Here is a 111594-nt window from a genome sequence, read left to right on the forward strand (position 1 = left end):
GTCGACGCGCTCGACATCGCGCGGGACGGCGGGAGTTACCCGTGGAGCTTCAGCGGGGTGATGGGCCTGGCCGAGCGCTGCCTCGACCCGGCCGAGGCGGATCGCCTGGAGGTCCTCACGGCCACCCCGGACGAGCAGGAGGGAGCGTCGCCGGGGGCCGGGGGGTACTGGTCGGAGGCGTTCCAGCGCCTGGTCTCCACGCTGCGCCTGCGCGCCGCGATGGAGGCCGAGCTGACCTGACCGCACCTGACGCCCGCCCCGGCCCGGGCCGCACCCCCGGCACCCCGAGTCCCGAAGGTGTCAGGCCTGCGCGGGCTGGCGGACGTTCGCGTTCACCCAGGTGACGATCTCGGTCGTCGTCGCCCCCGGGGTGAAGAGCTCCGCCACGCCCAACTGCTTCAGCGGGGCGATGTCGTCCTCCGGGATGATGCCGCCGCCGAACACCTTGATGTCCTCCGCCTCCCGCTCCTTCAGCAGCTCGATCACCTTCGCGAACAGCGTGTTGTGCGCCCCGGAGAGGATCGACAGGCCGATGGCGTCGGCATCCTCCTGGATCGCCGTGTCGACGATCTGCTCGGGTGTCTGGTGGAGCCCCGTATAGATGACCTCCATACCGGCGTCCCGCAGCGCCCGCGCGATCACCTTGGCCCCGCGGTCATGGCCGTCGAGTCCCGGCTTGGCCACCACCACACGGATCGGACCGGTCACACCCATCACTGCCTCCACATGGTCTCCCGTGCCTGAAGGGCCGGGGATGTGAACGAACGTTATCCACAGCATCCCGCAAGCCGCCGTTTCGCGGCAGGCGGGGAGGGGGAAATCACACGTGGGACATGTTCGCCAGGCGCCGTCCCCCGTAGAACGCGGCAATCCGGCCGCCGCGGGGACCGGCGCGGGGAGAGCCGCTATCGAGGTCGCCGTACCACCGTGCCGCCAGCCGCACGGCACGGTGGTACGGCCCGCCGCCGCCTCCCGGTGCGCCAATGCAGGAGGTCGGCGTGAAAGTCCTCCCCTTTCTCTCCCTACGGCCCCGCCTCCCCCGGCTGCCGGGCCCCCGGCTCTCCACCGCGCTGCTCGGCGCCACCGTGCTGGAGCTCGTGGTCCTCACCGGCCACCTGGCCGCCTACCCCTTCGGCCTCACCCAGGAGCGCGCCCCCCAGGAGCGCGTTCCCCAGGAGCGCCGCACCCCGGAACGCCGCACCCCGGACCTGCCGCAGGGCCCGCCCACCCTGCCCGGCTCCCCCGCCGCCGAACGCCCCGTCGTCCTCCTCCACGGGTTCATCGACAACCGCTCCGTCTTCGTCCTGCTGCGCCGCGCGCTCGCCCGGCACGGCCGCCGCCACCTGGCGTCCCTCAACTACTCGCCGCTCACCCGCGACCTGCGCACCGCCGCCGAGCTGCTCGGACGCCACGTGGAGGAGATCTGCGCCCGCACCGGGCAGCGCGAGGTCGACATCGTGGGCCACAGCCTCGGCGGCCTGATCGCCCGCTATTACGTACAACGCCTGGGCGGCGACTACCGGGTGCGCACCCTCGTCACGCTCGGCACACCGCACGGCGGCACCGCCGTCGCCCCCGGAGCCGGCCTTCACCCCATCGTGCGGCAGATGCGCGGCCGCTCCCCGCTGATCGAGGAGCTGCGCCTCCCCGCCCCCGGGTGCCGGACCCGGTTCGTCAGCTTCTGGAGCGAGCTGGACCAGGTGATGGTCCCGGTCGGGACGGCCTGCGTGGACCACCCCGACCTCGACGCCGTCAACGTACGCGTCACCGGAATCGGGCATCTCGCGCTGCCGGTGCACCCGGCGGTCGCCGCCGCGGTCCGTGAGGCTCTGGAGTCACAGGAGTCACAGGAGTTCCGGGAGGACACAGCTCCCTCAACCGGAACGCCTTCTGTCGCTTAAATTAGAACAGTTCTCGAACATAGGGCCAAGCATCTGTCTGCCGTCCACCGAAAGACGGCCGATTGCCCGTTTCCTGAGGACGCAAAACCTGCCGAAGATTGTCGTCCTCACATACTGCCGGGTACAGTCGCGGCCACTGCTTCCCCTTGGGACCCCCCTCACCGGGATCCAGAACAGTCCTGCTGCCGAGGCGAGAGAGAAGTTGGTGAACGACCAGCACCCCCACGCCGGGACCGTCGGGTACGACACCCGATCGACCGGCAGCTTCGACACCGACCCGCTCTTCGGTTCCCTTCCTGGTGGTTCCGAGACCACGGATTACGCGGCTTCCGGTTACGACACCTCTTATGGTGCCCACAGCGGCCCGTACGATTCCTCCGCCTGGGACACAGGCGCGCAGCAGACCGTCACGTACGACGCGTACGCCGCCCCGGCCCAGACCGCCGATCCCCAGCAGTGGGACACCGGCGCGACGCCCGTCTGGCAGCAGCAGCCCTCCGACCAGGACCCGGCCGCCCAGTGGCCGGCCACCGACACGGGCGCGTTCCCCACCGCCGGGTTCACCACGGCCGCGTACGGCACAGCCCCCTACGGGACGGGCGCCTACGAGACGGACGGGTACGACACCGGGGCGTACGCCACCGGCACCTACGGCACGGGAACGACGCACGACACCGGGACCTACGGCACCGGGACGTACGACGCGGGCACGTACGACGCGGCGACGTACGACACCGGCGCGTACGGGACGGTCGGCGCCGACGGGACCGGCGCGTACGACACCACCGCCTATACCACCGGGGTGTACGACACCGGCGCGTACGACACGGGGACGTACGACACCGGCGCCTACGACGCGACCGCCTGGAACTCCGGCGCCACGCCCGAGGACGCGGCGTACGAACCCGAACAGACTTCGCAGCAGCTGTACGAACAGCAGGCGCCCGAAGAAGAGTCCGGCACCACCGAGTTCGCCGTCCTCGAAGAGACCGATCACGCGACCGGCCCCGCCCCGGAAGCCGCCCCCACCGACGACGGCGACACCTCCGAAGCCCTGCCGCTCACCGTGGTCCGCACCCCCGCCCCCCGCAGCCGAGCGCGCCGCCGCAGCCCCGCCAAGCGGTCCGCTCTCCTCACCGTCGCCGTCCCCTCCGCCTGCGTGATGAGCGTCGCGGGCATCGCGGCCGCCTCCGTCAGCGGGATCAGCGACGAGGACAAGCCGGAGAAGACCACCTCGCTGGCCGTCGCCGATCCGACCACGGTCAAAGCGGTCGCCGCGAACAACAAGCTCGACAGCCAGCTGGAGCAGCTCTCCGAGGGCAGCGACGACTTCCGCCAGCGCGCGAGCCGCACCCAGGAGCGCATCGACCTCAAGCAGCGGCAGGCCGAGGAGAAGAAGAAGCGCGAGGAGGAGGCCGCCCGCCGCGAGGCGCTGCGCCCCAAGTTCGTCCTGCCGGTCAAGCAGCACGGGCTGAGCGCCTACTACGGCCAGGCGGGTGTCAACTGGATGTCCGTGCACACGGGCATCGACTTCCCCGTCGGCTACGGCTCCCCGGTGATGGCCGCGACCGACGGCACCGTGCGCACCCAGTACAACAGCGCCTACGGCAACATGGCGATCGTGACCATGGCCGACGGTACGGAGACCTGGTACTGCCACCTCAGCAGCACCAAGATCCGGTCCGGCCCGGTGAAGGCCGGTGACGTCATCGCGTACGCGGGCAGCTCCGGCAACTCCACCGGCCCGCACCTGCACTTCGAGGTCCGGCCCGGCGGCGGCGCGTCGATCGACCCGCTGGTGTGGCTGCGGAGCCACGGCGTCAACCCGACCTGACGGAGAACGTACGAACATACGGAAGAGGGGCGGTACGGCTTCAGCAGAAGCCCGTACCGCCCCTCTCGCGTAATCCCCGTACGCCCCGCCCTACAGCTTCTCGACCGGCGCGTACCGCAGGAGCAGCTTCTTCGGGCGCTCGTCGCCGAAGTCCACCGTCGCCTTGGCCTGGTCGCCGAACCCTTCGACGGCCGTCACCGTGCCGAGCCCGAACTGGTCGTGCGTGACCCGGTCCCCGACCACCAGCGTGACCGTGGGCTTGTCCGTGGTGCGCCGGGTCGCGAAGCCCGAGGGGCCGGAGCGGGCGCGCGAGGAGGAGAGCGAGGACGTGATGCCCGAGGTGGGTCCGGCCGGGGCGGCCATCGGGCCCTTGCGCTTCCACTCCAGGTGCGCTTCCGGGATCTCCTCCAGGAAGCGCGAGGGCGGGTTGTACGAGGGCTGGCCCCAGGCGCTGCGCATGGCCGCCCGGGTCAGGTAGAGCCGCTCGCGGGCGCGGGTGATGCCGACGTACGCCAGGCGGCGCTCCTCCTCCAGCTCCTTGGTCTGGCCGAGGGCCCGCATGTGCGGGAAGACGCCGTCCTCCATGCCGGTGAGGAAGACGACCGGGAACTCCAGGCCCTTCGCCGTGTGCAGGGTCATCAGCGTGATGACGCCGGAGCCGTCCTCGTCCTCGTCGGGGATCTGGTCGGAGTCGGCGACGAGCGCGACCTTCTCCAGGAACTCCGCGAGCGTGCCGGCGCCCTCCTCCTCCCCGCGCTCCTGCTCGAACTCCAGGGCCACGGCGGCGAGTTCCTGGAGGTTCTCGATACGGGTCTCGTCCTGCGGGTCGGTGGAGGCCTGGAGCTCGGCGAGATAGCCCGTGCGCTCCAGCACCGCTTCCAGCACGACGGCGGGTCCGGCGCCGGACTCGACGATCGTACGGAGCTCCTCCATCAGCGTGTTGAAGCGCTTGACGGCGTTGGAGGAGCGGGCCGCCATGCCGTACGCCTCGTCGACGCGGCGCAGCGCCTGCGGGAAGGAGATCTTCTCGCGCAGCGACAGGGCGTCGATCATGGCCTCGGCGCGGTCGCCGATGCCGCGCTTGGGCACGTTGAGGATGCGGCGCAGCGGGACGGTGTCCTCGGGGTTGGCGAGGACGCGGAGGTAGGCCAGGACGTCCCGGACCTCCTTGCGCTCGTAGAAGCGCACGCCGCCGACGACCTTGTAGGGCAGGCCGACGCGGATGAAGATCTCTTCGAAGACACGGGACTGGGCGTTGGTGCGGTAGAAGACGGCGACGTCGCCCGCCTTCGCGTCGCCCTTGTCCGTCAGTCGGTCGATCTCGTCGGCGACGAACTGCGCCTCGTCGTGCTCGGTGTCGGCCACATAGCCGGTGATGCGGGCGCCGGAGCCGGCGTTGGTCCACAGGTTCTTGGGGCGGCGGCTCTCGTTGCGCTCGATGACCGCGTTGGCGGCGGAGAGGATCGTCTGCGTGGAGCGGTAGTTCTGCTCCAGGAGGATCGTCTTCGCGCTCGGGTAGTCCTCCTCGAACTGGAGGATGTTGCGGATGGTCGCGCCCCGGAAGGCGTAGATCGACTGGTCCGCGTCACCGACGACGCACAGCTCGGCGGGGGCGTCCGCCTCCCCGGCCGGGCCGACCAGCTCCCGTACCAGCGTGTACTGGGCGTGGTTGGTGTCCTGGTACTCGTCGACCAGGACGTGGCGGAAGCGGCGGCGGTAGTGCTCGGCGACGTCCGGGAAGGCCTGGAGGAGGTGGACCGTCGTCATGATGATGTCGTCGAAGTCCAGCGCGTTGGCCTCGCGCAGGCGGGCCTGGTAGAGCGCGTACGCCTGGGCCAGGGTCTTCTCGAAACCGTCGGCGGCCTGCCCGGCGAAGGTCTCCTCGTCGATGAGCTCGTTCTTGAGGTTGGAGACCTTGGCGGTGAAGGACTTCGGCGGGTAGCGCTTGGGGTCCAGGTCGAGATCGCGGCAGACCAGGGCCATCAGGCGCTTGGAGTCGGCGGCGTCGTAGATCGAGAACGACGAGGTGAAGCCGAGCTTCTTCGACTCGCGGCGCAGGATGCGGACGCATGCGCTGTGGAAGGTCATGACCCACATGGCGTTGGCGCGCGGGCCCACCAGCTGCTCGACGCGCTCCTTCATCTCGCCGGCGGCCTTGTTGGTGAAGGTGATCGCGAGGATCTGCCCCGGGTGCACCCCGCGCTCGGCCAGCAGGTGGGCGATGCGGTGGGTGAGCACCCGGGTCTTGCCCGAGCCGGCCCCGGCGACGATGAGCAGCGGGGACCCGGCGTGCACGACGGCGGCGCGCTGCTCGGTGTTCAGCCCGTCGAGCAGCGCGGCGGCGTCGATGACCGGGCGCGGGTGGCCGTCGCGGTAATACCCGTCCCGGGGCGGCGGGGGCGCGTCGTAGACGCCCTCGAAGAGCCCCTCCGGCACCGCTTCGGGTGCGTGGTCCTCGGGGGGCGGCGGCGGGCCGTCCTCCGTGGGCTGGAGGCCGGTCAGGAAACTGTCGTCAAAGAGGCTGCTCATCGCCTCCCGAGTCTAGGCGGCCGCACTGACAACGTTCGGCCGAAGGCCGGAAGCGATACCGGAAGCGATCCGGAACCGACCCGGAAGGGACCCGGAAGGGACCCGGAAAGGGCCGTTCCCAGCCGTACGCACGGAGAACGGACGTCCACGTTCCGTGAAGGAACGCCCGGCCGGAGGGGGCGCACGGCTCCCGATCCGAGAAGGTCACGAAAATGTATCGGGCATATCGCTCATCCTCCTTCCCAGCGGTGCCACCGGTTGGCTAGCGTGCTCGGTCAGGTGATCCGTAATCTCCCTGAGACGAACCGCGTCTCACGGTCACCTCTGCCGAATCCGTGCTGCCCTCCCGGCAGTTCGGAACCGGGGACCCACACGCACAACCGGGGTGAATCGGTCCGTACCCTCGCACAACGGACCGTAGGGCAGCCTTCCGTTCCGTCCGAACCCGACAGCTAACCCGGTAGGCGGTCCACGGAAGGAGATGCCGGTCTTGGCATCGCATCGCAAGCCGCGCACGAAGGTGCGCACGACCACCCCCGCCGTCGGGTTCACGACGGCCGCGCTGGCCTCGGTGACGCTGCTCTCCACGCAGAGCGCGACCGCCGCCCCCGTCGAGCCGAAGCCGGCCATCGAGGACGTCCAGAAGAAGGTCGACGAGCTGTACCGGCAGGCGGGCAGCGCGACCCAGCAGTACAACCGGGCGAAGGCCGCCTCCACCGCCCAGCGCGCCAAGGTCGACACGCTGCTCTCCGACGTGGCGAAGCGGACCGAGAAGATCAACGAGGCCCGCCGGGAGCTGGGCGCCTTCGCCGCCGAGCAGTACCGCACCGGCGGCATCGCGCCGACCGCCACCTTCTTCCTGGCGGACGACCCGCAGGCGTACTTCGACCAGAGCCGGCTGATGAGCCGGTCCACGGAGCGGCAGCAGAAGGCCGTCGACGACTTCCGTACGCAGCAGGCGGCGGCGTCGAAGAAGCGCGCGGAGGCCGTGCAGAGCCTGGAGTCGCTCACCGAGACGCAGACCACGCTGCGCTCCAGCAAGCAGCAGGTGCAGAACAAGCTCACCGAGGCCCGGTCCCTGCTCGCGAAGCTGACCGCCGAGGAGAAGGCGCGGCTGGCGGAGCTGGAGCGCAAGAAGGAGGCCGAGGCCAAGGAGAAGGCGGAGAAGCTGGCCCGCCGCCAGGCCGCCGAGGCCAAGGAGCGCGAGGAGCGCGAGGCGGCGGAGAAGAAGGCCCGCGAGGAGGCTGCGAAGGAGTCCGGCGGGGACAGCGGCTCCGGCTCCGGCAGCGGTACGGGTACGGGGACGAGCCCGGGATCCGGTACGGGCACGGGTACGGGGACCGGTACGGACGGCAGCTACGCCGCGAAGGCCGAGAAGGTGCTGGCCTTCGCCCGCGCCCAGATCGGGAAGCCGTACGTGTGGGGGGCCTCGGGCCCGGCCTCGTACGACTGCTCGGGGCTGACGCAGGCGGCCTGGCGGGAGGCGGGGGTGACGCTGCCCCGGACCACCTGGGACCAGGTGAAGGTGGGCACGCGGGTCGCCACGTCCGACCTTCAGCCGGGGGACCTGGTCTTCTTCTACGACGACATCAGCCACGTCGGCATCTACAAGGGCGACGGGATGATGATCCACGCCCCGAAGCCGGGGGCGAACGTCCGCGAGGAGTCGATCTACTACATGCCGATCTACGGCAGCGTGCGCCCGGCGTAGTGCCGGAGGTCCCGGGCCGGCCGCCGAGAGGCCGGCCCGGGAACCCTCAGGTCCAGAGCCCGGGACCCCTCAGGTCCAGAGCCCGGGACCCCTCAGGTCCAGAGCGTGGCGATGAAGATGTTGGCGACCGTCAGGCCGCCGACCGCCGCGAACGCGCCCTTCTCGACCTTCTCCTCGTCCCGCTTGACGTAGACGAGCGCGAGGATGACGACGAGGAGCGCCAGCTTCACGCCGATCTTGATGTTGTTCACGGTCTGGTCGTCGGCCTGGTTGAGCCCGACCAGGGCGACGCCGGTGACCAGCATGGTCAGCGCGCCGTGCAGCATGGCGGGAACGAAGCGGGCGGTGCCCGCGCCCATGGCCTTCATCTGGGTCAGGAAGCCGCCCAGCAGGGAGGCGATGCCGATGATGTGCAGGGCGACGAAGACATTGATGAGTACGTCCATGGCTCCGGAGCCTAGCCATGGCCAAAACTTTACCCAGCAGTGAGGCAAGCCTTCCTCGACACCTTCGCCGGAACTGGGCGCCCCGTGCCCGAACCTGCCGGAATGATCAGTTCCGTATTGACGCCCCCGGTCATTCGGCAGCGCCGAAACGTCACATCCGGGCAATAGCTGTCATGGCGAACCTTTTCCGTGCGCCCGGCATAGCGTCCTTGCCGGACCTGCCGGTATCCCCCGGCGGGCAGCCGACAGGAAGGATGCCGCCCCCGTGGCCGCGCACCGGAAATCCGCTCACCGGAAACCCAAGCAGCGCCCGTTCACCGGCCCTGCTGCCCGCACCGCCGCCACCCTGGCGCTCGCCGGGGCCGCCACCGCCACCTCGGCCACCGGGGCCGGCGCCGCACCCGCCGAGCCCGCTCCCACCGCCGCCCAGGTCCGGGCGAAGGTCGACCGGCTCTACCACGACGCCGAGGTCGCCACCGAGAAGTACAACGGGGCGAAGGAGAAGGAAGCGGCCGCCACCAGGGCCGTCGACGCCCTGGCCGACGAGGCGGCCCGCCGTACCGACCGCCTCAACACCGCCCGCCACACGCTCGGTTCGATGGCCACCGCCCAGTACCGCACCGGCACCCTCGACCCCGCCCTACAGCTGGCGCTCTCCTCGGACCCCGACAGCTACCTGGAGCGCGCCGCCCACCTGGACCGGGCGGGCGACCGGCAGGCCAGCCTGCTCAGCAACATCCGGCGCCAGCTCTCCGGCATCGCCCGGGTCAAGGCCCGCGCCGACCAGGAGACCGAGGCGCTCGCCGCCCGCCGCGCCGAGCTGGACAAGCACCGCACCGCGATCCGGACGAAGCTGGCCGACGCCCGCACGCTCCTGGCCACCCTCACCGCCGCCGAGCGCGCCGCGTACGAACGCGCGGCCGACGCGGCCCACGGCGGCTCCCCGGCGACCTCGGCCGACCGGGCCGGGGCAGGCACCCCGGCCGACCGCTCCACCGCCCACGCCGACCGCTCGGCCCCCCGCGCCTCGGTCGCCGCCCCCAACTCCCGGGCGGCGCGGGCCGTCTCCTTCGCGCACGGGGCGATCGGCAAGCCGTACGTCTGGGGCGCGACCGGCCCCAACGCCTTCGACTGCTCCGGGCTGACCCAGGCGGCCTGGAAGGCGGCGGGCGTCAGCCTGCCCCGGACCACCTACACCCAGATCAACGCCGGACAGCGGGTCTCCCGCTCCGAACTGGCCCCCGGCGACCTGGTCTTCTTCTACTCGGGCATCAGCCACGTCGGCCTCTACATCGGCGGTGGCCAGATGATCCACGCGCCGCGCCCCGGCGCCCCGGTCCGCATCGCGCCTATCAGCCAAATGCCTTTCGCCGGAGCGACCCGGGTGGCATAGTCCCCGGCGCCGACCTCTCCCCCGCCGAAGGAACGTCCCGTATGTCGATGGCGAACGCCGTCCAGGAGTACGCCCGCACGCTCACGCTGCGCTCTTCCACCCACTACCGGGTGGGCTCGTTCACCGTCCGGTACAACCCGGGCTGGGAGCTGAAATACGCCAACTACGCCATCCCCGACCGGGATGCGGACCCCACGGCGGACGATGTGGCGGCCCTCGTCGACGCGTTCCGGGAGCGGGGGCGGCTGCCGCGCCTGGAGTTCCTGCCCGCCTGGGCCCCGGCCGTCGAACCGGCCCTGCTGGCCGCCGGGTTCGCCGTGGAGAGCCGGGCACCGTTGCTCGTCTGCGCCAGCGAGGGCCTCCGCACGCCGAAGCCGGTCGACGGTCTCCGCATCGCCGTGCCCGCCACCGACACGGAATTCGTCGACGCCGCCCGCATCCAGCACCACGGCTTCGGCGGCGCGGGCGAACCCGAGCCGGGAACGATCACCTGGCTGCGCTCGGCGGCGGCCGGTGACGGGGTCGCCGCCCTGGCCGCCCTGGACGGCGCACCGGCCGGGGCGGGCGGCTGCACCCTCCCCGTCGACGGCCTCAGCGAACTGGTCGGCCTCGCCGTCGCCGCCCCCTTCCGCCGCCGGGGCGTCGGCGCCGCGCTCTCCGCCTGGCTGACGGAACGGGCCCTGGACCAGGGATGCCGGGCCGTCTGGCTGGAGCCGGGCGACGCCGACGTGGAACGGATCTACGCGTCCATCGGCTACCGCCGGATCGGGGAGAAGGTCAACATCTCGCTCGAACCGGCCGGTCGTTGAGCGACGGCCTCAGACCAGCCGTCGCGCCGTCGCCCACCGCGTCAGCTCGTGCCGGTTGGAGAGCTGGAGCTTCCGCAGCACCGCCGAGACATGCGACTCGACCGTCTTCACCGAGATGAACAGCTGCTTCGCGATCTCCTTGTACGCGTATCCCCGGGCGATCAGCCGCAGCACCTCGCGCTCGCGCTGGGTGAGGCGGTCCATGTCCTCGTCGACCGGCGGGGCGTCCGTGGAGGCGAAGGCGTCCAGGACGAAGCCGGCCAGGCGCGGGGAGAAGACCGCGTCGCCCTCCTGGACCCGGAAGATGGAGTCGACCAGGTCGGTGCCGGTGATCGTCTTGGTGACATAGCCGCGGGCGCCGCCCCGGATCACGCCGATGACGTCCTCGGCGGCGTCCGAGACGGAGAGCGCGAGGAAGCGGACCGGGTGGTCGGCCGCGCCCATCAGCGGGGCGCAGCGGCGCAGCACCTCGACGCCGCCGCCGCCCGGGAGATGGACGTCGAGGAGGACGACCTCGGGGCGGGTCGCCGTGATGACGGTGACGGCCTGGTCGACGTCGGCGGCCTCGCCGATCACTTCGACGCCGGTCTCCTCGGTGCGGCCGATCTCGGCCTGCACCCCGGTGCGGAACATCCTGTGGTCGTCGACGAGCACGACCCGTACCCGTCGCTCCGGGCCCCCGGTGGCTTCGGTGTTCTCGGTCATTCGCTCGCCCTTTCCATCTCCAGCTCGACCTCGGTACCCCCGCCGGGCACCGAACGCAGCCGGGCCGTGCCGCCGTTGCGCTGCATCCGGCCGATGATTGATTCTCGTACGCCCATGCGGTCGGCGGGAACCTCGTCCAGGTCGAAGCCCGGCCCCCGGTCCTTCACGGAGACGAAGACCGTGGCGCCCTCGACCTCGGCGAAGACCTGCACGGCACCGCCCTCGCCACCGTACTTGGCGGCGTTGACCATCGCCTCGCGCGCGGCCTGCATCTGGGCACCCAGCTTGTCGTCGAGGGGGCAGTCGCCCACGACCACGACCTCCAGGGGGACGCCGTGCTTGTCCTCCACCTCGGCGGCGGCCCGCTTCACGGCCTCGGCGAGGGTCTCCGGTTCGTCGTCCTCGTCCTTGCCGGTGCCCTCGGGGTTGTAGAGCCAGTTCCGCAGCTCGCGCTCCTGGGCCCGGGCCAGCCGTCTGACCTCGCCGCCGTCGTCCGCGTTCCGCTGGATCAGGGTGAGGGTGTGCAGGACGGAGTCGTGGACGTGGGCGGCGACCTCGGCGCGCTCCTGGGCGCGGATGCGCATCAGGCGCTCCTCGGAGAGGTCCTGGACCATCCGGACCAGGTAGGGGCCCGCGAGCAGGGCGATGCCGGTGAGGACGGCGATGGCGGCGGTCAGGACGTTGCCCAGCTGGGCGGCCGAGCCGCGCACCACCATGAAGACGGCGAGGCCGAGGCCCACGAGGGCGACCCCGGCGAGCGCGCGGGCCAGTTGCAGCAGCCGGCGGCGGCGGCCGACCTCGATCCAGCGGGCGCGCCGCGCGTTGTCCGCCTGGCGCCAGACGAGGACGGAGCCCGCGCCGATGAGGAGCGTCGGCCAGATGTAGCGGTCGGCCTCGCTGCCCATGTCGACGTTGGCGACGAAGACGACAGCCCCGATGAGCAGGGCGACCAGCGCGAAGACCTGGCCCGGGTCCGGCTTGCGGAGCTTGCGCCGGCCGTCCGCCGCGGTCTCGAAGACCGAGCGCGGGGCGTGGACGCCACCGACGCCGCCGACGCCGAGGGGGACGACGATCCAGAACACCGCGTACAGCAGGGCGCCCAGGCCGTCGCTGAGGAAGAGCCCGAGGAAGACGAACCGGACCCAGGCGACCGGCAGCCCGAGGTGTCCGGCGAGCCCGCGCGCGACGCCGCCCAGCATCCGCCCGTCGGCGCTGCGGTACAGCTTGCGCAGCGGCGGCTCCTCCGGGTCGGAGGCGAGTGAGCTGTGCGCGGCTCGGGCGGTGGCGGCTGGCATACCCCGATCGTCACACGTGGTGGGTGCGGGAGGCATCAGGGTAGTCCCCCTGATCGACCCTGAGGCCAGCCCTACCCCGAGGCCCGCCCCCGAGGCCCGCCCCTGAGGGGTTTCCGGCATGACCCCCGGCGCAAAATCAGGGACCGGCCAGGGTCGGTGCGGCTCCCGCCGGCCGGTCCGGACCGTCACCATGGAGGTATGACCGCTCCCTCGGACGCCGCCCCCGGCGTCGCGCCCCCCGACGCGCCCCGACCGCAGCTGCGGCGCAGCCCGCGGCAGAAGGTGGTGGCCGGGGTCTGCGGCGGACTCGGCCGGTACTGCGACGTGGACCCGGTGATCTTCCGGATCGTGCTCGGTGTCCTCTCGGCAACCGGCGGGATCGGCCTGATCTTCTACGGCTTCGCCTGGCTCCTGCTGCCCCTGGAGGGCGAGGAGGAGAACGAGGCGCGCCGGCTGCTGTCGGGCCGGGTCGACGGGGCGTCGCTGGTGGCGCTGCTGCTGGCGCTGATCGGCTGCGGGCTCTTCCTGTCGATGCTGGGCAACCGGGGCATGCTGGCGTTCGCGGCGCTGCTCACGGTGGCCGTGGTCGGCTGCTCGGTGTGGACGCAGTCCCGAAGGACGGCGGCCCCGGAGGACCCGGCGGCCCCGCCGGGCACCCCGGCCGCCCCCGCCCACCCGCACACCGGCGGCCTCGGCACGCCCCCTCCTGAGGTGAAGGCGCCGCCGACGCCGGGCGGTCCGTCGTGGTGGCGGGACCCGATCGTCAAGGACGGTACGACGGGGCCGGTCGGCTCCGGCTATCTGTGGGGCCCCGTGGACACGGACCTGGAGGCGGCGCAGGCGAAGGTGCGGGCCGGGCGCCCCAGCGCGGACGCCCCGTTCCGCCCGCCGGCTCCGGCGCCCGCCGCGCCGGGCCCGCGCTCGATCGGCGGCCTGGTCTTCCTGACCGCGCTGGTGGCGGGCGGTCTGGGGACCGGGGTGAGCTGGGAGCAGCAGCCGCTGGGTACGGCGTTGCAGATCGGCCTGGTCGCCGCGCTCGCGGTCTTCGGGCTCGGCCTGCTGGTCTCCTCCGCGCTGGGCCGGACCGGGTTCGGCACGGTGCTGCTGGCGACGGTCACGGCGGTGCTGCTGGCGGGCGCGACGATGCTGCCGAAGGAGATCAGCACGGACTGGGCCCGCCAGGAGTGGCGTCCGGCCGAGGTCGCCGCCGTACAGCAGGGTTACGAGCTGGGCAGCGGGGACGCCCGGCTGGACCTGTCCGGGGTGGTGGTCCCGCCGGGCGAGACCGTGCGGACCCGGCTGGAGGTCGGGGCGGGCCGGGCGGCCGTCGTCGTCCCGGCGGGCGTGACGGTGAAGGTCCGGGCCGAGGCCGGTCTCGGGGAGATCCGGCTGGAGGAGGGGCAGCGGGTCCAGGTCCGCATCAACAGCGACCAGACATCGGAACGTACGCTTCCGCCGCCCCAGGGCAGCAAGCCGGCCGGGACGATCGAGCTCGAAGTGGAAGTCGGAGTCGGACAGGTGGAGGTCACCCGTGCTGCGTCATGAGTTCCGGCCCGGACGGGCGGTGGCGGGCCTGACGATGCTGGTCCTCGCCGGGGGGTACGCGGGTGACGCGGCCGGAGACTGGGAGGCGCCGTGGACCTTCTTCCTCGGGGTCTTCCTCGGCGGCCTGTGGCTGGCCGCCACGGCCACCTGGACCGCCTACATGCTGCGGCGCCGCCGGGACGCGAGGAAGGCGTCGACGGAGAACATGGAGGCGCCCGCGAGCACCAAGGGCAGCCACGCCATCAAATAGGGCAGGTCGTTGCCGTAGTAGTACGGGGTCGACTGCCAGCTCACCGTCAGCCACAGGCTCAGCGAGATCAGCGCTCCGCCGAGCGCGGCGAGCCGGGCCCAGAGGCCGACCAGGGTGCCGAGGCCGACGAGGAGTTCGCCGATCGCGATGGCGTAGCCGAATCCTTCGGGGCTCTTGAGCGCCAGGTCGACGAGGGCGGGGACCGCGGAGGAGTCGCGGACCGTGTTCATCAGCTCGCCGATCGAGCCGGGGCCGGTGGCGGAGAGGAACCCGCTGTCCGTCAGCTTGTCGAGCCCCGCGTAGACGAAGGTGACGCCGAGGAAGAGCCGCAGCGGCAGCAGGGCGTACTGCCCCGCCCGCTCACGCAGCCCTCTCGGCTCGCCCGGACCGTACGAACCGCCGCCGTAACCGTTCATCACCACTGCCCCACTTCCCGAAGACCCGTCACTTGACCATACGTACGCCTGTACGGCGCCGCTCACCAGAGCCGGGAGGCGGATGGTGGTCAGTCCGTGACGTCGATCGAGCAGCGGTTGGTCTCCACCCCGGCGGCGGTGACGACCTGGACGTCCACGGTCCCCGGTTCGACCTCGACCGGGACGGGCACGGTGAGCACGGTGTCGGTCGGGTTGGCGAAGCCTCCGGCGACCGGGATCAGCGGTACGTGGACGTGGACCGTGCCGATCCGGACGACGAGCCGGGCCAGCCGGTCGGGGCTGCCCGCGCCGGGCGGTACGAAGCCCGCGCCCCGGATCTCGATGTCGTCGCCGGTCCGGATCGGGGCGTCCAGGTCCCCGGCCTCCCGGGCGCGCACCACGGACAGGACGACCGGACGGCCGCCCTCCGCGTACTTCCCGGCGAAGTACGTCGCCGCCGAGACGGCCACCAGCAGGGCGAGCCCCCACGGCAGGTCGGGCAGCTGCTCGGGGCGGCGGGCCAGCCGGACCCCGGCGAACAGTACGGCGACGGCGCTGACCAGCACGTACTGCACATCGGTGAACGAGCCGCGCCCGGAGTCGTCGGTGAGCAGATCGGCGGCGCGCGGCCGGTCGGCGCGCAGCTTCTGGAGCCGCTGGCCCAGCACCCGTACGGTCACCACCCGGCGTACGACGACGGCGACGGCGCACACCAGCGCGAGCACGGCCACCACTCCGGCGGACCGCACCAGGTCCAGCCCCTCGATCAGCGCGTCCCGGTCGTCCGGGTCCGAGGCGCCCGCCAGCTGGAGGGCGAGGACGAGGACGGCGAAGACGGCGAGCAGGACCCAGGCGGCGGCGACGGCCCGGGAGGTGGAGAGCCGGTTGTCCTCGCCGATCAGCGGGGCGAGGAGGCCGCCCCGGGCGCGGTGGAAGCGGGCGGCGACGGTCAGCAGGGCGGCGGTGATGACGGCGGCGACCAGAGCGGCGGTGCGGGCGGTGGTCCAGCCCGGCCCGATCGCGGTGAGGCTCGCGCCGACGAGGAGGGCGACGACCGCGCCCCAGACCACGAACAGGGTGCCCCGCCACACATGGTGCAGCCAGACGTCCCCGGCGGCCCGGCCCCGTTCGGCGACGGTGCGCGCGGACTCGGTCAGCTCGTCGGAGACCCACTGCCGGGACGCGGAGGGCGACTGGGCGACCCCGGCGGGCAGGCCGTTTCCCGCTGCCAGTTCGTCCCGCTTGGCGAGGAATGCGGCGACCGCGCGTCGGTGCCCCTCGCGTGCTCCGTGCGGGCAGTCGCCGCACGTACAGCCTCCGCCGTGCGTACCGCTCGCCCTTGCCTCGTCCAACGCCACGGAGATTTACACCCTTTCCCACCCCGGTACAGCCAACTCACCTGTGATACCAGCGAATTGTGCCGTACGGGACGGGCGTCCCCCGCATCGGGTCGGACACGAACGCCTACCGTCAGAACGTTCGAGCGATCCGCTGCCACAGGGGCTGGTAGTTGATCCACGCCACCAGGTCGCTGCCGAGCTGCTCACGGGTGGTGACGGCGTCCCGGTGGTCGATCAGCACGGGCTTCCCGGCGGCGCGCGCCAGCAGCTGCACCCGGCAGGCGCGCTCCATGGTCAGGAACCACCAGGCGGCCGCGTCGACCGAGTCCCCCACGGTCAGCAGCCCGTGGTTGCGCAGGATGACGGCCTTGCGCGGCCCGAGGGCCTCGGCGATCCGCCGCCCCTCCTCCTCGTCTACGACGACCCCGGTGTACGTGTCGAAAAGTGCGTGATCTTCGTAAAACGCACAGGCCTCCTGGGTGATCGGCTCGATCAGCTCCCCCAGCGCGGCCAGCGCCCGCCCGTGCGTGGAGTGGGTGTGCGCCACGGCGACCGCCCCCGGCCGGGCCCGGTGCACGGCCGCGTGCACGGCGAAGGCGGCCTGGTTGACGTGGAAGCGCCCCTGGACCACCTGCCCGTCCCCGTTGACGAGGATCAGGTCCTGCGGGGCGATATCGGCGAAGGGCGCCCCGAACGGGTTGACCCAGTAGCAGTCGGCCAGCTCGGGATCGCGCACGGTGATGTGCCCGGAGACCCCGTCCTCGTACCCGTACTCCCCGAACAGCCGCAACGCCCCGGCGAGCCGCTGCCTGCGGTACGTCCGCTCCTCGTCCGGCGACGCGTGCACGGGCGGCATCGCGAAGTGCAGCTGCTCGACGGGGATGGGCGCGGGGGCGGGCACGGCGGGCGGCTCGGACATGGCGGCGGCTCCTCACTTTCCCGGGGGCGTACGGGATCGGAAGTTACCGGCGGGTGGGGGTGAGGGGGAAGGGGTGGGACGGACTACGGGCGGCGGCGGTTGATCGCGGTGAGGTCGATCTCCAGAGGGAACGGGACGGTCAACGTGAGCTTGTCCCGATGGATGCCCGTGGGTACGTAGACCTTCAGTGCGGGGTCGAGTTCATAGACGTACACGACCGGCACGCCTTCCTCGTCCGCCTCCACCCGCCAGAAGTGCGGAACTCCCGCCGCGGCGTACTTGCGGGGCTTCGTGTCGCGGTCCCGGGCCTCGGAGTCGGGGGAGACGACCTCTACGGCGAGGATGACGTCGTCGGCCCTCAGGAACGTCTCGTCGGGCCCGGGTTCGGCTGCGAGCGGGACGACCACGACATCCGGCTCGGGCCGATTGCGGCCGTCCAGGACAACGCTGAACTCACGGAAAACATCGAGATCGTCCGGCAACTGGCTCAGGAGGGAATTCTCTAGCAGCCACAACGTCCGTGTATGGAACCTCTGCTGCGGGCTTCTGAAGATCAGCACCCCGTCGATCAGCTCCGTGTGCCGGGGAAGCCCCGGTAGCCGGTCGAGGTCTTCCGCGTGCCACCCCCCGGGTGGGGTAGCCGGGTAGCGGCCGGGTTCAGTCGGCTCATAGATCGCCATGGGTGCATGGTGGGCCCTATCAGGGCACTTGCCGCCGGAAACGTTGATGCCGCCGACCAAACGAATGAGCGACGGCATCGGCGTTGACCAGGAGGCCCTACGGGTTCACGCGAACCCGGGAGGTCACTCCCACTCGATCGTCCCCGGCGGCTTGCTCGTCACGTCGAGGACCACGCGGTTGACGTCGGCGACCTCGTTGGTGATGCGGGTGGAGATCTTCGCCAGCGTCTCGTACGGCAGGCGCGACCAGTCCGCCGTCATGGCGTCCTCGGAGGAGACCGGGCGCAGCACGATCGGGTGGCCGTAGGTGCGGCCGTCGCCCTGGACGCCGACCGAGCGGACGTCGGCGAGGAGGACCACCGGGCACTGCCAGATGTCGCGGTCCAGGCCGGCCGCCGTCAGCTCCTCGCGGGCGATGGCGTCAGCCTCGCGGAGGAGGTCCAGGCGGTCCTTGGTGACCTCGCCGACGATGCGGATGCCGAGGCCGGGGCCGGGGAACGGCTGGCGCTGGACGATCTCCTCGGGAAGGCCGAGCTCCTGGCCGACCATCCGGACCTCGTCCTTGAACAGCTGGCGCAGCGGCTCGACGAGCTGGAACTCGATGTCGTCGGGGAGGCCGCCCACGTTGTGGTGGGACTTGATGTTGGCGGTGCCGGTGCCGCCGCCGGACTCCACCACGTCCGGGTAGAGCGTGCCCTGGACCAGGAAGGCGACCTCGGGGCCGTCCTCCTGGAGGATCTCCAGCTGGGCCTGCTCGAAGACGCGGATGAACTCGCGGCCGATGATCTTCCGCTTCTGCTCCGGGTCGGAGACCCCGGCCAGGGCGTCGAGGAAGCGCTTCTCCGCGTCGACCACCTTCAGCTTCGCGCCGGTCGCGGCGACGAAGTCCTTCTCGACCTGCTCGGTCTCGCCCTTGCGCATCAGGCCGTGGTCGACGTAGACGCAGGTGAGCTGGGAGCCGATGGCCTTCTGGACGAGGGCCGCGGCGACCGCGGAGTCCACACCGCCGGAGAGGCCGCAGATGGCGCGCTTGTCGCCGACCTGCTCGCGGATGAGGGCGATCTGCTCCTCGACCACGTTGGTGGTGGTCCAGTTCGGCTCGATGCCCGCGCCGCGGTAGAGGAAGTGCTCCAGGACCTGCTGGCCGTGGGTCGAGTGCATGACCTCCGGGTGGTACTGCACCCCGTACAGCTTCTTCTCGTCGTTCTCGAAGGCGGCGACCGGGACCACGTCGGTGGAGGCGGTGACGGTGAAGCCCTCGGGCGCGGCGGAACAGGCGTCGCCGTGCGACATCCAGACCGGCTGCTCGGTGGGCGTGCCCTCGAAGAGCGTCGAGCCCGCCTTCGTGACGTGCAGCGGGGTGCGGCCGTACTCACGCGCGCCGTTGTCGTCGACCGTGCCGCCCAGGGTGGTCGCCATCAGCTGGAAGCCGTAGCACATGCCGAAGACCGGGACCCCGGCCTCGAAGAGCGAGCGGTCCAGGGAGGGGGCGCCCTCCGCGTAGACCGACGACGGGCCGCCGGAGAGGATGATCGCGCGGGGGTTCTTCGCCAGCATCTCCGCCACCGGCATGGTGGACGGGACGATCTCGCTGTAGACCCGGGCCTCACGGACGCGGCGGGCGATGAGCTGGGCGTACTGCGCGCCGAAGTCGACGACGAGGACCACGTCGGCCGTGGTGTCGGGGGCGGCGGGGGGTGCTGCTGGCACGGGGCGGCCTTCCGGCGGTGGTGAAGGGGGTCGGTTCTTCCGATTCTACCGGCCGTACGTGAACCCTCCGCCGGGTCGGCCACGAGGGCCCACGTCTCACGATCCGGGCCCCGTTTTGCCGGGCCCGCCGGGCCGGGGCCATACTGTGCCCCATGCGTCAGCACACGACCTTCGTCTTTACCTATGGCATCCGGCCCGCCGGCTGCCATGGTCGTGCTGCTTGAGCTACTGACAAGCAACGTTCCAGGCGCCCCGGGCCATCAGGCCCGGGGCGTTCTGCGTATCCGGGCCCGTTGCCCCGGGGTGGCCTCCGACCCACCAGGAGTCACCACCATGAGCAGCACCACCACCAGCCCCGCCATCAGCACCACCACCAGCCCCGCCGGAAGCACCGCCACCACCCCCGCCGAGCAGACCGGCGCCCGCACCGACGAGGCCGCCGCCCTGATCGGCGGCGCCCGGGAGCGCATCGACACCCTCGACGACCGGATCATCGGCCTCGTCCAGGAACGGATGGCCGTCTCGGCGGTCATCCAGGAGGCCCGGATCACCTCCGGCGGCCGCCGGGTCAACCTCTCCCGCGAGACGGCCGTGCTCGGCCACTACAGGGACGCGCTGGGCAAGCCGGGTACCGCTCTGGCGATGACCCTGCTGGAGCTGTGCCGCGGCCGGGTGTGACCCACGGGACGGCGGCCGCAGGACCGTATCTGCGTTCGGTGCCCGTCTCACCCGTACGGCGCGTGACCGGGACCGGCGTGCCTTCGTTGGTCCCGGTGTCCGTGCCAACCAGGGGCGGCATCGGTAGAAAACCACGCGTGGCTCCGCCGGGACGTGTGACGTACTGCAGGTACGTCGTGGGACCACATCCCGGCGCCAGTGACCGGTCCGCAGGGGACAGCAGCCCGGTCACCCCATGTGCGGCCGATCCCGGGGACGCCCGGATCGGCCGCATCGGAACGTACCGGGCGGAGGCCTTGTTCCCCTCCTCCGCCCCCGGCCGGATCTCCCTCCGGCCGCCCAGGTCAGGTCCCCCGTCGGCCGCCCAGGTCAGGTCCCCCTCCGCCCTCCGCCCTCCGCCCTCCGTCAGGCGTGCCGCGCCGCAGCCCGTCGCCGTGCGGCCGTGAACAGCAGCAGGCCCGCCGCCAGCGCCGCGGCAGCCGTGCCCGAGGCGACCAGGGCGGCCGATCCCGTCGAGGCGAGGCCGCCCCCGCCGCCGGAGCCGCCCGTAGTGCCCGCCGAGCCGCTGCCCGACGTGGCGGACGAGGCGGACTCCGAGGGTCCGGTGGTGCCGGACGGGCTCTCCTCCGGGTCCGGGGCCGAGGTCGGCGGGGTGGACGGTTCGCCGGAGCCGCCGTCGGTGCCGCCCGTCGTACCGCCGGAGTCGGCGCCCTCGCCCTCACCGTTCACGATCAGGTACGCGGTGTTGTTGGCCGGCTCCGGGTCGAACGGCAGCTTCGGGTTCTGGAGCCAGGGGCCGCGGATGGTGACCGCGCCCTCCGCGCCGACCGAGCTCCGGTCGATCCGCAGCTCGAACGGCAGGTCCAGGCCGCCGCCGTCCAGCACGCTCATGGACGTGTCGCAGACGTAGCGCGGCGCGGGGCTCTTCTGGTCCTCGCGGTATCCGCCGCCCGCGGTCACCGCGCGGCAGCGGTCCGGCTTCGCCGTGACGGTCGTGCCCGGCGGGACGGTGAAGTCGACGGTGGCGACGGGCTCACCGGAGCGGAGGTAGCCGACCCAGGCCGGGCCATCGTTGCGGAAGCCGAAGTCCGCCGCCACGGTGGTGCCCTCGGCCCCGGCCACCTTGTCGCCGTACGCGACGAAGTCGGCCGTGTTCTCCGTACGGAAGTCCGCCTCGTGGAAGTTGTCCCAGGGGTCGAGGTCCCCGCCCCGGGCGGTCGCGCCCTTCGCGGGAGCCTTCACCGGCACCGCCTTCAGGACGGCGCCGGTGCCGCGCTCGGAGGGGGCGCCCGCGCGCTGTGCGGTGCGCTGGGCGGCGCTGTTCTCGTGGATGCTGTAGACGAACATGTCGTAGTAGGCGCGGTCGGTGACCTCGATGGTCAGCGGGGTCGCCAGGGTGTACGTCGCGCCCGCCTCGAAGGAGCCCTCGACCGAGCAGAGGGCGGTGGTCCAGCCGGGGCCCCGGGAGCCCGGGCCGCCCTCGGTGTACTCGCAGTTGGAGTAGCGCTCGGGGATGTCGAGGCCGCGGGAGTACACCAGGCCGAGGAGGACGCCGTCGGCGGCGCGGGTGCCCCGGTTGGCGAAGGTGATCGGGGCCTTCTGCCGGTCGCCCACGTTCGTCCGCTCCTTGAAGGGGAGCTCTTCCATGACCAGGTCGGCGCCGCCGACGGTGACCCGGGTGGTGAACGGGGTGAAGGTCGCGCCCTTCGACTGTCCGGTCACCCTGATCGTGCCGCTGTCGCCTTCCTCGCTGCCCTCGGCGGCGGTGAGGAGGAGGTCGTCGATGCCGCGGAGGCCGGGCCAGATCCCCTGGTCCGTGCAGACCGCCTTCGTACCGGCGACCTCGCAGTCCGAGGTGTCCTCCACCGCCACATCGGCGACGCCCGCGATGCCGCTGAGGTCGAAGGTGACGGTGAACTCCGTCTCGTAGTCCTCGTCCCCCTCGTCCGCGCCCGGGTTGTCGAGGGTGATCCCGAGCGTGGCGTGGAGCGGCTCGCCGCTCTCCGGGTACGGGTGCAGTGCGGTCTCGGCGGGGCCGCCGATGGCGAGCACCGGGAGGCCGGTGGCCTGCGCCGGGGCGGCCGCGCCCGCGAGCGAGGCCGCGGCCAGCAGACCTGCGGCGGCGAGAGAGCCCGCGGCGCGGCGCAGCGCGGCTCTCGGGGAGAAGCGTGTCATCGGGGACCTCTGGTGCGTGGGGGCGCTGTGTGACTGCTGTGAGGCAGTACGGGTTCGACCGCGCAGCTCCCCGAACAGTTGCCCGGTGAAAGATCACGGATTGGGTACGGGTGTGTTCCCCACGCCCTCGATGCCCGCCCCGGCCTCCGCCGTCCCCTTCGGCGGCACCACCGGAATCCCCAGGAACGGCAGCTTCAGCGCGCCGAACGCCTCCTTCGGCACGGCGGGCGCCAACGGCTCCACGGGGGCCAGTCGTTCGTACGCCGCGTCCTGCTCCGGACGCGGGTCCACCTCGCCCTTGTTGGGCCAGAAGGACATCGCGCGCTCCGCCTGGGCGGTGATGGTCAGCGAGGGGTTGACGCCCAGGTTGGCGGAGACCGCGGAGCCGTCGACGACGCTGATGCCGGGGTGGCCGTACAGGCGGTGGTACGGGTCGATGACGCCCTCCTCCGCGCTCGCGCCGATCGGGCAGCCGCCCAGGAAGTGAGCGGTGAGCGGGGTGCCCATCAGCTCGCCGACGTTGGAGCCGGCGAAGCCGTTGATCTCCTCGGCGAGGAGCGTGGCGCTGCGGGTGGCCTCGGGGATCTGGGTCGGGTTGGGCGCGCCGTGGCCCTGGCGGGCGGTGAGCAGGCCTTTGCCGATACCGCCCGGTTTGCGGTACGTCGTCAGGGAGTTGTCCAGCGACTGCATGACGAGCCCGATGATCGTGCGCTCGGACCAGTGGTGGTTGGAGAGCGAACGGACGGCGAGGGTGGGGTGCTTGACCATGTTGGCGAGCCAGCCGCGCACCCGGCGGCCGCCGTAGGGGACCTGGAGGATCGACATCGCGCCCATGGCGTTGGAGCCCTTGCCGTACCGCACCGGCTCGATGTGGGTGTTGCCGTCCGGGTGGATCGAGGAGGTGATCGCGACGCCCTGCGAGAAGTCGGCCTTCGCGATGCCGTGCTTCTTGCGGTAGCGGCGGTCGCTGGTCTGGGAGCCCACCAGCGCCTCGGAGTTGGTACGCGTCAGCTCCCCGAGCTTCGCGGAGAGCCGGGGCAGCAGGCCGCGGTCCCTCATCGTGTGCAGCAGGGTCTGGGTGCCGTACGTGCCCGCCGCGACGACCACCTTGCGGGCGCGCAGCTTCGTGGGCTTCGCCTTGCGGCGGCGGTCGGTGGGGACGGTGAGGACCCGGTAGCCGCCCTCGGGGTCGTCGGTGACGGCGACGACGGAGGTCATCGGGTGGATGACCGCTCCGGCCTTCTCGGCGAGGTGGAGGTAGTTCTCGTTGAGGGTGTTCTTCGCGCCGTGGCGGCACCCCGTCATGCACTCGCCGCACTCGGTGCAGGCCTTGCGGGCGGGTCCGGCGCCGCCGAAGTACGGGTCGGGGACCGTACCGCCGGGCTTGGCCTTGGCCGTGCCGTCGGCGTCCTTGCCGTCGCCGAAGAAGACGCCGACCGGGGCCAGGTGGAAGGTGTCGCCGACGCCCATCGCCTCGGCGGCGGCCTTGAGGTGGATGTCGGAGGGGGTCATGGTCGGGTTGAGGCGGACCCCGAGCATCCGGCGGGCCTGGTCGTAGTACGGCTTGAGCTCGTCCTGCCAGTCGGTGATGGAGGCCCACTGGCGGTCCTGGAAGAACGGGGCGGGCGGCACGTACAGCGTGTTGGCGTAGTTGAGCGAGCCGCCGCCGACCCCGGCGCCCGCGAGCACCATGACGTTGCCGAGCAGGTGGACGCGCTGGATGCCGAAGAGCCCGAGCGCGGGGGCCCAGAGGTAGTTCTTCAGGTCCCAGGAGGTCTTGGGGAGCGTGCCGGGGGTGAAGCGGCGGCCCGCCTCCAGGATGCCGACGCGGTACCCCTTCTCGGTCAGCCGGAGCGCCGAGACCGCGCCCCCGAAGCCCGAGCCGACGATCAGGACGTCGTAGTCGTACGCGGCGTCGTCCTCGGCCGGGACATGGCTCACGGGCTGTTTCTGGGCAGGGCTGTCCTGGGACATGGCGCTCCTCACTACGGAATCGGGGCGGAAGGGCAGGGACCGGCGACGGCGCTCAGCGCAGCCGGAACGCCTTCATCACCTTGAGGCTGCTCGTCATGAACGCGGCGTACTTCTCGTCGTCCATGCCGAAGGACGGGGCGAGCGGGATCAGCCGCTGCTGGGCGACGGTCTGGGCCTCGGTGTACTTGAGGATGCCCTCGGAGCCGTGCCGCCGGCCGAGGCCGGAGTCCTTCATGCCGCCCATCGGGGACTGGACGCTGCCGTAGGCGGGGGCGTACCCCTCGTTGATGTTGACGGTGCCGGTCCGCAGCCGGGCGGCGACCTCGTGGCCGCGCCTGGAGTCGGTGGTCCAGACGCTGGAGTTGAGGCCGTACGGGGTGGCGTTGGCCTCCGCGATGACCTCGTCCTCGTCGCTGAAGCGGTAGATGGCGACGACCGGGCCGAAGGTCTCCTCGGTGCAGACGGCCATCGGCGCCTCGACGCCGTCCAGGATGGTCGGCTCGTAAAAGAGCGGGCCGATGTCGGGGCGCGCGACCCCGCCCGCGACGAGCGTGGCGCCCTTCTCGACGGCCTCGGCGACATGCCGGGTCACCGTCTCCAGCTGGCGTTCCCCGACGAGGGAACCCATGTCGGCGCCGTACGCGAGGGAGGTGCCGAGCCGCATGGCCTTGGTCCGGGTGGCGAACCGCTCCACGAAGTCGTCGGCGATGGACTCGTGGACGTACAGCCGCTCGATGGAGATGCAGAGCTGTCCCGCGGAGGAGAAGCAGGCGCGGACGGCGCCCGCGGCGGCCTTCTCCACGTCGGCGTCCTTCAGGACGAGCATGGCGTTCTTGCCGCCGAGCTCCAGCGATACCCCGACCAGCCGGGAGGCCGCGCCGATCGCGACCTCGCGGCCGGTGCGGGTGGAGCCGGTGAAGGAGACGTAGTCGGCGCGGCTGACCACCTCGGGGCCGACGACGGGTCCCTCGCCGAGCACGATCTGGAAGACCTCGGCGGGCAGTCCGGCCTCGATGAGCAGGTCACGGGCCCACAGGGCGGTGAGCGCGGTCTCCGTGTCGGGCTTCATCACGACGGCGTTGCCGGAGACGAACGCGGGCAGCGCGTCGCCCACGGACAGCTCGAAGGGGTAGTTCCACGGGGCGATCTGGCCGATGACCCCGCGCGGCTGGCGCAATTCGGTGACCTTGGTGAGGGTCGGGACGACCCCGGTGTGGCGGCGCGGCTTGAGGTAGGCGGCGGCCTTGCGCCCGTAGTGGCGGGCGGCGACGGCGACGGCCTGCACCTCCTCGTGGGCGTGCAGGCGGGCCTTGCCGGTCTCCAGCTGGATGAGGTCGAGGACCTCGGACTGGCGGCTGAGGACCAGGTCGTGGAAGCGCAGCAGGATCGCGGCCCGCTGCCGTACGGGGGTGGCGGCCCAGGCGGGCTGGGCGGCGCGGGCCCGGTCGAAGGCGGTGGCGACGTCCTCGGGGGTGGACTCGGGCAGATCGGCCAGCTTCTCCCCGGTGAACGGCGTGTGGTTGGCCGTGCGGCCCGATCCGACGACGCCGCGGACCAGCTGGGCGATCACCTCGGGGGTGACCACATCGGCGGCGGTGCGCACGCCGGCGGGGGCGACCGCGACGGGGTTCGTACCGAGAGGGGCGTCAGGGGCCTGCGAGTCCGTCATGAGGCCGAGAGTATGTCCAGCCGCACCCTTTGGGTACCCGTCGGTAACAGTTTTTCACAGGACCCGCCACCCGCCCGGGACCACCGGCGCGACCGAGCCAGTGATCGCTGGCGGCATAACCGCTGATCAGTGGCGTTCCGGCGGACCGGGCACCCGTGGTCCGCCCGCCGCGCTCAGGAATCATGAATTTTCAGCCCCCCCGGTGACCTCGGTGAAGATCGTGGCCCCGTCCTTCACAGCCTGCCCCTTGGCGGGCATCCGCACCCGCACGTGCCAGTAGGGGTCGGAGGGGCTCTTGCCGGGGATCAGGAGCTCGTGGAAGCGGTAGCGCACCGGGTCGTCGTCGGAGGAGGAGGCGTACGGGATGTAGTCCGTGATCATCTCGACGGCCGGGCGCCCCTGGTGCGTGACCTTCTTGTACGTGACGGAGGCGTCCTCCATCTGCGTGGTGTCGGCCCCGCCCTTCGGTTAGTACACCTTGCGGGCCGCCGCGTCGGCGCCGGGGTTGTCGTCCTCCTGCACGCGCTTGTACTCCCTGGGCACCGCCCCGCCCGCCAGGCCGAACTGCGCGGCCCGGTTGCGGTGCAGCACCGGCGGCACCCACTTGCTGCCGCCGCCCTCCCTCGTGGCGAAGGGTTCCGTGGTGCGGGCCGGGGCGGCGATCTCCTGGAGGATGCGCCGGACCTCGGCGGCGGGCGGCCGGGCCGCCGGGTCCTTGCGGAGCAGCCGCATCACGAGCAGCCCGAAGGCGCCCGTGGCCCGGGCGGGCATCTGCGGTTCGGCGGAGAGCACGGCCTGGAGGGTGGCGGGGGTGCTGGAGCGGCGGTAAGGGGACATCCCCTCCACCGCCGCGTACAGCACGACCCCGAGCGACCAGAGGTCGGAGGCGGGGCCGGGGTGCTGGCCGAGGACCCGCTCCGGCGAGATGTACTCCGGCGAGCCGACGAACGCCCCCGTCTCCGTCAGCCGCTGCTCCCCCTCCACCTGGGCGATCCCGAAGTCGGTCAGGACGACCCGGTCGGCGGTGCCGAGCAGCACGTTGTCCGGCTTGACGTCCCGGTGCAGGACCCCCGCGTTGTGGGCGGCGGCCAGCGCGTCGAGGACGGCGAGACCGATCCTGGCGGCCTCCCGGGTGTCCAGGATGCCTTCCTGGAGGCGGTCGCCGAGCGACTGGCCGCGCACCAGCTCCATGACGATCCAGGGCCGCCGGCTCCCGGTGGGGCCTGCGGTGTCGGTGGCCGGAGTTCGTAGCTGGTGGGCTCGTTCGCCCGTCCCCCGTCGGTGCTCATGCGCCCCATCCTGGTTCACGCCGGGGGGGCGCGCACCACCGAGGCCGGTCAGCGGATGCAGAGCCGTGACGTACGGGAGATCCCGCCGTCGCTCAGTCCGTCGCTCAGTTCTGCGCGCCCGGCGCCCGCCAGCTGCGCAGCATGATGTCGAACTTCTCGCGGCTGGCCTCCCAGCCCTCCTGCGGGGCGGTCAGATACAGGGCGTACTCCGGGCCGCCGGACCCCCCGTAGTACATCTGGTCGATCCCGTGCCGGGGTCCCGCGTGGTCCTGGGTCTCGTGCCAGGTGAACTCCCAGAGGGAGCCGGGCCGGTCGCGGAAGATGTTCTTCTCCAGCCTGATCCGCTGGTAGCCAGGCAGCCGGTCAGCCAGCTGCTCCTCCATGTTCTGCATGTGCAGATACGGATGGTCGAAGTCCGGGTCCGGGTCGACGCTGATCCGGATGCGGTGGGCCCCGCCGTCCGGGGTGTAGTCGATCTGCCCCTCGTTCACCTCGCGCGTCCAGTCCTTCGGTACGACGAGGCTGAAGCCCGCAGGGTCCTCGACCCGGCGCCAGCCGTCGGGTATCTCCGGCGCGGGGCCGGGGTCGGTGGCGGTGGGCGGCGGGGTGGTCCGGGGCGCGGTGGACGTGGGGGGCGTGGTGGTCGTCCGGCCGTCGGCCGACGCGCCCTGCCCGTACTTCATCGCGGCCAGTCCGCCCGCGCCGCCGAGGACCGCCGCCGCGACGACCACGACGAGCACCGTGCGCCACCGCCGGGAGCCGGCACGCCGGGTGACGGGGGCGGAGGGGCGGCCCGCGACGGGGGCGGCCGGAGCCGGAGTGGAGGGGACCGTTCCGGGGAGCCGGGCCGTGGAGCCGTCCGGGCCGGCGTACGCGAACCGGTCCTCCTCCGGCACCCGTTGGGTCGGCACGTGCGCCTGCGCCGAACGCGGCTCCCGGCCCTCCATGGCGTCCAGCAGCATCTGCTCGGTGTCGGCGGCCGTGGGCCGGTCAGCCGGGTCCTTGCGGAGCAGCGCGGTGATGACGGGGCCGAGGGGACCGGCGTTGACGGGCGGCGGCGGTTCCTCGGTGACGACGGCCTGCATGGTGGAGATCGGCGACGTACGGCGGAACGGCGAGCGCCCCTCCACCGCGGTGTACAGGGTCGCGCCCAGGGACCAGAGGTCGGAGGCGGGGCCGGGATCGCCGCCGCGTACCCGTTCGGGCGCCAGATAGTCGATGGAGCCGACCAGTTCACCGGTCCGCGTGATCGTGGAGTCGCCCTCGATCGCGGCGATCCCGAAGTCGGTGAGGAGCACCTGTCCGCTCCGGGCCAGCAGGACGTTGCCGGGCTTGACGTCGCGGTGCAGCACCCCGGCGCTGTGGGCGGCGCGCAGCGCGCTCAGGACGTGGAGGCCGATCCTGGCCGCCTCGCGCGGGGCGATGTCGCCCTTCTCCTTGGCCTCGTCGGCGAGCGATGGCCCGTCGACGTACTGCATGACGATCCAGGGGCGCTTGTCGTACTCGATCACATCGTGGACGGTGACGACGCCGGGGTGGGTGATGCGGGCGGCGGCGCGCGCCTCCTTCTGGGTGCGGGCGTGCAGCACGAGCCGGTCGGCCTCGGCGACGTACAGCCCGGCGGTCAGCTCCTTGACGGCGACCGTGCGGTGGAGCACCTCGTCATGGGCGCGCCAGACCTTGCCCATGCCGCCGCGGCCCAGCACCTCGCCCAGCCGGTAACGCCCCGCCAGCACCAGTCCCGCAGCCGTGCCCTGTGATCGATCCACGTGTGTCCCCGCCCCCGTTCCTCAGCTTGCCAGATTACGGAGCGCGGGCGGCGGGGCGGAACGGGGGATCGCCCACGAGACCGCACTGTGATGGTTGTCGGCACCGGACAACGGCCCTGGCCACCTGGCTCCGGTGACGTGCGGTCAGGGAACCCGGACGGTCAGGCGTTCACCCGGTAGGAGGCGATGGCCTGCTGGTAGATCTCGGTGACCTTGTCGCGCTCGTCCTCCGGGCCGATGACCTGGACGATGTGGTAGCGGCCGTCGACGATCATGGCGAGATTGCGGACGTAGACCTCGCGGCCACCGCTCTCCTGCCAGGTGAACTGCCCCTCGGCCATGGCCTGCCGACCCACGTCGACCCGGCGCAGCCCGGAGGAGGTGGCCCAGCTGGAGTCCCGGAACGGCTGGAGTTCGAGCTGCTTGACGCGCTGGTAGTCCAGCGGGTCGCCGCCCGCCGCCTTCACGGAGTCCCGGCCGGGCACGACGAGGAGCGTGAACCCGTCGCTGCTGTACCGGATCTGACGGTCCGTGTTGGCGGGGCTGCGCTGCCAGTCCTTCGGTACGCCGACCTCGAAGCCCTCCGCGTCCTTGCGGAGCACGTAACCGGAGGGGAGCGCGACGGCGGAGCGGCTGGTCTGCGGCTGCTGGGAGCCGGGGTCGGTGCTCGCCTCCTCGGAGGGCGCGGGCGAGCCGGAGGCGGCGGGGGGCGGCGGTGCGGCGGAGCCCGTGGACCGCCCGGGCGCGCCCTGCTGGGTCCCCTGCTCCTGCTTCGGCATGAACAGGAAGGCGTACGTGATGGCCGCGGCCATCAGCAGCAGGATCAGGATCAGCAGCAGCCGGCCGAGGTGGCGCGGGGAGCGCCCGTCGCGCGGCCGGGCGGGCTCGCGCAGCACCCGGGGGCCCTTGGGCTCGCGCGGGGCGCGGGACGGGCGGGGCTCCCAGGCGTCGACGGGATGAGCGCGGCCCTGGTCGGGACCCGGGGGCAGCAGCGACTCGTGGCGCGGCGGTGGCTGCCGCAGGTCGTGGCGTTCGGCGGCGCGCTGCTTCTCCTGCTGCTGCCGCTGCCGCTTGCCCTGCCGGTGGCGGCCGTGCGCGGAACCTCCGCCGAACCGGCCCCGGCGCCTGCGGACCAGCTCGCCCCGGCGGCGTACGACGGGGAGCCGGGTGGCGTCGGGCGCGGGCAGCGGGACGACGTCGGCGCCCGCCTCGGGCTCGGGGGCGGACCGCACGAGCGAGCGCAGCCAGCCGCGCAGCTCCTCGAAGTCCGGCCGCTCGGTGGGGTCCTGGCGCAGCAGCGACTCGACGACGGGCCGCAGCGCGCCGCACTCCTCGGCGAAGGCGGGCGGCTCGGCGCAGACCATCTGCACCAGCTCGGCCGCGCTCTCCTCGGGGTAGGGGGCGTGGCCCTGGACCGCGCGGTAGAGCAGGGCGCCGAGCGCCCACAGGTCGGTGGAGGGGCCGATGGGCGGGGCCAGCTGCCAGTTGTCGTGGACGGGACCGGCCTGTTCGGGCGCCCAGCGCTCGGTGACGGGCCCGACGACCGCGATCCGGGCCTGCCGGGCGCGCTCGGCGGCGAGCGGGGTCGCGGGGCCCCGGTAGACGGCGGTCCTACGGCTGCCCGCGACGGCCTCCTCCCAGGTGCTGGAGGGGGTCCGCTCGGCGGGGAGGCGGGTGGCGGGGGCGATGGCCGCCTGGCCGGGGCGGCGGGAGTCGGCGCGCAGCGCGTCCGCGCCGGAGCCACCCGCGGGGACGGAGCGCCCGGAGCCGGGGCCGTCGTCCCAGGTGCCGGCGAGGTGGACGCGGCGGGGCGGGCGGGGGCCCTCGTCGTCGTCCTCGTCATCGTCGTCGTAGGGGTCCTCGGGCGGGCTGCCCCAGGGGCCGGTGAGGCGGGGGCCGGGGAGTCCGGCGGAGGCGGGGCCGGGCTCGGTGGCAGCGGGGCCGTGGGCGTCGGGGCCCGGTTCGAAGGCGTCGGGCTCGGGGCGCGGCGGGGGGAGGATGCCGGTCGCGTCCTCGTCCGTGCCGGGCGCCTCCTTGGAGAGGTTCGTCGGGGCGCTCCCGGCCGCCTGCTGACGGTCCTCGGTGACCCGGGCGGCGGCGCGCGCCCCGGCCCGGTAGGCGGCGATCGCCCCGGCGCGAGCGGCCCGCAGCTGGGCGGCGCTCGCGGCGCCGGGCTCGGCGGGGGGCCGGGGGGCCGGGGTGTAGGGCACGGCGGGCGTGGCGGGACGCGGCACGAGCTCCTGGCCACCGGGGGTGCCGTACGCCTCCGGAGTCCCGGGGGCCTCGGGCGCCGGCCCGTCTCCCCGGCCCGGGCGGTAGGCGTCGTTCTGCGACGGCTGGGCCCGCACATACGGCGGTACGAGCGGGAGTTCCTGGCTGTCGTACGCCTCGGCCGGGGGGAGGGAGTATGCGCCACGGCCCTCCGGCGTGCCGGGCCGAGCGCCCGGCAGCTCATCGGGCTCGTCGGCGTCGACCGCCTCGACGACCGGTATCCCGAGCGTGTCGTCGGCCCCGCCGATCCCGGGCGCCTCGTAGGACCCGGGTGTCTCGTAGGACCCGGCAGCTTCATGGGCCCCGGGCGCCTCGTACGCCGGCTCGTCGTCGGGCAGCGGCTCGGGGGCGTACCCGCAGAGCGCCTCCTCGGCGGCGCCCGCCGCGAGGCCGGTGAGCATCACACGGCCGTCGTCGCAGACCAGGACCGTGCGGGCGGTGATGTTGCGGTGGGTCCAGCCGTGCGCGTGGAGCACCCGCAGGGCGGTGAGGACGTCGGAGCCGATCTCGGCGGCCCGGTAGGGGTTCAGGGGGCGTTCGGCGAGGAGGGCGGCGAGCGGGCGGGCCGCGACGAGCTCGCTGACTATCCAGAGCGAACCGGCCTCGGCGAACACGTCGAAGACCTGGTCGAGCCGGGGGTGGTCGGGCACCTGGGCGGCGGCCTGCGCGGCCTCGATCGCCCGCCGGACCGCGGGGTCCGTACTACGGCGCACCGCCCGCCCGGTGGTGCGTCCGCCGACCGGCGCCCGGCCGTCGGCGTCGAGCACCTCGGCGTCCACGATCTCCGGCAACGGCACCTGGCGGACCAGGACTTCCTGACCGCTGTATGTGTCAAACGCCCGGGTCTCGACCAGTTCGTACCCGTCGGACGGGGGCAGCGGCAGGCGGTAGCGGTCGGCAAGCACCCGACCCGCGTAGTCGTCCACGACGCCTCCCCAGAGCGCGCTGTTCCCCCGGTCATCGAACCGTGCATATCAGTCAGTTGTGGTCATTCGGCGGGCAATTGACCCACTGTTCCGGCTGCGTACGGTCTCCGTCGTCTTACGATACGTGGCAACGCGCGCCGACGGGCCAGGTCGCACCAACCCGGCCCGCCCAATACGTCCCGCGCGGCTCGCCGACGCTCACTTCGTGGGCGTGAAGGTGGCGAACGCCGTCTCGCGCAGCGTGCGGCACGCGTCGCCGTCCCACTCGTCGACCTTGCAGCTGATCATGATCGAGTAGCCGCGCTGGGCGTCCACCTTGAAGCCGCGGTTGAGCACCCGGACCCGGACGCCGTTGTGGCTGCGCTCGAACGTCCAGTCGGCGACGGTCGGATAGCCGTTGTACTCGACCTTCTTTATGCCGATGTGCTTGTAGTTGTCGCTGAGGAGCCTGACGCTGGCGACCGCCCCGCTCCAGGCGGCGGCCGCGTCGTCCTTGGGCGAGCCGTTGAAGTCGACCTGGACCCGGGGGAAGGCGCCGCGCTCGGCGTTGTAGATGCCGCCGGAGTTGGTGCCCGCTATGGCCGTGCGCCGGAAGGTGTCCGGCATCCCCATGGTGAAGTGGAAGCGGTCGTCGGCGACCTTCTTGTACCCGGCGGGCAGGGATCCGTCGGCCGGGTCGTCGGTCTCCGGGTCGTCCGTACCGGGGTCGTCCGTCTTCGGGTCGTCTCCCGACGGGTCGCCGGACGGGTCGTCGGGCACCTTGCCGTCCTCGGTGCCCTGCCCCTCCTTCTGGCCGCCCTCGGAGTCCCCGCCCTTGCTGTCGCCCTCGCCGTCGGACCCGCCCGCCGCGGCTCCGGCGGAGGCGGTGGTGTCGCCCTTGCCGTTACCGGCGTTGGCCTTGTCGTCGCCGTCGCCGAGGGTGAGCGCGAGGACGGTGCCGAGGATCGCCAGCACGACGACGCCCGCGATGATCGCGAGGGTGCGGCGCGGCACGACATCGGTGATCGAGGCGCGGGGGGTGGACGGTGAGGTCGGAGGCCGCTGCGGGGGTACCGCCGCGCCGGACGCGGCCCCGGAACCCGCCGGCGTCGCCGCCGAACCGGGGCCGGCGGCCAGAGCGGTGGTGACCGCCGGGCCGGAGGCCTTCGCGGCCTTGCCGCCCGGGGTGCCGGGGGGCGTGGCGGGCTTGGGCGGAGCGGCCGGGGAGCCGGTCGCGGCGGAGGCCTGAGAGGCCTGGGAAGCAGGGGCTTGGGCGGCGGAGGCCGGGGCCGCCGAGGCAGCCGCCGCACCGGCCGCGCCGGCTGCGAGACCGGCCGCCTTGGCGCCCCGTACGGAACGGAGCGCTCCGCGCAGCCGGTCGCGGGTGCCCTCACCGGAGCCGGACTCGCTCGGCGCGGCGGTGGCCTGCTTCGGCGGCTTGGCGGTCTTCGCCGCCTTCGCGAGCCGGCCCGCGCCCGGTTCGGCGTCGGCCGGGACCACCGGCAGGGCCATGACCTGCGTGGAGTCGGCCGGCGGGACCTCAGGAGCGTTGATCACCTTGTTGAGCAGCGCCCGGGCCGCGCGGTCGTCGAGCCGCTGGTCGGGGTCGCGGGCGAGGAGCCCGTAGATGACCTCGGTCAGCGGGCCCGCGTTCTTCGGCGGGTCGAGCGGCTCGGTCATCACGGCCGTCAGGGTGGCGATGGCGGAGCCCTTGTCGTACGGCGGGCAGCCCTCGACGCTCGCGTACAGCAGTCCGCCGAGCGACCACAGGTCGGCGGGCGGTCCGGGCTTGTGACCGCGGGCGCGCTCCGGCGAGATGTACGAGGGGGCGCCGACGAGCATGCCGGTGGAGGTGACCGAGGGGTCGCCCTCCACCTGGGCGATGCCGAAGTCGGTGAGCACGACCCGGCCGTCCTCGGCGATCAGCACGTTGGACGGCTTCACATCGCGGTGCAGGATGCCCTCGCGGTGCGCCGAGCGCAGCACGTCGAGGATGGCGAGCCCGACCTCGGCGGCCCGCTTCGGCGTCAGGGTGCCGTCCTCGCGGATCGCTTCGGCGAGCGACTTGCCCTCGATCAGCTCCATCACGATCCACGGGCGGTCGTCCTCGTCGACCACGTCGTAGACGGTCACCGCGCCGTTGTTGCGGATCCGTGCGATCGCCTTGGCCTCACGCAGCGTGCGCGTGATCAGCCGGCGCTTCTCGTCCTCGTCGATGGCGCCCGGGAACCGCAGTTCCTTCACCGCCACCGTGCGGCCGAGGGTTTCGTCGTCGGCGCGCCAGACCGTACCCATGCCGCCCCGGCCGAGCACTCCCCCGAGCCGGTAGCGCCCCGCGAGGAGACGACCGTTCTTGTCCCCTTGGGGCTCCCGCGCCTGCTCCGCCTCCGACATGCGTCCCCTCTGCGATCAACCCGCCCTGGCAGAGCGTTCATTGTCCCTCACCCCGGGACCGGTCCTGGTGCCGGGTCCGGGGTCCGCCGCGATACGAGCCGGAGAGGGAATATCCCACAGCCTCCTACCAACCGGGCCTCCCCGTCCAGCGCCGGCCGGGCGGCCACCGCCGCGGGACCGGGCTCCTCCCCCTCAACTGGCCCGGACGTGAAGGGCGGTGGCCTGCTGGGTGAAAGCCGACCGACCAGGGCCTAGATCGGCACGATGTCCGGTGCGCCGAGCCGGGCCGCGTCCGCCGTGAGGTCGTCGGGCTGCCGCTGCGACTCGCGCTCGGCCTCCACCCGCTTCTCGTAGTGCTCGACCTCCCGGTCGATCTGGCCTTCGTCCCAGCCCAGCACCGGAGCCATCAGCTCCGCGCAGAGGCGGGCGCTGCGGGTGCCCCGGTCGAAGGTCTCGATGGAGATCCGGGTGCGCCGGGTGAGGACGTCGTCCAGGTGCCGGGCGCCCTCGTGGGAGGCCGCGTAGACGATCTCGGCGCGGAGATAGTCGTCGGCGGCGGGCAGCGGTTCACCCAGGGTGGGGTCGGCCAGGATCAGTTCCAGAATTTCTTCCGTCATTGAGCCGTACCGGTTGAGCAGATGCTCCACCCGGACGACATGGAGGCCGGTCCGATCGGCGATCCGGGCCCGCGCGTTCCACAGGGCCTTGTATCCCTCGGCGCCCAGCAGCGGGGTGTCCTCGGTGACGCAGGCGGCGACCCGCTGGTCGAGCCCGTGCACCGCCTCGTCCACCGCGTCCTTGGCCATCACCCGGTACGTCGTGTACTTGCCGCCCGCCACGACGACGAGGCCGGGGGCGGGGTGGGCGACGGTGTGCTCACGCGACAGCTTGCTGGTGGCGTCCGACTCACCGGCCAGCAGCGGGCGCAGCCCGGCGTAGACGCCTTGGACGTCGTCCCTGGTCAGGGGGGTGTTGAGGACGGAGTTCACGTGTTCGAGCAGGTAGTCGATATCGGCGCTGGAGGCGGCCGGGTGGGCCTTGTCCAGGTCCCAGTCGGTGTCCGTGGTGCCGATGATCCAGTGCCGGCCCCAGGGGATCACGAAGAGGACGGACTTCTCGGTGCGCAGGATGAGGCCGGTGGAGGAGTGGATGCGGTCCTTGGGGACGACGAGGTGGATGCCCTTGGAGGCCCGGACGTGGAACTGTCCGCGCTCGTTGATGAGCCCCTGGGTGTCGTCGGTCCACACGCCGGTCGCGTTGACGACCTGCTTGGCCCGGACCTCGTACTCCTTGCCGCCCTCGACGTCCTGCACGAGCGCGCCCACCACCCGCTCGCCCTCGCGGAGGAAGCCGATGACCCGGGCGCGGTTGGCGACCTGGGCCCCGTAGGAGGCGGCGGTGCGGACCAGCTCGGTGACGAAGCGGGCGTCGTCCATCTGGGCGTCGTAATACTGCAGGGCGCCGACCAGGGCGTCCTTCTTCAGCGCGGGGGCGACGCGCAGGGCGTGCTTGCGGGTGAGGTGGCGGTGGACGGGGAGGCCCCGGCCGTGGCCCGAGGAGACCGACATCGCGTCGTACAGCGCGACGCCGGATCCGGCGTAGAACCGCTCCCAGCCCTTGTGCTGCAACGGGTAGAGGAAGGGCACCGGCTTCACCAGATGCGGGGCGAGCCGCTCAAGGAGCAGCCCGCGCTCCTTCAGGGCCTCGCGCACCAGGGCGAAGTCCAGCATCTCCAGATAGCGCAGCCCCCCGTGGATCAGCTTGCTCGACCTGCTGGATGTGCCGGACGCCCAGTCGCGCGCCTCGACCAGGCCGGTCGAGAGTCCTCTGGTGGCGGCGTCCAGCGCCGTGCCCGCGCCGACGACGCCCGCCCCGACGACCAGCACGTCCAGTTCGCGCTCGGCCATGGCGGCGAGCGCGGCGGTGCGCTCGGCGGGTCCCAGTGTCGCTGTCCTCACTGCTGCCTCCCGGTGGATCGGGGTGGTCGGACACGGGAGTGCCACCCGGCCGAGGGGCCGGCCGCCCGTGTCCACCCCTCGATTCTGTCCGCGCTCCCCGACTTCAGCCACCGCCTGTGGACAACACCCGGACGACAGGCGTCACGCAATGCGACATATAGGTCATATTTACGCCTATTCTGACATTGCACTGTCCACAGCAGTTGCGAAAAACGTTCTCCGGTCTTAGGGAAGGCGGCCTTCGACATGCCCGCAGACCTCGCCGTCATCGGACTCGGCCATGGCGGCCTCCCTCTCGTGCAGGCCGCCGTGGCCGCCGGGATCGACACCGTCGGCTACGACACCGACCCCCGCTCCTGCGCGGAGCTGCGCGCGGGCCGCACCCCCGTCGAGGGCTCCCTCACCGCGTCCGAGATCCGCCGCATGCTCTCCGGCGGTTTCCGCCCCACCACCAGCGCCGCCGAGCTGGGCCGGGTCCGTACCGCCGTGATCTGCTCCCCCACCCCCCTCGGCCCCGACCGCACCGTCGACCTCACCGCCCTCGGCGACGCCGCCCGCGCCCTGGCCGCCCGGCTGCGCCCGCACACCACCGTGGTGCTGGAGTCCGCCGTCCCGCCCGGCACCACCGAGAACTTCCTGCGCCCCCTGCTCGAAGAGGGCTCCGGGCTCACCGCAGGACGCGACTTCCACCTCGCCTGCTCCCCCAGCCGGCTCGACCCCGGCAACCGCACCCACACCTACGCCTCCACCCCCAAGGTCATCGGCGGCCTCACCTCCGCCTGCACCGAGTCGGCCGCCGCCTTCTACGGACGTCTCACCGACAAGGTCGTACGGGCCCGGGGGCCGCGCGAGGCCGAGATGACGAAGGTGCTGGAGACCAACTTCCGGCACGTCAACATCGCGCTGGTCAACGAGATGGCGGTGGCCTGCCACGACCTGGGCGTCGACCTGTGGGACGTCATCCGGTGCGCCGAGACCAAGCCCTTCGGCTTCCAGCCCTTCCGCCCCGGCCCCGGCGTCGGCGGCCACGGCGTCCCGGTGGACCCGGGCTGCCTCCCGTACAGCAGCCGCACGCCCGGCCACCCGCTGCGGATGGTCTCGCTGGCGCAGGAGATCAACGACCGGATGCCCAGCTACGTCATCCGGCGCTGCGCCACCCTGCTGAACGAGCACGGCAAGTCCGTCCGGGGCGCCCGCGTCCTGCTGCTCGGCGTCACCTACAAGCCGGACAGCGCCGACCAGGAGGCCGCGCCCGCCCGGGAGATCGCCACCCGGCTGATGGACATGGGCGCCCAGATCGGCTACCACGACCCGCACGTCCTGGACTGGCGGGTGCGCGAACTCCCCGTCCCGCGCGCCGACTCGCTGTACGAGGCGGCAGCGGCGGCCGACCTGACCGTACTGCTCCAGCAGCACCGCACGTACGACCTCCAGGGGCTCGCGGTCAAGGCGCAGCTCCTCCTGGACACCCGGGGCGCGACTCCGGCGGGGGCGGCACACCGGCTCTGACGGCGGACAACTGGCCATCAACACAGGTGCATATCGGCCACCGGATAGCTAGTGACCAATTTGGGTGCGTACTGCTACCGTGCGGCGTCACAGAGCGCACACGTGTTCGCGTCAAGAACCGCAGCTGCGCATTTCGCCCCAGGGGGAGAGCCACCGTGAGCCAGCCCGTGCAGCCGCCGAACCAGCCCCAGCAGCCGTACGGCGGCCAGCCCGCAGACGGCAATCCGTACGCGGCCGGACCGGGCGCCGCCACCCCCGCCGCCCCGACGGGCAACCCGTACGGCGACCAGCCCCCGGCCCCCACCGGCAACCCCTACGGCGACCAGCCCCCCGCGTCCACCGGCAACCCTTACGGCAACCAGCCCCCCGCCTCCACCGGCAACCCCTTCGGGAACCCGCAGGGCCAGCCCGCCCCGTTCGGCGGCGGCGCCCCCTTCGCCCCCACTCCCCCGGCCTCCCCGGTCCGCAACGGCCTCGCCCTCGGTGTGCTGGTCGCCTTCGGCGCGGCGGTCGTCGCGTCCATCGTGTACGGCGTACTCCTGGGGTCGATCGAGCGCGAGTTCGGTTACGCGGCGATCGGCGTCGGCTTCCTGGTCGGCTTCGCGGCGGCCAAGCTCGGCGGCGCCAACCCGGTGACCATCGCTGCGGCGGCCGTCTTCTCGGTCGGCGCCGTCTACTTCGGCCAGCTCATCGGCTACGCGATGGTGATGGCGGACGCCGCCCAGGTCTCGTTCTCCGAGGTGTTCCTCGACCACTTCGACACCGTGACCCGGGTCTGGAAGGAAGACGCCGACTTCATGCGGTACGTCTTCATCGCCCTGGGCGCGATCGCCGCGATCGGCGGCGCCAAGAAGGCGAACTGACGCCTCGTAGTAAGAACACGGAAGGGCCCGGACCGTTCGACGGTCCGGGCCCTTCCCGTGTTGCACGTACGGGCGGGGTCAGCGGCGGTGCTGCGAGTCCGCCACCGTCACCTCGACGCGCTGGAACTCCTTGAGGTCGCTGTAGCCGGTGGTGGCCATCGCGCGGCGCAGGGCGCCGAAGATGTTCATCGAGCCGTCCGGGGTGTGCGAGGGGCCGGTGAGGACCTCCTCCGTCGTCCCGACCGAGCCGAGGTCGACCAGCTTGCCGCGCGGCACGTCCTCGTGGACGGCCTCCATGCCCCAGTGGCGGCCACGGCCCGGCGCGTCGGTGGCGCGGGCCAGCGGGGAGCCCATCATCACGGCGTCCGCACCGCAGGCGATGGCCTTCGGCAGGTCGCCCGACCAGCCGACGCCGCCGTCGGCGATGACGTGCACGTACCGGCCGCCGGACTCGTCCATGTAGTCGCGGCGGGCCCCGGCCACGTCCGCGACGGCGGTGGCCATCGGGACCTGGATGCCGAAGACGTTGCGCGTGGTGTGCGCGGCGCCGCCGCCGAAGCCGACGAGGACACCGGCCGCGCCGGTCCGCATCAGGTGCAGGGCGGCGGTGTACGTGGCGCAGCCGCCGACGATGACCGGGACGTCCAGCTCGTAGATGAACTGCTTCAGGTTGAGCGGCTCGGCGGCACCGGAGACGTGCTCGGCGGAGACCGTCGTACCGCGGATGACGAAGATGTCCACCCCGGCGTCGACGACGGCCTTGGAGAACTGGGCGGTGCGCTGCGGGGAGAGCGCGGCGGCGGTGACGACACCGGAGTCGCGCACCTCCTTGATGCGCTGGCCGATCAGCTCCTCCTGGATGGGGGCGGAGTAGATCTCCTGGAGCCGGCGGGTGGCGGTCTCGACCGGCATCTCGGCGATCTCGTCCAGCAGCGGCTGCGGGTCGGCGTGCCGGGTCCACAGCCCTTCCAGGTTGAGGACGCCCAGGCCGCCGAGCTCACCGATGCGGATGGCGTGCTGCGGGGAGACCACGGAGTCCATGGGGGCCGCCAGGAACGGCAGCTCGAAACGGTAGGCGTCGATCTGCCAGGCGATCGAGACCTCCTTCGGGTCCCGGGTGCGGCGGCTCGGTACGACAGCGATGTCGTCGAATGCGTAAGCCCGGCGGCCGCGCTTGCCGCGCCCGATCTCGATCTCAGTCACGATGTGTGGCCTTTCCCTCTACGTCTGCGCTGACCAGTATCCCCGACACACGGGTGAGGGGCGGTACCGGGAACTCCGGTCCGCCCCTCACCTGCGTTGATGTGTTACTTCCTGCTGTAGTTCGGTGCTTCCACCGTCATCTGGATGTCGTGCGGGTGGCTCTCCTTGAGGCCCGCCGAGGTGATCCGGACGAAGCGGCCGTGGGTCTGGAGCTCCGGCACGGTGCGCCCGCCGACGTAGAACATCGACTGGCGCAGTCCGCCGGTGAGCTGGTGGACGACGGCGGCGAGCGGGCCCCGGTAGGGGACCTGGCCCTCGATGCCCTCGGGCACCAGCTTCTCGTCGGAGGCGACGCCCTCCTGGAAGTAGCGGTCCTTGGAGAAGGACTTGCGGTCGCCCCGGGTCTGCATCGCGGCGAGCGAGCCCATGCCGCGGTAGGACTTGAACTGCTTGCCGTTGATGAACATCAGCTCGCCGGGGGACTCCTCGCAGCCGGCGAGCAGCGAACCGAGCATCACCGTGTCCGCACCGGCCACCAGGGCCTTGGCGATGTCGCCGCTGTACTGGAGGCCACCGTCGCCGATGACCGGGACGCCGGCCGCCTTGGCGGCCAGGGACGCCTCGTAGATCGCGGTGACCTGCGGGACGCCGATGCCCGCGACGACGCGGGTCGTGCAGATGGAGCCGGGACCGACGCCGACCTTGATGCCGTCGACACCCGCGTCGATCAGGGCCTGCGCCCCGTCGCGGGTGGCGATGTTGCCTCCGATGACATCGACGGTGCCGTTCGACTTGATCTTGGCGACCATGTCGCCGACCAGACGCGAGTGGCCGTGGGCGGTGTCGACGACGATGAAGTCGACGCCCGCCTCGATCAGGGCCTGCGCACGCTCGTAGGCGTCGCCCGCCACACCGACGGCGGCACCGACGATGAGCCGGCCGTCCTTATCCTTGGCCGCGTTCGGGTACTTCTCGGCCTTGACGAAGTCCTTGACGGTGATGAGGCCCTTGAGAAGGCCGGCATCGTCCACCAGGGGCAGCTTCTCGATCTTGTGGCGGCGCAGCAGCTCCATGGCGTCCACACCGGAGATGCCGACCTTGCCGGTGACGAGCGGCATCGGCGTCATGACCTCGCGCACCTGCCGCGTACGGTCCGGCTCGAAGGCCATGTCGCGGTTGGTGACGATGCCGAGCAGCTTGCCCGCCGCGTCGGTGACCGGGACCCCGCTGATGCGGAACTTGGCGCAGAGGTCGTTCGCCTCGGCCAGCGTGGCGTCGGGGTGCACCGTGATCGGGTCGGTGACCATGCCGGACTCGGAGCGCTTGACCAGGTCGACCTGGTTGGCCTGGTCGGCGATGGAGAGGTTGCGGTGCAGCACGCCCGCGCCGCCCTGCCGGGCCATGGCGATGGCCATGCGGGACTCGGTGACCTTGTCCATCGCGGCGGACAGCAGCGGGATGTTGACCTTGACGTTCTTCGACACGTACGAGGAGGTGTCGATCTGGTCGGGCGCCATGTCGGACGCGCCCGGCAGCAGCAGCACGTCGTCGTATGTCAGCCCGAGCGTCGCGAACTTCTCAGGCACTCCGTCGACGTTTGCAGTCATGACACCTTCCCCAAATGGTCTTGATCGGTGCGGATGTCCATGCTAACGGGCTCCACGGGTGTCTCATTCCACGATCAAGATCAGTTGGGCGTTCTGTAGCTTCCTACGGGCCGCCGTGCGGAAGGTGACCTACTGCTCGGCCAGCGCCCGCAGCCGGCTGAGCGCGCGGTGCTGGGCGACCCGGACCGCGCCCGGAGACATTCCGAGCATCCGCCCGGTCTCCTCGGCGGTCAGCCCGACCGCGACCCGCAGGACCAGCAGCTCGCGCTGGCTCTCCGGAAGGTTGGCGAGGAGCTTCTTGGCCCAGGCGGCGTCGCTGCTGAGCAGGGCGCGCTCCTCCGGGCCGAGGGAGTCGTCGGGCCGCTCGGGCATCTCGTCGGAGGGCACGGCGGTCGACCCGGGGTGGCGCATCGCGGCGCGCTGGAGGTCGGCGACCTTGTGGCCGGCGATGGCGAAGACGAAGGCCTCGAAGGGCCTGCCGGTGTCCTTGTAGCGCGGCAGCGCCATCAGGACGGCGACGCAGACCTCCTGCGCGAGGTCCTCCACGAAGTGGCGAGCGTCACCGGGCAGCCGGTTCAGCCGGGAGCGGCAGTAGCGCAGGGCGAGGGGGTGGACGTGGGCCAGCAGATCGTGGGTGGCCTGCGCGTCGCCTTCGACGGCCCGGTGCACGAGGGCACCGATCGCCGTGGTCTCGTCGTCGCGCATCGGACCATGGTGCCCTGGTGCCGTACGGTCCGCTCCATCGCGTCCCGAGTTGTGCACCGAAGCGTTATGAGCGGGTGCGCCGGATGTCATGTCCTGCGCCCTCCCCTTCCGCTCGACCGAATCGTTCCTACCGTTCCTGAGGAACTCCACGACTCAAGGATGCGTCATCGGCCGGGAAGCGTCACACGGCGCCGCCGACGGGCGCCCGGACCCGGGGTCGTACCGCTGGTGACCCGTCCCGTCGCCCCGTCCGCCGGAGTGCGGACGGGGGCGGTCCGGGCCGGGCGTCAGCGGACCAGCCCCCAGCGGAATCCCAGGGCCACCGCATGGGCACGGTCCGAGGCCCCGAGCTTCTTGAACAGCCGCCTGGCGTGGGTCTTGACCGTGTCCTCGGAGAGGAACAGCTCACGGCCGATCTCCGCGTTGGAACGGCCGTGGCTCATGCCTTCGAGCACCTGGATCTCGCGCGCGGTGAGCGTGGGGGCCGCCCCCATCTCGGCGGACCGCAGCCGGCGCGGGGCGAGCCGCCACGTCGGGTCGGCCAGCGCCTGGGTGACGGTGGCCCGCAGCTCGGCGCGGGACGCGTCCTTGTGCAGATAGCCGCGGGCACCGGCGGCGACCGCGAGCGCGACGCCGTCCAGGTCCTCGGCGACGGTCAGCATGATGATCCGGGCGCCGGGGTCGGCGGAGAGCAGCCGCCGGACCGTCTCCACACCCCCCAGACCGGGCATGCGTACGTCCATCAGAATCAGATCCGAACGGTCGGCCCCCCAGCGGCGGAGGACTTCCTCGCCGTTGGCCGCCGTGGTCACGCGCTCGACACCGGGCACGGTGGCCACCGCGCGACGGAGCGCTTCTCGGGCAAGCGGGGAATCGTCGCAGACGAGCACGGATGTCATGACCGTCCTCCGCAGCTGATGCGCGTCACCTTGAGCCTCCAGGCTGATACAAGTCGTCACCTGTGCGGTTGACCCCTTCGGACATGTGCCCGAGCTCGTTCTCCGTCAACCGCATCCGCCCTCTTAACGATGGTCACTCGAAAGAGTTACGGGTCGGACCTTCGGGTTCGGCACTCTACGTGAGGGCCCGTGTACGGAGGAGAGCGACGCGGGTGATTCACCCGTCAACCGAATCTTCACTCTCCGGCTTGCCCTATTTGGCGAGATTTCTTCCCTTTTGAGGGTGTCTGTGGCTAGATTCGCAAACAGTCATATTTACATCTACTAGCACCGCAGATGTACGGTCGAGACTCAGGTCACCGAAGAGACGATCGCCGATCACGGATCGCCGGTTCACCGGCGGTCCAGGATGCCGCATCCGACGCAGCACGGCTTCGAGGGGACAAGCAATGGCAGATTTCTCCCGCCTTCCCGGACCCAACGCAGACCTGTGGGACTGGCAGCTGCTCGCCGCCTGCCGCGGCGTCGACAGTTCCCTGTTCTTCCATCCCGAAGGTGAGCGCGGCGCCGCCCGCAGCGCTCGTGAGACCTCCGCGAAGGAGGTGTGCATGCGGTGCCCGGTACGCGCCGAGTGCGCGGCCCACGCCTTGGCCGTACGGGAGCCCTACGGAGTGTGGGGCGGCCTGACCGAGGACGAGCGCGAAGAGCTCATGGGCCGGGCCAGAACCAGACTCATCACCGCGGCGCCCTCCGGTGCCACCACGGCCACGACGGGCTCCCGCCCGACCTGACACCCGACCGCTCCAGTCGAACGCAGAAACGTTTCCTCGGCTCCACCCCTCAGCAGGTCCCCCGACAGCACGCCCCTCAGCGCGCGGCCGCCAGGGACAGCTGGTCCAGGGTGGCCGCGACCGCCGGGACCCGGGCCAGGTCCGGCAGCGTGAGCGCCACGATCTCCCGCTCGATCGCGGGCTCCACCGCCACGGTCCGGGCCCCCTTGGGGCGTACCGACTCCACCGCCAGCTCGGGCAGCACCGCCACCCCGAGCCCGGCCCCCACCAGGCCCATCACCGCCGGGTAGTCGTCGGTGGCGAAGTCGATCCGGGGGGTGAACCCGGACGCCTCGCAGACCTCCACCAGCTGGCGGCGGCAGCGCGGGCAGCCCGCGATCCACGACTCGTCCGCCAGCTCACCGATGGAGACGCTCTCCGCGTCCGCCAGCCGGTGGCCGTCCGGGACCAGGCCGATCAGCCGGTCGGTGAGCAGCGGCCGGACCACCAGGTCGTCCCATTCGCCGCCGGTCGTGCCGTACCGGAAGGCCAGCGCGATGTCGCAGTCGCCGTCGCGCAACAGGCCGACCGAGCGCGGCGGTTCGGCCTCGACCAGCGAGACCCTGGTCCCGGGGTGCTCGGCCCGCAGGGCCGCCAGCGCGCCGGGGACCAGGGTGGAGCTGCCGCTGGGGAAGGAGACGAGCCGGACCCGGCCGGCCCGCAGTCCGGCGATGGCGGCGACCTCCTCCTCCGCTGCGGTCAGCCCGGCGAGGATGCCGGAGGCGTGCCGTACCAGCGCCTCGCCCGCCTGGGTGAGACGCATCTCGCGGCCGGTGCGGATCAGCAGGGTGGTGCCGGCGGAGGACTCCAGGGCCTTCATCTGCTGGCTCACCGCGGGCTGGGTGCAGCCGAGTTCGCGGGCGGCGGCGGAGAACGAGCCGGTGGTGGCGACGGCGCGGAGGACGCGGAGGTGGCGTGCTTCGATCACGCCCCCACCATAAGAGCTTCTTGGGTGAGAGGCGAATTAATGGCGTACCCCTTTGAGGGTTGAGCCATTAGCGTGACCGTATGAGATTGCTGAGCGTCAATGTCGGCCGCCCCACCCCTCTCCCCTCCGCCGGAGGCCCCGGCGGTCTGAGCGGGATCGACAAGCGGCCGTTCGAGGGGAGCGTACGGGTCTCGGACCCCGGGCCCAAGGGGACGGGCGGCAGCGGGCTCGCCGGGGACGCGGTCTGCGATCTGAGCCACCACGGCGGCAGCGACCAGGCCGTGTACGCCTTCGCACGGGAGGAGCTGGACGCCTGGGAGCGGCAGCTGGGCGGCCGGGAGCTGGCGAACGGCTCGTTCGGCGAGAACCTCACCACCGTCGGGGTCGATGTGAGCGGCGCGCTGATCGGTGAGCGCTGGCGGGTGGGTGACGAACTGCTGCTGGAGGTGACCTCCGGACGTATCCCGTGCCGGACGTTCGCCGACCACATCAAGGAGGAGAAGTGGGTGCGGCGGTTCACCCAGGAGGCGGTGACCGGCGCGTATCTGCGGGTGATCGAGCCGGGCACGATCCGGGCCGGGGACCCCGTCGAGATCGTGCACCGCCCGGACCACGAGATCACCGCGGCACTGCAGTTCCGGGCCGTCACGACCGAGCGCACCCTGCTGCCGTCCCTGCTGGCCGCCGCGTCGGCCCTGCACCCCGAGGCGCTGCGCAAGGCGCGGGAGTATGTGGCGGCCCAGGGCTGAGGCCGCCGCCCGGGCCGTGTGGCGGGGGCCATCGGCCGTACGGGCGCGCCCCGTTGAGGGGAACTGCGCCGGGGTGGGGCGCGTCCCCCACTGGTGACCGTGCTCGGCCGGGGCGTCGGCGGAGCGATGCGGCACATGTCGGACGCGGCACGCCTCAGGCGCAGCACGTCTCGGACGCGGCACGCCTCAGGCGCAGCACGTCTCGGACGCTGCACATCTCAAGCGCAGGACGTCTCAGCAGCACGTCAGCAGCACGTCTCAGGGGGAAGATTCGTGACCGACCGGCCCCAGCCCTGGTACACACCGGGCGCGCCGCAGCAGCCCGTGCCCGGCAACCCGTACGCCCAGGACGGCTCCGGGCCGCCGCCCGGATCGCCACCGCCACCGCGCCGCCGGCGGTTCGGCGGGGCGCCGGTCCTCGCCGTCGCGGTCGTGCTCCTGCTGGTCGCCGCGGCGGGCGGGGTGTACGCCGTCACCGACGGGACGTGGGGCCGGTCCGCCGGGCCGGTGGCGAAGGAGTCGCCCGGCCCGGCCTCTTCCGCCCCCGCCTCGTCGGCGCCCCCGCCCGGTGCCCCCGCGGCCCGCACTCCGCAGCCGCAGAAGATCCCGACGACGGCGGAGATCGACGCCGCGCGGAAGCCGGGCGACGCGACGGCGTGGATCGTCGACGACAGGACGGATCTGCCCAAGGGGAACCACCGGGCCCACGACCTGTGGACCGTCGACGGCGCCGTCGTCCAGGCGCTGCACCGGAAGGTCGCGGCCTACCGGCTCTCCGACGGCGCCGAGCTCTGGAGCGTGCCGCTGCCCACCGCCGTCTGCGAGACACCGGCCAACCCCGCCCCGGACGGCAAGGTCGTGATCGTCCGCCAGGAGCGGCCGGACGACGAGCGGGGGAACCGGTGCAACCAGTTGCAGATGATCGACCTGAAGAGCGGGAAGCAGGGGTGGCACAAGCAGCTCCCCGAGACCGGCTCCGGGGACAACTCGTTCATCGTCTACAGCGCCATCAGCGGCGGTACGTTCGCGATCGCCCGGAGCATGAAGGCCACCGCCTACCGGGTCGCTGACGGGAGCGAGCTCTACGACATCCCGTGGGAGAACCCGGGGAAGTGCTACCCGGACGACGTGGCGGGCGGGTCCCGGCTGCTGGTGAGCTCCGACTGCGCGATCTCCATGGACCGGAGCAAGAACTACAGCCAGCTCCGCGAGATCGACCCGCGCACCGGCAAGGTCCTGTGGCGCCACCGGACCTCCCCCGGCCGGCAGTTCGGCAGCCTGATCTCGGTCGACCCGGTCGTCTTCACCACCGTGGACGCCGAGGACACCACGTCCGACTGGCGGGTCGTCGCCCTCGGCCCGAAGGGAAAGCTCCGCACCACCATCGACCCGCGGGAGAAGGGGTTCGAGCACTGCGCCGGAAGCGGGTCCGGCGGTGAGATCCAGCCCTGCCGGGGCACGGCGGCCGGCCCGGACCACGTCGTCCTGGGCGGTACCGACAGGGTCGGCGTGTACCACCTGGGCACCGGGAAGTTCGTCTGGGGCATCAAGTCCGACGACCCGCTCCGTACGCTGCATCCCCTGCGCGCGGAGAAGGGCAGGGCCGCGCTGGTCTACGAGTCGGCGTCGCCGGACGGGCCCGGCCGGACCTTCGTCATGGGCCCGGGCGGTGCGGGCACCGAGAAGGTGCTGCTGAAGCACCCGGCGGCGGCCGCGGCGGCCGAGGCCAGGATGGCCGGCGGGCGGCTGGCCTATGTGGACGGCCGAGTCGTCGTCACGTCGTCGGGTGTGAGCGGCCTCGACACCGACCGCCAGGCCCGCATGCTGTCCTTCGCCCCTGCCCGGCCCTGAGGTGAGCCCCCGGGCCCGCGGGGCACTAACGTGCCGCCTATGACGACTGCACTGATTACGGGCGCGACGGCGGGTATCGGGGCGGCCTTCGCGCGGCGGCTCGCGGGCCAGGGGCACAACCTGGTGCTGGTGGCCCGGGACACCGCCCGGCTGCGCGAGCAGGCCACCGAACTGCACGACCGGCACGGCATCGAGGCCGAGGTGCTGCGGGCGGACCTGTCCACGGACGCCGGGATCGAGGCGGTCGGGAAGCGGCTCGCGGACCGCACGCACCCGGTCGATCTGCTGGTCAACAACGCCGGGTTCGGCAACAAGGGGCGCTATCTGGAAGTGCCCATGGCCGACGAGCTGACGATGCTGAAGGTGCACTGCGAGGCGGTGCTGCGGCTGACCTCGGCCGCCACCGCGGGCATGAAGGAGCGCGGCCGGGGCGGGGTGATCAACGTGGCGTCGGTCGCGGCGTTCGTGCCGCGCGGTACGTACGGGGCGTCCAAGGCGTGGGTCGTCCAGTTCACCCAGGGCGCGGCGAAGGACCTGGCCGGTTCGGGGGTGCGGCTGATGGCGCTGTGCCCGGGCTTCGTCCGTACGGAGTTCCACGAGCGGGCCGGGATGGGCACCGGCAACATCCCGGGGTGGATGTGGCTGGACGCGGACAAGCTGGTGGCCTCGGCCCTGGCGGACCTGGCCCGGGGGAAGTCGGTGTCGATCCCGGACCCGCGCTACAAGGCGCTGATGGGGCTGGTCAAGGTGACGCCGCGCAGCCTGCTCGGCGGGGTCACCTCGCGTACGGGACGCAAGTACGGGCCCCAGTAGGCGCACAGAACGGTCCGGGCGGGCCGGAACGCACCGAGGCCCGGTACCCCCGCGACGGGGGTACCGGGCCTCTGACGTACCGGCAGGTACTAGTGGGAGTGGCCGTGGCCGCCGTGACCGGCGTCGGCCTCTTCCTCGGCCGGCTTCTCGACGACCAGGGTCTCGGTCGTGAGCAGCAGCGACGCGATGGACGCGGCGTTCTCCAGGGCGGAGCGGGTGACCTTGACCGGGTCGATGACGCCGGCCTTGACCAGGTCGCCGTACTCGCCGGTGGCGGCGTTGAAGCCCTGGCCCTTGTCGAGCTCGGAGACCTTGGAGGTGATGACGTAACCCTCCAGGCCCGCGTTCTCGGCGATCCAGCGCAGCGGCTCGACGGCGGCGCGGCGGACGACCGCGACACCGGTGGCCTCGTCGCCGGTCTTGCCGAGGTTGCCCTCCAGGACCTTCACGGCGTGGACGAGGGAGGAGCCACCGCCGGAGACGATGCCCTCCTCGACCGCGGCGCGGGTGGCGGAGATGGCGTCCTCAAGGCGGTGCTTCTTCTCCTTGAGCTCCACCTCGGTGGCGGCACCGACGCGGATGACGCACACGCCGCCGGCCAGCTTCGCGAGGCGCTCCTGGAGCTTCTCGCGGTCCCAGTCGGAGTCCGTGGACTCGATCTCGGCCTTGATCTGGTTGACGCGGCCCTTGACGTCGTCGGCGTTGCCGCCGCCGTCGACGATGGTCGTGTCGTCCTTGGAGACGGTGACGCGGCGGGCGGTGCCCAGCACGTCCAGACCGGCCTGGTCGAGCTTGAGGCCGACCTCCTCGGCGATGACGGTCGCACCGGTGAGGGTGGCGATGTCGCCGAGCATGGCCTTGCGGCGGTCGCCGAAGCCCGGGGCCTTCACCGCGACGGCGTTGAAGGTGCCGCGGATCTTGTTGACGACGAGGGTGGAGAGCGCCTCACCCTCGACGTCCTCGGCGATGATCAGGAGCGGCTTGGAGCCACCGGACTGGATGACCTTCTCCAGCAGCGGGAGCAGCTCCTGGATGGAGCCGATCTTGCCCTGGTGGATCAGGATGTACGGGTCGTCGAGGACGGCCTCCATACGCTCCTGGTCGGTCACCATGTACGGGGACAGGTAGCCCTTGTCGAAGGCCATGCCCTCGGTGAACTCCAGGTCCAGACCGAAGGTGTTGGACTCCTCGACGGTGATGACACCGTCCTTGCCGACCTTGTCCATCGCGTCCGCGATGAGCTCGCCGACCTGGGTGTCCTGCGCGGAGAGCGCGGCCACGGCGGCGATGTCGGACTTGTCGTCGATCGGGCGCGCGGTCGCGAGGAGCTCCTCGGACACGGCCTTGACGGCGGCGTCGATGCCCTTCTTCAGGGCGGCCGGGGAGGCGCCGGCGGCGACGTTGCGCAGGCCCTCGCGGACGAGCGCCTGGGCCAGGACGGTCGCGGTGGTGGTGCCGTCACCCGCTACGTCGTTGGTCTTGGTCGCCACCTCCTTGACGAGCTGGGCACCGAGGTTCTCGTACGGGTCGTCGAGCTCGACCTCGCGCGCGATGGTGACGCCGTCGTTGGTGATGGTGGGTGCGCCGAACTTCTTGTCGATGACGACGTTGCGGCCCTTGGGGCCGATCGTCACCTTGACCGTGTCGGCAAGCTTGTTGACGCCGCGCTCAAGGGCGCGACGGGCGTCCTCGTCGAACTTCAGAATCTTCGCCATGGGCTGTACTTCCCTCTCAAAATGAACTGCGCCCCTCGCCGCCCGGCTAGTTGTTACGCAGGGGGCCAGGGGCGCAGAACACAGGCAAACGTGGGTGAATTACTTCTCGACGATCGCGAGGACGTCGCGGGCCGAGAGGACGAGGTACTCCTCGCCGTTGTACTTCACCTCGGTGCCGCCGTACTTGCTGTACAGGACGACGTCGCCGGTCTTGACGTCGAGCGGAAGACGCTCGCCGTTCTCGAAGCGGCCCGGGCCCACGGCGAGGACGACGCCCTCCTGGGGCTTCTCCTTCGCGGTGTCCGGAATGACCAGGCCGGAAGCCGTGGTCTGCTCGGCGTCGAGCGGCTGGACCACAATGCGGTCCTCGAGCGGCTTGATCGCAACCTTGGAGCTGGTGGTCGACACGATCCGGTCTCCCCCTTCGGAGATCTCACGGGGTTTAGCAGTCAGTGGGTGGCGACCAGACCGATCCGTCGTCGCGGGTGCCGGACCTGCCCTGTCGCACAGTGTGGTGCTGGCACTCTCCAGGGGGGAGTGCCAGACCTGAGACTATGACCGCGATTAGCACTCGGTCAAGCGGAGTGCCAATTCACCACCCTCGCGCCGTCTCGGTCGGGGCTCCATCGGATCACCGTCCGGACAACGCCGGGGCGGAGCTCCGGGTTCCGTACGACGGTACGGAGATGACGCATCCCGAGCGCCACCTGCCCGGACGACCGGCCGAGAGAGGCGTGGCGGCGGGGCGGCCGTCAGCGCCGGGCGGCTGCGCGGATCCGCTGCTGGGGCTGTTCCTGCTGGTCGCGGAGGTGGCGGTCTGCGTCCCGCTGTTCCTGGGGCTGGGGCTGCGCGCCATGGCACGGTCCTCCGGGACGGCCTACGCCAAGGGGTCTCCCCCGCCCCCCGACCCCGGCACGGACTGGGTCCCGGTCGCCGTTCTCGGCGTCCTGGCCGTGGTGGTCGCCGTCGCCGCCGTGCTGCTGCTGCGCGGCCGGTGGCTCTGGGCCGGCGGTATGCAGGTGATCGTGGCGTTGGTGCTGTGCGCGGCCGCCCTCACGTCGGCGGGCGGGGGCGAGGCTTGGGAGGAGCCCCCGAACCCGGTCCCCACCTGGAACTCCCCGCCCTGCCGCAGCGGAGGCACCAGCGACGAATGCGCGCGCAGCGGGGGCTGAGCGCGCATTCGGGGCCGTACGCGGAGCAGGGCGGTGGGTCACACGCCGTACGTCAGGAGGCTCGGGTCAGACGTAGTCCTCCAGCTTCGCCACCGCGTACCCCTTGTCCGTGATGGTCTTCATGACCGTGCGGATCATGTCGGGCATCGTGCCCTTCCAGGCGCCCTTGCCCCGGAAGTGGGTGAGGACGATGTCGCCGGGGTGCAGGTCCCGGTCCCACTCGCGCCACTCCATGTGGTCGGCGAAGGCCTCGGCGGACCACAGCGGTACGGCGGTGATGCCGCAGGTCTTGGCGACGACGAGGGTGTCGCGGTTGTAGTTGCCGTACGGCGGGCGGAAGAGCGTGGGCCGCTTCCCGTAGTGCTTGAGGATCTTCTCCTGCTGGCCGCAGATCTCCCGCTTCTGCTCGGCGTAGGAGAGGCCGGGCAGATAGCGGTGGTTGAGCGTGTGGTTGCTGATGACCACCCCGCGCTTCTGCATCTGCTTGAAGTAGCCGTAGTCGTCGTTGATGACGTAGTCGCTCAGGAAGGCGCTGTAGGGGATGTCCAGTTCGGTCATCATCCGCAGCAGCGCGGGGTCCTTCTCCGCCCCGTCGTCCATGGTGAGGAAGACGATCTTCTCCTTGGTGGGGACGGTGGTGAAGACGGGCGGCAGCCCCTTGTCGTCCCGGACCTCGAACCCCTTACGGGTGGTGATGCGCGGCTTCACCTTCGGCGGTTCGGGGGCGGCGAGCGGGGTCTTGGCCAGCCCCCACTTCTTCGCGGCGACGGCCCGTGCGGCCTGTTTCCGCTTGAGCGCCTCGGCGTACGTGTCCAGGGCGCGGGCGGGCCCGGCCTGCGGGGCGGCGGCCTCGCCCTGCTGTCCGGCGGCGGGCTTCGCCGGGCCGCCCGGGGCTCCCGCGCCGCCACCGGCCATCTCCGACGCGCAGGCGGAGGTGACCGTGGCGGCCAGGAGGGCCGCCAGCACGACGGAGACCGGCCGGTGCCGCTTCATGGGTGATTTTCCTTTTTGTCGTACTAGCTGCATGGCGCCGCATCCTGCCAGCCACCCGGCCGCCGCCCGCCCCGACACCGCGAGGGCCCCCGGCCCGTCGCCCGACCGGCGGACAGGGGGCGGCCCCGACCGGCCACAATGGACCGGGTGAACGCATCGACCCCCTCCGCCTCCCCGGCCTCCCCGGCCGACGACCCCGCCCGCGCCGCCTTCGCCGCCCTGCGCACCCCCGAGGGCGAGCACCTGCTGGCCGAGCTGCGCGACCACGACCCCGCCCAGGAGCTGGCGACGGCGACCCGGCTGCGCCGCACGCACCCGGCGGAGCTGGTGTCGGCGGCGCTCGGCCAGGCCCGGCTGCGGCAGCGGGCGGTGGCGAAGTTCGGGGCCGGGGACGCCTACCGGATGTACTTCACGCCCAACGGGGTCGAGCAGGCCACCCGGACCTCGGTCGCCACCCACCGCGCCGCCCGGTTCGCCGCGCTCGGCGTGCGCAGCGTGGCGGACCTGTGCTGCGGCATCGGCGGCGACGCCATCGCGCTCGCCCGCGCCGGGATCGCCGTACTCGCCGTGGACCGCGACCCGCTCACCGCCGAGGTGGCCCGCGCCAACGCGGAAGCCCTGGGGCTCGCGGACCTGATCGAGGTGCGGTGCGCCGACGTCACGGAGATCGACACCTCTCCGTACGACGCCGTCTTCGTGGACCCGGCCCGGCGCGGCGGCCGGGGCAGGATCTTCGACCCGGAGGCGTACTCACCCCCGCTGTCCTGGGCGACGGCCGCCGCGCTGAAGGCCCCCCGCGCGGCGCTGAAGATCGCGCCCGGCGTCCCGCACGAGGCGATCGGCCCGGAGGCGGAGGCCGAGTGGATCTCGGACGGCGGCGATGTGAAGGAGGCGGTGCTCTGGTACGGGGAGGGGATCGCGCCCGGCGCGTTCCGGGCCACCCTGCTGCCGTCCGGGGCCACCCTCACCGCCCCGGCCCCGCTGCCCGCCCCTCCGGTGGGCCCGGTCGGGCGCTATCTGTACGAGCCGGACGGCGCGGTGATCCGGGCGCACCTGGTCGCCGACCTCGTGGAGCGGTGCGGCGGGCGGCTGGTGGACGAGACGATCGCGTACGTCACGAGCGATGTGCCGTACTCCTCGCCGTACGTCTCCGGGTACGAGATCACCGATCAGCTGCCGTTCAACATGAAGAAGCTGAAGGCGCTGCTGCGGGAGCGTCAGGTGGGCGTCCTGACCGTCAAGAAGCGCGGCTCGGCGGTCGAACCGGAGGAGCTGCGCCGCCGGATGAAGCTGAGCGGCCCGAATGCGGCGACGGTGTTCCTGACCCGGGTGGCCGGGGCCCCGACGATGCTGATCGGCCACCCGCTGGGGTGAGCCGGCGGGCCGGAACGCACGGCGTCAGCGGTGGGCCGGAGCGTCGAGCGGGGCAGGCGCCGCCAGGACGCGCAGCACCCAGCGGCGGTGTGCCAGCGCCTTGACGGCGCCGATGAGTCCGGTGAGCCAGGCGACCATGCCGAGGCCCATGATCAGGGCGACCATGCCGTACGTGTCGTCCCCGGGGCGGGCGCTCGCCGGGCCGATCACACAGAGCGCCAGCCCGCCCGCCGCCAGGACGAACGACAGCAGCAGCCAGACCAGGCTCATCCCGGGCAGCCGCAGCTCCCGGTCGCGCTCCGGGTCCCGGTCCAGCGCACCCCACTCCACGAGCAGCGCGCGGATCTCCCGGTCCCGGGCGAGGTGGAGGGAGACCAGGATGACGGCGGGGATCAGCGCGCCCACTCCGAGGAGCAGGGTCAGGAGTCCGGCGATCCCGCTGAAGAAGTCCGCCGACGCCTGCTCGAACATGACGAGCCCGGACCCCACCAGCAGCCAGCCGAAGGCGGCGAGCCCGGCCCACATCACCAGCACGCCGAGCCGCGCCGGCCCCAGGTGCATCCGGACCAGCGCGCCCAGGATGAACGCGCGGTCGGCGAGCATCGCCTCGCGGTCCGGCCAGGTCCGGATCTCCACGGGAGGCGGGGGCGGGGGCAGGGTGGGGCGGGATGACATGGACCAGACACTATCGGGGCGAGCCTGCGCCCCTCCGCTCAGGCGTCCCGCAGCGCCTGGATGTCCAGCTTGCCCATGGAGAGCATGGCCTTCATCGTGCGCTCCGCCTTCGCCGGGTCCGGGTCGGCCAGCAGCTTCGGCAGCTCGTTCGGGACGATCTGCCAGGAGACGCCGTACCGGTCCTTGAGCCAGCCGCACTGCCCCTCCTCGCCGCCCTCGGAGAGCGCGGTCCAGAGCCGGTCGACCTCGGCCTGGTCGGCGCAGTCCGCGGAGAGCGAGATCGCCTCGGTGAAGGGGAACTGCGGTCCGCCGTTGAGGCCCATGTACTCCTGGCCCGCGAGCCGGAAGCTGACCGTGAGGACGGAGCCCGTCTCGCCGGGGGCCTCTTCGCCGTAGTAGCTGATGTCCAGGATGCGGGAGTCGCCGCCGAAGATCGCGATGTAGTGCTCGGCCGCCTCCTTCGCCTGGCCGTCGTACCAGAGACAGGGGGTGATCTTCTGCATGATGGTCGTCTCCTCGTCCGGCCGCCCCGTGGTCGGGGCGGACCTCGTGGAAGGTAGACCGGCCCGGGCGCCCGGACTCATCGGCCGGCGGCGTCCTCACTCGTCGGCGGGCCGCGACCCTTCTCATCGGCCGGCCGCGTCACCTTCGTGCTCCGCCGCGACTTCATGCTCCGCCGCGACCGGCTCGCCGGCCACCGGACCGCCCGCCGCCCGGCTCTCCCCCGGCAGCAGGACGTACGCTGCCAGCGCCGCGGCCGCCAGGAGCCCGGCGGCGACCCAGAAGGCGGCCGCGTACCCGGCGGAGAGGCCCCTCACCCCGGTGCCGCCGCCCGTGACCTGTGCGGCGACCGTGACCAGCACCGCGAGGCCGAGCGAACCGCCGACCTGGCGGGAGCTGTTGAGCAGCCCGGAGGCCATCCCGGTCTCGCCGGGCACCACGTCGGTGGTGGCGGCCGTGCCGAGCGGGACGAAGCAGAGGCCGATGCCGAGCGAGCAGAGCAGCGACGGGCCGAGGATCGAGGCGAGGAAGGAGCCGTCGACCGTGGCGGTGGCCGCGAACCAGCCCATCCCGAGCGCCGCCAGCGTGCCGCCCACGGCCATCAGCCGCCGGATGCCGAGCACCGCGACCGCGCGGGTGGCCAGGACCGCGCCCGCGACGACGCCCACGCAGAACGGCAGGAACGCGAAGCCGGCGGCGGTCGGCCCGTACCCGAGGACCAGCTGCATGTAGAGCGAGACGAAGTAGAACGCGCCGAACTGGGCGGACGCCAGCAGCAGGCAGAACAGGTTGGCCGTGAGCACCGGCCGCCCGCGCAGCAGACCGGGGCGGAGCAGCGGCGACGCCGTACGGAGTTCGACGGCGACGAAGGCGGTCAGCAGGAGCACCGCCGCGCCGAGGGTGCACAGCGTGACGGCCGAGCCCCAGCCGTCGTCCGAGGCCCGTACGAGCCCGAGGACCAGCAGCGTCGTCCCGGCCGTGGCCAGGAGCGCCCCGGCGAGGTCCAGCCGGGCGCCGGTCCGCCGCTGCCCGCCGACCGGTCCGGTGCGCGCGGCGGCGGCCAGGGCGAAGGCGACGATCGGCACGTTGACCAGCATCACGGCCCGCCAGCCCGCCGCGTCGGTGAGCACGCCGCCCGCCAGCACCCCGACCGCGCCGCCCGCCGCACCCGCCATGCCCCAGAGCCCGAGCGCCCGGGAGCGGGCGGGCCCGGCCGGGAAAGCGAGGGTGATCAGGGCGAACGCCACGGGGGCGAGGGCGGCGGCGCCCACGCCCTGGACGGCCCGCGCCGCGACCAGCGACCCGGGCGACCAGGCGAGGCCGCCGGCCAGGCTGGCGAGCCCGAAGAGCACCAGGCCCGCGGTGAGGACGCGACGGGGCCCTGCCAGGTCGGCGAGCCGGCCGCCGAGCAGGAGGAGCCCGCCGAAGGCGAGGGCGTACGCGTTGACGACCCAGAGCAGCCCGTCCCGGCCGAAGCCGAGGTCGCTGCGGATGTCGGGCAGGGCGACGTTCACCACGGACATGTCCAGCGACACGAGGAACTGCACGGTGAGCGCCACCACCAGCAGCCACCGAGCGTGCCGCGCGGCCGCCCCGTCCGTCTCCTTCTCCGACCCGCCTGCCACCGTGCCGCCGTCCATGACGCGCCCTCCCCTTCTCCACCCTCGACCGGAGAATTACCATACACGTATAGAAAATAAACCCGCCGGTACGCAGGAGGACCCGAAAGGGGAGAATGCCCGGGTGCCAGGCAGCGAGAAGACCGAGAAGCAGAGCCGGAAGACCGGGCAGAAGAAGAAACCCGTGGGCCGCCCCCGCAGGCTGGACCCGGACGTGATGGTCGCCACCGCGCGCCGCATCGTCGAGGAGGAGGGCGTGGACGCGCTGTCCATGCGGCGGGTGGCGAAGGAGCTGGGCTCCACGCCGATGGCGCTCTACCACTACGTGCAGGACAAGGACGAGCTGCTGATGCTCACCCTCTCCGGCACCGCGGCCGCCTTCCCGCGCCCCGAGCTGCCCGAGGACCCGCGCGAGCGGCTGGTGGCGGTGGCCGTGCACATGCACGACATCATCGGCCGCATCCCCTGGGTGCTGGACATCCTGGCGCTCGGCGAGCTGACCGACCGCAACGCGCTGTGGATGGTCGAGGAGATCATCGACTGCGCCCTGGCCTGCGGCCTCTCCCCCGCCCGCTCGGTGCGGGCGTACCGGACGATCTGGAGTTACGTCTACGGCGACCTGGTCTTCCGCAGGGCGGCGGCCCGCCGGGCGGAGCAGCCCTCGCGCCGGGAGTTCTTCCCGGAGATGATCACGGAGAAGGACGCGCTGGAGCTGCCCCGGCTCACCGAGGTGAAGGAGCACTGGCGGGAGTACGCCGCCGACTACGAGACCGCCGCCGAACTGGACGCGATCGTGGAGGGGCTGATCAGCCGAGGGGCGCGGGGCTGACGGGCCTCGTAAAGCTGACGGGCCTCGTAAAGACGCCGCTGAAGGCCCCCCTCGCGGCCCTCATCCCACCGCCTCGAACCGCCACCGGTGCACCGGCCGGGTGATCAGGGCGGCGTCGGGCTCGGGGAGTTCGGGGAGGTCGTCGGCGTACGACGCATGCTCCCACCACGTCATGACCAGCACCCGGTCCTGCGGGGCGCGCAGCAGTTCGCGGCGGGCCGGCTCGCGCGACAGCTCGGCGGCCCGGGCGCGGGCCCACTCCAGGAGCTCGCCGCCGCGGCCCTCCACGGCGCGCGCCTCCCACATCAGGACGACGGTCGCGGCGCTCATGAGTACAGGTTGTCCTTGCTGATCTCGTGCACGTGGTCGTGGTCGTGGTCATGCGCGTGCTGGTGCTTCCCCGGCACGTGCGGCTCCGTCACCGGCAGCGACGAGTCCGCCGAGAGCTCCAGGTCGGAGGGGCGCCGGTTGCGGGCGACCATCTCCGCGCCGAGCGCCGCGACCATCGCGCCGTTGTCCGTGCAGAGCTTCGGCCGCGGCACCCGCAGCCGGATGCCCGCCCGCTCGCACCGCTCCTGCGCCAGCGCGCGGAGCCGGGAGTTGGCCGCCACCCCGCCGCCGATCATCAGGTGGTCGACGCCCTCGTCCTTGCAGGCGCGCACCGCCTTTCGCGTGAGCACGTCCACCACGGCCTCCTGGAAGGACGCCGCCACATCCCGTACCGGCACCTCCTCGCCCGCCGCGCGCTTCGCCTCGATCCAGCGGGCGACCGAGGTCTTCAGGCCGGAGAAGGAGAAGTCGTACGGGGCGTCGCGCGGGCCGGTCAGACCGCGAGGGAACGCGATGGACTTCGGGTCGCCCTCCTTCGCGAGGCGGTCGATGACCGGGCCGCCGGGGAAGCCGAGGTTCAGCACCCGGGCGATCTTGTCGAACGCCTCGCCGGCCGCGTCGTCGATGGTCGCGCCGAGGGGGCGGACGTCGGCGGTGATGTCGGGGGCGAGCAGGAGCGAGGAGTGGCCGCCGCTGACCAGGAGCGCCATGGTCGGCTCGGGCAGCGGGCCGTGCTCCAGCTGGTCGACGCAGATGTGCGAGGCGAGGTGGTTGACCCCGTAGAGCGGCTTGTTCAGGGCGTACGCGTACGCCTTCGCGGCCGAGACGCCGACCAGCAGCGCGCCCGCGAGGCCGGGGCCGGAGGTGACGGCGATCCCGTCGAGGTCGCGGGCGCTGACCCCGGCCTCCTTGAGGGCGCGCTCGATGGTGGGGACCATCGCCTCCAGGTGGGCGCGGGAGGCGATCTCCGGGACGACGCCGCCGAAGCGGGCGTGGGTGTCGACGCTGGAGGCGACGGCGTCCGCGAGCAGGGTCGTCCCGCGCACGATGCCGACGCCGGTCTCGTCGCAGGAGGTCTCGATGCCGAGTACGAGGGGTTCGTCGGCAGCCATCATTCAGTCCCGGTCTCTTGTGCGTTTTCCGCTACGTGTTCGTGCATGGTGAGGCGCATGACGAGCGCGTCGATGTTCCCCGGCTGGTAGTAACCGCGCCGGAAGCCGATCGGCTCGAAGCCGAAGCGCTCGTACAGCTTCTGCGCCCGCGTGTTGTCGACCCGGACTTCGAGGAGCACGGTGGCGCACTCGAAGGCGGTGGCGGCCTTCAGCAGGTCGGCGAGGAGTTCGGAGCCGAGGCCGGTGCCCCAGGCGTCGCGGCTGACCGCGATGGTCTGGACGTCGGAGAGGTCGCCGAGGGCGGCGAGCCCGGCGTAGCCGGTGATCCTGCCGGTGGCCGGGTCCTCGGCGACGACGTAGTGGCGGGTGGCGCCGGGGCCGCGGGCGTGCGCCAGCTCGGACCAGAACATGCCGGGCGACCAGGCGTCGTCCGGGAACAGCGCGTGTTCGAGCTCCAGCACCGGGGCAATGTCCCACCAGCGCATCTCGCGCAGTACGGCGGTGGTGGCGCTCACTTCGGGGTGACCACCTTGTAGTTCTTCGGGACCTGTGCGTCGGGCCGGCGCAGATAGAGCGGCTGGGGCTCCAGCAGCTCCTGCCCGGCGGCGAGCCGTTCGGCGGCGAGCGCGGCGAGCGCCCCGGCGGCCACGTGCTCGGGACCGCGCGCGTCCGGGAAGGCCTCCGGGTAGAGCACCGCGCCCTGGCCGACCACCGGGAGCCCGGCGAGTGCCTCGGCGATGTCGGCGGGCCGGTCGACGGCGGGGTCACCCGTACGGGTGCGGGCGTCCTCGTATTTCGCCCAGTACACCTCCTTGCGGCGCGCGTCCGTCGCCACGGCGAAGGGCCCTTCGAGGCCGTCCTGCCCGGCGGCGTACGCCAGTCCGTCCAGCGTGCAGATCCCGTGTACGGGGACGGCGAGCGCGGAGCCGAAGGTGGCGGCGGTGACCAGGCCGACCCGCAGCCCGGTGTAGGGGCCGGGGCCGACGCCCACGACCACGCCCGTCACGGCGTCGATTTTCACCCCGGCCTCGGCGAGGACCCGGTCGACGGCGGGCAGCAGCAGTTCACCGTGCCTGCGGGCGTCGACCTGGCCGGAGGAGGCGATGACGGACGCACCGTCGTGCAGGGCGACGGTGACGGCGGGCGTGGCGGTATCCATGGCGAGCAAGAGCACGCAAACAGCCTACGGCTCCGCCGACGGCGGTACGGCGTCCGTACGGCGTCCCGGCCCGCCCGTCCGCTGCTGCTACCGTCACCGGGTATCCACGGGTACGACGTAAACGCTTGTACGACAACGCTTGTACGGCAACGTTGGTACGACATGCGGCGGACGGCCGCCGAAAGGGGAGTTCACGGTGTCAAGGGGAAGCTCGGGAATGGTGGCCGGGCTCACTGCGGCGGCGGTCGTCGTGGTCGCCGTCCTCGCCTACCAGGCATCGGCGAACGCACCGGAATCGGTGGCGTCCTCCTCCTCGGCCACCCCGAAGGCCTCGGCCTCCGCCTCCGCTCAGCCCACCGCGAAGCCGAAGCCCACGAAGGACGCCCTCGCGGTCCCGGCCGACTCGGACACCGGTGAGCGCGTCGTCTACGCGCTGAAGGACCGGCGGGTGTGGCTGGTGGAAGGCAACGGGAAGGCGCTCCGTACGTTCACGGTGATGCCGAGCCCCGTGAGCCCGCCGCCCGGCGTCTACCAGGTCACCTCGCGCTCGGGCACGGTCCAGGGCTCGGACGGCGTCCCGATCGAGCACGTGGTGCGCTTCGCCAACGTCGGCGAGGTCGCGGTGGGCTTCAGCGCGGCGCAGGACGGGTCGATGCAGGCCCCGGACCCGCAGTCGAAGACCGGCGGCGTACGAATGAAGCGGGCGGACGGCAACGCGATGTGGACCTTCGCGACGGTCGGCGCCAAGGTGGTCGTCGTCCCGTAGCCCGTGGGGCGCGGCGCGTTCCTACGCGGCCCGGCGGCGGACAGCCCGGTCAGGCACGCTCTCCCCGGCCCCGGCCCCGGCCCCGTCCTCGCCACCGTCGGCCGCGTCCGGATCGCTCGGTGGGGTGGAGACCGCGGTGGCCGCCGCGCTCGCGGCCAGCAGGTCCTTCATGGACAGGGCGGACGGCGTCGGCTGCTGCCGCGGCTGCTCCGCACGCTCGGGCGTCGGCATGGATGCCTCCTGGGGGCTCCGGTGGAGGTCGTGGTTAGGTAGACCTAACCAGGTCTCGTACCCATGTGACCACGACCACGGTCCCTCGCGCAACAATTTACCGACAGCCCGTCGGGAAGGCGACCTCCGCGTCACGCCCCGGCTACGCCAGGTCCTCCGGCAGCCCCGCCCAGCGCGGGCCGATGCCCACCAGGGTCACCTCGCGCCGCTCGTCGTCCGTGTCGCCGGTCGCGCGGTCGATGAGCACGCGCAGCCGGTCCTCGGAGAGGTCCTCCACCTTGCCGTCGCCCCACTCCACGACCACCACCGACTCCGGCAGCGACACGTCGAGGTCCAGGTCCTCCATCTCGTCGAGCCCGCCGCCCAGGCGGTACGCGTCGACGTGGACCAGGGCGGGCCCTTCGACCAGGGAGGGGTGGACGCGGGCGATGACGAAGGTGGGCGAGGTGACCGCGCCGCGCACGCCGAGGCCCTCGCCGAGCCCCCGGGTGAGCGTCGTCTTGCCTGCGCCCAGCTCGCCCGTGAGCATGACCAGGTCGCCGGGGGCCAGGACGCGGGCGAGGCGGCGGCCGAGGTCCTGCATCTGCTCGGGCGACTCGACGGTGAGGGTCACGGTGACGGCCTCGGGGAGGTCCGTGGGGGCGCCCGGAACGGTCTCAGCGGCCGGGCTGCTGTGCGGTGCTTCCATGCTCGCCAACGTTAGCGGCAGCCACCGCCCCGCCGCGTACCAGCAGGTCGGCCAGCCGGTCGGTGACCGTCTCCGGGTGCTCCAGCATCACCAGGTGCCCGGCGTCCGGCACCAGGATCAGCTCGGCCTCCGGCAGGACGTCCGCGATGGCCTCGCTGTGCGAGCTGGGGGTGACGAGGTCCTTCTCCCCGGCCAGGATCAGCACGGGCACGTCCCGGAAGGCGGGCAGCGCGCCGCTCTTGTCGTGCTCGGTGAAGGCCGGGTAGAACTCGGCGACCACGTCGATCGGGGTCGACTCGATCAGCCGCTCCGCGAACCGGGCGACCGCCGGGTCCACGTCCCGCGAGCTGAACGAGTACCGCTTGATCAGCCCGGCGAAGAGGTCGGCGGTTGCCCGGCGCCCCTTCTCCACCAGCTCCGCCTGCGTCCCCAGCGCCCGCAGCACCCCCGGCAGCACCCGGCGCACCGCCCGCACGCCCGCCACCGGCAGCCCGAAGTTGACCTCGCCGAGCTTGCCGCTGGAGGTGCCGACGAACGCCACGGCGGCGACCCGGTCGCGGATGAGGGCCGGGTACTGGTCGGCCAGCGCCATCATCGTCATGCCGCCCATGGAGTGGCCGACGAGCACGATGCGCCCCTCGGGGGCCGCCGCGTCGATGACGGCCTTGAGGTCGCGGCCGAGCTGGTCGATGCCGACGGCCACGCCGTCCGCCTGGGCGCGCCCGCGCTCGGAGCGGCCGTGGCTGCGCTGGTCCCAGTAGACGGCGCGGACGAGGCCGCGCAGGGCGGCGCGCTGGAAGTGCCAGGAGTCCTGGCCGAGGCAGTAGCCATGACTGAAGACGACGGTGACGGGGGCGGGAGCCTTGCGCCCGAAGAGCCGGCGGCGGCGGTTGCCCTCGGAGCCGGTCCTGTCCTCCGGCTGCGCGGGCTCGACCTCGTCGACCTCGTAGTACAGCTCGGTCCCGTCGTCGGCGACGGCCCGGCCCGGTGTCCCGCGCAGCGAGCCGTAGGGCCCGGTCGCGTCCAGCGCGAGGCGGGCCTTCTTGCGCATCCCGCGCCCGACGGTGAGCCGCTCGACGGCGACCCCGGCCGCCGCACCGGCGGCGAGCACTCCTATCGCGGCCCCGGCGACGCCCGCCCGGCGCCATCCGGGCGCCGTCGCGGCGGCCACCGCCATGACCTCTCCCGCCGCCGCCCCCGCGCTGCTCTCGCTCACGGTCCCGTGCCCCCGCTCGGTTCTGCCGTCTCGTTCACGTACACCCTCGGTACCCGGCTGCCGATCCGGGTGACGATCTCGTACCCGATCGTGTCGGCCGCCACCGCCCAGTCCTCGACGCCCGGCTCACCCCGGTCGCCCGGTCCGAACAGCACGGCCTCCGCGCCCGCTTCGGGCCGGTCGCCGCCGAGGTCGACGACGAACTGGTCCATGGCGACGCGGCCCGCCGCCGTACGGACCGTGCCGGCGACCAGGACGGGTCCGCGCCCCGACGCGTGGCGCGGGATGCCGTCCGCGTACCCGACGGGGATGAGGCCGAGCGTGGTCTCGGCGGGGGTGGCGTAGTGGTGGCCGTAGCTGACGCCGTGCCCGGCCGGGACGTCCTTGACCAGGGCGACGGCGGCGGCGAGCGTCATCACCGGGCGCAGTCCCAGCTCGGCGGGGGTGCCCAGCTCGGGGGCGGGCGAGACGCCGTACATCGCGATGCCGGTCCGTACGAGGTCGAAGTGGGCCTCGGGGAGGGTCAGCGTGGCCGGGGAGTTGGCCAGGTGGCGCACCTCCGGCTCGACGCCCTCCTTCTCGGCGTACGCGACCATGTCCCGGAACACGGCGAGCTGGGCGGCGTTGGCGGGGTGGCCGGGCTCGTCGGCGCAGGCGAAGTGGGACCAGAGGCCGGTGATCCGGATGGCGCCGGTCCGCTCGGCGGCGCGGGCCTCGGCGACGAGTTCGGGCCAGTCGGCGGGCTGACAGCCGCCCCGGCCGAGGCCGGTGTCGGCCTTGAGCTGGACGCGGGCCGGGCGGTCGGCGGCGGTGGCGGCCGCGACGATCTCGCGCAGCGCCCACATCGCGCTGACCGAGACGTCGATGTCCGCTTCGATGGCCTCGCGCCAGGGCCCGCCCGGCGTCCAGAGCCAGCACATGATCCGGCCGTCGAGCCCGGCGGCCCGCAGGGCGAGCGCCTCGTGCGGGGTCGCGGTGCCGAGCCAGGTCGCCCCGGCCTCGCGGGCGGCCCGGGCGCAGGGCACGGCGCCGTGCCCGTACCCGTCGGACTTCACCACGGCCATGAGCTGCGCACCGGACGCCCGCTCGCGCAGGGCGCGCACATTGGCGCGCAGCGCGGCGAGGTCGATCTCGGCACGGGCTCTCAGGGACGCTGTCTCGTTCATCGCGCCCAGTCTCTCAGAGGCGCCCGCCACCTCCCGGGCAGTGCACGCCGGTATCCACACCTATGTACGTTTCATCACATGCTGGAGGTGGTCGACCAGGACGGGCACATGGCTGTCGGCGACGTCCTTCACGGCGGTGATCAGCGTGACGGGACCGCCCGCGCGCACGATCCCCGCCAGCCGGTCGACGGCCTCGGTGTGGGCCGGGTCGTCCAGTTCGGTGCGGTAACGGTCGACGAAGGTGTCGTGGCGGGCGCCGGAGCGGTCCTGGTGGTACCAGGAGCGCAGCTCGTCCGACGGGGTGATGTCCTTCAGCCACACGTCGATCGCGGCACGCTCCTTGGAGACGCCGCGCGGCCAGAGCCGGTCGACGAGGACGCGGGTGCCGTCGCCGTCCTCGGGCGGGTCGTAGACCCTGCGTACGCGTACGGGGTCGCTGCCGCTCACGATCGGAGCCTTTCCGCCGGGGCCTTCGGAGCTTCCACCCTCTCCCCCGCTCACCCCGCCCGCACGTCGCGCCAGGCCGCCGGGATGCCGTGCGCGACGTCCTGCGCGGAGACCGGGGCGCCGTCGGAGCCGTGCCGGGCGGCCAGTCCGTGCAGGTAGGCACCGACGGACGCGGCGTCGCGCGGGGCGAGTCCGGCCGCGAGCAGGGACCCGGTCAGCCCGGAGAGCACATCGCCGCTGCCCGCCGTGGCGAGCCAGCCGGTCCCGGTCGGGTTGACCCGTACGGGGGTGTCGCGGGCCTCAGCGACCAGGGTCGTGGACCCCTTGAGGAGCACGGTGGCGCGGTAGCGGGCGGCCAGCTCGCGTACGGCGGCGAGCCGCCCGGCCTCCACCTCCTCGCGCGCCACGCCGAGCAGGGCGGCGGCCTCCCCGGCGTGCGGGGTCAGGACGGTGGCGGCGGTCCGGGTCCGTACGGTCTCGGGCTCCAGGAGCCGCAGCCCGTCCGCGTCGACCAGTACGGGGACGTCGGCGCCGAGCACGTCGGCGACGGCCTCCTCGGCCCACCGCCCGTCCCCGAGCCCCGGTCCGATCACCCAGGCCTGGACGCGTCCGGCCTTCGACGGCGGCCCGGCGTGCACCAGGGTCTCCGGGAAGCGGGCGATCACGGCGTCCGTGCCGGGTCCGACGTATCGCACCGCCCCCGCCCCGCCGTGCAGGGCGCCCGAGACGGCGAGGACGGCCGCGCCCGGGTAGCGCTCGGACCCGGCGACGACGCCGACGACACCCCGGCTGTACTTGTCGCTCTCGCCCCCCGGGACCGGCAGCAGCGCCGCCACGTCCGCGTACTGGAGCGCCTCCAGGTCCGGCGGCTCCGGCAGCTCCGGCCCGAGCCCGATGTCCACCAGCCGCAGGGCGCCCGCGTGTTCGGCGGCCGGGTCGATCAGGTGGCCCGGCTTGTACGTGCCGAAGGTGACGGTCGCGTCGGCGCGGACGGCCTCGCCGTGCACCTCCCCGCTGTCGGCCTCGACGCCGCTGGGCAGGTCGACGGCGATGACGGGGGTACGGCCGTGGGCCCGGGTCACCGCCCGCAGCAGGGCGAGGGCGTCCTCGCGGAGCCCGCCGCGCCCGCCGATCCCGGTGATGCCGTCCACGACGAGGTCCAGGCCCCCCAGCCCGTCGGGTCCGTCGGCCACGCGCCCCCCGGCGGCCAGGAACGCGGCGAGGCCGCCGGCGTGCGCCCGGTCGGGCGAGACGAGGAGGGCGCGCACTCCGGCGCCCCGCCGGGCGAGGCGTGCGCCCGCGTACAGGGCGTCGCCCCCGTTGTCGCCGCCGCCGACCAGGAGCAGGACCCGGGACCCGTACACCCGGCCGGTGCGCCGCAGCAGATCCGCGCAGGCGGCGGCGAGGCCGGCGGCGGCGCGCTGCATCAGGGCACCTTCGGGCACCCGCTTCAGGAGGGCGGCCTCGGCGGCCCGTACGGTCTCCACGCTGTAGGCACGTCGCATGGGACCAACCCTGGGCGATCACGGGGACGAACGCCACCCCCGACGGCCGGAGGCGGTTCACCCCTCCGCGATCACCACGGCTCACCCCTCCGCGATCACGACGGCCGAAGCCACCCCCGCGTCATGGCTGAGCGAGACGTGCCAGCCGCGCACGCCCAGTTCGGCGGCGCGGGCGGCCACCGTGCCGCTCACCCGCAGCCGGGGCTGCCCGCTGGCCTCCACCCAGACCTCCGCGTCGCTCCAGAGCAGCCCGCCCGGCGCGCCGAGGGCCTTGGCCAGGGCCTCCTTCGCGGCGAACCGGGCGGCGAGCGAGGCGATGCCGCGCCGCTCGCCGCTCGGCAGCGTCAGCTCGCTCTCGACGAAGAGCCGGTCGGCCAACTGGGGCGTACGCTCCAGCGCGGCGCCGAACCGCTCGATCTCGGCCACGTCGATCCCGACCCCAATGATCACGGCCCCCACCCTCGTTCGCTCACTTGCTCACTCGCTCACTCCACGGTCACGGACTTCGCCAGATTGCGCGGCTGGTCCACTTCGTTGCCACGGGCCGTCGCCAGCTCGCAGGCGAAGACCTGGAGCGGCACGGTGGCGACCAGCGGCTGAAGCAGCGTAGGCGTTGCGGGGACGGTGATGAGGTGGTCGGCGTACGGGACGACGGCCTCGTCGCCCTCCTCGGCGACGACGATCGTGAGTGCGCCCCGGGCCCGGATCTCCTGGATGTTGGAGACGATCTTGTCGTGGAGGACGGAACGCCCGCGCGGCGAGGGCACGATGACGACGACCGGCAGCCCTTCCTCGATGAGCGCGATGGGCCCGTGCTTGAGCTCCCCGGCCGCGAACCCTTCCGCGTGCATGTAGGCGAGTTCCTTGAGCTTGAGCGCGCCTTCGAGGGCGACCGGGTAGCCGACGTGGCGCCCGAGGAAGAGGACGGTGTCGTGGTGGGCGAGGGAGCGGGCCAGTGCGCGGACGGGCTCCATGGTCTCCAGTACGCGTTCGACCTCGCCGGAGATCGCGGAGAGCTGGCGCACCACCGTACGGATCTCGTCACCCCACTTGGTGCCCCGCAACTGGCCCAGGTACAGGGCGACGAGGTAGCAGGCGACGAGCTGGGTGAGGAAGGCCTTGGTGGAGGCGACGGCGACCTCGGGCCCGGCGTGGGTGTAGAGGACGGCATCGGACTCACGGGGAATCGTGGAGCCGTTGGTGTTGCAGATGGCGAGGACCTTCGCGCCCTGCTCTCGGGCGTGCCGGAGCGCCATCAGGGTGTCCATGGTCTCGCCGGACTGGGAGATGGCGATGACGAGGGTGCGCTGGTCGAGGATCGGGTCGCGGTAGCGGAACTCGCTGGCGAGCTCGGTCTCGCAGGGCAGCCGGGTCCAGTGCTCGATGGCGTACTTGGCGATCATCCCGGCGTGGAAGGCGGTCCCGCAGGCGACGATGACGACCTTGTCGACCTCGCGGAGTTCGGCGTCGGGGATGCGCACCTCGTCGAGGCTCAGTGACCCCTCGCCGTCGATCCGGCCGAGGAGGGTGTCGGCGACGGCCTGGGGCTGGTCGGCGATCTCCTTGAGCATGAAGGAGGCGTAGCCGCCCTTCTCGGCGGCGGAGGCGTCCCAGTCGACGTGGTACTCGCGCACCTCCGCGAGGTCCCCGTCGAACCCGGTGACGGTGACGCCCTCACGGCTCAGCTCGACGACCTGGTCCTGGCCGAGCTCGATGGCGGACCGGGTGTGCGCGATGAAGGCGGCGACGTCGGAGGCGAGGAACCACTCGTCCTGCCCGACCCCCACCACGAGCGGCGAGTTGCGCCGGGCCCCGACGACGACGTCCGGCTGATCCGCATGCACGGCGACCAGGGTGAAGGCCCCCTCCAGCCGCCGGCACACCTGCCGCATGGCGTCCGCGAGGTCCCCGCCCGCCGAGAACGCCTCGGCCAGCAGATGCGCGACGACCTCGGTGTCCGTCTCCGACCCGAGCGCGTGCCCGCGCCCGGTCAGCTCGCGCCGCAGGGCCGCGAAGTTCTCGATGATCCCGTTGTGGACGACGGCGACCCGGCCCGCGTTGTCCAGGTGGGGGTGGGCGTTCACATCGTTGGGCGCCCCGTGCGTGGCCCACCGCGTATGCCCGATCCCGGTCCGCCCGGCCGGCAGCGGCCGGTCCCCCAGCTCCTTCTCCAGATTGACGAGCTTTCCCGCCTTCTTCGCGGCGGCGAGCCCGCCGTCCGCGAGCACGGCGACACCCGCCGAGTCGTAGCCCCGGTATTCGAGGCGCTTGAGTCCCGCGACGACGACGTCCTGCGCCGACTGACCACCGACATAACCCACGATTCCGCACATAGCGGCACCTTAAGGCCGGAAGCGGCTCGCGCGAGGAATGTTGGTGGCATACAATTCTTTGTACATGACCCACACGAAGGGCGGCCGGACATGTCGGTGACCCAGATCGACATAGACGATGAAGCTCTGGAGCGGGCGATGGCTCTCTCCAAGGCCCGGACGAAGAAGGAGACCGTCAACCTCGCCCTCCGCTTCTACGCGGAGCAGCAGGAGCGCGCGGCGCGGATCAGCCGTCACTTCGAGCGCGCGCGCAACTGGGGCGCGGTCGAGGACGCCGAGCGGCGGCACCGGGCGGAGAAGGACGGTCAGTGATCTACCTGCTCGACACCTCGGGCCTCGTACGGCTGCTCTCCGACACCACCTTGCAGTCGGCGTGGTCCGATGCGATCGAGGCCGGAACGGTCGCCTCCTGCTATCCGCAGCGAGCGGAGTTCCTGTACGGCGCCCGCGACGCACGCGAGTACGACGAGATCGTCGAGATGTTCACCGACCTCTACCCGGACGTCTCCGTACCGAAGAGCGCCGGGCGCTGGATCACCTCGGTCCAGCACCGCATGGCACGCGCCGGGCAGCACCGGAGCGCTTCCGCCGTGGATCTCGTCATCGCCGCCACGGCGGCCCATCACGGCCTGACGGTTCTCCATGACGACCTCGACTACCGCACGGTCGCCCGGCACGCCCCGGACCTCGGCGAACACAGCGTGCACGACGTGGCCTGACACTCCGGTGCGGGCCCGTACGGGGCCCCGCACCGGAGCAGGTTCAGGCCGTGACGAGAATCCTCGTCACTAGCAGTACTGCGCCTCCTTGCCGATCGAGCGGTACATGCAGTCCGCGTTCTCGATCAGTTGCAGCACCGCGTCCCGGTTGCGGGAGGTCTCGCGCTCGATGACCTCGTCGGGCGGGTAGAAGCCGCCGCCCGAGGCCGAGCGCGGGAACATCTCGAAGGTGTAGCCGAAGATCTTCTGCGAGCCCCACAGCCAGTCGTCGATCGAGCCGTCCGTGATGTAGAGGTCGCTGGACTGCTCGGCGGTGTAGCCGTTGCTCGCCGCCATCTTGCGGCCCACCGTGGCGAACGCGTTGCGGTCGTCGGCGGTCAGGCCGGGGGCCGTGTCGTTGTACGTGTAGCCGAACGGCCAGAGCACCAGCTCGCTGTACGTGTGGAAGTCGATGGCCGCCTTGATCTGCTGCTTCCCGCCGACCACCCGGCTGCGCACGAAGTCCGCCACGACCTTCGTCTCGGGTGCGGACTCGGGGCCCGTACCGCGGTACGTGTCCGAGGACGGGCTGGAGGAGGAGCCGCCGCAGCAGCCCCACTTGAAGGCCCAGTTGCGGTTGAGGTCGGTGCCGACCGCACTGGAGCCGGAGTTGGGCTGCCGGTTCTTGCGCCAGCTGCGGTACGAGCCGGTGGCGATGTCGTACTCGCCGCCGTCGGGGTTCATGTCCGGGATGATCCACAGCTCGCGGCCGTTGACCGCCTGGGTGATCCGGGAGTCGCTCCCGTACCCCGTGGCGAACTCGCGGAGCAGGTAGAGCGACATCTCGACGGTCAGGTGCTCGCGGGCGTGCTGGTGGGCGGTGAACAGGACCTCGGGCTCGGCCTCGTCGGTGCCCACGTTGTCGCTGATCTTGATCGCGACGATGTCGCGGCCCTGGTAGGTCTTCCCGATGACGCGCTTGCTCATGATCGAGGGGTTGGCGGCGATCCGGGCGTCGATGGCCGCGGTCATCTCGGCGTAGTTGTGGTAGCGGGAGTCGGCCGGCGGGAAGTCGAGTGCGCCGACGCCCTCCGCCCCGTGCGCATGGGCGTCGGGCGCGGGCAGCGCCTCCAGGAGGTGGCCCTTGGCCCGGAGCTGCTTGGCCTGGGCGGTGCTGGCGCTGATCACGATGCCGTGGTCGTGGACCTCGTCGATGGTGACGCCCGCGCGGAGGATCTCGGTGCGGACGGCCGGGGTGGTGCGCCCGGTGATCTCGTACTGGACCGGCCGCTCGGCCGTCGCGACGACCGGCTTCCGGGCGGAGGTCTCGGCGGTGGCCACGGCGGATGCCGGAGCGGCGAGGCCGAGGGCGAGCAGGACGGCGAGGGTGGCGTTCCGCCTGGCCTTCGTCCTGGTCGCGCCGGCCTTCGTTCTGGCTTTCGCCGAGCGGGATTTCCGTGTGTTGGCGAGTCGCATGCTGGCAGTCTCCTGAGTCCGTCGGGGTGGGGGGTGGAGCTGTGCGACGGGCACAGGATGGAGCTATGTCATGAGCGGGTCAAGGTGTAGTTTCTGGCCACTTCCGCGCGGCTCCGGTGTTCAGAGACGGCGGTACGTACGGCCGCCACGGCGAGGCAGAGCCCGTGGGTCGTCCCCGTCCTTCGCGGTGGCCTCCAGGGCCAGGTGCAGTTCGGCTCGGACGGCGGCATCGGCGAGGTTCTGCCCGAGGCGCTCGGCGCACCGGGTGAGCCAGGCCGTCAAAGTGGTCCGGTGGACGTGCAGTTCGGTCGCGGCGGGGGCGGTTCTGGCGTGGTGGCGCAGCCAGCAGGCGAGCGCGATCCGGAGGTGGGGTTCGAGCCCACCGACCAGGCCGACGGCCCAGGTGCGGGCCGCTTCGGTGTCCAGGATCCCGCTGGGCGGCGTCTCCGGCCGGGCTTGGCGGTCGCTCTTCCGTTCCTGGTCGTGGCCCCGGCCCTGCCCGTCGCCCCGCGTCGGCGCGCGGAGCGCCAGCAGCAGGTGCGCCTGCACGGTGATGTTGTCCAGGTCCGCGTCCAGGAGGGCGGCCACGCCCCGGAGCCGGGTGCGGACCGTGCCGGGCGAGAGCCCGAGCGCGGTGGCGGCACGGGGGGCGCTGCCGGTGCGGAGCCGGACCAGGAGCAGGTGGCGGTGGTCCGGGGTCAGCGGGCTCAGCACGGATCGTGCCCACGCGGTGTACGGGCCAGGGGGGAGCAGGCGGGCGAGCTGCGGGGTGCCGACGGCGTCGGCGGGGACGATGCGGTGGGCGGGGGTGGCGCTGTGCCGGGCCGCCGCCGCGTCGGCGTGGGCGGTGGGCGTCTCGGCCAGGGGCAGCGGTCCGGCCAGGCCCGCCAGGAGGTCGTGGCGTTCGCTCACCCGGGAGACCAGGCGCAGGACCCGCCCGTCGTCGCTGCCGTGGTGGAGCTCGGCGACCAGGAGCTCGCCGTCCACCTCGCCGATCAGGGCGCAGGCGCCGCCGTGTCCGGCCAGGGACGGGCGGACGGCCCGCCAGAGGACCTGGTGGGCGGTGGGGATGTCGGGGCCGGTCAGCCGGTAGAGCGTGACATGCGTGAGTCCGCCGGCCCGCACGGTGTCGGTGACGGAGGTGGTGTGCCCGGCCAGCAGCAGCCGGAGCAGGGTGCTGTGGAGCCGCATCTGCTCGGCGCGCAGTTCGGCGGCGCGCTGCCCGCGTACCTCCAGGAGGGCCGCCGTGGTGGTGGCGACGAGCCCGACGTGTTCGGCGGTCATGGTGGGTGCCGGGTGCAGGACGAGCACGGCTCCGGCCGCTGGGCGCTGCACATGGTGCGGGTGGTCCTGCGGATGGGCCGCGGCGTGGACGCCGTCGGCCGCCGCGGTGGCGGGCGTGCTGTAGACGGCCCCGGCGATCGGGTCGGCCAGCACCGCCGCCCCCTGGACGAGGACGGCGGCCTCGCTGACCAGCTGCGCACCGGACCGCGTCGCGGCCCGCAGCAGCCGGTCCGCCATCGCCTCCCGGACCGTACGGGAGGAGTCCCCCGGGCCTGCGGTGTCGGGTCCGGTCGTGTGGGTGGTGCTCATACCGCGCCCCCTCGGCGTACGAACGCGCGCCGCGCACCTGCGGTCCGGGTGCGCGGCGCGGCGATGGCGGGCACGGTCAGGGAATGCGGGCGACGGCTCCCCACCCGGCCCGGCCGGTGGTGGTGCCGGTGTTCGCGTCGGGCCGCCAGTTCGGCCAGGACACCATCCCCGGCTCCACCATCTCCAGCCCGTCGAAGAACGCGATGGTGGTCTCCGGCTCGCGGAAGATGTACGGGATCGCCCCGCTGCTGTTGTACTCGTCCTGGACCGCCCGGTGGGCCTCGTCCGAGGCGGTCGAGTGGGACAGGGACAGATAGCTGCCCGAGGGCAGCCGCGCCACCAGCCGCCGTACCAGCGACAGCGCGTCGTCCCAGTCCACGATGTGCCCCAGCACGTCGGAGATGACGAGGGCGACGGGCTCGTTCAGGTCCAGGGTCTTCGCCGCGCCCTCCAGGACCGCCTCCGTGTCCCGCATGTCCGCCTCCACGTACGCGGTCGCGCCCTCGGCGCTGCTGGTCAGCAGCGCGTGGACGTGCAGCAGCACCAGCGGGTCGTGGTCGACGTAGACGATCTTCGCGTCCGGGGCTATCCGCTGCGCGACCTCGTGGGTGTTGTTCGCCGTCGGCAGGCCCGCGCCGACGTCCAGGAACTGCCTGATCCCGGCGTCCCGGGCGAGGTAGGTCACCGTACGGCGCAGGAAGTCACGCGACTCCTTCGCGAACGTCTCGATCAGCGGGTACTTCTCCCGGTAGGCGTCGCCCGCGGCCCGGTCCGCCGGGAAGTTGTCCTTCCCGCCGAGCCAGTAGTTCCACACGCGCGCGGAGTGCGCGACGCTCGTGTCGATCTGCGCGGGCAGTTCAGCCCCGTTCCCGGTCGTACTCATCCTGCAGAACCTCCCTCGTTCGGTCCGGACGCATCGCCATCACGCACGACACGTCCAGCATCGCTTGATATTCCTGTACGGGCGGGCCGCTGTCCCACACCTCCGCCGTTCCCGGCAGCCCGCCCTCACGCACCACGTGATCCGCGATCTCCCGGATCTCCACGCGGTACTGACTCAAAGCCGGCACTCCGGTCAGCGGGTGGGGCGGCGCGTCCTCGGCATGGAGCTGCACCATCACATCCCGCCGCTCCGCCGCCTCCCGGAGCGCTGCGAGCTGTTCACGCATCACCTCGCCGTCGCCGACCCGGCAGCGCAGCGCGGTGACCGGCAGCACCGCCCACACCCGCGCCTGCTGCTCACGCAGCCGCCGCTGACGCATCACCAGCAGATCCGCGCGCCGCCGCCGGACCGCGGGGTCCAGCCCGGGCCGCAGGGCGGCGTCCACGGCCATGGCGTACGCCGGGGTCCGCAGCAGCAGCGGTACGAGCGCCGGGTCCCAGGTGCGCACGATGCTCGCGGCGGACTCCACGCTCATCAGGTCCATGAGCCAGGGGTCCATCGCATCGCGCCACGGATGCCACCAGCCGGGCATGTTGGCCGCGTTGAGCCGGCCCATGATGTCGTCGGTCTCGGACGCGCCCGCCCCGTACCGGTCGAGCAGCGCGGACACCTGCCCCACGTCCAGGGAGGTCTGCGCCTGCTCCAGCCTCCGCAGCGTCGACGGGTGCCAGCCGAGCAGCTTGGCGGCCTGGGGTACGGACAGGCCCGCCCCTTCCCGCAGGTGCCGCAGCCGCGCCACCAGGACCAGGTGCTGTGCTGTCCGGCCCGACCTTTCACGTGCCACCGCTCGTCCTTCCGCTCCGGCCCGACATCCGACAGTTCACGCAGCCTGCGCGCAGTGCACACAGCGCACCTTGCGACGATCGCGCGCCGCTCCCATGGTGAGTATGTCTGTCCCCACCGACCACGACGCGGCGGAGCGTTGTCACCGCCTCTCGCACCCCTCGCGGAGCACTTTTTGGCCACCTCGATCCTCGATCGACCACACGCCCGCGCACCCCGGATCAGCCACCTCCTCGCCCGCCGCGCCATCACCACCTTTCCACGGGACCGCAGTTGAACGACCGGCGCCCTCCCCGCCCGCCGCCTCCTTCCTCGCCCCCGAGCGCCCCCGGGCCCGGCCGGGCCTCCCCGGCCCCTGCCTCCCCGGCCTCTCCACCGCCCCGAACTCGACGGTCCCGTACGCCCGCACTCTGGAGCCCGCCTCATGAACCGCCCGAACCTGACGCACCCGGACCCTCGCCCCTCCGCCGCCCCCGCCTCTGCCCCCGCCCTCGCCCCACCGAGGCAGCTCCCCCGGCGCCCCCTGGACCTCCGCGTCCGCACCCGGCGCATCCAGGTCGAGGAACTCGTCGTCGACGACCCCGGCAAGGTCCTCGACCACGCCCAACGGGCCGCCCTCACCGCCCCCGACACCGCCGCCGCCCTCGGCCACAGCCCCACCACCCCCCTCACCCTCCCGGCGGCGGCGGCCCTGCTCTGCGCCCTCCACGAGCCGGGCGAGCTCGCCGCGATGGGCCTGCGCCTCACCCGCCACACCACCCACGTGACCGCCTCCGACCAGCAGACCGAGCCCGTCTCCCTGGAGCTGTCGTACGCCCCTGAGTACGAGGAGTGAGTACGCGCACTCACGCTCGGGCCCTCCGGTCGCTCCACCATGGACACGGCGCAGCGATCAACCGATGACCTGACCGGCCATCACTTCACCGAGGAGCTCACATGTCCCAGCGTGCCGTCACCATCTCCGCCCTTGCGGCTGCCGCCCTGCTGGCGGGAGCGGGCGCCTACGCCTTCGCCGGGGAGACCGGGGGCAGCGGGAGCACCGGGCCCGAGGTGACGAAGGCTTCCGTCGCGTACGTCGCACCGACCGCGGACAAGGACGGCTCGCTCACCTTCACCGCCGAGGTGTCGGACGACTCCGGGGTCCGACACCTGAAGGTGCTGGCCTGGCCCGCGAGCATGACGCCCGCCCCGGACGCGGACGACATGGCGCACGTGGAGTCGGCCGCCTGCGAGCCGTCGGGGTCCTCGGGGGACAAGGCCGCGCTCTGCACGTACACGGTGAAGGTGACGAGCGCCGAGGCGGCCGAATCCCCGAACGGCGCGTGGCACGTGGGTGTCCTGGCCTCGGCGGAGGACGGCGGCACGACGTTCGCCCCGAAGGCGGCCGGGTTCACGGTCAAGGGCTGAGGCCACGGTCAGGGGCTGGGGCCACGGTCGGAGGCCGAGTTCACGGCCTGCGCGACTCGGGGCCGGCGGTCACCTCCACGGCGAACCCCGCCGACTCGACGTGAAGCGCCCCAGGCGGGAGGTGCGGGAGCGTCATCCGCCCTCGCGCCCCTCCCCCAGCTTCCGCCGCAGCGCCGCTCTCTCCGGCTCGGTGCCCGCCAGCTCCAGCGCCTCCCGGTAGGCCGCGGCCGCCTCCCCGGCCCGCCCCAGGCGGCTCAGCAGATCGCCCCGCGCCACCGCGTACGGCCCGTACGCCCGCAGCCGGGGCTCACCGCCCAACGCGTCCAGCAGCGCCAGCCCCGCACCCGGCCCGTCGCGCATCGCGACCGCCACGGCGCGGTTCACCGCGACCACGGGGGACGGGGTCAGGGTGAGCAGCACGTCGTACAGGGCCACGATCTGCGCCCAGTCCGTGGACCCCACGTCCGCCGCCTCGTCGTGCAGGGCGGCGACGGCGGCCTGCACCCCGTACGGCCCGGCCGGCCCCCCGGTCAGCGCCCGCACCACCAGGGCCCGCCCCTCCTCGATCATCGACCGGTCCCAGAGCCCCCGGTCCTGGTCCTCCAGGAGCACCGGCTCCCCCGCCGGGCCGGTCCGCGCGCCGCGCCTGGCGTGGACGAGGAGCAGAAGGGCGAGGAGCCCGGCGCTCTCCCTCTCACCGGGGAGCAGACGGTGCAGTATCCGGGCCAGCCGGACCGCCTCCTCGGCCAGGTCGAGCCGCTGGAGACGGGGGCCGGAGCTGGCTGCGTACCCCTCCGTGAAGACCGAGTAGACGACCTGGAGCACCCCGGGCAGCCGCTCCGGCAGCTCGTCGGGCCCGGGCACCCGGAACGGGATCCGGGCCTCGCGGATCTTCTTCTTCGCCCGCACGATCCGCTGGGCCATGGTCGCCGTCGGCACGAGGAAGGCCCGCGCCACCTCGGGGGTGGTGAGCCCGGCGAGGCAGCGCAGGGTGAGGGCGGTACGGTCCTCGGCGGCGAGGGCGGGATGAGCGCAGGTGAAGAACAACTGAAGCCGCTCATCCGGCAGTTCACCGATCTCCGTCGGGGCGGGGGCGGCCTCGTCCCGCTCCGCGTCGGCCTGGAGGACGGCGAGCCGCGCGGCGTACGCCTGGTCGCGCCGCAACCGGTCCACCGCCTTGCGCCGCGCGGTCGTCAGCAGCCACGCCCCGGGCCGGGCGGGAACGCCCTCGGCCGGCCAGTGGCGCAGGGCCGCCTCGATCGCCTCGGACGTCACCTCCTCGGCCAGGTCGAGATCCCCGAACCGGCGTACGAGGGAGGCGAGCAGCAGCCCCCGCTCCTCCCGGAACACCGCCTCGACGGCTGCCCGAGCCTCCTCCGGCTCCTCACCCACCACCGCTCTCAGCCCCCGAAGTCCGCGACCGGCCGGACGACGACCGAGCCGCCGTCGCGCGCACCGGGACAGCGGGCCGCCCAGTCGAGGGCGGCGTCGAGGTCCGGCACGTCGATCACGAGGAACCCGCCCAGCAGCTCCCGCGTCTCCGCGAACGGCCCGTCCGTCACGGTCCGCTCCCCGGTCGGCGAGACCCGCACGGTGGTCGCTGTCACCAGATCGGCCAGCGACTCGCCGGAGACGAGGATGCCCGCGTCGCGTACGTCCTTGTCGTAGGCCATCCAGTCCTCGACGGTGCACTGCGGCGCCCCGCCCTGCTCGTCGACGGCCCCGCTGTGGATCAGCAGCATGTACTTCATGGTCCGACTCCTGTCACCTGTGTGGAGCGCCCGCCGGGTGCGGGCCGCCTTACACGATGACGACGAACGGGACGGCCCCCGATCGACACGCCGCCCGAATTTTTCTTTCGAGCCTCAGGGAAGGAGCGTCAACGCGGACACATGCCTGGGCTTGACCACCGTGAAGTGACGACGATCGAGGGTCGCGACCCGCTCCACGCCATGCCGCTCAGCCACTGCGATCACCGACGCGTCGACCGCTCCGAGAGGGAAGTCCGCGTACTGCAGAACCAGCTCGCTCATGCGCGCCAGATCGGCGGCAGTGAGGTGCACCAGTTCAAAGGTGCCGCGTCGGACCTCCTCCAGAAATGCGGCCTCCACCTTGGGCCAACGCTCCAGGAGCCAGCAGACCTCGGTGAGAACGGGGCTGGGCAGCAGCCGGCGGCCGGTGAGGGTGGCCAGGAACCTGCCGCATTCGGCGTGACGCCGGTCGCCCGCGTTGAGAGCCGCAGCCAGCGGGCCGGTGTCGAGGACCGTGGTGATCACTCGGCGTTCCCGAAGCGCCGCTCCATGCGCTCGCGAAGGTAGTCGTCGTGCCGCTCCGCAAGGTCCGCCGGGCCCTGGATGCTGCCGATCAGCGCGATCAGCCCCTCCGGCACCGACTCTTCCTCGGAGGGCTGCTCGGAAGAGACTGCTTCGACTACCTGAGCCAGTTCCTCGTCCTGGGTCACCAGCAGCCGCAAACGCCGCACCTGGCGGGGCGAGAGCCGGTCCACGAGGTGGTGCATGTCTTCGTAGTCGCGCGCAGCGGTCACCCCAGCAGTGTAGAGCCGTGCAACCCCTCGCGGACAGGACAACGGCGCCCTCACGCGCTCAGGCGAAACGGCTCGCCACCGTCCGTACGGGCCTCGCCGCACCCCCGGCACACCCCCGCCACCGGTGACCGGAACGCCCGGTCGCAGTCGTCGCAGTTCTGGAGGGGGACGACCGGCGCCGCGACGGAGAGCGGCGGCGGGAAAAGCGTGATCAGGCGGTGGCGCAGCAGCTTCGCCGGGTGCCGGAGCGGTACGGGCGGGTCGTCGGTGAGCGCCTCCCGTACGGCATCGGGCCGCATCCCCCGCTCCAGCCAGGCCGCGACGCCGGGAACGAGCCGCCGCACGTCCTCCTCGGACAGGACGAAGACAGGCGCCGTACGCCGCAGCCCGGCCAGCAGGTCGGCCGCCGCCGCGTACAGCGCCTCGGTGGGACGGCACGGACCGGGCAGCGGTGGGCGTGGCGGCCTGGGCGCGGTGGGCGGCGGCACGAGCCGGGACGCGGGGGCGGGTTCCTCCGGTACGGGTTCAGGCTCAGGCTCCGGTACGGGTTCGGCCTCAGGCTCCGGTACGGGTTCGGCCTCAGGCTCCCGTTCCGGCTCGGCCTCAGGCTCTCGTACGGGAGCCGGGTCCGCCCGCCGGGCCGCCGCCTCCGGGTGGTTGTACGACTCCGTGCGCGTGGCCACCCGGCCGCCCCGCACGCGCTCCCGGGTGCGGCGCAGGAATCCGTGCTGCTCCAGCTCGCGCAGGCCGGCCGCGATGGCCGCCTCGCTCTCCGGGAAGATCTCGGCGAGCACCTTGATGCCGATGCGCTTCCCGGCGGGCAGCGACTGGATGTGGGTGCCGAGGCCGATCGCCAGCAGGGACAGGTCACGGTGCTGGGAGAGGCGGTTGGAGATGATCGAGTAGCCGTCGGTGAGGCGGATGTTGATGTGGACGATGCCGGAGGACGGGGCGCGCAGGGGCGCGCTAACCTGCTGGGTACCCATTGGGAAGTCTCTGTCTTCCTCGGTGGTCAGGCCTTCGGTCGGGATGCCAGTCCCGGCCGGGGGCCGTCTCATGTCTGCGGTTGTGGTCAGCGTGAGCATATGCCCGCCAACAGGGACAAAATCCAGCCCGGTTGGCACAGTTCACCCGTGTGAGTGACGACGCCCCTCGCGCGTATGCGCGCGCTCTCGCGCGTCCAGGGGTAGCCGACGGCCGTCAGGGTTGGGTTGGGTTATTTCCCCAGTAATCAAAAGCAAGTAATTAAAAGCCTTTACGTCGCAGCCGGCCACGACGCGGTCCACCTCGTCGCGGCCACCCACGTCACGGTCCACCGGGTCGCGACTGCCACGACCCGGTGGACCCGCCGAACCTCCGACCGCCCACCGTCCTCGTACCTCAGACCTCAGACCTCAGAGCCAGCGAAGCTCCCACAGACGCCAGACCGCGTCCTCCGCGAGGCGATGGCCGCCCAGGACCGCCGAGCGCGTCACCACTTGGCGCTGCCGGTGCCAGACCGGGATCAGCGGGGCGTCCCTCGCGACGGTGTCCTGGATCGCCCGGAACTGCTTCATGGCCCGGCCCCGGTCGGTGAACCGCTGGGTGTCCCTGATGACATCGTCGACCTCGGCCGATGCGTAGCCGTTGGCGAGGACGTTCCCGGTGCCCACCAGCGGCTGGACGAAGGTGTCCGCGTCGGGGAAGTCCGGCACCCATTGGTAGAGGTGGATATCGAACTCGCCTTTCAGACAGCGCTTCTGGTAGGTGGTGAAGTCGCGTTCCTCGACCAGGTCGACCCGGAACAGTCCGTCCTTCTCGAACTGCTGCTTCAGCTCACGCGCCTCGACGGCGGCGATACCGGGCTGGTGGCCCAGTTTGATGCGTACCGGAGTGGAGATTCCGGCGGATCGCAGGCGCTGCGCCGCATAGGCGGGGTCCGCCTCCGGATAGCGGTCGAAGAATGCCGTGCTGTGTCCGGCGACGCCTTGCGGAACGAGCGAATACAGCGGTGTCACCGTGTGCTTGAAGACCTCGCCCGCCAGATGTCCCCGGTCGAGGAGGGCGGCGACGGCTCTGCGGGCCGCGACATTCCCTAAAGGCTTGCGCGGAGAGTTCAGGTTCAGCACGAGATAGTGCGCCTCAGCGCTGTCCCCGACGGAAAGGCGTACGTCCTCGTCGCCGGGGCCGATCCCCGCGAGGGTGGCGGCCGGAAGTCCCGCGTAGGCGATGTCGACCGTTCGGGCGTTCCACGCCTCTTCGACCTCCTGCGAGGTCTCGAAATAGCGGACCTCGACCGTGACTCCCTCCGTGGTCACGGCTCCTCTGTACGCGGTGTTCGGTTCGAGGGTGAGGGACTTCCCCTCCTCGTAGGACGCCAGGACGTAGGGGCCCGACCCCGAGGCGCTCTGCTCCTCCCGCAGCCGGTTCGCCGGGAACTCCGCCGGGTCGACGATCGAACCCGCCCCCGTGGCGATCTTCGACGGCCAGGTGGCGTCGCCGGTCGCGAGGTGGAACGTCACGAAGGGGCCCCGGGCCTCCACGGAGACGAGGTTGGCGAACAGGGGCGCGGGCCCCAGCGGGTCGCGGATGCGCAGAATGCGGTCGAACGACCGCTTCACCGCCGCCGCTGTGAGGGGATTCCCGCTGGAGAACGTGAGGTCGCCCCGCACTTTGCATCGATAGGCGGTGAGGGAGGCGCTGGTGAATGCGCAGGACTCGGCCGCGTCCGGCTTCGGGACCGGTGATCCCGGGCCGAAGCTGAGGAGGCCCTGGTAAATGTTGCTGAAGACCGCCCAGGAACCGTTGTCGTACACCCCGGCGGGGTCGAGGCTTGTCAGACGGCTGGCCGTTCCGATGACGATCGGTCTTTCGTCCCCGGCCCCGGCTCCCGTCTGCGGCAGCTGACAACCGCTGGTGAAGAGAAGAACGAAAGACCCTGCTGCGATTCCGAGACGGGCGAGTTTCATGAAAGTGCTCATGCTTCCTTGGTCCATGGGCATGGCAATGACAGGGGTGCTGTGCCATCGGTGGCTGGAACCTAAGGGCAGCCCGCGGGCGTTTCCATCCGTAGGCCGAGATCACGGATACGGCTTCACCATTTCCTCACCGCGTAGCACCGCATAGCACCGCACCACCCGGCCTCGCCTCTGCCCGCCGCCCGGATTCGCCGCCGGATACGTATAAGTGATCGGCCCGCCCCGGATATTCAGGGCCGGGTGCGCTCCGTACGTTGGAATGACCCGTCAGCGGTCGATCCGACGCGAGGGAACGCGGCTCCGCCGGCGCGAGTCACTCGCACTCCGCTCCGGTAGGGCATGAAGACCGCGACCCCCGAGGAGATGGCGCCATGACCAAGCTCTACTTCCAGGTCGATGTCCCCACCAGGAACTCCGTGCAGCCCGAGCGGTGCGGATTGCATGTCTTCACCGGGGCCGCCGAGACCGAGTCGGACGCCCTGCGCATAGCGCGCGAGGCCTGTGACGCGGCGGTCGCCGCACGCGAGGCCGGCTTCGCGATCCCGCGCCGGCGTCCGGACGGCTGGGGGGCGCGCGGGATGCGTTCCGGCTGGGTGCTCGACTGGGAGGCCGCGACGGTGGTCGTCTGGGAGCACGACAGAGCGTTCTGGAGCTCCCCGGCTCACGGAGGAACCCTCCCGGCTCACGAAGGGACCCTCCCGGCTCGCGGAGGAACCCTCCCGGCTCAGGGAGGAGTCGGGCCCGGCCGGTGAGCCAGGTCGCGGCGGGAGAGCGCGCCGGTCTTGCGCATCGCTCCGGCGATGTGCTGCTCCACGGTCCGCGGGGAGAGGTGCAGGGTCGCGGCGATCTCCCGGTTGGTCAGGCCGGAGACCGCGAGCTGCGCCACCTCCTCCTCGCGGGGCGACAGCTGGTCGGCGTGCGAGGGGCGGCCGGGCGGGCGGCCCTTCCTGGCGGGCTGCCGGGTACGCAGCAGGGCCCTGGCCCGGGCGGCGTCCCAGACGGCCCCGAGGTCGGTGAAGCGCTGGGCGCAGGACTCCAGGGCGGTGAGCGCCGTCAGGGTGCCGGGGTCGTCGGATACGGGGGCCGGCGAAGCGGCGGCCTCCGCCGACTCCCCCTCCGTCTCCGGGGCCGGGCCCCCCGCCCCCTCCGTGTCCGCCGCGAGTACGCAGCGGGCGGCGCCCTCCGTGGTCAGTGCCTGGGAGTAGGGGCGCGGAAGCTCCGCATAGGCCGCCGCGGCCTCCCCGTACAGCTTCGCGGCCTCCAGCAGTACCTCGCGCCGCTCCCGGGCCGGCGCATCCGTCTCGGTGAGCACGGCCCGGCTCCACACCAGCGCCGCCCTCGCGGCGGGCGCGTCACAGCGGCCGAGGCCCTGGGCGAAGTTCCGGACCATGGTGTGGGCCGTGCCGCTGTCGCCCGCGCGCACCAGCGCCTCCACGGCCCACGGCGCGAGTTCCGCGGCCCAGGGCCAGACGCCCTTGTCGGCCACCACCTTCCAGGCCGACCGCGCCTGCTCCGCCGCGACGCTCACTTCCTGCCGGGCCAGCGCCAGGCGGATCAGGGCCCCGGCCGCCGCCGCGCCCAGGGGCACGGGCAGGTTCTCGGTCCCGAATGTGCCCCGCTGGAACAGCCAGGACTTCGCCTCCCCCCAGTCCCCCTGGGCGACGGCGAGCAGGCCGCGTACGAGATAGGCGTCGGAGGCGATGAGCGGCATGTCGGCGGTGGCCGTGATGAACTCCTCGCACCGCTCGGCCAGGCCCAGCCACTGGCCGGTCCACCAGGCCTGGAGCAGCAGGGTCCCCAGCGCGCTGTGTTCCGTGTACGGCGCGCCGGTCCGCGCGGACAGCTCGCGTCCTCGGGTCAGCAGGTCGTCCACCCGCCCGTAGAAGCCGAGCCAGACAGCGGAGTCCGCGGCGTTGCACAGACCGCGGGCCGCCTGCCGGGCACAGGCGGGGTCGGTGCTCTCCACGGGCAGCTTCGCCACCAGCTCCCACGCCTCGGGGTCGGCCCAGCTCATCGCGAGCCCCACGTGGTTGGCCAGGACCGCCGTACGCATGGCCTCGTCCCCGCTGTCGTCCGCGGCGGCCACGGCCTTGATGAGCCACGCCTGGTGGACGTCGAGGGAGACCCCGGGGTGGTACGGGAGGACCAGTGCGGCCATGGCGCGTGCGGCCAGGGCGGAGCGGACGTCGCGCAGCTCGGCGGCGGCGATCTCCAGCACCCGCCACCCCTCGGGGAACCGGCCCATCTGGTTGCAGAGCATCAGCCCCAGGTCCAGGCGCAGCTCTCCCCGTACGGCCGGGGGCAGCGCCGCGTCCTGCACGATCTGCGCGAGCACCTCCACGGTCTGGTCCGAGCGCAGTCCGGTCACCGCGTTGCGGGCCAGCAGCGGCGCCAGCCGGGCCCGGGCCTGCGGGGGGATGTCGGGCGTGGCCAGCGTCCGCTCCAGGAGCGTGATCGCCTGCTGGTGCCGGCCGGAGGCCTCCGCCGCCTCGGCCGCCTTCTCCACCGCCCTGAGCCAGCGGGGGCCGTCACCGGCCGCCCGGTGGTGTCCGGCCACGGCGGCCCAGGCCACGGGGTGCCTGCGGCTGAGCACGTTCGCCGTGCGCCGGTGCAGATCCTGGCGTACGGGGCCGGGCACGGTGGCCCGTACGGCGGAGGCGGCCAGCGGGACGGCGAAGCCGTAGCGGCCCTCGGCCGGCTCCGCCAGGGCCGCGCTCTCCAGGGCCCGCAGCAGGGCGCTGTTCCCGGTCGCGGCCCCGAGCCCCGACACCGCGATCAGCTCCTCCCGGCCGACGGGCCCGTCGAGGACGGCGGCCGCCCAGACCACCGGCCGGTGCTCCGGTGACAGGGCGTGCGTGCGGCTCAGGACCAGCTCCGCCAGCCGGGGCGGCACCCCGGCCGCGTCCACCTCGGCGGCCGTGCCGGTGAAGGCCGGCCACTGTCCCCGCACCATGGCCAGCAGGTCGACGACCACCCGGGGCACTCCACCGGTGCGCTCGTGGATCCTGGTCACGGCCTCGTCCGTACAGCCGCAGCTCTCCCCCAGGGCCTCGACTGCGGCCCGGCGGACGCGCTCCTCGTCCCAAGGGGCCAGTCGGCTCCTGAGCACGGCAGGCCGGTTCGCGTACGCCATCGGCGGGCTGCCCAGCGGCAGGCCGGGCACGGGGAGCTCCTCGGGGCGGTACGTCACCACGGCCGCCGAGCCCCGCTCCAGCCCCTCCAGCACCCGGCGGAGCCGCCGCAGCTCGTCCTCGTCCGCCCGGTGCACGTCGTCCACCAGCCACAGGGCCGGTTCCCGGCGGTGCTCGTCCTCCTCGGGCGGCCCGTCCTCGGCTCCGCACCGCCACCACAGGCGGGCCAGGTCCGGCACCCCGGGCGGATCGACCGGCCCCCGACGATCGGCCGGCCCCTGGAGATCGGCCAGCTCCTGGAGCAGGTGGCTCTTGCCCTCCCCGGCGGCGCCTTCGACGAACATCAGCACCGGGTCGGCGTCCGGGCCGGGCAGAGCGCGCACCAGGGACCGCAGGGCCGAACCACCCGTCGTGATCACGTCGCCACCCTCGCTCTCGTCCGTCCCAGGTGGCCCGGACGCGTCCAGGTGGCCCGGACAGCGCCACGGGATCTCTTTCATGCCTCCTGGAGTTCACGCCTCCTGGAAAAACAATTAGATCACTGGTCCTCGACGGACAACAGCGGGCTGAACACCTTTTGTCGGCGTGCGCAGGGGCGGGTGTGCGGAAGAGCTCCCGGGGGTGGGGCGGACAGCGGAGTACGCCCCGCCGGCTGCTCGAAAAGCAGGACGCGACGCCCTTTCGGCTGGGACTTCCGAAAGCACACGCGCCGCTCGTTCCGCACACCCGTGGCCGATCGGCCGACGCCTGAACCTACGTCCCCCCTGCTCCGGAGAACATCCGGGGAGCGGATCCACGGATACGCAAGAAACTTTCGAAAACATGCCGGGGCACGGATGCGGGGCGGCGCCGGACACGTTACGGGCGCGCTTTCCTCTGCGCCCACATGAACAGCTCCGGATTTTTCGACCCGGACAGGATTTCCGGAGCGCCGGAATTTCCGACGCCTTCAGGAAGGTGAACGGACGGCGAATTAAATAGGGGTCCGTATACGCGGCATCCGGATAGTCATGCGGGTGCCGCGTTCGTAGGTTTCCCCCCATCGGTCGATCACTCGCACCCCATAGCGATCAGCCGTACCACGACCGGGCCCCCGTCCCACCGGGGTCCCGCGAGCTGAGCATGCGAGTGCCGCGATGTCCGTACGCATGCGCCACCCCCCTTGTTTGTCATGCACCGTTCGGGCAGTGCGGCCTGCCCGAACGGACCGAAAGGAACCGACGTGCACGGCTTCACCCCCCTCCGTATATCCGTCGCGCTCGCCACCGTCGTCGCGGTGATGGGCACCGGCGTCGCCTTCGCCGGATCCTCCGGCTCGGCCCACCCCACGGACCAGGCCCAGACCTCCGCCCCGGCCCAGGCCTCCGCCCCCGCGTCCGCCGACTCCACCGAGCCGACCCAGCGCTTCATCATCGGCTACAAGTCCCACGCGGACGAGGCCACTTCGAACACGGCGTTCGTGAAGGACGTCAAGGCCAAGGCCGCCGAGACCGGCGAGCGCATCTCCTTCCAGCGCCGGCTGGGCACCGGCGCCGCCCTCGTCGACCTGCCCGAGACCGAGAAGCCCCAGGACACGCAGGAGGCCATGGCGGCCTTCCGGGCCGACCCGGACGTGGCCTACGTCGTCCCCGACCGCCGCGTACAGCCCACCGCGGTCGACCCCGCCGAATACCGCTACCAGTGGGACCTGTACGAGTCCCAGGCCGGCATGAACGTGCCCTCGGCCTGGAAGCAGGCCACCGGCAAAGGCGTCACCGTGGCGGTCATCGACACCGGCATCACCAAGCACACCGAGCTGGGCTCCCGGCTGGTGCCGGGCTACGACTTCATCTCCGACTCCTGGACGGCCACGGACGGCGGCGGCCGGGACAACGACCCCTCCGACACCGGGGACTGGGCCAACCGCGGGCAGTGCGGCAAGGACAGGAACGGCAACCCGGTCCCCGCCCGTGACACGAACAACTCCTGGCACGGCACGCATGTCGCCGGCACCATCGCGGCCACCGCCAACGGGTACGGCACGGTCGGCGTCGCCCACGAGGCGAACATCCAGCCGATCCGGGTCCTGGGCAAGTGCGGCGGATCGACCTCCGACATCATCGACGCCATCACCTGGGCCTCGGGCGGAACGGTGTCCGGAGTACCGGCCAACAAGTATCCCGCAGCGGTCATCAACATGAGCCTCGGTGGCGAGTTCACCTGCGACCAGGCCTACAACACCGCCATCAAGTCCGCCGTGGGCCGGGGAACCTCCGTCGTCGTGGCCGCGGGCAACGACAACGCCGACGCCTCCGCCTACAGCCCGGCCGGCTGCGCGAACGTGATCACCGTCGCCGCCTCGGACCGCGAGGGCAACCGCGCCGCCTACTCCAACTACGGCACGGCCGTCGACGTCACCGCCCCCGGCGGCGAGACCGCTGTACGGGCCGACGACGGCATCTGGTCGACGATCAACAAGGGCACCCGCTCGGTGGGCAGCGAGGGCTACGCCTCCTACCAGGGCACCAGCATGGCCGCTCCCCACATCGCCGGGCTGGCGGCGCTGCTGAAGCAGAAGGCCCCCTCCCTCACCCCCGCCCAGATCGAGCAGACGGTCAGGAACAACGCGCGCAGCCTGCCCGGATCCTGCTCCGGCGGCTGCGGTGCCGGCCTCGCCGACGCGGCGAAGACCCTGACCGCCGCCACCGGCAACTGACCAGCCCCCCCCCACACACACAGGAGAAGACATGAACAAGATCAGCAGGACTCTGTCGATCGGCGCGATAGTCGCGGCGGTGGCGCTGACCGGAGGCATGGCGGCCGCCTCGCAGCCCGCCACCACGGACCCGACCCCCGCCCCGTCCACCGGTACGCAGCCCACCGGCATGGTGAAGGCCCTCGCCGACTCCCTCGGCGTCTCCGTCGCCGAGGCCGAGCGGAAGCTCGACCGCCAGAGAGCCCAGCAGAAGACCCTGGAGCGCCTCGGCACGTCCGGAGTGCCCACCAGGAGCGCGTACTTCGACGCCCGGGGCACCCTCACGGTCGACGTCGCCACCGCACGGCAGGCCGCCGAGGTGAAGGCAGCCGGACTCGCCGCCCGCATCCCGGCCCGCGCCCCCTCGGCGCTCGACCGGATCAAGGCGGAACTCGACCGGCTCGCCGAGAGGAAGCTCCCGGCCGGTGTGGAGTCGTGGCACGTCGACCCGGTGAGCAACAAGGTCGTCGTCACCGTCCGCGACACGGACGACGCCACCAGCCGCGCCTTCGTCGCCGCGGCGCGTTCCCACGGCTCGGCCGTCACCGTGGCGACCACGACTCAGGACGCCCCGCAGGCCGCCGCCGCCATCGCGCCCGGCAGCAAGATGAACATCAACACCTCCGACGTGAACGGCGGTTACTGCTCCGTCGGCTTCGGTGCCCGGGACCAGCAGGGCCGGCAGTACCTGGCCACCGCCGGCCACTGCATCAAGGGCCTGGACACCCTGTACTTCAACGGATCGCAGTTCGCCAAGGGGACCTACACCCGCTTCGCGCACGGCTACGACAGCGTCGACATGGGCATCGCCGCCATCAGCTCCGGCAACTCCGTCACCACCTCCGTCGGCGGCTGGCGCGTTGTGGCGGACACCCCGGTGAAGGGGAGCCAGCGGGCCGCCGTCGGCTCGACGGTCTGCAAGTCCGGCGCGACCACCCGGTGGACCTGCGGCACCATCAGCAGCTACAACCACTCGGTCACCTACACCGACCCGGGCCAGCCGCAGACCCTGGTCAAGGGTCTGGCCAAGTCCACCGTCTGCATCCACAAGGGCGACAGCGGCGGTGCCTGGATCACCAACCAGGGCCAGGCCCAGGGCGTGACCTCCGGCTCCAGCGACCTCAGCTGCGACGGCAGCTTCGGCAGCGGCGCCAGCTGGATGCAGCCGCTGGACGACCTGCTCCGTTACTACGGCCTGACGCTGAACACCGCCTCCTGAACGACCGTGTTCCGTCGCGGCGAGCCCTAGGGCCCCGCCGCGACGGAACGCGACGGGAGACGACGGGACGCGATGAGTACGGTGGCCACCCGCCCCCGGTCGGGTGGCCACCGCTCCATGCCCGGACCAAGGCGGCCGGGGCGTCCGGGTCAGTCGTCCCAGCTCTGCGGGGGCAGCTGGACCTCCACCACCCCGACCCACCTGCCCCAGGACGTCACGGTGACGTTGAGCCGGTCCCCCGTGCCCTCGGTCACCCCGGTGTACTCGCCCTCCGGCTCCCCCACGGCCCTCTCCACCCCGCAGCCGACGAGCGTCTTGTCCAGCTGTTCCACGGCTTTGGCGGCTTCGGCCCCGGTCCCGTACGTGGAGACGCGGTACCGGGCACGGGCGCCGTCCTTGCCCTCGTACAGGCGGGTGTACTGCATTTCGAGCGGCAGGTCCAGTTCACCGGACCACGTCCCGCACGTGCTGCCCAGCCCCGCCTCCGGCAGGGGGGCGGTGTCGGACTCGCCCTCCCACTCCCCCTCGAAGGTCTTCCAGCGCAGGACCTCATGCCCGGGCAGCACCGAGGGGTCCAGGGCGCGCACCACCCCGCCGCTCTTGAAGGGGTTCGGCCCCACGGTGGCCACGTCCGCACCGCGTGACTCGTCCGGCAGCACCAGGCCCGCCCAGGCTCCGAGGCCCATCGCCCCGGCGGCGACGAACGCCACCACGGCCACGCCCGCCCGCCGGCGGGTCCGGCGGCGGTCGCCGCGGGCCCGGACGGCCGCGGCCGGGGCGAGCCGCACGGGGGTGTCGGTCAGCAGTTCCTCGATGTCAGCCATGCCGGGCCAGCCCCTCGTCCTCGTACGTGTCCATGAGGGCGAGGCGCTCGCCCAGTTGCCTGCGGGCCCGGCTGAGCCGGGTCCGTACCGCTCCGCTCGTGGAGCCCGTCTCCCGGGCCACCTCCTCCACCGGCAGATCCAGCAGGTGGTGCAGCACCACCGCCCGCCGCTGGTCCGGTCTCAGCTCGCGCAGGGCCGCCACCAGCGCGGCCCGGTCGCCCAAGGCCCCGGACGGGCCCGGGTCGTCCGACACGGGGCCGTGGCGCAGCTGGGCGCGGAGCCGGTTGCGGGTGCGGCGCCAGGCGCTGACCGCGAGCCGGGACGCGACGGTCCGCACCCATGGGAGCGGGTCGCCCTCGCGCGTCAGCCGGTCCCAGCGCTGCCAGGCCCGTGCGTACGCCTCCTGGACCGCGTCCTCGGACTCCGCCAGGTCGCCGGTCATCGCGTAGACGGTGGCGACCAGGCGTTTGGCCGTCGCCGCGTAGAAGGCGTCGAACTCAGCTTCCTTCGACATCCTGATCCTGACTGTGGTCGTTGATCCTGTGGTCGTTGATCGGGGCCCTGCTGGTGAGATCGAGGCCCTGCTGGTGAGGTCGTGCGGGAACCGCCGTCGTTCCGTCCGCCGCTTCCTGCCATAGACACGCCCGGGCGGCCCGCGATGTTACAAAGCAGGACCGGAAGTCCCGTGAACCTTTCCGGCCGCTGCGGGCAACAGGGGGGCCGACCTCTGCGTAACCGGACACCCACGTGACCGACCCCACCCTCCACTCCGTTAAAACTCCCGCAACAATGAAGGGTGATCACTTCGCCCGCACGGAGCCCGCAGCGCCGCACCGAGCATGCGCCGACCCCCTACGTCGACCTCTCGCGCGACGAGTGGAGCGCCCTGCGGGACAAGACCCCGTTGCCGCTGACCGCCGACGAGGTGGAGCGGCTGCGGGGGCTCGGGGACGTCATCGACCTGGACGAGGTGCGGGACGTCTACCTGCCGCTCTCCCGGCTCCTGAACCTGTACGTCCAGGCCACGTCCGGGCTGCGCGGCGCGCTGAACACCTTCCTCGGGGACGCCGGGAACGGACACGGGGAGCAGCGCGGCACCCCGTTCGTCATAGGGGTCGCGGGCAGTGTCGCCGTCGGCAAGTCCACCAGCGCCCGTATCCTCCAGGCGCTACTCGCCCGCTGGCCCGAGCACCCGCGCGTGGAGCTGGTGACCACGGACGGGTTCCTGCTGCCGATGAAGGAGCTGCGGGCGCGCGGGCTGACCTCGCGCAAAGGGTTCCCGGAGTCCTACGACCGGCGGGCGCTGACCCGGTTCGTCGCGGACATCAAGGCGGGCAAGGACGAGGTGACCGCGCCCGTCTACTCGCACCTGATCTACGACATCGTCCCCGGCGAGCGGCTCACCGTCCGCCGCCCGGACATCCTCATCGTGGAGGGGCTCAACGTCCTCCAGCCCGCGCTGCCGGGCCGGGACGGGCGGACCAGGGTCGGGCTGGCGGACTACTTCGACTTCAGCGTGTACGTGGACGCGCGCGCCGACGACATCGAGACCTGGTACCTCAGCCGCTTCCGGAAGCTGCGCGACACGGCGTTCCAGGACCCGTCCTCGTACTTCCGCAAGTACACCCAGGTCTCCGAGGAGGAGGCGCTGGACTACGCGCGCACCATGTGGCGGACCATCAACAAGCCGAATCTGATGGAGAACGTGGCTCCGACGCGCGGCCGTGCCACCCTGGTCCTCCGCAAGGGACCGGACCACAAGGTCCAGAAGCTCTCCCTGCGCAAACTCTGACACTTCCGGGGAAGGCGTGCCACGTGCTGCATCTGCGTCTCATCGTGCCCGCCGCGACCACCGACGAGGTCGTCACCCTGCTGGAGTCCACCGTCGGTACGGCCCACCTCGTGGTCCTGCCCGGCGCGGCCCGCTCCCCGGCCGGGGACGTGGTGATGTGCGATGTGGCGCGGGAGGCCGGGGACGAGCTGATCGCCGCGCTGCGCCGCCTCGGCATCGACGAGTCCGGGGCGATCAGCATCGAACACCTGGACCTCACCCTCTCCGCGCGCGCCGAGAAGGCGGAGCACGAGGCGCCGGGCGACAGCGCGGACGCGGTGCTGTGGGAGGAGCTGACGGAGGCGACGCACGAGGAGTCGACGTTCTCCATCACGTACGTCTCCTTCCTCGCCCTCGCCACGATGCTCGCCGCCTGCGGAGTGATGCTGGACAACGCGGTGCTGATCGTGGGCGCGATGGCGGTCGGCCCGGAGTTCGGCCCGCTCGCCGGGGTCTCCACCGCCATCGTGCAGCGTGCGCCCCGGCTGGTGGCGCGCTCCCTGTGGGCGCTGATCGGCGGCTTCGCGCTGGCGATGGCCATCACGGCGGGGTTCGCCTGGCTGCTGGACGCGGTCGGGCTGTTCGAGAAGTCGATGATCGAGGCGGAGAGGCCGATCACCGGGTTCATCTGGCAACCGGACTGGATGTCCTTCGTCGTGGCGTTCCTGGCGGGCATCGCCGGGACGCTCTCCCTCACCTCGGCGAAGTCCGGGGCGCTGATCGGCGTGGCCATCTCCGTGACGACGGTCCCGGCCGCCGCCAACGCGGCGGTCGCGTTCAGCTACTCCGACTACCAGCAGACCATCGGGTCCGGGCAGCAGCTGCTCGCCAACCTCGGCGGGATCGTCCTCGCGGGCACGCTGACGCTGCTGCTGGAGAAGGCGCTGTGGAAGATCCGGCGCACGCAGAAGCCCCCGGCGAGCACGCCGGGGGCTTCCGTACGCGGGTGACCGACAGGTCCGTGCGGCTCAGCCCAGCGCGGACTTCACGACATCGGCCAGCCGGCCCGCGACCGCGCGCGCCTGCTCGATGTCGGCGGCCTCGACCATGACCCGTACCAGCGGCTCCGTACCCGACTGGCGCAGCAGGACGCGCCCGGTGGAGCCGAGCTCGCGCTCCGCCTCGGTCACCGCGGTGGCCAGCTCGGAGGAGGTGGTCACCCGGGACTTGTCGACGTCGGGGACGTTGATGAGCACCTGCGGCATCCGCTCCATGACCCCGGCCAGCTCGGCGAGGCTCCGGCCGGTGGCGGCGACGCGGGCCGCCAGCATCAGGCCGGTCAGCGTGCCGTCGCCGGTCGTGGCGTGGTCCAGGACGATGACGTGGCCGGACTGCTCGCCGCCGAGTGCGAAGCCCTCGGCCTTCATCGACTCCAGGACGTAACGGTCGCCGACCGCCGTCTGGACGAGCTGGATGCCCTCGCGCTCCATGGCGATCTTGAAGCCGAGGTTCGACATGACGGTGCCGACGACGGTGTCCTTGCGCAGCTGCCCGGCCTCCCGCATGGCGAGGGCCAGGACGGCGAGGATCTGGTCGCCGTCGACCTCCTCGCCCGCCGCGTCCACGGCGAGGCAGCGGTCGGCGTCGCCGTCGTGGGCGATGCCGAGGTCGGCGCCGTGCTCGACGACGGCGGCGCGCAGCAGGTCCAGGTGGGTGGAGCCGCAGCCGTCGTTGATGTTCAGGCCGTCCGGCGCCGCGCCGATGGTGACGACCTCGGCCCCGGCCCGGGCGAACGCCTCGGGCGAGACCCGGGCGGCGGCGCCGTGCGCCTCGTCCAGGACGACCTTCAGCCCGTCGAGCCGGTTGGGGAGGACGCCGATGAGGTGGGCGACGTACCGGTCGAAGCCCTCGGTGTAGTCGGTGACCCGGCCGACGCCCGCGCCGGTCGGGCGGGTCCACGGCTCACCGGTGCGGTGCTGCTCGTAGACCGTCTCGATCCGGTCCTCCAGTTCGTCGGCGAGCTTGTGGCCGCCGCGCGCGAAGAACTTGACGCCGTTGTCCGGCATGGCGTTGTGACTGGCGGAGAGCATCACGCCGATGTCGGCGCCGAGCGAGCCGGTGAGGTACGCCACGGCCGGCGTCGGCAGCACGCCGACGCGCAGGACGTCCACGCCCGCGCTGGCCAGACCGGCCACGACGGCGGCTTCCAGGAACTCTCCGGAGGCCCGGGGATCGCGCCCGACCACGGCGGTCGGGCGATGGCCCTCGAAGCTGCCCGCCTCGGCGAGTACGTGCGCCGCCGCGACCGAGAGCCCGAGCGCGAGCTCGGCCGTCAGATCCGCGTTGGCGACACCGCGCACTCCGTCCGTACCGAAGAGTCGTCCCACTGGTGTCCTCCGAGGTGCTCAGAAACCACAAAAACCAAAGCAAAGCGAAACAAGCGAAACTAAACAACCACAACTACGAAAACAGCAAAACGGCCGGGCAGGCGGCATGACACGGCCCGGGCGGGAGAGGTACGCGCGTGCGGGCCGATGAACGTCTCATGCCGTTATACGCCTGCGGGGCCCGATAAACGAACGCCCCAGCAGCACGGAGTGTGCCGCCGGGGCGTTCGTGTAATGCAGACGAGCAGGCGATTTAGCGCTTGCTGTACTGCGGGGCCTTACGGGCCTTCTTGAGACCGGCCTTCTTGCGCTCGACCGCACGGTCGTCGCGGGAGAGGAAGCCGGCCTTCTTCAGCGTGGCGCGGTTGTTGTCCACGTCCGCCTCGTTCAGCGCGCGGGCCACACCGAGGCGCAGGGCGCCGGCCTGGCCGGAGACGCCGCCACCCGAGATGCGGGCGATGACGTCGTAGCGGCCGTCGAGCTCGAGCACCTTGAAGGGCTCGTTGACTTCCTGCTGGTGCACCTTGTTGGGGAAGTAGTCCTCAAGGGTGCGACCGTTGATCTTCCACTTGCCGGTGCCCGGAACGATCCGGACGCGGGCGATGGCGTTCTTGCGACGACCCAGGCCGGCCGCGGGCTGCGGGTCGCCGAAGCGGCCCGCGAGCGACTCGGATGTGTACTCACCCTCGACGGGGACCTCGGACTCGAAGGTGGTCACCTCGGCGAAGGTCTCCTCGCCCTCGGTGCCCTCGACGGGGGTCTCAACAGTGGTCTCGGCCACGATGCTCCTCAGATCTTTCTGTATGTCTTAGGGGGTGGCCGGAACTACTGCGCGACCTGGGTGATCTCGAACGGGACCGGCTGCTGAGCAGCGTGCGGGTGCTGGTCGCCCGCGTAGACCTTCAGCTTCGAGATCATCTGACGGCCCAGGGTGTTCTTGGGGATCATGCCGCGGATGGCCTTCTCGACGGCCTTCTCGGGGTTCTTCGCGAGAAGCTCGTCGTAGCGCACCGAACGGAGACCGCCCGGGAAGCCCGAGTGGCGGTACGCCATCTTCTGGGTCTTCTTGTTGCCCGACAGGTGAACCTTGTCGGCGTTGATGATGATGACGAAGTCGCCCATGTCCATGTGGGGGGCGTAGATCGCCTTGTGCTTACCTCGGAGGAGGTTCGCAGCCGTGGTGGCCAGACGGCCCAGGACGATGTCCTGAGCGTCGATGATGTGCCACTGGCGCGTCACATCTCCGGGCTTGGGGCTGTACGTACGCACTTCGTAGCCTTCGCTTCTTCAGTGGATGGGTCCAGACAACACATGGCACCCCTGAAGCGATCATGCAGCTGGGGCTCACACTGCCGGGACACCGCCCGTATGCGAGCCACTGGTAACTGCTCCAGAGAACCTACGTAACGACAGAGCCGCTACGCATAACAAACGTCGAGACTACCGGCACCCCCCCGGACGGGTCAAAACGACGAGATCCAGCCCCACCGCACCCTCCCCAGCCCCGCCGGCGCTTGAGGCGACCGTTCCAGCCCCGCCGGCGTTTGAGGCGCGGGGGCCCGGGGGCAGCGCCCCCGCAACGGCGCCGCACGGCCCACGAAACCGCACCCGCACGCCCGCACCCCACCCCCCACGCCGCCGACCGCCAAGGTCACCGCACGCGCTCCACCCTCCGCTCATCCCACACCGGCTCCGCCGTCTCCCGCACAACCCCGTCCGACCCGAACACCAGATACCGGTCGAACGACTTCGCGAACCACCGGTCGTGCGTGACGGCCATCACCGTCCCGTCGTACACCTCAAGACCGTCCTGCAACGCCTCCGCCGACTCCAGGTCCAGGTTGTCCGTCGGCTCGTCCAGCAGCAGCGCCGTCGTCCCCGCCAGCTCCAGCAGCAGGATCTGGAACCGCGCCTGCTGCCCACCCGAGAGCCGCTCGAACGCCTGGTCCCCCTGCCGCTCCAGCTCGTACCGCCGCAGCACCCCCATCGCCCCGCCCCGGTCCTTCGCGTGCTCGGACCAGAGGATCTCCACCAGCGTCTTCCCCAGCAGCTCCGGGTGCGCGTGGGTCTGCGCGAAGTGCCCGGGCACGACCCGCGCCCCCAGCTTCCACTCCCCCGTGTGCGCCACCGGCTCCCCCGCCAGCAGCCGCAGGAAGTGCGACTTGCCCGACCCGTTGGAGCCGAGGACGGCGACCCGTTCCCCGTAATAGATCTCCAGATCGAACGGCTTCATCAGCCCGGTCAGCTCCAGCCCCTTGCAGGTCACCGCCCGCACCCCGGTCCGCCCGCCGCGCAGCCGCATCCGGATGTCCTGCTCGCGCGGCGGCTCCGGCGGCGGTCCCGCCTCCTCGAACTTCTTGAAGCGGGTCTGCATCGCGTGGTAGCGGTTGGCCATGTCGGGGCTGTTCGCCGCCTGCTGCCGCATCCGCAGGACGAGCGCCTTCAGCCGGGCGTGCTCCTCCTGCCACCGCCGCAGCAGCTCCTCGAACCGCGCGAACCGCTCCTTGCGCGCGTCGTGGTACGTGGCGAAGCCGCCACCGTGCACCCACACATCGCTGCCCGCCGCACTCGGCTCGACGCTGACGATCTTCTCGGCGGCCCGGGAGAGCAGCTCCCGGTCGTGGGAGACGAAGAGGACCGTCTTACGGGTCTCCTTCAGCTTCTCCTCCAGCCACCGCTTGCCGGGGACGTCCAGATAGTTGTCCGGCTCGTCCAGCAGCAGCACCTCGTCCGGCCCGCGCAGCAGCGCCTCCAGGACCAGCCGCTTCTGCTCACCGCCACTGAGCGTGCGCACCTCACGCCACTGCGCCTTCTCGTACGGGACACCCAGCGCCGCCATCGTGCACATGTCCCAGACCGTCTCGGCCTCGTACCCGCGCGCCTCGGCCCAGTCGCTGAGCGCCTGCGCGTACGCCATCTGCGCGGCCTCGTCGTCGACGGTGAGAATGCGTTCCTCGGCCGCGTCGACGGCCTGCGCGGCCTCCCGGATCCGGGGCTGCGACACGGACACCAGCAGGTCACGTACGGTCCGCTCGTCCCGCACCGAGCCCACGAACTGCGGCATCACCCCGAGCCCGCCGCTCACCGAGACCGTGCCGCCGTGCGGCTGGAGCTCACCGGCCAACAGCCGCAGCAAGGTCGTCTTGCCCGCCCCGTTGGCCCCGACGAGGGCGACGACGGCTCCGTCGGCCACCCGGAAAGAGGCGTCGCCGAGCAGCACCCGCCCGTCCGGTAGGTAGTACTCCAGGTGGCCCGCTTCAAGATGTCCCATGCAGAGCATTGTCACGGCCGGCGAACCGATGGCCCAACCGGATTACCTACCGCCTAGGATTCGCGCATGAGTTCATGGCAAGGGGGGCCCTCCTGGGGGCCAGGGGACAACGGGACTCCGGGGGACAGCGGAACTCCGGACTGGGCCGCACTCGCCGAGGCGTCCGCCGCGCGGACCCGGCGCAAGCGGTGGCTGATGATCGGCGGCGGGATCCTGGCCACCGGCCTGGTCGGCGCGATCGTGGCGACCGCCGTGGTCACCACGGGCGGCAAGAGCGATCCGGCCGGCAGCGCGAGCGAACTGCCCTCCCCGGCCGAGCTCCCCGAGGACACCTCGGCGCCCGCTCCCTCCTTCTCGTCGGTGGCACCGCCGCCCCCGCCGGACCCGAAGGAGTACATATCCAGCGCCGCCAAGGACAAGGCGCCGATCACCGTCGACGGCTTCTTCCCCGGCAAGAAGCTCGCCATGGGTGACCGCGTCCACCTCAAGGGCGCCACCAACCGCACCACCGCCTGCGCGACCGGCACCCAGGGCGCGCTCGGCGCGGTCCTCACGAAGAACGGCTGCCAGCAGCTGATCCGCGCGACGTACCGCAAGGACGGGGTGGCCGTCACCGTCGGCATCGCGGTCTTCGCCACCGAGGCCCGTGCGAAGAAGACGGTCGACGAGGCCTCCGGCGGCCTCGCCTCCCTCAGCGGCGCGGGCGTGCCCACCTTCTGCCGCGGCGGTACGGTCTGCCGCCGCACGACCAACTCCTACGGGCGGTACGCCTACTTCACCGTCGGCGGCTTCACCGACGGCACCCGCGTCACCCTCCAGGACAAGAACGTCTTCGCGGTCGGCGACGACCTGACGAACTTCGTCTTCCGCCAGATCCACCAGCGCGGCCGGGTCCAGGCTTCGCAGGCGGTGGAGTCAGGGCAGTAGAAACCCTGCCCATCCGGGGCCGGTGCACACCCCACAGAACTGAACATGTTCAATAAGGGCCATGAGTATCCACGGCCCCCGCAGCAGGACCCGCCTCGCCGCCGCCGGTTACGTCGGCCTGGTCACCCTCGCCGCCCTGGCCTACGAGATCGCCGGACAGCCGGAGGCCGGCGAGGCGGCGATGACCCTGGCCGCCTGGCCCGGCGTCATCATCCTGCTGGTCATGCTCTACCCCCTGGCCGTACTGCTCGGTGACGACCCGCTCCTGGGGGAGACCGCGTTCAACCTCCTCGCCCCGCTGCTCCACGGGGCCGGAGCGCTGCTCAACGTCCTGATCGTGTGGGGCGTCATCGCCTTCGCCCGCCACCTCAAGGCCGAGTACAGCCGCAGCCGTTGAGGACGCGCGGCCTCAGCAGCACCCCGCGGCCCCCGGCAACGTCCTGATGTTCCGGGCCTCTTCGGCCCGGGCCGCCAGCAACGCGTCCGCCGGGTACGCCACTTCCTCCAGCGTCAGCCCGTGCGGCCGCACCACGTGCACGCCGGGGTCGCGCACCTTAGCCGCCAGCACCTCGGCGGGCCAGGCGGCCGGCCGCCGCCCGTCCCCGACGAACAGCGCGGCGCCGATCAGCGCGCGCACCATGTTGTGGCAGAAGGCGTCGGCCTGCACAGTCGCGGTCAGAACTCCTGACTCCTCGTCCCGCACCCAACTCAGCTTCTGCAGAGTCCGGATGGTGGTCGCGCCCTCGCGCTTCTTGCAGTACGCGGCGAAGTCGTGCTCGCCCACCATCAGCGCGGCCGCCTCGTTCATCGCGTCCACGTCCAACGGCCGGTCGTGCCACAGCACATGACCGCGCGTCAGCGGGTCCACCCCGCCGGGCCGGTCACCGACCCGGTAGGCGTAACGCCTCCAGAGCGCGGAGAAGCGGGCGTTGAACCCTGCCGGGGCGGGAGCCGCGCGCCAGATCCGTACATCCAGCGGCAGCCGCCCCGCCAGCCGCCGCAGCAGCTTCTCCTCGTGCTCCGCCCACACCGCCTCCGGCAGGTCCACATGCGCCACCTGCCCCCGCGCGTGCACCCCGGCGTCCGTGCGGCCCGCCACCGTCAGGTCGTACGTCACGGCCGACCGGGTCACGGTCCGCAGCGCGTCCTCGATCTCCCCCTGCACCGTGCGCCGGCTGGTCTGCTTCGCCCAGCCGGAGAAGTCCTTGCCGTCGTACGACAGGTCCAGCCGCACCCGTACGAAACCGGGCTCCGCCTCGTCACTCACCGCGTCATCCTCTCCCTGCCCCTGCTCAGCAGAACGGGCCCGCACCGCCCCGAAGGGTGATGCGAGCCCGTCCCGTGGTCCTTGAGACGCTCAGGCGTCCTTGGACTCCTCGTCGGCCTTCTCGACCGGCTTGGCGTCCTCGACGGCCTCGGTGGACTCGGCCTTGGCCTCGTCCTTCTTGGCGGCGTCTTCCTTGACCGCGCGCTTCGTCGCGGCCTCGGCCTCACCGGTGGCCTGCTGGGCCACGGTCAGCGCCTCGACCAGCTCGATGACCGCCATCGGGGCGTTGTCGCCACGACGGTTGCCGATCTTGGTGATACGCGTGTAACCACCGGGGCGGTTCTCGTACCGGGGGGCGATCTCGGTGAAGAGCGTGTGGACGACGCTCTTGTCCGTGATCGTCTGCAGCACCAGGCGACGGTTGTGGATGTCGCCCTTCTTCGCCTTGGTGACGAGGCGCTCGGCGACGGGGCGCAGGCGGCGGGCCTTGGCCTCGGTCGTCGTGATGCGGCCGTGCTCGAACAGCGACTTCGCCAGGTTGGCGAGGAGCAGACGCTCGTGCGCGGCGCTGCCGCCCAGACGGGCACCCTTTGCGGGACGCGGCATGGTGATTCTCCTTGTGTGCTGCACCGGCCGTATCAGGTACCGGTGTCAGTTCCCGCGAGGCGGACGCCCCACGGAAGTCATAGCTGCCGTTCGGGCTTGATATATCAAGCCCGTCCGGCGATTGAGGACAAAGCCTCAGCCCCGGCCCGGGGCACCCTCAAATCCGGGCACCCCAGCCGGGAGGCGACTCAGTACTGCTCGGTCTCCACGAAACCCGCGTCCGCGTCGTCATCGGCGCCGAAGGCGTCAGCCGCGGCGGTCGGGTCGAAGCCGGGAGGCGAGTCCTTCAGCGCGAGGCCCATACCGGCCAGCTTCGCCTTGACCTCGTCGATCGACTTCGCACCGAAGTTGCGGATGTCGAGCAGGTCCGCCTCGGAACGGGCCACGAGCTCACCCACGGAGTGGATGCCCTCGCGCTTGAGGCAGTTGTACGAACGGACCGTGAGCTCCAGCTCCTCGATCGGCAGAGCCAGATCGGCGGCGAGAGCGGCGTCCGTCGGGGACGGGCCCATGTCGATGCCCTCGGCGTCGATGTTGAGCTCGCGCGCCAGACCGAACAGCTCGACCAGGGTCTTACCGGCCGACGCCATGGCGTCACGGGGACGCATGGCCTGCTTGGTCTCGACGTCGACGATCAGCTTGTCGAAGTCGGTGCGCTGCTCGACACGGGTCGCCTCGACCTTGTACGTGACCTTGAGCACCGGCGAGTAGATGGAGTCGACCGGGATCCGGCCGATCTCCTGGCCGACCTGCTTGTTCTGGACGGCGGAGACGTAGCCGCGACCGCGCTCGACGGTCAGCTCCATCTCCAGCTTGCCCTTGCCGTTGAGCGTGGCGAGAACGAGGTCGGGGTTGTGCACCTCGACACCGGCCGGGGGCGCGATGTCGGCGGCGGTGACCAGACCCGGGCCCTGCTTGCGCAGGTACATCACGACCGGCTCGTCGTGCTCCGAGGAGACGACCAGCTGCTTGATGTTGAGGATGAGGTCGGTGACGTCCTCCTTGACGCCCGGCACGGTGGTGAACTCGTGCAGGACCCCGTCGATCCGGATGCTGGTGACAGCGGCACCGGGGATCGAGGAGAGGAGGGTACGGCGCAGGGAGTTGCCGAGGGTGTAGCCGAAGCCCGGCTCCAGCGGCTCGATCACGAACCGGGAGCGGAATTCGTCGACGACCTCTTCGGTCAGCGACGGACGCTGAGCGATAAGCATGGGGAGAGTCCTTCAGTCGTGGGCACCCACTATTTGATGCCCGACAGATGCAACAAGGGTACGGGCGGTACGCCCCGTATGAGGCGTACCGCCCGGACCCGAACGCTACTGACGCACGGCCGTCACCGGCCGCGACGGATCAGACGCGGCGACGCTTCGGCGGACGGCAGCCGTTGTGCGGCGTCGGGGTGACGTCCTGGATCGAACCGACCTCCAGGCCGGTGGCCTGGAGCGAGCGGATCGCGGTCTCACGGCCGGAGCCGGGACCCTTGACGAAGACGTCGACCTTGCGCATGCCGTGCTCCTGCGCGCGGCGGGCGGCCGACTCGGCGGCCATCTGCGCGGCGAAGGGGGTGGACTTGCGCGAGCCCTTGAAGCCGACGTGGCCGGCGGAGGCCCAGGAGATCACGTTGCCCGAGGGGTCCGTGATCGAGACGATGGTGTTGTTGAACGTGCTCTTGATGTGCGCGTGGCCGTGAGCGACGTTCTTCTTTTCCTTGCGACGCACCTTCTTGGCTGCGCCCTGACGACCCTTGGGGGGCATGTCTTGACTCCAGATGGAGAGGGGAGGTGATCGGTCCTACAGCGAAGACCGCTGGTTGCTGCGCCGGTCCGGAGATCCGGTCGGCACAGTGCGTCCGCTGAGGACTACTTCTTGCCCGGCTTCTTCTTACCGGCGATGGCGCGACGCGGGCCCTTGCGGGTACGCGCGTTCGTGCTGGTGCGCTGACCGTGCACCGGCAGACCACGGCGGTGACGAATGCCCTGGTAGCAGCCGATCTCGATCTTGCGGCGGATGTCACCCTGGACCTCACGGCGGAGGTCACCCTCGGTGCGGAGGTTGGCGTCCACGTACTCGCGGATCTTGACCAGGTCCTCTTCGGCCAGGTCACGAACGCGGGTGTTGGGGTTCACGCCGGTGGAGGCGAGGATCTCCTTGGACCGGGTGCGCCCGATACCGAAGACGTAGGTGAGGGCAACCTCCACGCGCTTTTCGCGCGGGATGTCAACACCTGAAACGCGTGCCATTCAATGGCTCCAGTTGTTATTTCGGGGGTCTTCCGCAGTGCCACTCCCGACCGCCGACCCCTCGCTGGGAGAGGTGGTACGTCCGGGTCTCCGGCCCCCGCCGGAGGTGTCGTCAGCCGTGGCTTGGACGGGCTCTGCGTATGTACGTGATTACGTGCGTCGCGCGAAGAACTGCGAGATGCAGGCGGTCGTGCGTCAGCCCTGGCGCTGCTTGTGGCGCAGGTTGTCGCAGATGACCATGACCCGACCGTGACGGCGGATCACCTTGCACTTGTCGCAGATCTTCTTGACGCTCGGCTTGACCTTCATGGGATGTCAGGTTCTCCGGGTCAGTGCCATCACCACGCCGAAACGGGGTGCGGGCAAGATCTACTTGTAGCGGTAGACGATCCGGCCACGCGTCAGGTCGTACGGAGAGAGCTCCACCACGACCCGGTCATCCGGGAGGATACGGATGTAGTGCATCCGCATCTTGCCGCTGATGTGCGCCAGGACCTTGTGACCGTTCTGGAGCTCCACCTTGAACATTGCGTTCGGGAGGGACTCGATCACGGTGCCCTCAATCTCGATGGCACCTTGCTTCTTGGCCACGCTTCGCCTTTCGAATCGGCTACCTTGATCGGCTCCCGTGATCTTGTGCCGTACATGCGCTTGCATGCAGACACACGGATGCACCAGAGCCGACGAGTCAGTCTACGTCAGCGGACTCCAAAAGACGAATCCGTCAAGTTTGCCCACTGCCGGTGATCCTTAGACCTGCCGGGGGAAACCCATCACCCCAGCGGGTCCGGCGCGGCCTCGATCCCGTACTCCGCGAGCTTCGCCTTTCCGCAGTCCGGGGCGGTCAGGACCAGCGGTCCCTGCTCCGTCAGGGCGATGGAGTGCTCCCAGTGCGAGGACCAGGTGCCGTCCGTCGTGATGACCGTCCAGTCGTCCGCGAGGGTCTCCGTACGGGCGGTGCCGAGCGAGACCATGGGCTCGATCGCCAGGCAGACGCCCGGAACCAGCTTGATGCCCTTGCCGCGCTTGCGGGAGACGTAGTTCAGCAGGTGCGGGTCCATGTGCATCTCGCTGCCGATGCCGTGGCCGCCGAAGTCCTCGATGATCCCGTACTTGCCGGTGGCGGGGCGGGGCTGGCGGCGGATGTAGGACTCGATCGCCTTGGAGATGTCGACGAGGCGGTTGTTCACCTTCATCGCGGCGATCCCGGCCCACATCGACTCCTCCGTCACCCGGGACAGCTCGACCAGCTCCGGAGCGTGACCGGTGCCCACGAAGGCGGTGTACGCGGCGTCGCCGTGCCAGCCGTCCACGATGGCGCCGGCGTCGATCGAGATGATGTCGCCGTCCTTGAGGACCGTCTTCTCGTCCGGGATGCCGTGGACCACGACCTCGTTGACCGAGGTGCAGATGGTCGCGGGGAACCCGCCGTACCCGAGGAAGTTCGACTTCGCCCCGTGGTCGGCGATCACCTTGCGGGCGACCTGGTCCAGGTCGTGCGTGGTGGCGCCGGGGACGGCCGCCTCACGGGTGGCCGCGTGAATGGCAGCGACCACCAGCCCCGCCTCGCGCATCTTCGCGATCTGCTCGGGGGTCTTGATCTGCACCATTGCTCGGCGCCTCTCTGCATCTACGGGTGACGGGTGACGGGCCCGCTGCGGTCCCTTCAACGATACGGGCGCAAACAGTCGGCCGCGGCGCCCTGGGGCGCCGCGGCCGGCTGCACAGCGGTGGTACGGGGTGGGGCTCAGCCCTCGTCGGACTGCTTGAGCGCCTCCATGGCACGCGCGGTCACGTCAGCGACCTCGCCGAGCGCCGAGATGGTCACCACCAGGCCCTGGGCCCGGTAGTAGTCGATGATCGGCTCGGTCTGCGTGTGGTAGACCTCCAGCCGCGTACGGACCGTCTCTTCGCTGTCGTCGTGCCGCTGGTACAGCTCGCCGCCGCAGACGTCGCAGACGCCCTCGCTCTTCGGCGGGCTGTACGAGAGGTGGAACACGTGCGCGCTGTCCCTGCGGCAGACGCGGCGGCCCGCGATCCGCTTCACGACCTCGTCCTCGGGGACCTCGAGATCGAGAACCGCGTCCAGCTTCACGCCCTCGTCCTTGAGCATCACGTCAAGGGCTTCGGCCTGGCCCACGTTCCGCGGGAAGCCGTCCAGCAGGAAGCCGTTCACGGCGTCCGACTGGCCCATGCGGTCCTTGGCCATCCCGATGGTCACTTCGTCCGGCACCAGCTGTCCCGCGTCGATGTAGGCGCGGGCCTGCTTGCCAAGGTCGGTGCCCTGGCTCATGTTGGCGCGGAAGAGGTCACCCGTGGAGATGTGCGGAATCGACAGGTTCTCGGCAAGGTACGCAGCCTGCGTTCCCTTGCCGGCACCCGGAGGCCCGACGAGGACGATTCGCATCAGCGGAGGAACCCTTCGTAATTGCGCTGCTGGAGCTGACTCTCGATCTGCTTCACGGTTTCCAGACCCACACCCACGATGATGAGGATGCTCGTCCCGCCGAACGGGAAGTTCTGGTTCGCACCGCCGAAGCCTGCCAACGCCATCGTCGGCACAAGAGCGATCAGGCCCAGGTACAGCGAGCCCGGCCAAGTGATCCTGTTGAGCACGTAGCTCAGGTACTCGGCAGTAGGTCGACCTGCCCGGATGCCCGGGATGAAGCCACCATACTTCTTCATGTTGTCGGCGACTTCGTCGGGGTTGAACGAAATGGCGACGTAGAAGAAGGCGAAGAACACGATGAGTACGAAGTACACCGAGATGTAGTACGGGTGGTTACCCGTCACGAAGTGGTCCTGGATCCAGGTGGCCCACCCTGCGGTGGATCCAGAGAACTGGACGATCAACGACGGGATGAAGAGCAGCGACGAGGCGAAGATGACGGGAATCACACCCGCCTGGTTCACCTTGAGCGGGATGTACGTCGACGTACCGCCGTAGGAACGGCGCCCGATCATGCGCTTCGCGTACTGCACCGGGATACGGCGCTGGGCCTGCTCGACGAAGACGACCAGGGCGACCATGACAAAGCCGATGAGGATGACCGTGCCGAACTCGATCCAGCCGTCGGCCAGCTTGCCGCTCTCCTTGATGGCCCACAGGGCGCCGGGGAACGTGGCGGCGATCGAGATGAACATGAGGATCGACATGCCGTTGCCGATGCCCTTGTCGGTGATGAGCTCACCGAGCCACATGACGGCGGCCGTACCGGCGGTCATGGTGATGACCATCACCAGGGTCGTGAAGATCGACTTGTCGGCGACGATCTGCTCCCGCACGGTGCAGTTCTGGAACAGCGCCCCGCTCCGGGCGGTGGCCACGAGGCCGGTGCCCTGGAGGACGGCCAGCGCGATGGTCAGATAACGCGTGTACTGCGTGATCTTCGCCGTGCCGGACTGTCCCTCCTTCTTGAGGGCTTCCAGCCGGGGGATCACCACGGTCAGCAGCTGGAGAATGATGCTGGCCGTGATGTACGGCATGATGCCGAGCGCGAAGATGGTGATCTGCAACAGGGCGCCACCGCTGAACATCTGCATCAGACCGAGCAGTCCACCCGAATCGGACTGGTCGATGCACTGCTGCACCTTCGCGTAGTCGACTCCGGGTGCCGGGACATGCGCCCCGAGCCGGTAGATCACGATGATGCCGAGCGTGAAGAGCAGCTTCTTGCGCAGGTCGGGCGTCTTGAACGCTCGGGCGAACGCGGTGAACACGGTGCCTCCTGCGACCCCCGCGCTATGCGTCAGAGGCGACGGGTCTGGATGGGACTGGATGGGTTCGGATACAAGGCAGCCCTACATCGTAAGGAGGCCACAAAAGATTAACGGCGCCACCCTACCCGGCCCGGGACTGAGCAGGAAACACGCACTGCACACCGGTGCAACGCCTGCTTCCCGCCCCGGGCCGTGAAAGACCGGCCAAGCCACACCAATTGGGACGTGAACGACCTCGGACTCCCCCACCGCCGGTGCGGTGGACACCCGTTCAACCTTTCCCGAGCCTTTACGGTTCCCGTACAGCGCCACAAACAAGAAAAAGCCTGGCCGGCCACCTCCGAAGAGGCGGCCGGCCAGGCCCAGTTCTGTCCCGCGGCTCAGACGAGCTCGGTGACCGTACCGCCGGCGGCGGTGATCTTCTCCTTGGCGGAGCCGGAGACGGCGTCAACCGAAACCTGGATCGCCACGGAGATCTCGCCCTGTCCGAGGACCTTGACGAGGTGGTTGTTGCGCACAGCGCCCTTGGCGACCAGGTCGGCCACCGTGACCTCTCCACCCTCGGGGTAGAGCGTCGCGAGCTTGTCCAGGTTCACGACCTGGTACTCCGTGCGGAACGGGTTCTTGAAGCCCTTGAGCTTCGGGAGACGCATGTGGAGGGGCATCTGGCCACCCTCGAAGCGCTCCGGAACCTGGTAACGAGCCTTCGTACCCTTGGTACCACGGCCTGCGGTCTTACCCTTGGACGCCTCACCACGACCCACACGGGTCTTGGCGGTCTTGGCGCCCGGGGCAGGCCGGAGGTTGTGGGCCTTCAGCGGGCTGTTCTCCGCCATGTCAGTCAACCTCCTCAACCGTCACGAGGTGGCGGACGGTGTGCACCATGCCGCGGAACTCGGGGCGGTCCTCCTTGACAACCGAGTCGTTCAGGCGCTTGAGCCCGAGCGAACGCAGGGTGTCGCGGTGGTTCTGCTTGCTGCCGATGTACGACTTGGTCTGCGTGATCTTGAGGCGAGCCATTACGCACCCGCTCCCGCACGCGCACGCAGCAGAGCCGCGGGGGCGACGTCCTCGAGGGGCAGACCACGGCGGGCCGCGATCTCCTCGGGACGCTGCAGGCCCTTGAGGGCCTCCACGGTCGCATGCACGATGTTGATCGCGTTGGACGAGCCAAGCGACTTCGACAGGATGTCGTGAACGCCGGCGCACTCGAGCACGGCGCGCACCGGGCCACCGGCGATAACACCGGTACCGGGGGAAGCCGGCTTGAGCAGGACGACGCCCGCAGCCTTCTCGCCCGTGATCGGGTGAGGGATGGTGCCCTGGATGCGCGGGACCTTGAAGAAGTTCTTCTTGGCCTCTTCGACACCCTTGGCGATGGCCGCGGGAACTTCCTTGGCCTTGCCGTATCCGACACCGACGGTGCCGTCACCATCGCCCACCACGACCAGCGCGGTGAAGCTGAAGCGACGACCACCCTTCACAACCTTGGCGACGCGGTTGATCGCGACGACGCGCTCGACGTACGCGGTCTTCTCGGCGGCGCTGGCGCCACCGTCACGGCCCTTCCGGTCCCGCCGCTCGCCGCCACCGGCACCGCTTCCGCGGCGCTGGGGTCCAGCCATTGGATTTACCTCTCTCTGTTACGTCCGCTGTGCGTAGGAACCGGGGCTTAGAACTTCAGCCCGGCTTCACGGGCGGCGTCAGCCAGAGCGGCAATCCGCCCGGCGTACTGGTTACCACCGCGGTCAAACACGACGGCCTCGACGCCTGCGGCCTTGGCGCGCTCGGCGACCAGGGCGCCGACCTGCTGGGCCTGGGCGCTCTTGTCACCCTCGCCACCACGGATCGAGGTGTCCAGGGTCGACGCCGACGCGAGCGTGTGGCCCGCGATGTCGTCGATGACCTGGGCCACGATGTGGCGGTTGGAACGCGTCACGACCAGACGGGGACGCTCCGGCGAACCCGACATGTGCTTGCGGACGCGGATGTGGCGGCGCTTGCGAGCAGCGCGCTTGTAAGCGTCGCCCTTGGCGATCTTCACACCGTATGCCATGGCTACTTACCAGCCTTTCCGACCTTGCGGCGGATGACCTCGCCGGCGTACTTGACGCCCTTGGCCTTGTACGGGTCGGGCTTCCGCAGCTTGCGGATGTTGGCGGCCACTTCGCCGACCTTCTGCTTGTCGATGCCCTCGACGCTGAGCTTCGTGGGCGACTCGACCTTGAAGGTGATGCCTTCCGGAGCCTCGATGAGGATCGGGTGGCTGTAGCCCAGGGCGAACTCCAGGTTGGAGCCCTTCGCCTGGACGCGGTAACCGACACCGCTGATCTCGAGCGCCTTGCTGTAACCCGTGGTCACACCGGTGATCATGTTCGCCACCAGCGTGCGGGACAGGCCGTGGAGGGCCTTGTTCTGACGCTCGTCGTTCGGGCGGGTGACGTTGAGAACGCCGTCCTCACCCTTGGAGACCTCGATCGGCGCGGCGACGGTGTGCGAGAGGGAACCCTTGGGGCCCTTCACGGCGACCGTACGGCCATCGATGGTGACGTCCACACCGGCGGGAACCTGGATGGGGAGCTTGCCGATTCGCGACATGAGCTTTCCTTCCTTTCCCGACTACCAGACGTAGGCGAGGACTTCCCCACCTACGCCCTTCTTGCCTGCCTGCTGGCCGGTCAGGAGACCGTGGGACGTGGAGATGATCGCCACGCCCAGGCCGCCGAGGACCTTCGGCAGGTTGGTGGACTTTGCGTATACACGCAGACCCGGCTTCGAAATCCGCTTGATGCCGGCGATCGAGCGCTCGCGGTTCGGGCCGAACTTCAGCTCGAGGACGAGGTTCTTGCCGACCTCGGCGTCCTCGACCTTCCAGCCGGTGATGAAGCCCTCCTGCTGGAGGATCTCCGCGATGTGCGACTTGATCTTGCTGTGCGGCATCGAGACATCGTCGTGATATGCCGAGTTCGCGTTACGCAGACGCGTGAGCATGTCTGCGATGGGATCAGTCATGGTCATGAGTTGGCCTTCGGCCTCTCTCGCCGGGGTTTCCTGTATGCACCATCCCTCTCCCCACTCAGTGGCGGGACGGGTGCGGTGCGGGGACCTACGGCGTAGTAAGTCGGTCGTGGGCGGCAGGCGCCCAACCCTTCTAGCCTACGGCATGAAAGGTGGGGCTCCTGCCGACCAGATACTTACCGAGAGTCTCCAGAACTTCCCTTCGCCCTAGGGCGGAGGAGAGTTACCAGGAGCTCTTGGTCACGCCCGGCAGCTCGCCACGGTGAGCCATCTCACGAAGGCACACGCGGCACAGGCCGAACTTGCGGTAGACGGAGTGGGGCCGGCCGCAGCGCTGGCAGCGGGTGTACCCGCGCACGCCGAACTTCGGCTTACGGGCGGCCTTAGCGATCAGAGCCTTCTTCGCCACGGTCAGTTCTCCTTGAACGGGAAGCCGAGGTGACGAAGGAGGGCACGACCCTCGTCGTCGTTGGTCGCCGTGGTGACCACGGTGATGTCCATGCCCCGGACCCGGTCGATCTTGTCCTGGTCGATCTCGTGGAACATGACCTGCTCCGTGAGACCGAAGGTGTAGTTGCCACGGCCGTCGAACTGCTTCGGCGACAGGCCACGGAAGTCACGGATACGCGGCAGCGCGAGCGACAGCGTACGGTCCAGGAACTCCCACATCCGGTCACCACGAAGGGTGACGTGGCAGCCGATCGGCTGGCCCTCACGCAGCTTGAACTGCGCGATGGACTTGCGGGCCTTGGTGACGGCCGGCTTCTGACCGGTGATCGTGGTGAGGTCCTTGACGGCACCGTCGATCAGCTTGGAGTCGCGGGCGGCGTCGCCCACACCCATGTTGACCACGATCTTGACCAGACCGGGAACCTGCATGACGTTCTCGTACGAGAACTCCTCACGCAGCTTGCCGGCGATTTCCTCGCGGTAGCGCGTCTTGAGACGCGGCGCAGTGGTGGCAGTCATCAGATGTCCTCACCGGTCCGCTTGGCAACGCGGATCTTGTTGCCCTCGTCGTCAAAGCGGTAGCCGACGCGGGTGACAACCTTGTTGCCGTCCTTCTCCACGACCAGCGACACGTTGCTGACGTGGATCGGGGCCTCGGTGGTGACAATGCCACCCGTCTGCGAACCGCGAGCCGTCTGACCGGCCTTGGTGTGCTTCTTGACCCGGTTGACACCCTCGACGAGGACGCGGTCCTGAGCGGGGTAGGCCACGATGACCTTGCCCTGCTTGCCCTTGTCCTTACCGGTGATGACCTGAACCAGGTCGCCCTTCTTGATCTTCATGCTTACAGCACCTCCGGCGCGAGCGAGATGATCTTCATGAACTTCTTCTCGCGCAGCTCCCGGCCCACGGGGCCGAAGATGCGGGTGCCGCGGGGGTCGCCGTCGTTCTTCAGAATGACGGCGGCGTTCTCGTCGAAGCGGATGTACGAGCCATCCTGACGACGACGCTCCTTGACGGTGCGAACGATGACGGCCTTGACGACGTCACCCTTCTTCACGTTGCCACCGGGGATCGCGTCCTTGACGGTGGCGACGATGACGTCACCGATACCCGCGTAGCGGCGACCCGAGCCACCGAGAACACGAATGGTGAGAATTTCCTTCGCACCCGTGTTGTCGGCGACGCGCAGTCGCGACTCCTGCTGGATCACGTCTATCTCCTGATCGTCTGCCGGTTCCCGGCGGGGTGCTCCGTAAGTGACTTACGGAGCACCCTCACCGAGCCTGGCGGAACTGACCTGAGGGAAACCCCTCAGGAATTACTTGGCCTTCTCGAGGATCTCGACGATGCGCCAGCGCTTCGAGGCGGACAGCGGACGCGTCTCCATGATGAGGACACGGTCGCCGACGCCGGCGGAGTTCTGCTCGTCGTGGGCCTTGAGCTTGTTCGTACGGCGGATGACCTTGCCGTACAGCGCGTGCTTCACACGGTCCTCGACAGCGACGACGACGGTCTTGTCCATCTTGTCGCTGACGACCAGACCCTCACGGGTCTTGCGGAAACCACGCTCGGTGTTCGTCTCAGTCACAGTCTTCTCGCTCATCAGACGCTCTCCACCGTCTCGATGCCCAGCTCGCGCTCACGCATCAGGGTGTAGATCCGGGCGATGTCCTTACGGACGGACTTGAGCCGGCCGTGGTTCTCGAGCTGGCCCGTCGCCGCCTGGAAGCGGAGGTTGAACAGCTCTTCCTTGGCTTCGCGGAGCTTGTTGAGGAGCTCCTCGTCGCCCAGCTCGCGCAGCTCGGACGCCTTGGTACCGGCCGACATCACGACTCACCTGCCTCGCGCCGAACGATCCGGCACTTCATCGGAAGCTTGTGAGCAGCGCGGGTGAGCGCCTCACGAGCAATCTTCTCGTTCGGGTAGGACAGCTCGAACATCACCCGACCCGGCTTGACGTTCGCGATCCACCACTCGGGAGAACCCTTACCGGAACCCATGCGGGTCTCGGCAGGCTTCTTCGTCAGGGGACGGTCCGGGTAGATGTTGATCCAGACCTTGCCGCCACGCTTGATGTGACGGGTCATCGCGATACGAGCGGACTCGATCTGACGGTTCGTCACGTACGCCGGGGTCAGCGCCTGGATGCCGTACTCGCCGAACGCAACCTGCGTGCCACCCTTGGACATACCGCTGCGCTTCGGGTGGTGCTGCTTGCGGTGCTTGACCCTACGGGGGATCAGCATTTCGGTCAGGCCTCCGTTCCGGTGCTCTCAGCAGCCGGAGCAGCGGCGGCGGGGGCGTCGGCCTTGGGGGCCTCGGCTGCCGGCGACTGCTGCGGCTTACGGCCGCGACCGCCACGCTCGCCACCACGGCCGCCACCACGGCCGGCCGGGCGGTCGGTGCCGCCACGAGCCGGACGGTTGCCGGCACGGGCCGCGGCGTTCTCGGCGCGAACCTCGGCGATGTTCTTGACGTCGCCCTTGTAGATCCAGACCTTCACGCCGATGCGGCCGAAGGTCGTCTTGGCCTCGAAGAAGCCGTAGTCGACGTTCGCACGGAGCGTGTGCAGGGGCACGCGGCCCTCGCGGTAGAACTCCGAGCGGGACATCTCGGCGCCGCCGAGGCGACCGCCGCACTGGATCTTGATGCCCTTGGCGCCGGCCTTCATCGAGCTCTGCATGCTCTTACGCATGGCCCGACGGAAGGAGACGCGGGAGGAGAGCTGCTCGGCGACGGCCTGGGCCACCAGCTGAGCGTCCACCTCGGGGTTCTTGACCTCGAGGATGTTCAGCTGGACCTGCTTGCCGGTCAGCTTCTCCAGCTCGCCGCGGATGCGATCGGCCTCGGCGCCACGGCGACCGATGACGATGCCCGGACGGGCGGTGTGGATGTCAACGCGGACGCGGTCGCGGGTGCGCTCGATCTCGACCTTCGAGATGCCGGCCCGCTCCATGCCCTTCGTCATCATGCGACGAATGGCGACGTCTTCCTTGACGTAGTCCTTGTACAGCTTGTCGGCGTACCAGCGGGACTTGAAGTCCGTGGTGATGCCGAGCCGGAACCCGTGCGGGTTTACCTTCTGGCCCATTACCGGGTTCCTTCCTTGCTGCTGACGACCACGGTGATGTGGCTGGTCCGCTTACGGATCCGGTAGGCACGGCCCTGAGCACGCGGACGGAACCGCTTCAGGGTCGGGCCCTCGTCCACGTACGCCTCGCTGATGACCAGCGAAGAGGCGTCGGTGTGGTCGTAGTTGTGTGCGGCGTTG

General features: G+C 71.5%; 113 protein-coding genes, 1 pseudogene and 1 riboswitch (2 of these 115 only partly in view). Of the genes and pseudogenes, 30 read left to right on the forward strand and 84 right to left on the reverse strand.

What is annotated here, in order from left to right:
- Positions 1-240 carry the 3' end of a DUF5691 domain-containing protein gene (locus R2B67_RS12885; RefSeq protein WP_317818003.1) on the forward strand. Its footprint begins 1410 nt before the window's first position, so only the last 240 of its 1650 coding nucleotides appear in the window; its start codon lies beyond the left edge, outside the window; the stop codon is at positions 238-240.
- A 60-nt stretch (positions 241-300) separates the two neighbouring features.
- Here R2B67_RS12885 and R2B67_RS12890 read toward each other — a convergent pair whose 3' ends face one another.
- A complete protein-coding gene (locus R2B67_RS12890; protein ID WP_018510505.1) occupies positions 301-714 on the reverse strand; it encodes a coenzyme B12-dependent isobutyryl CoA mutase small subunit in 414 nt (137 codons plus the stop codon).
- Positions 715-983: 269 nt separating this feature from the next.
- Here R2B67_RS12890 and R2B67_RS12895 point away from each other — a divergent pair, with 269 nt between their 5' ends.
- Both R2B67_RS12895 and R2B67_RS12900 read left to right on the forward strand, forming a co-directional pair.
- A complete protein-coding gene (locus R2B67_RS12895; protein ID WP_317818005.1) occupies positions 984-1901 on the forward strand; it encodes a lipase family alpha/beta hydrolase in 918 nt (305 codons plus the stop codon).
- 205 nt (positions 1902-2106) lie between these two features.
- The gene (locus R2B67_RS12900; protein ID WP_317818006.1) at positions 2107-3735 is read left to right on the forward strand and encodes a M23 family metallopeptidase; all 1629 of its coding nucleotides are present in this window, start codon (positions 2107-2109) and stop codon (positions 3733-3735) included.
- A 90-nt stretch (positions 3736-3825) separates the two neighbouring features.
- Here the strand turns inward: R2B67_RS12900 and pcrA are convergent, their stop codons facing one another.
- Positions 3826-6264: a DNA helicase PcrA gene (gene pcrA, locus R2B67_RS12905; protein WP_317818008.1), complete on the reverse strand. Its 2439-nt coding sequence runs from the start codon at positions 6262-6264 to the stop codon at positions 3826-3828.
- 315 nt (positions 6265-6579) lie between these two features.
- Positions 6580-6747, forward strand: a riboswitch (cyclic di-AMP (ydaO/yuaA leader).
- Here pcrA and R2B67_RS12910 point away from each other — a divergent pair.
- Complete coding sequence (locus R2B67_RS12910) at positions 6746-7975, forward strand: C40 family peptidase (protein WP_317818009.1); 1230 nt, start codon at positions 6746-6748, stop codon at positions 7973-7975. Its footprint overlaps the riboswitch before it by 2 nt.
- Positions 7976-8067: 92 nt before the next feature.
- On the opposite strand, the gene R2B67_RS12915 is transcribed toward R2B67_RS12910, so the two are convergent.
- A complete protein-coding gene (locus tag R2B67_RS12915) occupies positions 8068-8421 on the reverse strand; it encodes a hypothetical protein (RefSeq protein WP_237327555.1) in 354 nt (117 codons plus the stop codon).
- A gap of 265 nt (positions 8422-8686) precedes the next feature.
- Here R2B67_RS12915 and R2B67_RS12920 point away from each other — a divergent pair, with 265 nt between their 5' ends.
- Together R2B67_RS12920 and R2B67_RS12925 are read left to right on the forward strand one after the other, a co-directional pair.
- A complete protein-coding gene (locus R2B67_RS12920; protein ID WP_317818010.1) occupies positions 8687-9814 on the forward strand; it encodes a C40 family peptidase in 1128 nt (375 codons plus the stop codon).
- Positions 9815-9855: 41 nt separating this feature from the next.
- A complete protein-coding gene (locus tag R2B67_RS12925) occupies positions 9856-10623 on the forward strand; it encodes a GNAT family N-acetyltransferase (RefSeq protein WP_317818012.1) in 768 nt (255 codons plus the stop codon).
- Between the two features lie 9 nt (positions 10624-10632).
- Here the strand turns inward: R2B67_RS12925 and R2B67_RS12930 are convergent, their stop codons facing one another.
- Positions 10633-11328, reverse strand: coding sequence for a LuxR C-terminal-related transcriptional regulator (locus tag R2B67_RS12930; protein ID WP_128849122.1), 696 nt, complete (start codon positions 11326-11328; stop codon positions 10633-10635).
- Positions 11325-12623, reverse strand: a complete 1299-nt coding sequence (locus R2B67_RS12935; protein ID WP_018510514.1) for an ATP-binding protein — start codon at positions 12621-12623, stop codon at positions 11325-11327. The genes R2B67_RS12930 and R2B67_RS12935 overlap by 4 nt, the downstream gene beginning before the upstream one ends.
- Positions 12624-12821: 198 nt before the next feature.
- Between R2B67_RS12935 and R2B67_RS12940 the strand changes: the two genes are divergently transcribed.
- Together R2B67_RS12940 and R2B67_RS12945 are read left to right on the forward strand one after the other, a co-directional pair.
- Positions 12822-14168, forward strand: a complete 1347-nt coding sequence (locus R2B67_RS12940; protein ID WP_317818013.1) for a PspC domain-containing protein — start codon at positions 12822-12824, stop codon at positions 14166-14168.
- Positions 14155-14418: a hypothetical protein gene (locus tag R2B67_RS12945; protein WP_109979213.1), complete on the forward strand. Its 264-nt coding sequence runs from the start codon at positions 14155-14157 to the stop codon at positions 14416-14418. Before R2B67_RS12940 ends, R2B67_RS12945 begins: the two co-directional genes overlap by 14 nt.
- Here the strand turns inward: R2B67_RS12945 and R2B67_RS12950 are convergent.
- The 5 genes from R2B67_RS12950 to guaA all read right to left on the reverse strand — a co-directional run bounded on the left by R2B67_RS12950 (position 14325) and on the right by guaA (position 19483).
- Positions 14325-14834 carry a DoxX family protein gene (locus R2B67_RS12950; protein WP_109981091.1) on the reverse strand — a complete coding sequence of 170 codons (510 nt, stop codon included), beginning with the start codon at positions 14832-14834 and terminating at the stop codon, positions 14325-14327. The two genes, R2B67_RS12945 and R2B67_RS12950, sit on opposite strands and share 94 nt — an antisense overlap.
- A gap of 89 nt (positions 14835-14923) precedes the next feature.
- Positions 14924-16192, reverse strand: a complete 1269-nt coding sequence (locus R2B67_RS12955) for a hypothetical protein (RefSeq protein WP_109979212.1) — start codon at positions 16190-16192, stop codon at positions 14924-14926.
- A gap of 112 nt (positions 16193-16304) precedes the next feature.
- The gene (locus R2B67_RS12960; protein WP_018510518.1) at positions 16305-17093 is read right to left on the reverse strand and encodes a class II aldolase/adducin family protein; all 789 of its coding nucleotides are present in this window, start codon (positions 17091-17093) and stop codon (positions 16305-16307) included.
- A gap of 83 nt (positions 17094-17176) precedes the next feature.
- Positions 17177-17773, reverse strand: a complete 597-nt coding sequence (locus R2B67_RS12965; RefSeq protein WP_317824840.1) for a Uma2 family endonuclease — start codon at positions 17771-17773, stop codon at positions 17177-17179.
- A gap of 123 nt (positions 17774-17896) precedes the next feature.
- Positions 17897-19483 carry a glutamine-hydrolyzing GMP synthase gene (guaA, locus tag R2B67_RS12970; protein WP_018510520.1) on the reverse strand — a complete coding sequence of 529 codons (1587 nt, stop codon included), beginning with the start codon at positions 19481-19483 and terminating at the stop codon, positions 17897-17899.
- A 333-nt stretch (positions 19484-19816) separates the two neighbouring features.
- Here guaA and R2B67_RS12975 point away from each other — a divergent pair, with 333 nt between their 5' ends.
- The gene (locus tag R2B67_RS12975; RefSeq protein ID WP_317818016.1) at positions 19817-20161 is read left to right on the forward strand and encodes a chorismate mutase; all 345 of its coding nucleotides are present in this window, start codon (positions 19817-19819) and stop codon (positions 20159-20161) included.
- 405 nt (positions 20162-20566) lie between these two features.
- Here the strand turns inward: R2B67_RS12975 and R2B67_RS12980 are convergent, their stop codons facing one another.
- The 9 genes and pseudogenes from R2B67_RS12980 to R2B67_RS13020 form a co-directional block, all read right to left on the reverse strand.
- Positions 20567-22336, reverse strand: coding sequence for a peptidase (locus R2B67_RS12980; protein WP_317818018.1), 1770 nt, complete (start codon positions 22334-22336; stop codon positions 20567-20569).
- A gap of 93 nt (positions 22337-22429) precedes the next feature.
- Positions 22430-24310 carry a GMC family oxidoreductase N-terminal domain-containing protein gene (locus tag R2B67_RS12985; RefSeq protein ID WP_317818019.1) on the reverse strand — a complete coding sequence of 627 codons (1881 nt, stop codon included), beginning with the start codon at positions 24308-24310 and terminating at the stop codon, positions 22430-22432.
- 52 nt (positions 24311-24362) lie between these two features.
- Positions 24363-25979, reverse strand: a complete 1617-nt coding sequence (locus R2B67_RS12990; RefSeq protein WP_237327543.1) for a succinic semialdehyde dehydrogenase — start codon at positions 25977-25979, stop codon at positions 24363-24365.
- 180 nt (positions 25980-26159) lie between these two features.
- Complete coding sequence (locus R2B67_RS36170; protein ID WP_317818021.1) at positions 26160-26420, reverse strand: hypothetical protein; 261 nt, start codon at positions 26418-26420, stop codon at positions 26160-26162.
- Between the two features lie 99 nt (positions 26421-26519).
- Positions 26520-27269, reverse strand: a pseudogene (locus R2B67_RS36175) (serine/threonine-protein kinase); the annotation flags it as partial.
- Between the two features lie 103 nt (positions 27270-27372).
- Positions 27373-29037 carry a serine/threonine-protein kinase gene (locus tag R2B67_RS13005; RefSeq protein WP_317818022.1) on the reverse strand — a complete coding sequence of 555 codons (1665 nt, stop codon included), beginning with the start codon at positions 29035-29037 and terminating at the stop codon, positions 27373-27375.
- A gap of 161 nt (positions 29038-29198) precedes the next feature.
- The gene (locus R2B67_RS13010) at positions 29199-32234 is read right to left on the reverse strand and encodes a serine/threonine kinase C-terminal domain-containing protein (RefSeq protein ID WP_317818023.1); all 3036 of its coding nucleotides are present in this window, start codon (positions 32232-32234) and stop codon (positions 29199-29201) included.
- Positions 32235-32432: 198 nt separating this feature from the next.
- Positions 32433-34607: a serine/threonine-protein kinase gene (locus R2B67_RS13015; protein WP_317818025.1), complete on the reverse strand. Its 2175-nt coding sequence runs from the start codon at positions 34605-34607 to the stop codon at positions 32433-32435.
- A 251-nt stretch (positions 34608-34858) separates the two neighbouring features.
- Positions 34859-36565, reverse strand: coding sequence for a glycerol-3-phosphate dehydrogenase/oxidase (locus R2B67_RS13020; RefSeq protein WP_164237326.1), 1707 nt, complete (start codon positions 36563-36565; stop codon positions 34859-34861).
- Between the two features lie 246 nt (positions 36566-36811).
- On the opposite strand from R2B67_RS13020, the gene R2B67_RS13025 reads away from it, so the two are divergent.
- Positions 36812-38074 carry a nucleotide sugar dehydrogenase gene (locus R2B67_RS13025; RefSeq protein ID WP_317818028.1) on the forward strand — a complete coding sequence of 421 codons (1263 nt, stop codon included), beginning with the start codon at positions 36812-36814 and terminating at the stop codon, positions 38072-38074.
- A gap of 155 nt (positions 38075-38229) precedes the next feature.
- Positions 38230-38937, forward strand: coding sequence for a hypothetical protein (locus R2B67_RS13030; RefSeq protein ID WP_317818030.1), 708 nt, complete (start codon positions 38230-38232; stop codon positions 38935-38937).
- A 78-nt stretch (positions 38938-39015) separates the two neighbouring features.
- Here the strand turns inward: R2B67_RS13030 and R2B67_RS13035 are convergent, their stop codons facing one another.
- The 4 genes from R2B67_RS13035 to R2B67_RS13050 form a co-directional block, all read right to left on the reverse strand.
- The gene (locus R2B67_RS13035; protein ID WP_018490868.1) at positions 39016-40140 is read right to left on the reverse strand and encodes a GuaB3 family IMP dehydrogenase-related protein; all 1125 of its coding nucleotides are present in this window, start codon (positions 40138-40140) and stop codon (positions 39016-39018) included.
- Positions 40141-40244: 104 nt separating this feature from the next.
- Positions 40245-41747, reverse strand: a complete 1503-nt coding sequence (gene guaB, locus R2B67_RS13040) for an IMP dehydrogenase (protein WP_026241198.1) — start codon at positions 41745-41747, stop codon at positions 40245-40247.
- A gap of 129 nt (positions 41748-41876) precedes the next feature.
- Positions 41877-42452 carry a sigma-70 family RNA polymerase sigma factor gene (locus R2B67_RS13045; protein WP_109979203.1) on the reverse strand — a complete coding sequence of 192 codons (576 nt, stop codon included), beginning with the start codon at positions 42450-42452 and terminating at the stop codon, positions 41877-41879.
- Positions 42453-42739: 287 nt separating this feature from the next.
- On the reverse strand, positions 42740-43351 hold the full coding sequence (locus tag R2B67_RS13050) for a response regulator transcription factor (protein ID WP_003948568.1): 612 nt from the start codon (positions 43349-43351) through the stop codon (positions 42740-42742).
- Positions 43352-43800: 449 nt separating this feature from the next.
- Here R2B67_RS13050 and R2B67_RS13055 point away from each other — a divergent pair, with 449 nt between their 5' ends.
- Positions 43801-44142, forward strand: a complete 342-nt coding sequence (locus R2B67_RS13055; protein WP_026238029.1) for a WhiB family transcriptional regulator — start codon at positions 43801-43803, stop codon at positions 44140-44142.
- A gap of 76 nt (positions 44143-44218) precedes the next feature.
- On the opposite strand, the gene R2B67_RS13060 is transcribed toward R2B67_RS13055, so the two are convergent.
- Complete coding sequence (locus tag R2B67_RS13060; protein ID WP_128851698.1) at positions 44219-45109, reverse strand: LysR family transcriptional regulator; 891 nt, start codon at positions 45107-45109, stop codon at positions 44219-44221.
- Positions 45110-45189: 80 nt separating this feature from the next.
- Here R2B67_RS13060 and R2B67_RS13065 point away from each other — a divergent pair, with 80 nt between their 5' ends.
- From R2B67_RS13065 to R2B67_RS13075, 3 genes are all read left to right on the forward strand, one after another.
- The gene (locus R2B67_RS13065; protein WP_317818034.1) at positions 45190-45858 is read left to right on the forward strand and encodes an MOSC domain-containing protein; all 669 of its coding nucleotides are present in this window, start codon (positions 45190-45192) and stop codon (positions 45856-45858) included.
- 273 nt (positions 45859-46131) lie between these two features.
- The gene (locus R2B67_RS13070; RefSeq protein ID WP_317818036.1) at positions 46132-47709 is read left to right on the forward strand and encodes a BamB-related PQQ repeat family beta-propellar protein; all 1578 of its coding nucleotides are present in this window, start codon (positions 46132-46134) and stop codon (positions 47707-47709) included.
- A gap of 39 nt (positions 47710-47748) precedes the next feature.
- Complete coding sequence (locus R2B67_RS13075) at positions 47749-48522, forward strand: SDR family NAD(P)-dependent oxidoreductase (protein ID WP_018510537.1); 774 nt, start codon at positions 47749-47751, stop codon at positions 48520-48522.
- Positions 48523-48611: 89 nt separating this feature from the next.
- Here the strand turns inward: R2B67_RS13075 and groL are convergent, their stop codons facing one another.
- A complete protein-coding gene (gene groL / locus R2B67_RS13080) occupies positions 48612-50237 on the reverse strand; it encodes a chaperonin GroEL (RefSeq protein ID WP_018510538.1) in 1626 nt (541 codons plus the stop codon).
- Between the two features lie 99 nt (positions 50238-50336).
- Entirely contained in the window at positions 50337-50645 is a 309-nt protein-coding gene (groES, locus tag R2B67_RS13085; protein WP_003966899.1) for a co-chaperone GroES, read from the reverse strand.
- Between the two features lie 278 nt (positions 50646-50923).
- On the opposite strand from groES, the gene R2B67_RS13090 reads away from it, so the two are divergent.
- A complete protein-coding gene (locus R2B67_RS13090) occupies positions 50924-51409 on the forward strand; it encodes a DUF6234 family protein (RefSeq protein ID WP_317818040.1) in 486 nt (161 codons plus the stop codon).
- A 66-nt stretch (positions 51410-51475) separates the two neighbouring features.
- Here the strand turns inward: R2B67_RS13090 and R2B67_RS13095 are convergent, their stop codons facing one another.
- A complete protein-coding gene (locus tag R2B67_RS13095; protein ID WP_317818042.1) occupies positions 51476-52402 on the reverse strand; it encodes a polysaccharide deacetylase family protein in 927 nt (308 codons plus the stop codon).
- Between the two features lie 138 nt (positions 52403-52540).
- Between R2B67_RS13095 and R2B67_RS13100 the strand changes: the two genes are divergently transcribed.
- Positions 52541-53776, forward strand: a complete 1236-nt coding sequence (locus R2B67_RS13100) for a THUMP-like domain-containing protein (protein WP_317818043.1) — start codon at positions 52541-52543, stop codon at positions 53774-53776.
- 24 nt (positions 53777-53800) lie between these two features.
- Here R2B67_RS13100 and R2B67_RS13105 read toward each other — a convergent pair whose 3' ends face one another.
- The 3 genes from R2B67_RS13105 to R2B67_RS13115 form a co-directional block, all read right to left on the reverse strand.
- A complete protein-coding gene (locus R2B67_RS13105) occupies positions 53801-54451 on the reverse strand; it encodes a hypothetical protein (RefSeq protein ID WP_026241201.1) in 651 nt (216 codons plus the stop codon).
- A 38-nt stretch (positions 54452-54489) separates the two neighbouring features.
- Complete coding sequence (locus R2B67_RS13110) at positions 54490-54954, reverse strand: VOC family protein (protein WP_317818044.1); 465 nt, start codon at positions 54952-54954, stop codon at positions 54490-54492.
- Between the two features lie 123 nt (positions 54955-55077).
- Entirely contained in the window at positions 55078-56592 is a 1515-nt protein-coding gene (locus R2B67_RS13115) for an MFS transporter (RefSeq protein WP_317818046.1), read from the reverse strand.
- Positions 56593-56695: 103 nt separating this feature from the next.
- On the opposite strand from R2B67_RS13115, the gene R2B67_RS13120 reads away from it, so the two are divergent.
- Positions 56696-57400: a TetR/AcrR family transcriptional regulator gene (locus R2B67_RS13120; RefSeq protein WP_018510545.1), complete on the forward strand. Its 705-nt coding sequence runs from the start codon at positions 56696-56698 to the stop codon at positions 57398-57400.
- A 60-nt stretch (positions 57401-57460) separates the two neighbouring features.
- Here the strand turns inward: R2B67_RS13120 and R2B67_RS13125 are convergent, their stop codons facing one another.
- The 4 genes from R2B67_RS13125 to tsaB are packed head-to-tail and all read right to left on the reverse strand — an operon-like array spanning position 57461 to position 60001.
- Entirely contained in the window at positions 57461-57730 is a 270-nt protein-coding gene (locus R2B67_RS13125) for a hypothetical protein (RefSeq protein ID WP_317818047.1), read from the reverse strand.
- On the reverse strand, positions 57727-58842 hold the full coding sequence (tsaD, locus tag R2B67_RS13130) for a tRNA (adenosine(37)-N6)-threonylcarbamoyltransferase complex transferase subunit TsaD (RefSeq protein WP_317818048.1): 1116 nt from the start codon (positions 58840-58842) through the stop codon (positions 57727-57729). Before tsaD ends, R2B67_RS13125 begins: the two co-directional genes overlap by 4 nt.
- Positions 58842-59357: a ribosomal protein S18-alanine N-acetyltransferase gene (gene rimI, locus R2B67_RS13135; protein WP_317818049.1), complete on the reverse strand. Its 516-nt coding sequence runs from the start codon at positions 59355-59357 to the stop codon at positions 58842-58844. The genes tsaD and rimI overlap by 1 nt, the downstream gene beginning before the upstream one ends.
- Positions 59354-60001, reverse strand: coding sequence for a tRNA (adenosine(37)-N6)-threonylcarbamoyltransferase complex dimerization subunit type 1 TsaB (tsaB, locus tag R2B67_RS13140; protein ID WP_317824841.1), 648 nt, complete (start codon positions 59999-60001; stop codon positions 59354-59356). The genes rimI and tsaB overlap by 4 nt, the downstream gene beginning before the upstream one ends.
- A 217-nt stretch (positions 60002-60218) precedes the next feature.
- On the opposite strand from tsaB, the gene R2B67_RS13145 reads away from it, so the two are divergent.
- Positions 60219-60767 (forward strand): hypothetical protein, encoded by a 549-nt coding sequence (locus R2B67_RS13145; RefSeq protein WP_317818050.1) that lies wholly within the window; start codon positions 60219-60221, stop codon positions 60765-60767.
- Between the two features lie 21 nt (positions 60768-60788).
- Here the strand turns inward: R2B67_RS13145 and R2B67_RS13150 are convergent, their stop codons facing one another.
- From R2B67_RS13150 to glmS, 8 genes are all read right to left on the reverse strand, one after another.
- Positions 60789-60998: a hypothetical protein gene (locus R2B67_RS13150; protein WP_317818052.1), complete on the reverse strand. Its 210-nt coding sequence runs from the start codon at positions 60996-60998 to the stop codon at positions 60789-60791.
- A 142-nt stretch (positions 60999-61140) separates the two neighbouring features.
- Positions 61141-61686: a tRNA (adenosine(37)-N6)-threonylcarbamoyltransferase complex ATPase subunit type 1 TsaE gene (tsaE, locus tag R2B67_RS13155; RefSeq protein ID WP_018510552.1), complete on the reverse strand. Its 546-nt coding sequence runs from the start codon at positions 61684-61686 to the stop codon at positions 61141-61143.
- On the reverse strand, positions 61655-62902 hold the full coding sequence (locus R2B67_RS13160) for an alpha/beta fold hydrolase (RefSeq protein WP_381044898.1): 1248 nt from the start codon (positions 62900-62902) through the stop codon (positions 61655-61657). The genes tsaE and R2B67_RS13160 overlap by 32 nt, the downstream gene beginning before the upstream one ends.
- Positions 62899-64068, reverse strand: a complete 1170-nt coding sequence (gene alr / locus R2B67_RS13165) for an alanine racemase (RefSeq protein WP_317818054.1) — start codon at positions 64066-64068, stop codon at positions 62899-62901. Before alr ends, R2B67_RS13160 begins: the two co-directional genes overlap by 4 nt.
- A gap of 60 nt (positions 64069-64128) precedes the next feature.
- Positions 64129-64515: a DUF488 domain-containing protein gene (locus tag R2B67_RS13170; protein WP_317818055.1), complete on the reverse strand. Its 387-nt coding sequence runs from the start codon at positions 64513-64515 to the stop codon at positions 64129-64131.
- Positions 64516-64565: 50 nt separating this feature from the next.
- Positions 64566-66020 (reverse strand): NAD(P)H-hydrate dehydratase, encoded by a 1455-nt coding sequence (locus R2B67_RS13175; protein ID WP_317818057.1) that lies wholly within the window; start codon positions 66018-66020, stop codon positions 64566-64568.
- An 81-nt stretch (positions 66021-66101) separates the two neighbouring features.
- Positions 66102-66470, reverse strand: a complete 369-nt coding sequence (locus tag R2B67_RS13180; RefSeq protein ID WP_026241205.1) for a holo-ACP synthase — start codon at positions 66468-66470, stop codon at positions 66102-66104.
- Between the two features lie 35 nt (positions 66471-66505).
- On the reverse strand, positions 66506-68353 hold the full coding sequence (glmS, locus tag R2B67_RS13185; RefSeq protein WP_026241206.1) for a glutamine--fructose-6-phosphate transaminase (isomerizing): 1848 nt from the start codon (positions 68351-68353) through the stop codon (positions 66506-66508).
- 90 nt (positions 68354-68443) lie between these two features.
- On the opposite strand from glmS, the gene R2B67_RS13190 reads away from it, so the two are divergent.
- On the forward strand, positions 68444-68665 hold the full coding sequence (locus R2B67_RS13190) for a type II toxin-antitoxin system VapB family antitoxin (RefSeq protein WP_015610765.1): 222 nt from the start codon (positions 68444-68446) through the stop codon (positions 68663-68665).
- A complete protein-coding gene (locus R2B67_RS13195) occupies positions 68662-69072 on the forward strand; it encodes a PIN domain-containing protein (RefSeq protein ID WP_030561842.1) in 411 nt (136 codons plus the stop codon). Before R2B67_RS13190 ends, R2B67_RS13195 begins: the two co-directional genes overlap by 4 nt.
- A 69-nt stretch (positions 69073-69141) precedes the next feature.
- Here R2B67_RS13195 and R2B67_RS13200 read toward each other — a convergent pair whose 3' ends face one another.
- The 4 genes from R2B67_RS13200 to R2B67_RS13215 form a co-directional block, all read right to left on the reverse strand.
- Positions 69142-70527, reverse strand: coding sequence for a M14 family metallopeptidase (locus tag R2B67_RS13200; protein ID WP_317818061.1), 1386 nt, complete (start codon positions 70525-70527; stop codon positions 69142-69144).
- Positions 70528-70647: 120 nt separating this feature from the next.
- Positions 70648-72120, reverse strand: coding sequence for a PucR family transcriptional regulator (locus R2B67_RS13205; protein ID WP_317818063.1), 1473 nt, complete (start codon positions 72118-72120; stop codon positions 70648-70650).
- A gap of 76 nt (positions 72121-72196) precedes the next feature.
- The gene (locus R2B67_RS13210) at positions 72197-73003 is read right to left on the reverse strand and encodes an SAM-dependent methyltransferase (RefSeq protein ID WP_018510561.1); all 807 of its coding nucleotides are present in this window, start codon (positions 73001-73003) and stop codon (positions 72197-72199) included.
- On the reverse strand, positions 72978-73847 hold the full coding sequence (locus R2B67_RS13215) for a helix-turn-helix domain-containing protein (protein WP_317818064.1): 870 nt from the start codon (positions 73845-73847) through the stop codon (positions 72978-72980). Before R2B67_RS13215 ends, R2B67_RS13210 begins: the two co-directional genes overlap by 26 nt.
- A 423-nt stretch (positions 73848-74270) precedes the next feature.
- Here R2B67_RS13215 and R2B67_RS13220 point away from each other — a divergent pair, with 423 nt between their 5' ends.
- Together R2B67_RS13220 and R2B67_RS13225 are read left to right on the forward strand one after the other, a co-directional pair.
- A complete protein-coding gene (locus R2B67_RS13220) occupies positions 74271-74681 on the forward strand; it encodes a hypothetical protein (RefSeq protein WP_317818065.1) in 411 nt (136 codons plus the stop codon).
- Between the two features lie 101 nt (positions 74682-74782).
- Positions 74783-75253 carry a DUF5707 domain-containing protein gene (locus R2B67_RS13225; protein WP_317818066.1) on the forward strand — a complete coding sequence of 157 codons (471 nt, stop codon included), beginning with the start codon at positions 74783-74785 and terminating at the stop codon, positions 75251-75253.
- Positions 75254-75385: 132 nt separating this feature from the next.
- On the opposite strand, the gene R2B67_RS13230 is transcribed toward R2B67_RS13225, so the two are convergent.
- The 6 genes from R2B67_RS13230 to R2B67_RS13255 all read right to left on the reverse strand — a co-directional run bounded on the left by R2B67_RS13230 (position 75386) and on the right by R2B67_RS13255 (position 80593).
- Complete coding sequence (locus R2B67_RS13230; protein ID WP_317818068.1) at positions 75386-76645, reverse strand: RNA polymerase sigma factor; 1260 nt, start codon at positions 76643-76645, stop codon at positions 75386-75388.
- A gap of 8 nt (positions 76646-76653) precedes the next feature.
- On the reverse strand, positions 76654-77004 hold the full coding sequence (locus tag R2B67_RS13235) for a YciI family protein (protein WP_096630585.1): 351 nt from the start codon (positions 77002-77004) through the stop codon (positions 76654-76656).
- Positions 77005-77118: 114 nt separating this feature from the next.
- Positions 77119-77529, reverse strand: a complete 411-nt coding sequence (locus R2B67_RS13240) for a type II toxin-antitoxin system VapC family toxin (RefSeq protein WP_317818070.1) — start codon at positions 77527-77529, stop codon at positions 77119-77121.
- A complete protein-coding gene (locus R2B67_RS13245) occupies positions 77526-77798 on the reverse strand; it encodes a hypothetical protein (RefSeq protein ID WP_237327510.1) in 273 nt (90 codons plus the stop codon). The genes R2B67_RS13240 and R2B67_RS13245 overlap by 4 nt, the downstream gene beginning before the upstream one ends.
- A gap of 50 nt (positions 77799-77848) precedes the next feature.
- Positions 77849-78784, reverse strand: a complete 936-nt coding sequence (locus R2B67_RS13250) for a hypothetical protein (protein WP_317818072.1) — start codon at positions 78782-78784, stop codon at positions 77849-77851.
- Positions 78785-79192: 408 nt separating this feature from the next.
- A complete protein-coding gene (locus R2B67_RS13255; protein ID WP_317818073.1) occupies positions 79193-80593 on the reverse strand; it encodes an ABC transporter substrate-binding protein in 1401 nt (466 codons plus the stop codon).
- A gap of 533 nt (positions 80594-81126) precedes the next feature.
- Between R2B67_RS13255 and R2B67_RS13260 the strand changes: the two genes are divergently transcribed.
- Positions 81127-81507 carry a hypothetical protein gene (locus tag R2B67_RS13260; RefSeq protein ID WP_381073320.1) on the forward strand — a complete coding sequence of 127 codons (381 nt, stop codon included), beginning with the start codon at positions 81127-81129 and terminating at the stop codon, positions 81505-81507.
- On the opposite strand, the gene R2B67_RS13265 is transcribed toward R2B67_RS13260, so the two are convergent.
- Positions 81480-84305 (reverse strand): helix-turn-helix transcriptional regulator, encoded by a 2826-nt coding sequence (locus R2B67_RS13265; protein ID WP_317824843.1) that lies wholly within the window; start codon positions 84303-84305, stop codon positions 81480-81482. The two genes, R2B67_RS13260 and R2B67_RS13265, sit on opposite strands and share 28 nt — an antisense overlap.
- 803 nt (positions 84306-85108) lie before the next feature.
- Here R2B67_RS13265 and R2B67_RS13270 point away from each other — a divergent pair.
- Both R2B67_RS13270 and R2B67_RS13275 read left to right on the forward strand, forming a co-directional pair.
- Positions 85109-86581, forward strand: a complete 1473-nt coding sequence (locus R2B67_RS13270; protein WP_317818074.1) for a S8 family peptidase — start codon at positions 85109-85111, stop codon at positions 86579-86581.
- A 31-nt stretch (positions 86582-86612) separates the two neighbouring features.
- Positions 86613-87839 (forward strand): S1 family peptidase, encoded by a 1227-nt coding sequence (locus R2B67_RS13275; RefSeq protein ID WP_317818076.1) that lies wholly within the window; start codon positions 86613-86615, stop codon positions 87837-87839.
- Positions 87840-87988: 149 nt separating this feature from the next.
- On the opposite strand, the gene R2B67_RS13280 is transcribed toward R2B67_RS13275, so the two are convergent.
- Complete coding sequence (locus tag R2B67_RS13280) at positions 87989-88663, reverse strand: hypothetical protein (RefSeq protein ID WP_317818077.1); 675 nt, start codon at positions 88661-88663, stop codon at positions 87989-87991.
- On the reverse strand, positions 88656-89177 hold the full coding sequence (locus R2B67_RS13285) for a SigE family RNA polymerase sigma factor (RefSeq protein WP_317818078.1): 522 nt from the start codon (positions 89175-89177) through the stop codon (positions 88656-88658). Before R2B67_RS13285 ends, R2B67_RS13280 begins: the two co-directional genes overlap by 8 nt.
- Positions 89178-89459: 282 nt before the next feature.
- Between R2B67_RS13285 and coaA the strand changes: the two genes are divergently transcribed.
- Both coaA and R2B67_RS13295 read left to right on the forward strand, forming a co-directional pair.
- Positions 89460-90455 carry a type I pantothenate kinase gene (coaA, locus tag R2B67_RS13290; protein WP_018510578.1) on the forward strand — a complete coding sequence of 332 codons (996 nt, stop codon included), beginning with the start codon at positions 89460-89462 and terminating at the stop codon, positions 90453-90455.
- 23 nt (positions 90456-90478) lie between these two features.
- Positions 90479-91444 (forward strand): DUF389 domain-containing protein, encoded by a 966-nt coding sequence (locus R2B67_RS13295; RefSeq protein ID WP_317818080.1) that lies wholly within the window; start codon positions 90479-90481, stop codon positions 91442-91444.
- Between the two features lie 18 nt (positions 91445-91462).
- Here R2B67_RS13295 and glmM read toward each other — a convergent pair whose 3' ends face one another.
- From glmM to R2B67_RS13315, 4 genes are all read right to left on the reverse strand, one after another.
- Positions 91463-92821, reverse strand: coding sequence for a phosphoglucosamine mutase (gene glmM / locus R2B67_RS13300; RefSeq protein WP_317818081.1), 1359 nt, complete (start codon positions 92819-92821; stop codon positions 91463-91465).
- 253 nt (positions 92822-93074) lie between these two features.
- Positions 93075-93602, reverse strand: a complete 528-nt coding sequence (gene rpsI / locus R2B67_RS13305; RefSeq protein WP_014154572.1) for a 30S ribosomal protein S9 — start codon at positions 93600-93602, stop codon at positions 93075-93077.
- Between the two features lie 44 nt (positions 93603-93646).
- A complete protein-coding gene (gene rplM / locus R2B67_RS13310; protein WP_018510581.1) occupies positions 93647-94090 on the reverse strand; it encodes a 50S ribosomal protein L13 in 444 nt (147 codons plus the stop codon).
- Between the two features lie 382 nt (positions 94091-94472).
- On the reverse strand, positions 94473-96092 hold the full coding sequence (locus R2B67_RS13315) for an ABC-F family ATP-binding cassette domain-containing protein (RefSeq protein WP_026241211.1): 1620 nt from the start codon (positions 96090-96092) through the stop codon (positions 94473-94475).
- Between the two features lie 66 nt (positions 96093-96158).
- Here R2B67_RS13315 and R2B67_RS13320 point away from each other — a divergent pair, with 66 nt between their 5' ends.
- Entirely contained in the window at positions 96159-97019 is an 861-nt protein-coding gene (locus tag R2B67_RS13320; RefSeq protein ID WP_109979173.1) for a hypothetical protein, read from the forward strand.
- Between the two features lie 61 nt (positions 97020-97080).
- A complete protein-coding gene (locus tag R2B67_RS13325; protein WP_317818084.1) occupies positions 97081-97416 on the forward strand; it encodes a hypothetical protein in 336 nt (111 codons plus the stop codon).
- Between the two features lie 12 nt (positions 97417-97428).
- Here the strand turns inward: R2B67_RS13325 and truA are convergent, their stop codons facing one another.
- The 25 genes from truA to rplV all read right to left on the reverse strand — a co-directional run.
- Complete coding sequence (gene truA / locus R2B67_RS13330; RefSeq protein ID WP_317818086.1) at positions 97429-98286, reverse strand: tRNA pseudouridine(38-40) synthase TruA; 858 nt, start codon at positions 98284-98286, stop codon at positions 97429-97431.
- A gap of 90 nt (positions 98287-98376) precedes the next feature.
- Positions 98377-98892, reverse strand: a complete 516-nt coding sequence (gene rplQ / locus R2B67_RS13335) for a 50S ribosomal protein L17 (protein ID WP_018510586.1) — start codon at positions 98890-98892, stop codon at positions 98377-98379.
- Between the two features lie 188 nt (positions 98893-99080).
- Positions 99081-100103 carry a DNA-directed RNA polymerase subunit alpha gene (locus tag R2B67_RS13340; protein WP_003966937.1) on the reverse strand — a complete coding sequence of 341 codons (1023 nt, stop codon included), beginning with the start codon at positions 100101-100103 and terminating at the stop codon, positions 99081-99083.
- A gap of 139 nt (positions 100104-100242) precedes the next feature.
- Entirely contained in the window at positions 100243-100647 is a 405-nt protein-coding gene (rpsK, locus tag R2B67_RS13345; RefSeq protein ID WP_003956432.1) for a 30S ribosomal protein S11, read from the reverse strand.
- Positions 100648-100751: 104 nt separating this feature from the next.
- Entirely contained in the window at positions 100752-101132 is a 381-nt protein-coding gene (gene rpsM / locus R2B67_RS13350) for a 30S ribosomal protein S13 (protein WP_018510587.1), read from the reverse strand.
- A 195-nt stretch (positions 101133-101327) separates the two neighbouring features.
- Positions 101328-101441 carry a 50S ribosomal protein L36 gene (gene rpmJ / locus R2B67_RS13355; RefSeq protein WP_003956441.1) on the reverse strand — a complete coding sequence of 38 codons (114 nt, stop codon included), beginning with the start codon at positions 101439-101441 and terminating at the stop codon, positions 101328-101330.
- 60 nt (positions 101442-101501) lie between these two features.
- Positions 101502-101723, reverse strand: a complete 222-nt coding sequence (infA, locus tag R2B67_RS13360; protein WP_003956442.1) for a translation initiation factor IF-1 — start codon at positions 101721-101723, stop codon at positions 101502-101504.
- A gap of 182 nt (positions 101724-101905) precedes the next feature.
- The gene (gene map / locus R2B67_RS13365; protein ID WP_317818089.1) at positions 101906-102742 is read right to left on the reverse strand and encodes a type I methionyl aminopeptidase; all 837 of its coding nucleotides are present in this window, start codon (positions 102740-102742) and stop codon (positions 101906-101908) included.
- Between the two features lie 137 nt (positions 102743-102879).
- On the reverse strand, positions 102880-103539 hold the full coding sequence (locus R2B67_RS13370; RefSeq protein ID WP_018510589.1) for an adenylate kinase: 660 nt from the start codon (positions 103537-103539) through the stop codon (positions 102880-102882).
- Entirely contained in the window at positions 103539-104852 is a 1314-nt protein-coding gene (secY, locus tag R2B67_RS13375; RefSeq protein ID WP_317818090.1) for a preprotein translocase subunit SecY, read from the reverse strand. Before secY ends, R2B67_RS13370 begins: the two co-directional genes overlap by 1 nt.
- Before the next feature lie 380 nt (positions 104853-105232).
- The gene (rplO, locus tag R2B67_RS13380; protein ID WP_030561900.1) at positions 105233-105688 is read right to left on the reverse strand and encodes a 50S ribosomal protein L15; all 456 of its coding nucleotides are present in this window, start codon (positions 105686-105688) and stop codon (positions 105233-105235) included.
- 1 nt (position 105689) lies between these two features.
- The gene (gene rpmD, locus R2B67_RS13385) at positions 105690-105872 is read right to left on the reverse strand and encodes a 50S ribosomal protein L30 (RefSeq protein ID WP_003966943.1); all 183 of its coding nucleotides are present in this window, start codon (positions 105870-105872) and stop codon (positions 105690-105692) included.
- The gene (gene rpsE / locus R2B67_RS13390) at positions 105872-106477 is read right to left on the reverse strand and encodes a 30S ribosomal protein S5 (protein WP_010058791.1); all 606 of its coding nucleotides are present in this window, start codon (positions 106475-106477) and stop codon (positions 105872-105874) included. Before rpsE ends, rpmD begins: the two co-directional genes overlap by 1 nt.
- 47 nt (positions 106478-106524) lie before the next feature.
- Entirely contained in the window at positions 106525-106908 is a 384-nt protein-coding gene (gene rplR, locus R2B67_RS13395) for a 50S ribosomal protein L18 (protein ID WP_018510591.1), read from the reverse strand.
- 2 nt (positions 106909-106910) lie between these two features.
- The gene (rplF, locus tag R2B67_RS13400) at positions 106911-107450 is read right to left on the reverse strand and encodes a 50S ribosomal protein L6 (protein ID WP_018510592.1); all 540 of its coding nucleotides are present in this window, start codon (positions 107448-107450) and stop codon (positions 106911-106913) included.
- A gap of 21 nt (positions 107451-107471) precedes the next feature.
- Positions 107472-107870, reverse strand: coding sequence for a 30S ribosomal protein S8 (gene rpsH, locus R2B67_RS13405; protein ID WP_007446728.1), 399 nt, complete (start codon positions 107868-107870; stop codon positions 107472-107474).
- Between the two features lie 223 nt (positions 107871-108093).
- Complete coding sequence (locus tag R2B67_RS13410; protein WP_003948630.1) at positions 108094-108279, reverse strand: type Z 30S ribosomal protein S14; 186 nt, start codon at positions 108277-108279, stop codon at positions 108094-108096.
- A gap of 2 nt (positions 108280-108281) precedes the next feature.
- Positions 108282-108839 (reverse strand): 50S ribosomal protein L5, encoded by a 558-nt coding sequence (gene rplE / locus R2B67_RS13415; RefSeq protein ID WP_003966948.1) that lies wholly within the window; start codon positions 108837-108839, stop codon positions 108282-108284.
- Positions 108839-109162: a 50S ribosomal protein L24 gene (gene rplX, locus R2B67_RS13420; RefSeq protein WP_109979170.1), complete on the reverse strand. Its 324-nt coding sequence runs from the start codon at positions 109160-109162 to the stop codon at positions 108839-108841. The genes rplE and rplX overlap by 1 nt, the downstream gene beginning before the upstream one ends.
- Positions 109163-109164: 2 nt before the next feature.
- Entirely contained in the window at positions 109165-109533 is a 369-nt protein-coding gene (gene rplN / locus R2B67_RS13425; protein WP_003966950.1) for a 50S ribosomal protein L14, read from the reverse strand.
- Positions 109534-109641: 108 nt separating this feature from the next.
- On the reverse strand, positions 109642-109926 hold the full coding sequence (rpsQ, locus tag R2B67_RS13430; protein ID WP_018490820.1) for a 30S ribosomal protein S17: 285 nt from the start codon (positions 109924-109926) through the stop codon (positions 109642-109644).
- Positions 109926-110150: a 50S ribosomal protein L29 gene (rpmC, locus tag R2B67_RS13435; RefSeq protein ID WP_015610729.1), complete on the reverse strand. Its 225-nt coding sequence runs from the start codon at positions 110148-110150 to the stop codon at positions 109926-109928. The genes rpsQ and rpmC overlap by 1 nt, the downstream gene beginning before the upstream one ends.
- Complete coding sequence (gene rplP / locus R2B67_RS13440; RefSeq protein ID WP_003966953.1) at positions 110150-110569, reverse strand: 50S ribosomal protein L16; 420 nt, start codon at positions 110567-110569, stop codon at positions 110150-110152. The genes rpmC and rplP overlap by 1 nt, the downstream gene beginning before the upstream one ends.
- A gap of 5 nt (positions 110570-110574) precedes the next feature.
- The gene (gene rpsC, locus R2B67_RS13445) at positions 110575-111414 is read right to left on the reverse strand and encodes a 30S ribosomal protein S3 (RefSeq protein ID WP_018510593.1); all 840 of its coding nucleotides are present in this window, start codon (positions 111412-111414) and stop codon (positions 110575-110577) included.
- Positions 111414-111594: the 3' portion of a 50S ribosomal protein L22 gene (gene rplV, locus R2B67_RS13450; RefSeq protein WP_004571827.1), read on the reverse strand. It continues 167 nt past the right edge of the window; 181 of the gene's 348 nt are visible here — the last part of the coding sequence; the start codon falls outside the window, past its right edge — the gene reads right to left on this strand; it ends in the stop codon at positions 111414-111416. The genes rpsC and rplV overlap by 1 nt, the downstream gene beginning before the upstream one ends.

The organism is Streptomyces cyaneofuscatus (genome assembly GCF_033109485.1).
Taxonomy (GTDB): domain Bacteria; phylum Actinomycetota; class Actinomycetes; order Streptomycetales; family Streptomycetaceae; genus Streptomyces; species Streptomyces cyaneofuscatus.

Bases quoted from the DNA above. Each gene is read 5' to 3' on its own strand.
- R2B67_RS13015 (WP_317818025.1), bottom strand. From the start codon at position 34,607: ATGTCGGAGGCGGAGCAGGCGCGGGAGCCCCAAGGGGACAAGAACGGT.
- R2B67_RS12910 (WP_317818009.1), top strand. From the start codon at position 6,746: ATGCCGGTCTTGGCATCGCATCGCAAGCCGCGCACGAAGGTGCGCACG.
- R2B67_RS13055 (WP_026238029.1), top strand. From the start codon at position 43,801: ATGGCAGATTTCTCCCGCCTTCCCGGACCCAACGCAGACCTGTGGGAC.
- R2B67_RS13275 (WP_317818076.1), top strand. From the start codon at position 86,613: ATGAACAAGATCAGCAGGACTCTGTCGATCGGCGCGATAGTCGCGGCG.
- R2B67_RS13065 (WP_317818034.1), top strand. From the start codon at position 45,190: ATGAGATTGCTGAGCGTCAATGTCGGCCGCCCCACCCCTCTCCCCTCC.
- R2B67_RS13280 (WP_317818077.1), bottom strand. From the start codon at position 88,663: ATGGCTGACATCGAGGAACTGCTGACCGACACCCCCGTGCGGCTCGCC.
- rpsK (WP_003956432.1), bottom strand. From the start codon at position 100,647: ATGCCCCCCAAGGGTCGTCAGGGCGCAGCCAAGAAGGTGCGTCGCAAG.
- R2B67_RS13050 (WP_003948568.1), bottom strand. From the start codon at position 43,351: ATGACATCCGTGCTCGTCTGCGACGATTCCCCGCTTGCCCGAGAAGCG.
- R2B67_RS13235 (WP_096630585.1), bottom strand. From the start codon at position 77,004: ATGAAGTACATGCTGCTGATCCACAGCGGGGCCGTCGACGAGCAGGGC.
- R2B67_RS12930 (WP_128849122.1), bottom strand. From the start codon at position 11,328: ATGACCGAGAACACCGAAGCCACCGGGGGCCCGGAGCGACGGGTACGG.
- glmS (WP_026241206.1), bottom strand. From the start codon at position 68,353: ATGTGCGGAATCGTGGGTTATGTCGGTGGTCAGTCGGCGCAGGACGTC.
- R2B67_RS13075 (WP_018510537.1), top strand. From the start codon at position 47,749: ATGACGACTGCACTGATTACGGGCGCGACGGCGGGTATCGGGGCGGCC.
- alr (WP_317818054.1), bottom strand. From the start codon at position 64,068: ATGAACGAGACAGCGTCCCTGAGAGCCCGTGCCGAGATCGACCTCGCC.
- R2B67_RS13105 (WP_026241201.1), bottom strand. From the start codon at position 54,451: ATGTCATCCCGCCCCACCCTGCCCCCGCCCCCGCCTCCCGTGGAGATC.
- R2B67_RS13370 (WP_018510589.1), bottom strand. From the start codon at position 103,539: ATGCGAATCGTCCTCGTCGGGCCTCCGGGTGCCGGCAAGGGAACGCAG.
- R2B67_RS13220 (WP_317818065.1), top strand. From the start codon at position 74,271: ATGAACCGCCCGAACCTGACGCACCCGGACCCTCGCCCCTCCGCCGCC.
- rplF (WP_018510592.1), bottom strand. From the start codon at position 107,450: ATGTCGCGAATCGGCAAGCTCCCCATCCAGGTTCCCGCCGGTGTGGAC.
- rpsC (WP_018510593.1), bottom strand. From the start codon at position 111,414: ATGGGCCAGAAGGTAAACCCGCACGGGTTCCGGCTCGGCATCACCACG.
- rpmJ (WP_003956441.1), bottom strand. From the start codon at position 101,441: ATGAAGGTCAAGCCGAGCGTCAAGAAGATCTGCGACAAGTGCAAGGTG.
- R2B67_RS36170 (WP_317818021.1), bottom strand. From the start codon at position 26,420: ATGGAGGACGCCTCCGTCACGTACAAGAAGGTCACGCACCAGGGGCGC.
- R2B67_RS12940 (WP_317818013.1), top strand. From the start codon at position 12,822: ATGACCGCTCCCTCGGACGCCGCCCCCGGCGTCGCGCCCCCCGACGCG.
- R2B67_RS13285 (WP_317818078.1), bottom strand. From the start codon at position 89,177: ATGTCGAAGGAAGCTGAGTTCGACGCCTTCTACGCGGCGACGGCCAAA.
- R2B67_RS13250 (WP_317818072.1), bottom strand. From the start codon at position 78,784: ATGGGTACCCAGCAGGTTAGCGCGCCCCTGCGCGCCCCGTCCTCCGGC.
- R2B67_RS12890 (WP_018510505.1), bottom strand. From the start codon at position 714: ATGGGTGTGACCGGTCCGATCCGTGTGGTGGTGGCCAAGCCGGGACTC.
- rpsE (WP_010058791.1), bottom strand. From the start codon at position 106,477: ATGGCTGGACCCCAGCGCCGCGGAAGCGGTGCCGGTGGCGGCGAGCGG.
- R2B67_RS12960 (WP_018510518.1), bottom strand. From the start codon at position 17,093: ATGTCCGAGCCGCCCGCCGTGCCCGCCCCCGCGCCCATCCCCGTCGAG.
- R2B67_RS12935 (WP_018510514.1), bottom strand. From the start codon at position 12,623: ATGCCAGCCGCCACCGCCCGAGCCGCGCACAGCTCACTCGCCTCCGAC.
- rpsM (WP_018510587.1), bottom strand. From the start codon at position 101,132: ATGGCACGCGTTTCAGGTGTTGACATCCCGCGCGAAAAGCGCGTGGAG.
- tsaD (WP_317818048.1), bottom strand. From the start codon at position 58,842: ATGGCTGCCGACGAACCCCTCGTACTCGGCATCGAGACCTCCTGCGAC.
- R2B67_RS13190 (WP_015610765.1), top strand. From the start codon at position 68,444: ATGTCGGTGACCCAGATCGACATAGACGATGAAGCTCTGGAGCGGGCG.
- R2B67_RS13025 (WP_317818028.1), top strand. From the start codon at position 36,812: ATGCCCGCAGACCTCGCCGTCATCGGACTCGGCCATGGCGGCCTCCCT.
- R2B67_RS12950 (WP_109981091.1), bottom strand. From the start codon at position 14,834: ATGAACGGTTACGGCGGCGGTTCGTACGGTCCGGGCGAGCCGAGAGGG.
- R2B67_RS13260 (WP_381073320.1), top strand. From the start codon at position 81,127: ATGACCAAGCTCTACTTCCAGGTCGATGTCCCCACCAGGAACTCCGTG.
- rplE (WP_003966948.1), bottom strand. From the start codon at position 108,839: ATGACTGCCACCACTGCGCCGCGTCTCAAGACGCGCTACCGCGAGGAA.
- R2B67_RS12915 (WP_237327555.1), bottom strand. From the start codon at position 8,421: ATGGACGTACTCATCAATGTCTTCGTCGCCCTGCACATCATCGGCATC.
- R2B67_RS12975 (WP_317818016.1), top strand. From the start codon at position 19,817: ATGAGCAGCACCACCACCAGCCCCGCCATCAGCACCACCACCAGCCCC.
- R2B67_RS13125 (WP_317818047.1), bottom strand. From the start codon at position 57,730: ATGAGCGCCGCGACCGTCGTCCTGATGTGGGAGGCGCGCGCCGTGGAG.
- R2B67_RS13315 (WP_026241211.1), bottom strand. From the start codon at position 96,092: ATGGGACATCTTGAAGCGGGCCACCTGGAGTACTACCTACCGGACGGG.
- R2B67_RS13200 (WP_317818061.1), bottom strand. From the start codon at position 70,527: ATGCGACTCGCCAACACACGGAAATCCCGCTCGGCGAAAGCCAGAACG.
- tsaE (WP_018510552.1), bottom strand. From the start codon at position 61,686: ATGGAAGCACCGCACAGCAGCCCGGCCGCTGAGACCGTTCCGGGCGCC.
- R2B67_RS12980 (WP_317818018.1), bottom strand. From the start codon at position 22,336: ATGACACGCTTCTCCCCGAGAGCCGCGCTGCGCCGCGCCGCGGGCTCT.
- R2B67_RS13100 (WP_317818043.1), top strand. From the start codon at position 52,541: ATGGACCGGGTGAACGCATCGACCCCCTCCGCCTCCCCGGCCTCCCCG.
- rplR (WP_018510591.1), bottom strand. From the start codon at position 106,908: ATGGCATACGGTGTGAAGATCGCCAAGGGCGACGCTTACAAGCGCGCT.
- rpmD (WP_003966943.1), bottom strand. From the start codon at position 105,872: ATGGCTCGCCTCAAGATCACGCAGACCAAGTCGTACATCGGCAGCAAG.
- R2B67_RS12990 (WP_237327543.1), bottom strand. From the start codon at position 25,979: ATGACGGACTCGCAGGCCCCTGACGCCCCTCTCGGTACGAACCCCGTC.
- R2B67_RS12895 (WP_317818005.1), top strand. From the start codon at position 984: ATGCAGGAGGTCGGCGTGAAAGTCCTCCCCTTTCTCTCCCTACGGCCC.
- pcrA (WP_317818008.1), bottom strand. From the start codon at position 6,264: ATGAGCAGCCTCTTTGACGACAGTTTCCTGACCGGCCTCCAGCCCACG.
- R2B67_RS13090 (WP_317818040.1), top strand. From the start codon at position 50,924: ATGACGCATCCCGAGCGCCACCTGCCCGGACGACCGGCCGAGAGAGGC.
- R2B67_RS13320 (WP_109979173.1), top strand. From the start codon at position 96,159: ATGAGTTCATGGCAAGGGGGGCCCTCCTGGGGGCCAGGGGACAACGGG.
- tsaB (WP_317824841.1), bottom strand. From the start codon at position 60,001: ATGGATACCGCCACGCCCGCCGTCACCGTCGCCCTGCACGACGGTGCG.
- R2B67_RS13150 (WP_317818052.1), bottom strand. From the start codon at position 60,998: ATGCCGACGCCCGAGCGTGCGGAGCAGCCGCGGCAGCAGCCGACGCCG.
- rpsQ (WP_018490820.1), bottom strand. From the start codon at position 109,926: ATGAGCGAGAAGACTGTGACTGAGACGAACACCGAGCGTGGTTTCCGC.
- R2B67_RS13340 (WP_003966937.1), bottom strand. From the start codon at position 100,103: ATGCTTATCGCTCAGCGTCCGTCGCTGACCGAAGAGGTCGTCGACGAA.
- R2B67_RS12985 (WP_317818019.1), bottom strand. From the start codon at position 24,310: ATGTCCCAGGACAGCCCTGCCCAGAAACAGCCCGTGAGCCATGTCCCG.
- R2B67_RS13145 (WP_317818050.1), top strand. From the start codon at position 60,219: ATGGTGGCCGGGCTCACTGCGGCGGCGGTCGTCGTGGTCGCCGTCCTC.
- rpmC (WP_015610729.1), bottom strand. From the start codon at position 110,150: ATGTCGGCCGGTACCAAGGCGTCCGAGCTGCGCGAGCTGGGCGACGAG.
- map (WP_317818089.1), bottom strand. From the start codon at position 102,742: ATGGTGCAGATCAAGACCCCCGAGCAGATCGCGAAGATGCGCGAGGCG.
- R2B67_RS13325 (WP_317818084.1), top strand. From the start codon at position 97,081: ATGAGTATCCACGGCCCCCGCAGCAGGACCCGCCTCGCCGCCGCCGGT.
- guaB (WP_026241198.1), bottom strand. From the start codon at position 41,747: ATGACTGCAAACGTCGACGGAGTGCCTGAGAAGTTCGCGACGCTCGGG.
- R2B67_RS13205 (WP_317818063.1), bottom strand. From the start codon at position 72,120: ATGAGCACCACCCACACGACCGGACCCGACACCGCAGGCCCGGGGGAC.
- R2B67_RS12965 (WP_317824840.1), bottom strand. From the start codon at position 17,773: ATGGCGATCTATGAGCCGACTGAACCCGGCCGCTACCCGGCTACCCCA.
- rplP (WP_003966953.1), bottom strand. From the start codon at position 110,569: ATGCTGATCCCCCGTAGGGTCAAGCACCGCAAGCAGCACCACCCGAAG.
- R2B67_RS13045 (WP_109979203.1), bottom strand. From the start codon at position 42,452: ATGCGCGACGACGAGACCACGGCGATCGGTGCCCTCGTGCACCGGGCC.
- R2B67_RS13175 (WP_317818057.1), bottom strand. From the start codon at position 66,020: ATGCGACGTGCCTACAGCGTGGAGACCGTACGGGCCGCCGAGGCCGCC.
- rpsH (WP_007446728.1), bottom strand. From the start codon at position 107,870: ATGACCATGACTGATCCCATCGCAGACATGCTCACGCGTCTGCGTAAC.
- rplX (WP_109979170.1), bottom strand. From the start codon at position 109,162: ATGAAGATCAAGAAGGGCGACCTGGTTCAGGTCATCACCGGTAAGGAC.
- R2B67_RS13095 (WP_317818042.1), bottom strand. From the start codon at position 52,402: ATGAAGCGGCACCGGCCGGTCTCCGTCGTGCTGGCGGCCCTCCTGGCC.
- rplQ (WP_018510586.1), bottom strand. From the start codon at position 98,892: ATGCCGCGTCCCGCAAAGGGTGCCCGTCTGGGCGGCAGCGCCGCGCAC.
- groL (WP_018510538.1), bottom strand. From the start codon at position 50,237: ATGGCGAAGATTCTGAAGTTCGACGAGGACGCCCGTCGCGCCCTTGAG.
- R2B67_RS13110 (WP_317818044.1), bottom strand. From the start codon at position 54,954: ATGCAGAAGATCACCCCCTGTCTCTGGTACGACGGCCAGGCGAAGGAG.
- R2B67_RS13210 (WP_018510561.1), bottom strand. From the start codon at position 73,003: ATGAGTACGACCGGGAACGGGGCTGAACTGCCCGCGCAGATCGACACG.
- R2B67_RS12925 (WP_317818012.1), top strand. From the start codon at position 9,856: ATGTCGATGGCGAACGCCGTCCAGGAGTACGCCCGCACGCTCACGCTG.
- R2B67_RS13115 (WP_317818046.1), bottom strand. From the start codon at position 56,592: ATGGACGGCGGCACGGTGGCAGGCGGGTCGGAGAAGGAGACGGACGGG.
- rplO (WP_030561900.1), bottom strand. From the start codon at position 105,688: ATGGCGGAGAACAGCCCGCTGAAGGCCCACAACCTCCGGCCTGCCCCG.
- R2B67_RS13225 (WP_317818066.1), top strand. From the start codon at position 74,783: ATGTCCCAGCGTGCCGTCACCATCTCCGCCCTTGCGGCTGCCGCCCTG.